Consider the following 113,933-nt stretch of genomic DNA (forward strand, 5'->3'; position numbering starts at 1 on the left):
GACGCTTTTTCAAAGGAAGACCGGGTACCGGTTACATTTACCGATTTTTTTAATCTGGTAAAGCAGGCCGCGAAGTACGAAAACGTTATGAACGGCGTAAAATGCGACGTTCCGCACAGGTACATAAGAGAGTGCATGACAGGAGAAAAGGAACTGACAGACAAAGTAGAAGTGACGGTACATTTCGGCGAAGGAGAACTGGAAGAAATCACAGAGAGGATCAAAAGACAGGTTGCGGAAGAATTTGGAATACCAATCGAACTTCTGGAAGAAGGAAAACAGGAGCAGCACGAAGCGGATCAGGATCCAAAAGAAGCAATACCAGACGAAGAACCGCCGATCACCGGCGAGAAAGGAGAATAAACCATGGCAGCAATTATTATTTCATTTATTGCCGGTGCGGTTGCGGCAACGATCGGCCTTGTAGCCTTTGGCGTACACCTTGCGAATAAGAACGGTAAAGAATAAAGCGCATGAAAGCGATTATGAAATATCCCGGTTCAAAGTGGGGGACTGCTGAATGGATCATTTCGCATTTTCCAGAACATCACAGTTATTTAGAACCATTCTTCGGATCCGGCGGCGTGTTCTTCAACAAACCGCGATCAGACATTGAAACCATAAACGACCTTGACGGCGACGTGGTAAACCTTTTCCGGTGGATAAAGGACGATCCCGAACGGTTGACACATGAAATATATTTCACGCCATATTCGCGGGAAGTGTACGAAGAAGCATACCAGAAGGAACCGGAAAGCAGCCTTGAAAAAGCGGTACTGTTTTATGTTCGTTTGAATATGGGACACGGTTTCAGAACAACCGGTGAAAAGGTGGGGTGGAAAGTTGACATTCAGGGCAGGGAAAAAGCCTACGCGGCCGCTGACTGGTGCCAGATCCCGGAAAAGATTATGGAAGCCGCGGAGAGGTTGCGCGGCGTACAGATAGAGAACCGGCCCGCCGTGGAAGTGATACGCCGTTACAATTTTGAAAACGTGCTGATCTATTGCGATCCACCCTATGTTCTTTCTACACGCTGCCGGAAGCAGTATAACCACGAAATGAGCGACGAAGATCACGAAGAATTACTGGAAGCGCTGCTGCAGCATAAAGGACCGGTGGTTATTAGCGGGTATTCTTCCCCACTGTATGAAGCGAAGCTGGGGGGGTGGTTCCGGGAAGAAAGAACAAATTACGCGCAGAACGCGCAGCAGCGCCGGGAAATTATCTGGTATAACCGGCAGGCGCCGGGGCAGCAGTTGACACTATTTTGAAAAAAAGGAAATCAGACCATGGAAAAAATGAATTTACCATTGAAACAGTTTTTAACCCTTGTCGGACCGGCGCAGGCGTTGGAAGTTATCGAAGAAGACGCAGCGGAACCGGTATTCACCGGAAAGGCCGCAAAGATCAGGGACCACGAAGAATTGTTGGATCGTGAAGTAAAACTGATCGAAGCGAAAGCGAAAGTCACACCGTATCACATGACCTATTTTCAGATCTGGATCTATTAGAAGGGCGGCGCCATGGTTAAAGTAAGGGATTTTTTACAGACCATAACAGCGCCGGACCGGTTGAAGATTGTAAAAGGCGGGGAAGTAGTGTTCTTAGGGTTCAGGGGAGAAATGACGGAAATTCCGAAAGAATACCTTGACGCCGAAATGATACTTTTCCGCAATGAACCGGAGATCAGGCACAGGAAATGGAAGGAAGCCGGGTTAATGCCACCACTTGAACCGGACCAGACGCCGGACTTTTCGTTTTCGGATCTGGAAATGAAGTTATATTACAAAATTTGTATTTGAAAGGCGGGGAAATGCGGTTAATTAGTGCAGACGAAGCAAAAGAAATTATATGTAAATTTGAAAACAGGGCCATACAACGAACAATGATCCTTGAAATTGAAAAATTAAGCGGTTGCACAGCGACGGAAGAACAGTTATTGGAAATGTTGGGAAACAAAGAAATTAAGTTTGACGGATAGAGGAAAGAAAGGAGATCTAACCATGGCACCATTAAACAAGGCTTTATTCAGCAGCGCGAAGGAAGATTGGGCGACGCCGCAGGACTTCTTCGACGAATTAAACAAGGAATTTCACTTCGATTTAGATCCATGCGCTGACGCGGAAAACGCGAAGTGTAAGGAATTTTTCACGAAGGAGCAAAACGGACTTTTGCAGGATTGGGGGGGGCGTTGCGTCTTCTGCAATCCACCTTACGGGAGAACTTCAACCGGCGAATGGATCAAAAAGTGTTACGAAGAAGCACAGAAACCGGGAACGGTTGTTGTTGCGCTCATTCCGGCGCGTACTGACACAAGGTTTTTTCACGATTACATATACCACAAAGCGGAAATTCGCTTCATAAAAGGCCGCCTTCACTTCGGCGGCTGCAAAGACGCGGCGCCGTTTCCTTCTATGGTGGTAGTGTTCAGAAAGGGAAAAGAGAATGAAGAAGAAAAGAAAACAGGCTGCACCGCTGCAGGCCACACCGAAGAAAAAGCCGCGGAGAAGGACGACGGATCCGAAAACGGCGTTGACGGTATTTGAACCGAACACGGTTTATTTTAATGATTTCCTTGAAACATACATAGGCGCAAAGTGGCAGGCGATAAAAGGCAGCCTTTACGACGCCGGTTATCAGACGATCGAAGTCAGCCGGTACCGCGACGAACTGTTAGAGGATTTCAAAGAAATGTGCAGGGAAAACGGCCTGCATGGCATTGTGTGAGACAGAAAGGAGATCTAACCATGGGAAACGTTGTAAAACGCGAAGTTTATAAACTGATCGACAAAGAATTGGCGGCAGCGAATGAAAAGTTTCCGCTTTTTGGCAGCAGTCACGAAGCCTTCGCGGTAATTCTGGAAGAAGCAGAGGAAACGAAGGAAGAAGCGCAAAACCTTGAAATATTGGTGAATAACTTCTGGATCGGCGTCAGAGAGAACCACAGCCCGGAAGCGGCGCACGAAGAATTGACGGAGATTTACAGAACGGCGCTTGATCTGGCCGTGGAAGCAATACAGACCGCAGCAATGGCAAGAAAAGGAATTTTAAGTAATATCGAACTTCTGGCAATAGACCAGTGTTTGACGGAAGAAGAAAGGGGCGCTTTATAGTGAGAAGAAGGAAAGAGGATCGAAGAAGGGAAAACAACTTAGCGATTTTGCTTTTAATTCCCGTTTCCCTTCTCATGGCGGCATTTATCATTTTTGCCGTTGCGGACGACTGGAAGCAGCAGGACGCAGCGGCGCGGGAGCAGCAGGAAACAAAAGAACCGGAACCACTGACCATTGAAACGCCGGATCCATGCGACACCGGAAGTATTGTTATTTATGCAAACGGCGGCGTATATGCGTTTTACGGTACGTTTGATATTAAAAACGACGGCCGGGACGGGGAAGAAATAATAATGACGCTTGAAGGGTACATGGAAGCAGAGTACCCACACGGAGTACCGGAAGTCAAAGAAACTTACGGGCCATAGAAAGGAGAAAAGGGCATGAGCCAGAGAAAGAGGATCGAAGAAGCATTGGCAAAATTAGGCATTACGAACGAAGCACAGTTAAACGCAGCAATTCAGGGAATGAAACCGTTAAACATTTCCTTAATGGCAGCAGGGCAGCAGGAAAGAAAGGCGGGTTAATATGGATCTGAATAAAAATCAGGTGATCGCCGTCGATTTTGACGGGACATTGTGCAAGCAGGCATGGCCGGAGATAGGAGAAGAAAACGAAGCATTGATCCGGCACCTGAAAGAAAGGAAAGCAGAGGGCGCAAGGCTGATATTATGGACGAACCGCGAAGGCGATTTACTGGAAGAAGCGGTGGAATGGTGCAGGGAACGGGGCTTGGAGTTTGACACCGTGAACGCGAACTTGCCGGAACTGATCGACCTTTATAAAAACGACTGCCGCAAGATCAACGCCGACATTTACATAGACGACAAGGCAGTAAACCCGATCCCGTACCGACAGGCGGCCGGGTTCACATCATTAAACCCATACGCGAACCCGATCGACAAGGCAGAGTTTGAAAGGAGATCTAACCATGACGGCAATTAAGCGTTACATAAGAATTTTCAGAAGGAAAAGGCAGCAGGCCAGAACCAGAAGGAAAGCAAATCAGTATTTGATCGAAGTATTCAGCCTGACGAAGTGCGGGACACTTTCGGAACTGGACTTTTCGGCCGGTTATTATACCGGGATCGTAACGAAGGCGGCGGAGTTGGGAGAAATCACGGAGCAGCAGCGCGACGAAGTGTTAAGGGTTCTTCACCATATCCACAAAGGCGAAAGAGAGATAAAAGAAAAAGAGTAAATAAAAAAACGGATTGAAAAGGCGGGAACCTTAAACAATCCGTTTTGTTGGAAATCTAACCTATAAATATTATAGCAGAAAGGCGGGAAATGTCAATGTTCAAAACCCATGAAAAGAGCCGGTTTGAGGTAATGAACGGAACACAGATTGAGAATGCGAAACGGATTGTGATCCAGATTGCAGAAGAAAAGTTATATACAAATGGGCGCGGAATGGCGTGCTTTCTTTGCGAAACCGTGGATCCGAAGGAATATGACCGTACAACGGCAGAGGGACGCGCAGCCGCCGCAGAAAAGGAACTGGTCGACGAAATAGAAGCCAACAAAATAGAAATGGAAGAAGCACAGGCGAAGATCGACGCACTGGAAGAACTTCTGGCAGAAGCGAAGGACGCCCGCGAAGGCATGAGAAACGCAGCGGCAGCAGTACGGGAAGAAAACCAGACATTATATAAAGCACTTGTGGAGTGCCGACGCATATTCGGAGAATTGCCGCCGGAAATTGAAACACTGATAGCGAAGGGAGAAAACTAAATGTATACATTAAGCCAGTTTAGAAATTTAACGAAGGGACTTCCGGGAGATTTTGAAATCAGGATCGAAGCGTGTTTCACGCCGGAAGGGAATAAAACGGCGCCGTGTTTTGAAATCGTGACTTCCAAAAAAGCAAGGGAAGTTGTCTTAATGCCGGAAGTGGTACATATAAACGACGGCGAAGACGGCCTGACGGTAAGGCATGAAAAGAAAGGCAAGAAAACGGAGCCGGAAAACACCGTTTAATATGAAATGTGGATAGCCCGGACGCGCGGAAACGCGGCCGGGTAATTCTGCAAGAAGAAAAGCAATCGAACACAGTTTCTTCTTATATAAAAGGAAATCTTCTTTTCCGTCCTTGTAATGGGTATTAACAAACCGACGATCTATAAATTTATATATTCAAGATCAGGATCCAGAAGGGAGAAGGGAAAGGGAAAAGGCGGGGATAACATGAAGGTAAGGACCTATGATAATTACGATTATGTAGAAGCGTATAAAATAGATCTTCAATCAGACATAGAGAGAAAAGCAAGAAGGAAGTTTGAACAGGAAAACCCACTACAAACGCCAGACTATGAAACACAGTGGAAGGAGCAGCAAGAAAAATTAGAGGAATGGGAACTGGAAAGGCTGCTGAAAGAAGGGAAGGTGGAAAGTCTTTACCGGACAACGACTATAAAGGCAAAGAACATTGAAAGCGGACGCGAATTACTGGAAGCGCAAATTTACCCGTCATTCTTTCACAAAGCAGACGTTCCGCGCACAGGGAAAAAGAGAGAAAGCAAACCTTCACAGAAGAACTTAAACGACAAAAAATCCAGAAGGTACCTTGTAAGGCTTGCAAATATCAATTTCAGCAAGAACGATCTATGGTGTACCTTCACATGGGACGAAGATCACCTACCGGCAGACGAAGCCACAGCAGATAGGGACGTGACAAATTTTATAAGGCGAATAAATTACAGACAGAAAAAGAAGGGCCGGGAGAATATCAAGTATATTTATATACCGGTTGTCGAAGGCGCCGAACGTCCACACGTCCACATAATCATGACCGGAAAGGGGATTGATCGAGACGAATTAGAGGAACTATGGGGAAAAGGGGAGAGATCGAACACACGAAGGATCAAACCTGACGAAGATTTTTTGATTTCTGGCCTTGCCACTTATATTTCAAACAATAAGCGCGGGAAAAGGCGTTGGCGTGCTTCAAAGAACCTTAAGAAACCGCCGGAGCCTACGCGCAGTTATTCAAAGTTCAAGAAACCGAAAGTCGAAAAAATGGCGCATGATTATGAAACTTTGAAAGCAGAAATGGAAAAAGCGTACCCGAACTATAAATTTTTAGACGCGGAAGTGAAATACAACGGCGTCACGGCGGCTTTTTACATATACGCCCGCATGGTGCGGAATTGAAGGGGGTGAGAATGTGAAAAAAATCATTGAAGGGAAAATTTACGACACGGAAAAAGCAGAAGTTATTTTTTCGTTTCGGCGAAAGTATCAGGATCCGATCGCTTGGAAGCCGGGGTATGCGTTCAACACATGGGAAGACGCGCGATATTTGAAGACGCAAAAGGGAACATTTTTATTTTATTGCAAGAGCCGGAAAGATCTAAAAGTGGTTAAGGAAGAAGAAGTAAAGAACGTGATCGAAAGGTTGGATCCTGATCGCTTTATGGAACTTTACGGAGAGTTAGAAGAAGGGTAGGTGTGAAATGTGAACCTTGCAAACATGAAGCGTTCCGAAACCACGGAACAAATAAGCCTTTTTAATTGGGCCAGAGCGAACGAAGCGTTTATACCGGAATTACGGTTGCTTCACCATGTACCAAACGAAGGAAAGCGGACAAATGGCGCAGTATTGAAGGCGGCAGGCTTGAAAACGGGCGTCCCGGATCTGTCCTTGCCGGTGCCGCGTGGTGGCTTTCACGGGTTGTATATCGAAATGAAGTTCGGATCCGGGAAGACAACAAAGGCGCAGGAAGAATTTATGGCCTTGCTTCGGCAGCAGGGATATAAAACGGCCGTAGCCTATGGAGCGGAGCAGGCCCGCGAAATTATACGGCATTATCTGGCCCGCGCTGCAGGCTTCGATCTGGTGAATTGCGAAGAAGCCGTGAAAATGTTTGATTATTGCGAAGGCGTCGCCGTGGATTGGGCGCCTTGTGAAAAGTGCGAATTTTACAAAGCAAACAGAGAGAAAGGAGAATGACGAATGTTTTTCAAACAGGCAGTTTTAAAACGTATGCTGAAAGCAGCATACAAGGGCGCGGGCCTGACGGTGGGACACGACGCCGGAAACGAAGAAGGGGGGCCGGAAGGATATTATATTTCTTCCGGGTGGTGGATCATCTGGTTTCTGGCTGACACAATGCCGAAGGAAGCAAAAGCCGCAGTCATTGAGTTGTGCGGCGATCTTCCGGGACCGGGCGAAGTATTCAAAGCAACAAAGGACATGGGGAACCAGTACGAAATTGAACAAAAGGAAGTTTACAACTTGCCCGCTGCATTTAAAAAATGCGATTGCCGTTTTAACGTCACAAAGTTATTAGGGCAGCAGGGCGACAAGGTGATCCGGTTCATTCAGGAAGACGGATCGACGCGGCACGTCACGGCCATATCGGAAATATTTATGAACCTGATAGATCCGGCCGCCGTTGATTACGACAACGGAGAATATGAGCCGTTCGGACCGGTTGCACTTTGCCCGACTTCGCCTTTCATGTATTGGGGCAACAATCAATGTTATCTTATGGCCGGAGTGAGGACAGCAGAAGAAGGAGAAGAAGCGGACTTCTGGAAGTTCTTAGAGGGTACAGAGATTTTATAAAACATTCAAAGAAAGGGGGCCGCCGTCGTGGCGCACACCATAGACGAAGATACAAAGAAAATTGTAAAAGCGATCGTTCACGGGGACCAGAAGCGACAGGGCCGGAAAAGGAAGGGGAAACACACGAACTTTGACCGGCAGGCAGAAGAAGCGATAAAGGCAGCGAAACGAGATCTTCCGCTTGAAGGCATGGGCCAGACGGCGCGCCGCCATATCATAGACAAGATATACAAAAGCCTGTTATACAATACGCCGTGGGAAATGTTGGGCGATACATATTGTTGTAGGCGGCTATTCTATGAATACCGCATGGAGTTTTGTTATCTGATAGCGGTACACATGGGGATCATAGAAGAAGACGGCAGCAGGCAGCAGGCAGCGGGAAAGTAGGTCAGAAACAACCGCCGCCGTCGGATAGAATGAAAGAGAGTTGAGAGCATGGCGAAAGAGTGGACGGACGGTTTCTATTTGTCGAAGCCGTGGAGAAAGACGCGCGACGCATATTACAAACTGCAGCGCGGCCGGTGCGAACGGTGTATGGCTGAATACATGGCAGGCGCCCGAAACATGGAAGATATAAACCCCGGAATAATTGTTCACCACAAAATAGAACTGACGCCGGACAACATAAACGATCCGCACATTGCCTTGTCATTCGACAACTTAGAGTTGCTATGCGAGGATCACCACAACAAGCAGCACAAGGCAAAGCCGAAGCGATATTCCTTCGACGCTGCCGGAAACATTATTGAAAACAAAAACTATAAATAATTTTTTTGAAAAAAATATTTCCATTTCCCACAAACCCCACCCCCCGGTCTGAAATTTTGGACCTTCCAACGAGAACCGAGGGAGTGAGGTAAAAAAAACTCTGCAAGTCGCGCGCACATGGAAGGGGGGTTAAATTATGGCAGAAGATACAGAGAAAACGAAAAAGAAAGCAACAAATAGGCCGAAAAAGTTGACGGCTGCAGCAATTAAAAAAGAGATAGAAAAACTTCAAAAATTATTCGAGGGGATCGAAGACGAAGACAAAAAAACCCTTGTAAATTCAGTCATTGAAGAAGCTGCTTTCCTGAAAGTGGCTTGCCTGCAGGCTAAAGAAGAAATGAAAAAAGAGGGCCTGACGACTGAAACCAAAAACGCTTCGCAGCATTTCATAAAAGCCCACCCTTCAACGGCGATTTATGAAAAATACGCGCGACAATATACGACGATCATTAACCAGTTAATCGAATATTTACCACCGAAAGAAAAGAAAAAGGTTTCAAAATTAGCGGCCCTTCGTGATGAATAATCTTATCACAAATTATATTTTTGAATACTACGACGCCATAACGTCGGGACGTATTCGGGCCGGTAAATGGATCAAACTGGTTTATAAAATTCTTGTCGAGGGTATAAAGTCCGGGGAATGGATCTTTGACTATAAAAAGGCGAATAAGGCGATCAAGTTCATAGAAAATTACTGTCACCATTCGGAAGGCAGAAACGACCTTCTAAAATTGGAGTTATGGCAGAAAGCGATCGTTTCCGCGATCTTCGGTATTCTGGATAAAAACACGGGGTACCGGCAGTTCCGGGAAGTTTTTTTGATTGTGGCCCGGAAGAATGGGAAAACGCTTTTTGCTGCCGCGATCATGGCGTATATGGCATATATTGACGGAGAGTACGGCGCAAAACTGTACTGTCTGGCCCCGAAGTTGGAGCAGGCCGATCTTGCGTATGACGCATTTTATCAGATTGTGCAGCAGGACGAAGAATTGGCAGAAATAAGCAAGAAACGCCGGTCAGATATTTATATAAAAGAGTACAACACCACGATCAAAAAGATTGCTTTCAATTCCAAAAAATCGGACGGTTTCAACCCGCACTTTGTCTTAAATGACGAAATGGAAGCGTGGCCGGGAGATCAGGGCTTGAAGCAATACGACGTTATGGCGTCGGCGCTTGGTGCAAGAAGACAACCGCTCATTCTGTCCACTTCTACCGCCGGTTATGAAAACGACGGAATTTTTGACGAACTTATGAAGCGATCCACGGCATTTTTGAAGGGAAGGGGAAAGGAAGAAACCGAAAGACGGCTTTTACCGTTCCTTTACATCATTGACGACGTGGAAAAGTGGGACACACGCGAAGAACTGGAAAAGTCAAACCCGAACTTGGGCGTTTCGGTATCGTGGGAATATTACGAAGACAAGATCGCAGTTGCAAGAAAATCACTTGCGGCAAAAGCGGAGTTTTTGACAAAGTTCTGCAATATAAAACAAAATTCGTCGATCGCGTGGCTTGACTATATCGACGTTGAGAAGGCAGCAGGCCAGAAGTACACGCTTGAAGACTTCCGCGGGTGCTATTGCGTGGCCGGTATCGACCTTTCGCGAACAACGGACCTTACGGCGGCGACGCTGATAATTGAGAAGGAAGGAAAGAACTATGTTATTACACAATTCTTTATGCCACGGGAGCGCTTCAAAGTGGCGATTAACGAAGAAAACGTACCGTACAATATTTTTGAACAACAAGGCTTCCTGAAACTATCGGGAGAACATCAGGTGGACTACAAAGACGTGTTTAACTGGTTCATTGACCTTGTGAAGAAATATAAGATCAAACCGCTAAAGGTTGGCTATGACCGATATTGCGCCGGTTATCTGGTTCAGGAAATGAAAGAAGCGGGCTTCCACATGGACGACGTATATCAGGGAACAAACCTTACACCGGTATTACATACCTTTGAAGGCGATCTGAAAGACGGCCGCTATTGTTTGGGTGAAAATAATTTGCTACGGTCCCACCTGTTAAATGTGGCGGTGGATATAAACATAAACGACAGCCGCATGAAGCCGGTAAAACTGGAAAAGCGGGCGCACATAGACGGCGCCGTTTCAATCTTCGACGCGCTGGCCGTGAAGATGAAATATCACAAAGAGATCGGCAGACAGTTATTAAACAAAGCCGCGTAAAAAGAGGGTTTCGGCCCTCTTTTTTGCTGCCCGAAAACAGGTCAGAAATTGCCGACCTTTTTTTGTACGATTGAAGCGTGGAAATTTAACCGGCCTTTTATACGCAGAACAGGGGGTGAAGACGACGGGAATTATAAAAGACTTTTTGAATTTCAGGCGCTATAAATATAGACCGCTTTTTGCGATCCGCGGGGAATATTCCGCAGGCGGCGATCTGGACGAAAGCGACATAATCGGATCCATTGAAAATTGCATTGCAACAAACGTCGCGAAACTTACGCCGCAAGTGGTGAGAAAAGACGCGCGCGGAATGGTTATCAAAGAAGACTATCTGGCCCGCCTTCTTTCCTTGCGTTGGGCGCCGGAGTTATCGACATTCGACGCACTGTATAAAATGGCCGCGACGCTGATCCGAAAATCAAACGCTTTCGCCGCAATCCTTTACAACGAAGATTTCACGAAAGTAAAACAGATCGTACCGCTGACAGTAACGACATTTCGGATCTACGAAGACGACGACGGAAATATTTTATTCCGCTTCGTGTGGGACTATGACGGGAAAACCTACGTTCTGCCATATCAGAGCGTGATCCATATCCGCGCAAGGTTCAATAAAAAAAGATTTATCGGAACGCCGCCGGATCAGTCGATCAAAACAACGCTTGAATTACTGGACGCGACGGGGCAGGCATTACGGAACACTGTAAAAAATTCCGCAAACCTGAAAGGGTACCTGAAATATAACAACTTCATTGACGAAGACGAACTGAAAACGAAGGTAAAAGAGTTTCAGGCGGCATACATGAGCGCCGACAACGACGGCGGCATGGCAGGAATTGACAATTCAATGGAGTTTCACGAAATCACGCAGAGAACGCCGAACATTCCAACACTTCAAAGCCAGTTTTTACGGGATAACTTATACCGCTATTACGGCGTGAGTGACGCGATCTTAATGTCGAAGTTCACGGAAAGCGAATGGAACGCCTTTTATGAAAGCGTGATCGAACCGATCGCACTTCAATTATCACTTGAATTTACATTCAAATTATTAACGGAGCGCGAAAGAGGGTTCGGAAACAAAATCATTTTCACTTCAAACCGGCTGCAATATGCGACGCTGCAGACGAGAGCCACAATCGGTTCCGTACTGTACGATCGCGGAATTATTACGATCAATGAGTACCGCGAATTACTGTATTATGAGCCGATCGAAGACGGCGACGTGCGAATGGTAAGCCTGAACTATGTAAAAGCAGACGATCAGAGCCTTTACCAGACGGGGCAGCAGGGCGAAGGAACCGGATCCGGCCCACCCGGAGAAGGCGAAGGGCAGCAGGCCGCGACGGCAATTCAGATCTTGAAAATGTTCGTCCCGGTAACTTTGAAAGGTGGTGAGAAGAAAGAATGGCAATAATCAAAGGTTTCACATTTAAGAACCTGACGGAAACAAGCGCGGAACTGTATTTTTACGGTGACATTGTTTCCGACTGGTGGGGAGCATGGCAGGACGAAGACCAGTACCCGGACGCAATCAAGAATTTTCTTTCGGAGCAGGAAGGAAAAGACCTGAATGTTTATGTAAATTCCGGCGGCGGTTCAGTTTTCGCCGGGATCGCAATTTACAATATGCTGAAACGACACGCGGCGAAAAACAATGTCAAAGTGTTCGTGGACGGCTTGGCCGGTTCGATCGCTTCGGTGCTTGCCTTCGCAGGAAGCGAAGCGCCGGAAATTCCGTCAAACGCCTTTTTAATGATCCATAACCCGTGGAGTTATTGCGAAGGAAATTCGGCAGATATGCGGAAAATGGCCGACGATCTGGACCAGATCAAGACCGGCATTTTGAACGTATACGCTGAACACCTGAAAGAAGGCGTCACAATAGACCAGATCAGCGCGTTAATGGACGCGGAAACATGGTTAAACGGGCAGCAGGCAGCGGAATATTTCGACATTAAAACGACGGAGCCGAAGGAATACGCTGCAGCGGTTGGGGACTACATCACGAAGGCAAAATGTAAGAACGTGCCGGAGAAGTTGAAGGCCAAAAAGCCGGATCCTGGTCCTGAAAACAGGCAGCAGGAAACGGACAAGGCAGCAGAAGAAAAGAGAAACGAGATCCGAAATCTCACAATCAAAGCATTTATGGAAGGAGAATAAAAACATGAAGTATGAAGAACTGGTAAAAATGGGCGTCAAAGACTTAAAAGCCAGACTGAAAGACCTGAACACGCAGGCACAGACGGCGAAAGGCGACGCACTGGACGCGCTTCTGGAAGAAGCGAACACGATCACCGGCATTTTAAACGACGTAAAGAGCCGCGAAAAGTTGGCCGGTATTGCTTCCGCAGCGGCCGGGGAGCCGGAGCCGGGAAGCGGAGAAAGCGCAGAGGAACCGAAGGACAAAGCGAGAGAGGAACGCGGCCAGAATTTAAAGAACGGAAAAACGGTCAAGTTTTCCGCGAAAGTGGCGCTTGTGGGCGCAAAGAACGCCATTTCCGTTACGCAGACCGTGACACCGCAGCACACAGCCGACGATCTGAAAGAAACCTTTAACGACGTTTCTTCACTGGTAGATCGTGTAAAAAGAGTTCCTTTGAACGGCGGCGAAACATACCAGAGGGGCTATGTTAAGTCTTACGGCGACGGGGCAGGACCGACCGCAGAAGGCGCAGACTACAACCCGACCGAACCGGTTTTCGGTTATGTGACTATCGAAAAGGAGAAGATCACAGCCTACACCGAAGAACCCGAAGAAATGGTAAAACTTCCGAACGCAGACTATGACGGCGTTGTGGAAGGTTCCGTTTCTAAAGCAATCAGGCGTTACATGGGCCGCCAGATCCTGATCGGCGACGGAACAACCGGAAAATTTAAAGGCATTTTCCACAATCCGACAAAGACGGAAGAACAGGTAATTGATCCGGAGACAGACATTGAACTGGAAGCCATTGACGACGGCACACTGGACGAAATTATTTATTCTTACGGCGGGGAAGAAGAAGTGGAAGCCGTTGCGGTGCTGATCCTGAACAAAAAGGACCTGAAAGCCTTCGCGAAACTTCGCGACAAGCAGGGCCGCAAGGTTTACACCATTGTAAACCATGGCAACACCGGAACGATCGACGGTGTACCGTTCATCATCAACAGCGCTTGCAAAGCGGTTGTGGACGCAGCAACGGCGGCCGGTGACTATGTAATGGCATACGGACCGTTGGAAAATTACGAAATGGCGATCTTTTCCGACATTGACGCCAGAAAGTCCACTGACTACAAATTCAAGCAGGGACAGATCGCATACCGCGCGGACATTTTCGCAGGCGGCGCCGTGGCGGCTTACAACGGCTTCGTGAGAGCGAAGAAAAAGGCTTCCGCGTAAGCAGTAAAGGAAAGGGCGGTTTTCAATGACGATTGACGAATTGAAGGCAGCGGCGAAGTTAAGGGCGCGGAAAATGTCTTCGGACGCACTGGACGAAGACGTTTACCGCCACTTGGACTTTGCGATCGCTGACCTAAAAAGAATAGGCGTGGCAGAAGAATTTCTGAAAAACCCGGAAGATCCGTTGATTATCGAAGCCGCCTTAACCTACGTCAAGGCAAATTATAGCATGGACAGCAACCACGAACGGTTAATGAACAACTATAACATGATCCTGACGAAGATCAAAGGCGGTGATTACAAATCGAAGCAATAATAACCCTGATTGATCCGGGGGAAACACGCGAAGAAGATACAAAAACGCCGGTTTATGCTTCTGTTTTCCCGATCGGCCGCGACGAATACGCAGCAGCGGGAGAAAAAGGCATGAAGGCCAGGTATATGTTTGAAGTTTACGCCAGTGAATACGCAGATCAAAGCGTCGTGCTTCATGGAAAAGAACGGCTGACGGTTTATAGAACATACGGACCGAAGGACAACGACAAGATCGAAGTTTACGCCGGTCAGAGGGTGGGGAATAGGTAATGGCAATTAGTGTTGATAGACTTGCGGCAGAATTGGCGCAGGGGCTTAGTGAATATTCGCAGGAAGTAGCCGACGGAATAAAAAAGGCTGCTGACGAAGTGGCAGACGAAGCCGTCAGAGAATTAAAAAGCACAAGCCCGGTTTTAACTGGTTCCTATGCGAAGGGGTGGACGAAATCGAAAGCCTACGAAAGCAAGAGCGCAAAGAGAAACACGGTCCACAACAAAACCGATTATCAATTAACGCACCTTCTGGAAAAAGGCCACGCAAGCCGGAACGGCGGCAGGGTTGCGGCGAAAGTGCATATTCGGCCGGTAGAAGAAAAAGCCGTGGCAAGTTTTGAAGAAAAAGTGAAAGGAGCGATCGAAAAGTGACAACCTTTGAAGATGTATTAAAGCGCGCCGAAGGCTTGGGCCTTCCGTTCGCTCACAATCAATTCATACCGACCAACAAAAACCCGGTACCGGATCCACCGTTTCTTGTGTGGCTATCTTCGGAGCAGCAGAGGGGCGACGACGCCAAAAACCGGATCCGGCAGATAGAAGGTTCATTGGAACTTTACACGGAGAAAAGGGAAGATCCGGCCCTTGAAAAGCGGATCGAAGAAGAAGTGTTGTTTGACGTGGAATTTCGGAAGTATCAGGCACAGATCCCCGGAGAAGACACGCTACAAACGGCCTATGATTTCACAATCACTCAAAAGAAATGAAAGGAGAATAGAGCATGGAAAGAATTATTCTTGGAAGCGCAGACGTATATATTCAGGCTTTCGACGGTAAGACGGTTCCGGCGACAGCGGATATTTGCGTAAAAGAAAACTTAATGGCTTACATTTCCGGCGGCGCGTCCGCGGAGTATAAGCCGTCTTTTTATACGGCGAAGGACGACACCGGAAATAAGAGAAAAACGATCATCACCGAAGAAGAAGTAACCCTGAAAACGGGAATTATGACTTTCGACGGAAACAAGTTCAAATATCTTTGTGACACGGCCCGCGTAACGGAAGACAAGACGAAAAAGCGCAGGATCGTAAAGATCGGCGGTATCAACAACAGGCAGGGCAGCCGTTACGTTATTTGTCTTCACCACAAAGATCCGGTGGACGGCGATATTTGGGTTTTGATCGTCGGAAACAATCAGGCGGGCTTCGCTATTTCCTTCGAGAAGGACAAAGAAACCGTTATTGACGAAGAAATAACGGCCCTTCCTATGGACGACGAAGGAACGCTTTTACTGTACGAAGAAGAAATGACAGACGAAGAAGCGGCAGCAGGCGGCACAGAGGGAACACCGTAATAACACAACAACCAGAAACGGCAGGGCGGCGCCTTGCCGTTAGTTGGTAGAAAGGAAATTACACAATGGCAAATATGAGTTTTGATTTTAACAAGGTAAACCGTTCGTTTATGACAACTACTTTAAAAGACGGCCGAAAACTGATCGTGAAAATGCCTATGAAAAAGACGTTTGAAAAAATGTCAGCGCTGCAGGAAGTGGACATAGACGGAATGACGATTGACGACGCCATGGACACTTTGGGCGGCCTTTGTGCTGAAATTCTTTCCCACAATATGACGGGCGAAAGAGTGACAACGCAGGAAATAACGGACAATTACGACACCGAAGAAATGGAAGCCCTGATCGACGCCTATATGGAATTTGCGGGCGGCGTAAAGAATAACCCAAATTAAAGATCCCCTTCTACCCCGGAAAGGACGAAGAAGGGGTTTACTACAAAACCAAAACACGGGGCGAAAAACTGGTGATTGACTACACCGGTTTAAATATATGGGAAGTGCAAGAACTGGATCTTGATCTATACCTTTTCTTCATGCGCGAAGCGTTTATACACGAAATGAACCAGACGGAGCAGGGCAGGGAATACCTTGCGAATTGTTGGAGAATTTCGCAAACAGAACCGGACCGAAAGGCCATTCGCGAGAAGTTCAAACGAAGGGGCGGTGAATAGCAAGTGGCAGGAAGCACGATAAAGGGAATTACAATCGAAATCGGCGGCGACACAACGAAACTTGACAAAGCGTTGTCGGGAGTAAATAAGCAGTCGCGCGATATTCAGAAAGAATTAAAAGAAGTCGAAAAGGCCCTGAAACTAGATCCGAAAAATACGGAGTTATTGGCGCAAAAACAAACCCTTCTGAAAGAAGCAGTTTCGGCCACTTCTGAAAAACTGGACGTTTTGAAGAAGGCAGAAGAACAGGTGCAGCAGCAGTTTGAGCGCGGCGAAGTATCGGAAGAACAGTACAGAGCATTACAAAGAGAAGTTATAAAGACCGAAGCAGAGTTGAAAAACCTGAAAGAAGCGGCAGAAAGCGGAAATTCCGCGCTTGAAAAAGTGGGAGAAGCAGCCGGGAAAATCGGGGAGAAATCAACCGCGCTTGGGAAGAAACTTCTTCCGGTAACGGCAGCAATTACCGGGATCGGAACGGCAAGTATCGCGGCATTTAACGAACTTGACGCCGGGTACGATACGATCATAACAAAAACGGGCGCTTCCGGGGAAGCATTGGAAGGGATGCAGGATAGCATGGACAACGTGTTTTCTTCGCTGCCGATAGAAGCAGAAGCGGCCGGAATTGCCATTGGTGAAGTAAATACACGTTTCGGAGCAACGGGAAAGACACTGGAAGATCTTTCGACAAAGTTTATTCAGTTCGCGGAAATCAACGGAACCGACTTAAACGGAGCGATAGACAGTGTGGACGCCATTATGACGAAATTCGGCGTTGACGCTTCACAGACCGGAAATGTTCTTGGCCTTCTCACAAAGGCAGGGCAGGACACCGGCATTTCCATGGACACGCTGCAAAATTCTTTACAGACAAACGGCGCCACATTAAAGGAAATGGGGCTTGACCTCACTTCTTCCGTGAATTTACTTGCACAATTTGAAGCAAACGGCGTTGACGCTTCGGCGGCACTTGCGGGGCTGAAAAAGGCGCAGCAGAACGCGACGGCAGAGGGGAAAACCCTTGAAGAAGCGTTGGGAACGACCATTGAAAGTATAAAGAACGCAGGAAGTGAAACGGAAGCCCTGCAGATTGCAACGGAGTTATTCGGCAAGAAGGGCGCCGCAGAAATGACGCAGGCGATCAGAGAAGGCCGCTTGTCGGTTGACGATCTGGCCGGTTCACTGGAAGATTACGGAACCGTAGTTGAAGACACATTCAACGCGACATTGGATCCACCGGATAAAGCAAAAGTCGCATTGAACAATTTGAAAGTAGCAGGCGCAGATCTTGGCAATGTTTTAATGTCAAGCGTGGCGCCGATATTAGACCGGGTTGTGGAAAAGGTAAAAACCTTCACAACATGGTTTAAAAATTTAAACCAGTCACAGAAAGAAACGATCGTAAAAGTGGCAGCCCTTGTGGCGGCGCTTGGACCGGCGTTAATCGCTTTCGGGAAACTTAGTACCGGAGTATCAAAAGCAATTTCGACATTCAGTAAAATTTCGGGCGTGTTTAAGACCGCAGGAACGGCCGGGAAGGGCTTATGGGCCATTTTATCGGCGAACCCGATCGGGGCGATTGTGGCGGCCGTGGCGGCCCTTGTGGCCGGTTTTGTGCTTATGTATAACAAGTGCGATTGGTTCCGGGAAATGGTAAACGACGCCTTCGCGGAGATTAAAAAAGCAGTAAGCGAAACCATAGAGAAAATAAAGCCTATTTTGCAGCAGTTGGGCGAAAGTTTCAAAAATTTAATGGAGAAATTGCGGCCCGTCTTCGAGTTTTTCACAACTTACGTTATGGCAGTCATAAAAGGCGCCCTTGCCGCGCTGAAACCGATTATTTCGGCAGTACAGAACGCGATCGAGTTTATAAGCAACATCATAAGCGCATTTATGGCGCTATTTCAGGGTGATTTCGACAGTTTCGGCCAGTACATAATGGCAGCGCTGCAGAACGCGATCGACTTTGTGAAAAATATCATTTCGGCCGTGGTGAACTTCGTCGTCTCATTCTTCGAGACGTTCGGCGTTGATGTAAAGCAGATCTTCACGGATATTTGGAACGGGATCGTTTCAATTTTTACCGGCGTCGGCCAGTGGTTCGCGGACCGTTTTACGGAAGCGTACACGAATATTACAAATATTTTTAAAGGGATCGGACAATGGTTTTCGGACAGGTGGACCGACATAAAAACGGCCCTTTCCACCGTCGCCACATGGTTTTTAACCATGTTCCAGAACGCCTATACCAACGTGAAGAACGTCTTTTCGGCGATCGGCCAGTGGTTCGGCGCCCGGTGGACGGATATAAAAAACGCCTTGTCAACCGTTGCGACGTGGTTCCAGACCATGTTCCAGAACGCCTATACCAACGTGAAGAACGTCTTTTCGGCGATCGGCCAGTGGTTCGGCGCCCGGTGGACGGATATAAAAAACGCCTTGTCAACCGTTGCGACGTGGTTCCAGACCATGTTCCAGAACGCCTATACCAACGTGAAGAATGTATTTTCGGGGATCGGTCAGTGGTTCAACGCAAGATACACCGACATAAAGAACGTATTTTCCACCGTGGGTTCATGGTTCCAGACAAAATTCAATGAAGCATACACGAATATTAAAAACGTGTTTAGCAATATCGGATCTTTCTTTTCTGGAATTTGGAGTACCATAAAGGGAATTTTTGCGAACGTCGGAACGAATATCGGAAACGCGATCGGCGGCGCCTTCAAAAGTGCAATGAATAGCGCACTTGCAACCGTCGAAAATGTGGTAAATAAGGCGATCGGCTTCATAAACGGAGCGATCGACGTAATAAACAAACTTCCGGGCGTAAGCGTCGGACACGTCGGATCCGTATCATTGCCGCGTCTGGCAAAGGGCGGCATTTTGAAAAACGGTCAAGCGATCATGGCAGAAGCAGGCCCCGAACTGATCCAAATGGTGAACGGCGAAGCGGTGGTGACGCCATTAACCAGAAGCGCAAGAAATACGGCGCTTGACGCGGCAGCAGGGCAGCAGGGAAGAAGTTTCGTTCAGAATGTGAACATCACAAGCCCGAAAGCCTTAACGCCTTATGAAACGGCCAGACAGACAAGGAACGCAACCCGAAATATGGTTTTGCAGTTACAAGGGGGCGCGTAAGGTATGAAAAGAATAATCTGCAAAAATGAAGACGGGGTGCAAGTAGAATTTAACTATAATTTTGAACCGTTCTTCCTTGTATCGGTAGACGGAATTTACACGGTATCAAATAACGTTGTAACGTCGGAAAATACAATGGTGGACGGTTCCACCTATCAGGGCAGCACCACAAAGCAAAGAAACATTGTAATTACCGCGCAAATGGAAAGCGATTACCAAAAGAACAGGGACTTGCTTTACAAGTGCTTCAAACCGAAGTCAACCGGCCTTTTTACCTACATGGAAGGGGACGAAACGCGCGTCATTGATTACAAGGTGGAAGAAATCGACATAGACGAAAAAGGAGTGGTAAGGAATTTTACAATTTCCCTTCTTTGCCCGGATCCGTTCTTTAGAGATCTGGAAGATCTGTCCGTGTCAATGGCAAGTTGGACGGGGCTTTTTGAATGGGAGCATGAATTTTTAGACGAAAAAGAACCATTCGCAGAGAGAACCGCGGAAGTGCTGAAAGAGATCGAAAACGACAGCGCAGCCGACAATATCGGTATAACCGTAACACTGGAAGCGGAAGGACCGGTAATAAATCCAGCCGTATATCACGCGGAAAGTGGGGAATTTATCAAAATCGGAAACGAAGTCAGATCCTTTTCAATCAATGCCGGGGACGTGGTTATTATTACCACGGAAACCAACAACAAAGCCGTTTACCTTGTACGGGACGGAGTAAGACAGGAGATCAACGAATATTTGGACGAAGACAGCGACTTTATACAGTTGCAGCACGGGACGAATACGATCCGTTACACTGCAGACGCCGGGGAAGATTACATGAACGTAACAATTTCGTACCGGTTCCGCTATTTGGGGGTGTGATATGGAAGCCAGAATTTACGACAGAGAATTGAACTTCAAAGGGGTAATAGAAAATCACACTTCCTTAATCTGGTGCCGGAAGTATTACGTACCGGGAAACTTTGAGATCCACGCGCCGATCACAGACCGGAACTTGCAGTTGTTGGCAAAAGGGAACATCATTTCAAAACGCGGCAGCGAAGAAGCCGGAGTGATTGAGGACATAGAGAACGAAGAAAGTGACATTAAAAACGAGATCACGGCAAAAGGGCGCTTTCTTTCGTCCTATATGGATCGAAGGCTGATAAAGTCAACCGTGAATTTTTCCGGCAAGATTGAAGTTGCCATGCGGCAGTTATTGGAAGGGGCGACACCGATCCCACTTGTGGAGTTGGGAACGCTGAATGGTTTTTCCGAAACAGTGGAATTTCAAGCCACAATGAAAAATCTTATGCTATACGAAACCAAACTTGCAAAGGCGGGCGCGATCGGGTACCGGTTCCGGCCGGACTTCCGGTTGAAAAAGATTTTGTTTGAAACCTACAAGGGGACAGACAGAACAACGGCGCAGGGGGTAAATTCGCGCGTTATCTTTTCGGAGAGTTACAACAATCTGAACAATGTTATTTACAAATATAACGATCAGCAGTACCGCACAAAAGCGATCGTCGGCGGCAAAGGCGAAGGAGCGGCCCGCGTTTATGTGGAAGTCGGCGGCGGTACCGGCTTAGATCTTCGCGAAATATTCGTGGACGCAAAGGACATTCAAAGCGAAGGCATGACGGCGGCAGCGTACCGGGCAGCACTGACACAAAGGGGGAATGAAGCCCTTGCAACAAATATCATTGCCGAAAGTGTCGAGTGCGAAACAGAAGCAGATATAAATTTCAAATACAAGGTTCATTACGACTTGGGGGACATAGTGACCGTAAAGAAGAAAAAATGGGGAATTACGCTAAACCAGAGGATCACAGAACTTCAAGAAGTTTATGAATACGGCGGTATGTATGTAGTACCAACAATGGGCGACGCATTACCGGAAAAAATAGATTGGAGTGACAAATAAATGGGACAGTACGCAAACTTTTACAATTCCAGAAGCGGGGACCGCGTTTACAACGCTGACAGCATGAGCGAATGGCTTTTGCCGTTCTTCACGACCGGCGTTTTCAATAATTGTTTCGCGATCACGGCAAACGACGATATGAGCGTAACAGTCGGCGGGGGCTATGTGAACATCAAAGGAAAGACGAAACATTTTGAACAGGCGCAGATCTTCACCCTTGAAAAAGCGTCGGGAACGTTGGCCCGGATCGACAATGTGATTTTGAGAAGGGACGACACGGAAAGAGATTTCTATATCTTCATTGAAACCGGCGGTTTCTCAAAAAATCCGGTAGCACCGGAGATTGTAAGGACCGAAGCGATCCACGACCTGAAATTAGGTGAAATTTATGTGGACGTGGGAGCAATCAAGATCACGCAGGAAAATATAACCGATACGCGAATGAACGCTGACGTTTGCGGGTGGGTTATGGCAACCGTGAAAGAAATTGACTTTTCGCAAATCACGGCGCAGTTTCAGGCGTATTTCACACGCTATCAGGCGAATATTACGCAGGAATTTAACGCCTACATGGAACAAATCGTCAACTTAGAGGACAAAGGCGCCGCCGCTTTCCGCGATATGCAAAGCCAGTTTGACGCCTACGCGCAGCAGCAGCAGGACGCCTTTTCGGAATGGTTCGACGGGATAAAGGATCAGTTATCAGCGGACGCGGCCGGGGCGCTGCAAAATGCAGTAAATGATCTGACGGCGCACATTAAAAACCTTGCGACAAAGATCACCTTTGAAAATCTTTCAAAGGAAACCGGGGAAATCAAGATTGACATTGTAAACGGTAATACCGGAACAACGACAACGGCCACATTCGCAGAAGGCGGCAAAACCTACCTGACGGAGCCGGGAGAATACACGGTGGAGCCACAGGCAGACAATTTATTGATTATCCCGAAAACCTTCATTCTGGATCACTCACAGACCACGGAAACACTGATTTTCAGTATTTACGACAAAAACGCCTTTGCTGCTATTGGCGGCTATGTGGGCGCTTATGTATCAAAAAATTAAAGTAAAGGAGAAGAACACATGAAAGGATTTCCGAAAGTATTAAAAACGGCGCAGGACGTGAAGAACTGTAAAGCCATGGTTGAAGCCGGGGAACTGGCAGCAGAAGACCTTCTGGCAGCGATCGAAGCAATCGAAAACCAGAATTATATTAAATGCCCGATCCGCGAACTGTCAGAGGATAGAAAGACGGTAACGATCGGTTATTGCAGCGAAGCGGCAGCAGGTGGCAAGGTGACAGCGGGCGGCGTGACAGCCACAATTCAGACCGTGGAACATATCAACGGAGAACCCGACGAAGAAGGGAAGACAGAGAAGGAAACAACGGCCATTACGATTTCAAGAGCGATCGCGGCCGGTTCCGATTTCTTGAAAATCGCGAACGCACCTTCTGTATACGAAGATCTGGACATGACCGCGGAAGAACTGGACCAGATCAAAGAAGAATTAAAGCAGCCTGCAGAATAAGAAAGGAGAAAAGAGCATGAAACATTTTCTTTATGATGAAACAATGCTGAACACGAAGGCCCGTATCACAACGGCAAAACTGGCCGCTATTAGCGACATTGTGGCGCAGAAGGCGCAGTACATCACCGCGACGGGATCCGCGGCGCCTGACGAAGTGACCGTGGAAGCGGGGGTAATTATTTCCGTGGGGCCTTCGATCTTTGAAACGGCATTAACCAAACTTACGGCCGCGAACCTTGACACCGGGACCGGTTTTGAAGCGGGAAGCGACTATTATATTTATTGTTGCGATCCTTCCAACGGATCCGACACACTGGATCAGGACGAAATTTTTGTGATTTCCAAAAACACCACATACCCTTCCGGGTACACGGCAGAGAACAGCCGAAAAGTGGGCGGCTTTCATTACGGCATTGTAAGAAATGTAAACAGCAAAGGAAACCCGATCAGCAGCGCCGGAACCGAAAACGGCAGCGGTTGGGAAGGAAACGTATATACCGGCATTGTGCCGAACAGCGTATGGACCACGAAGCACCGCCCGAAGTGCGACGATCCTTCCGGCATGGTGTATTTAGGGAACGGCTTATGGGGTGACATTTATTTGTCGTCCGACAACGGAAACGACGGTTTACAGTCGAAGTACAACGCGAACCCGATCACCGGCACAGAGGGGCTTAACTGGTATATCGCAAACGAGAAGGCCCGCCGTGTAGGGAAAAGGCTTCCTACATACGCAGAATTTTGTCAGGCTGCCTTCGGAAGCCCGGAAGGAAAGGACGACAACAACACCTACGCATGGAGCGCCACCGGAAACACCGGAAGACAGAAAACGGGCTATGTAAAGAACGCCATTTCGGCGCTTAATATCCGCGATCTGGTGGGTAACGTCTGGAAATGGCTTGACGAATTTTGTCTGGATCCGACGGCTACGACGTGGGCGTGGCATGACGTATTAGGCGCCGGACACGGCGACGCTTATATGCCTTCGTCAACTGCCCTTCGCGCGCTCCTTGCGGGCGGGAATTGGAGCAACGGCGTCCGCGGCGGCGACCGCGCGGTGACTTGCAACAATTACCCGTGGTACGTCGGCGCGAGCGTTGGCGTCTGGTGCGTTTGTGACGCGCTGTAAGCAGAAGGGGCGCCCGAAAGGGCAGCCCCTATTTTCCGGGAGAGAATAACACATGGGAGAATATAAGAGCAGAAGCAAGAGCGCAACCGAAACAGCGGAAACAACGGCGGTTATGGACTACACGCACACGGAAGCGAACCAAATGGCCTATGATTTCTCAATCTATCTTCACGAAAAGTTGAAGAAATTTCCGCATTATGAAAAATTCACGCTTCAAAAGGACATTCGGGAGAGTATCGACGGAATGTTGGACGAAATAGAAATGTATGAAATCACAAAGGTTATAAGCCACCTTTACACCGCGGATCGGTTAAAACGGCGCCTTGTGCGGAAATTACGACTTGCACACGATCTAAAATATTCGGCCATGAATAACGACGCCTATTTATATTGTGCAAAGCAGGCCGGAGCGATCGGCGGGAAAATTGGCGGCCTGATTAAATCGGCGACGGAAGCGAAGAAGAAATAAAAATATTTTGGGGCAACCGTTAATTCGCACCTTCACGCGCTCATTGCGGGCGGGAATTGGAACAACGGCGTCCACGACGGCGACCGCGCGGTGAATTGCAACAATTACCCGTGGAACGTCAACACGAACATTGGCGTCTGGTGCGTTTGTGACTTGTAAAGCATTTTAGACCGCGCGATCCCCGGATCCACGGCAAGGGTTATATATTTCATAATCATAATATATAGTCAGACGGTTTGCACAGACGGCCGAAAGGTCGTTCCCGTTCCGGCGAGAACCGGACAAAAGCAAAATAGCACAGCCTAAAAGTAGGGCTTAAAGGTACGAAATGAGGTAGGGCAAAATTAAGACAATTAAAAATCTGATAGACAAGATCTGCACTTTCCCGAACGCCCTGAAAGCATATCACAAGGCCAGAAAGTGCAAACGGTACCGGCCGGACGTTTTGGAGTTTGAAGCGAACCGCGAAGACAATTTATTTCGCGCGATCGAAGTTTTGAAGGACGGAACGTATCAGCCGGGAGAATACCGGGTTTTCAAAGTATGGGAGCCGAAAGAAAGGATCATAATGGCTTTACCCTTCTTCGATAGGGTAATACAACACATGATCGTAAATTTCATTGAACCTATATTTGAAAAGCGGTTCCTGTTTCATTCCTACGCCTGCAGGAAAGAGAAGGGCGTACACGAAGCAAGCAAAACACTTTCAAAATGGCTTTACGAACTGGAAGTGGTGCAGGGTAAAAAGATATATGCAATAAAAGGGGATATACACCACTATTTCCAAAGCGTTTCACACGACATTTTAAAAGCGGAAATCCGGCGGTATATTTCCGACAAAGCATTATTGAAAATCCTTGACCGGATAATAGATCACAACGGGATTTTCCCGCCGGGTGTAGGAATACCGGTTGGGAACCTGACTTCACAATTATTTGCGAATGTCTATTTGAACAAATTAGATCAGTTTGTAAAACACGAACTGAAAGTGAAATACTACGTCCGATATATGGACGATTTTATTATTCTATCGGAAGATCCGGCAGAGTTGCGGCGCCTTCTGGCAATCATTGAAGAATTTTTGCGCCGGGAATTGCGGTTGGAACTGAACCCGAAAACAACGATACTTGCAGCAAAGAACGGAATAAACTTCGTCGGGTATATCCATTATAAAGACCATAAGAAGATCAGAAAGGACGCAAGGCGGCGCCTTACAAAACTTCTGAAAGCCTTTGAAACCGGGGAAGTGGAACTGGAATATTTCGACCGGTCAATAGAAAGTCGTTTCGGCCACATGGAACACGCAGACACTTATAATTACATAAGGGAAACAAAGAAAACCATAGAAGAATTGAAGGAAAGGAAGGCAGTATGAAAACAGGTCAGAAATTGCCGGACTTTCCTTTTATTATGTTTTTGAAAGGTGGTGAGACTATGGAAAGGTTGATCGTTATCTATGCAGAAGCGGCAGGGAATACATTCTTGCAGTTGGTATTGATCGCGGTTGTTTTAGACACTATTTTCGGAGTGTTAAGAGCAATCAAGGAAAGGAAGTTCAATTCTAATTTCGGAATTAACGGCGCGATCCGCAAAGTCGGAATGTTGGTTTGCCTTCTGGCCCTTGTGGTGGTGGATCATATTGTGGCGGTGAACCTGATCGGGTTTATCCCGGAAGCAGTAAGAACATATTTACCGTGTGACAGAGTGGAAACAATGGAGTTTTTCGCCATTCTGTTTATTGCCTATGAAATTATCAGTATTTTCAAAAATATGTACCTTTGCGGCCTTCCGGTGAAGAAGATCTGGCAGACGGTGAAAGCATTTTTGACGAAGTACACAGACGAACTTCCGGCAGAACTGGAAGACGAAGAAGGGGAAGTGGAGAAATGACGGAAAAAGAATTTGTTTCCTATATCGGCCCACTTGCGGCGACTGATATGAAAAAAACGGGGATCCTTGCTTCGGTGACGGCGGCGCAGGCCATTCTTGAAAGTGGCTATGGATCAACGGAACTTGCGGTGGCAGCAAATAACCTTTTCGGCATGAAGGCGACGCTTTCCGGGAACAACTGGCCGTCTGAATGGGACGGCCAGACCTACACAAAGGACACGAAAGAGCAGGACAAAGGCGGCAACGAATACACAGTTTCGGCCGCTTTTCGTAAATATGCCAGTCACGCAGCGAGCATTAAAGATCATTCCGACTATTTGGCAGGCGCAAAGAACGGATCCGCGCTTCGCTATGCGGGATTGATCGGAGAAACAGACTACAAGACGGCGGCCGCGCTGATAAAGGACGGCGGCTATGCAACAGACATAAATTATGTGTCGAAACTCTGTAACATTATTGAAAAATGGAACCTTACAAAGTACGACGAAGCACCACAAAAAAGGAGTGAAGGAACATTGAATATTATTGAAAGCATTGTAACAAATTCAGATTGCTACAAAACAGGGCGAACGATCACGGTAAAAGGGCTTATGCTTCATTCGGTAGGCTGCCCGCAGCCGAAAGCAACGGTTTTCGTGAACAACTGGAACAAACCCGGCGCCGGGGCTTGCGTTCATGCGGTAATTGACGCAGAAGGGAGCGTTTATCAGTTATTACCGTGGAACCGACGCGGGTGGCATTGCGCAAGCGGACAGAAGGGTTCCGGGAATAATACGCATATAGGCGTAGAAATGACCGAACCGGCGACAATCCGTTATACAAGTGGTGCGAACTGGAAGGAAACTGGCGACGGAACAAACACACGCGCGCACGTAATGGCGACGTACAAAACGGCCGTCGAATTGTTCGCGTACCTTTGTAAAAAATACAGTCTAAACCCGACAGCAGACGGCGTTATTATTTCCCACCATGAAGGAAATGTCCGTGGGATTGCTTCAAACCATGGCGACGTAGAACATATTTGGAACAAATTCGGCCTGACAATGGATCAATTTAGAAGGGACGTAAAAGCGGCAATGAGTGGAACGGGTACCAGTCCCGCAACACAGACAAGAGAACTTTACAGAGTACGCAAGACGTGGGCCGACGCGAAAAGTCAGATCGGCGCCTTTTCCGTATTAGAGAACGCGAAGGCGGTCTGCAAAGAAGGTTACACCGTATTCAATAGCAAGGGCCAGGCGGTATTTTCAAACGAAGTGGAAGCACAGAAAAAACCGAACGTAAACCTTCCCTACAAAGTGAAAGTGGATATTTCCGATCTTCGGATCAGGAAAGGACCGGGAACAAATTATGGTTCCGCAGGGTACACAGGCGAAGGAGTATTCACGATCGTAAAAGAGAAAGACGGTCCGGGCGCTACAAAGTGGGGCTTGTTAAAGTCGTATGAGGGGCAGGAAAACGGGTGGATCTCTTTGGACTACGCGACGAAGATCGCATAAAGCAACTATTAACATACCGCCGGAAGGTCAACGGCAAAAACAGCAAGGAAAATATATCACGGAAACCCGGTCAATAAAAGGCCGGGTTTTATATTGCAAGTCTTTTCTGAATATTTCGGCTTCGTTGATTTTTGCGGGTAAATATGATATATTAAAATCTGGTATTTTATGCGAAGGGAAGAAGGAAACATGAAAGACAATGCAGAATTTGAAGCCATTTTGAAAACAATAGATATAAACGGACCGGCGACGGAGAATGAGCCGTGGCGCCAGTATTACTTCATAAAGAAAGCCCGCCAGTATGTAAAGGCGAAGTCGGAAGAATTGGGACGCCCGCTTTTCGCGTGTGCGAGGACGTTTGGCTGCCAGATGAATGCCAGAGATTCTGAAAAACTGCGGGGAATCCTGGAGAAGATTGGCTATGAGGAAGCGCCGGAGGATGTAGCCGACTTCGTCATCTATAATACCTGTACGGTTAGAGAGAACGCCAATACAAGGGTCTATGGACGCCTTGGCCAGCTCAAGCCCCTGAAGAAAAAGAACCCCCATATGATGATCGGTCTTTGCGGCTGCATGATGCAAGAGCCGGAAGTGGTGGAGAAGTTAAGGAAAAGTTACCGTTTTGTTGACATTATCTTCGGCACGCATAATATTTTCAAGTTCGCCGAACTGATTGTGCAGAGGCTGGAATCCCAGGAGATGGTTATCGATATCTGGAAAGATACGGACAAGATCGTAGAGGATCTGCCCAATGAGCGGAAATATTTCTTCAAGTCAGGCGTAAACATCATGTTTGGGTGCAACAATTTCTGCAGTTACTGTATCGTGCCTTATGTAAGAGGGCGGGAGAGAAGCAGGGATCCAAAGGCCATCATCCGGGAGATCGAGCGGCTGGTAGCGGATGGCGTGGTGGAGGTCATGCTTTTGGGCCAGAATGTCAATTCTTACGGAAAGAACCTGGAAGAGCCGATGTCGTTTGCCCGGCTGCTAACGGAGATTGAGAAGATCGAAGGCCTCGAGCGGATCCGCTTTATGACCTCCCATCCAAAAGACCTCTCGGACGAACTGATCGAGGTCATGGGCAATTCAAAGAAGATCTGCAAGCATCTGCATCTGCCCATCCAGTCGGGAAGTTCCAGGATTCTGGAGAAGATGAACCGCAGATATACCAAGGAGCAGTATCTGACGCTTGTTGATAAGATCAGAAAGGCCGTGCCTGATATCTCCCTTACCACGGATATTATCGTAGGATTCCCGGGAGAGACGGAAGAGGATTTCCAGGAGACGCTGGACGTGGTCCGAAAGGTACGCTATGACAGCGCGTTTACCTTCATCTATTCAAAACGGACCGGGACCCCGGCCGCGGCCATGGAAGACCAGATTCCGGAAGATGTGGTAAAAGACCGTTTTGACCGGCTGCTTAGGGAAGTGCAGGCCATTGCCGCGCAAGTTTGCTCCGTCCATGAAGGGTGCGTGCAGACGGCCTTGGTAGAGGCAAAGAGCGAGCATGATGATTCTATGGTCACCGGACGGCTAAGCAACAATCTGCTGGTGCATTTTAAAGGCTCGTCAGAGTTGATCGGCCAGTTGGTTGACGTGCGCCTGTCTGAATGCAAGGGCTTCTATTATCTGGGAGAACAGGTGTAAAAGGCGGCACATCCGCGCTTGCGGCATAAGAAATATATACCACCCATATTATGAACCGAAAACGCTCAAACTATGTAGTAAGAACATATAGTGAGGGCGTTTTTACATGAAGAAATTAAGTGAGTATCTATTTTTATGGACATTCGGCGGATGCCTGTATTATTCGTTTGAAGTGATCTTCCGCGGATTTTCCCACTGGTCCATGTTTGTTCTGGGGGGAATCTGCTTTTTGTTTTTTACGATCCAGGGAAAGATGGTGCATTGGCAGGACGCGCTGTGGCGCCAGCTGCTCAGGTGCATCGTCTTTGTAACCTCAATGGAATTCATTACCGGAATTATCGTCAATAAGTGGCTTGGGCTGGCGGTATGGGATTACAGCGATCAGCCCTTCCAGCTCTTCGGGCAGATATGCCTGCCTTTCATGGTTATATTTTCCGGCCTGTGCGTTCTTGGGATCCTGTTAAGCGGCTATCTTACGTATTGGCTCTATGGGGATGAGAAGCCTCATTACCATGTACTTTGATAAATTGTATCTTTCATATTAAATCGAAAAATGCTATAATGAAATGTAAAAATGTAGACAAAAGAGGAGAAATAACGTGGCAGAATTAACACCAATGATGCAGCAGTATATGCAGACAAAAAAAGAGTACCCGGACTGCATCCTATTCTATAGATTGGGCGACTTTTACGAGATGTTCTTCGACGATGCCCTGACCGCATCCAAAGAACTGGAGATTACGCTGACCGGAAAAAACTGTGGCCTTAAGGAACGGGCGCCCATGTGCGGAGTCCCTTACCATGCGGTGGACGGTTACTTGAACCGGCTGGTTTCCAAAGGATATAAGGTGGCCATCTGCGAGCAGATGGAAGATCCCGCAACCGCCAAAGGCCTGGTAAAAAGGGATGTCGTCAGGATCGTTACGCCTGGTACCAACTTAGATACCCAGTCTCTGGACGAGACGAAGAACAATTATATCATGTGCGTGGTCTACATCGCAGACAGGTATGGCCTTTCGGTGGCGGATGTGACGACGGGAGACTACTTCGTCACGGAACTGGATGACAGCGAGAAATTATTTGATGAGATCTACAAATTCATGCCCTCAGAGTTAATCTGCAATGAGGCTTTTTATATGAGCGGCATGGATCTGGACCTGATGAAGGAAAAACTGGGAATCACCATCTATTCCCTGGATGCATGGTACTTTGATGATGCGATCTGCCAGCGTACGCTCAAGGAGCATTTCCATGTCAGCACCATGGAAGGACTGGGCCTTAGCGACTATGATTGCGGCATTATTGCCGCCGGAGCCTTGCTTCAATATCTGATCGAGACACAGAAGCGGGACTTATCCCATATTACCAGGCTCTCCGCTTACGCAACCGGCAAATATATGCTCCTGGACAGTTCCACCAGGCGCAATCTGGAATTATGCGAGACCCTGCGGGAGAAGCATAAGAGAGGGTCTCTATTGTGGGTGCTGGATAAGACCAAGACGGCAATGGGCGCCCGGTGCTTAAGGAAATTCATTGAGCAGCCGCTGATTGATAAAAATTCCATTGAACGCCGGCTGGACGCGGTGGACGAGTTGAAGCAGAATGCCATTTCCAGGGAAGAGATCCGGGAATACTTAACACCGGTCTATGACTTGGAAAGGCTGGTGTGCAAAATCACATACCAGTCTGCAAATCCAAGAGACCTGATCGCTTTTAAAAGTTCCCTGTCTATGCTTCCGCATATCAAGTACATATTGGAGGAGATGAAGTCTCCCCTGCTGAAAGATCTCTATGAAAGGCTGGATACGCTGGAAGACTTATGCCATCTGGTAGAGGAGGCTATTAAGGAAGACCCGCCGCTGGCAATGAAAGAGGGAGGGATCATCAGAGATGGATATAACGAGGAGGTGGACCGGCTGCGCTCGGCCAAATCCGATGGAAAGGACTGGCTTGCCAAGCTGGAGACGGATGAAAGGGAGAAGACCGGAATCAAGAATCTGAAGATCCGTTACAACAAGGTGTTCGGATATTATCTGGAAGTTACCAATTCTTTTAAACATATGGTACCGGACTATTATACGAGGAAGCAGACGCTTGCAAACGCGGAGCGTTACATCATTCCGGAACTGAAGGAACTGGAGGATACCATCCTGGGGGCGGAAGACAAGTTGTATGCGCTGGAATACCAGCTCTACTGCGAGGCGCGGGACAAGATTGCCAAAGAAGTCCTGCGGATACAGACGACGGCGAAAGCCATCGCCCAGTTGGACGCCTTCGCCTCCATGGCCCTTGTGGCGGAACAGAGCCGCTATGTAAGGCCGAAAATTAATGAAAAAGGCGTGATCGACATCAAAGACGGGCGTCATCCGGTCGTGGAGAAGATGATTCCCAACGATATGTTCATATCCAACGATACATATCTTAACGATAAGAAGAACCGGATCTCTATCATTACGGGTCCCAATATGGCGGGGAAATCCACCTATATGCGTCAGACGGCCCTGATCGTGCTGATGGCCCAGATCGGCTCATTCGTGCCGGCTGCCAGCGCGGATATCGGACTGGTGGACCGCATCTTTACCAGAGTGGGCGCATCGGATGACCTGGCAAGCGGACAGAGTACCTTCATGGTAGAGATGACAGAGGTTGCCAATATCCTGCGCAATGCCACCAGCAAGAGCCTTCTGATCCTGGATGAGATCGGCCGGGGAACCAGCACCTTTGATGGGCTGAGCATTGCCTGGGCCGTAATCGAGCATATCAGCAGCAGCAGGCTGTTGGGAGCCAAGACGCTGTTTGCCACCCATTATCATGAACTGACAGAGTTGGAAGGCAAGATCGACAACGTAAATAACTACTGCATTGCGGTAAAGGAAAAGGGCGATGACATCATCTTCCTTCGCAAGATCGTCAAAGGCGGCGCAGATAAGAGTTATGGAATCCAGGTTGCCAGGCTGGCTGGCGTACCCGAAAGCGTCACCAGCCGTGCCAGGGAAATCGTGGAAGAACTGGTACATGCGGATATCACCACCAGGATCAAGGATATTGCAGTCCATGGGCAGGAGCCGCCCAGGCTTAAGGCCAGGCATTATGATGAGGTGGATCTGGCTCAGATGTCCCTGTTCGATACGGTGAAGGACGATGACGTGATCGAGGAGATCAAGAGCCTGGATGTCAGCAACCTGACGCCGATCGACGCGCTGAATACATTGTACCAGTTACAGAACAAACTGAAAAACAGGTGGTAGGACATGAATAAGATACAAGTATTAGACCCGGTTACGATTGATAAGATCGCCGCCGGGGAAGTAATCGAACGCCCCGCATCGGTCGTAAAGGAACTGGTGGAAAATGCCATAGACGCAGGAGCCACGGCCATCGTCACAGAGATTGAAGAAGGCGGCATCTCTATGATCCGGATCGCGGATAATGGCTGCGGCATGGATGCATCGGACGTTCCCAACGCGTTCTTGCGGCATTCCACCAGCAAGATACGTACTGTGGAGGATCTGGTACATATTGGCTCCCTGGGATTCAGAGGCGAGGCGCTTTCCAGCATCGCCGCCGTCTCCCAGGTGGAGATGATCACCAAGACAAAGGATCAGGTTCTGGGCACCCGGTACCGGATCGCGGGAGGAAAGGAAGAAGAACTGGATGAGACAGGGGCCAGGGATGGCACCACATTTCTGATCCGCCAGCTCTTCTACAATACGCCGGCAAGGAGGAAGTTTTTAAAGACTCCTATGACAGAGGCGAGCCATGTGGGGGATCTGCTGACCCGAATGGCATTGTCCCACCCGGAGATCTCCTTCCAGTTCATCAATAACGGGCAGTCCAAGCTGCATACTTCCGGCAATGGCAATCTTAAGGATGTCATCTATCATGTATATGGCAGAGAGATTGCAGCCAATCTGCTGGCAGCCGACTACGAATCCCCCGGACTTAAAATCAGAGGATTTCTTGGAAAGCCGCTGATATCGAGGGGAAACCGGAATTTTGAGAATTATTTCATCAACGGAAGATATGTAAAGAGCAGCATTATATCCAAAGCCATCGAAGATGCGTATAAGGACTTTACCATGCAGCATAAATATCCTTTTGTGGTACTGCACATCGAGATTGATGGCGAGCATGTGGATGTGAATGTCCATCCTACAAAGATGGAACTGAGGTTTAATAATCAGCAGGAAGTCTATAATTCTATATATGCGGCTGTTGACCATGGACTTCATGCGGAAGAGCTGATCCCGCATGTGGAAGTCGATGCGCCTAAGGCCGCAGCGCCCATGAAGCAGGAGGGCGGAGCGCCTCATGCGGCGCAGAAGAAAGATAATCCAGTGGTTCCCGATAGAACTACTAGCGTACAGCCCGCACCGTCGGCAAAAAAATCTGTTCCAGCGCCGGAAGAACGCACCCTGGACTATTTCATGCAGAAGATGAAGGAACGGGTTGCGGCATATCACGCCCAGCAGAATCAGGAGGCGCCTAAGAAGGCGCCTGATGTTAAAGTGTCTGCCCAGCCGTCCGAAGACCGCAGGGAAGCCCCCTCGGACCGGGTTTGCGAGACGCCGGAATATGCGGCCCAGCAGCTGAACTTATTCGAAGAGAATCTGGTGGAGCGGAAGGTTCAGGCAGAGTATAAGATCATCGGCCAAGTCTTCGAGACTTACTGGCTTGTCGAATTTAACGACAGCCTCTATATTATCGACCAGCATGCGGCCCACGAGCGGGTGCTGTATGAAAAGACTTTAAAGAGCATGAAGACCAGGGAATTTACCTCCCAGTTTATCAGTCCGCCCATCGTGCTGGATCTGAGCATGCAGGAGGCGGAACTTTTAAACCAGTATATGGATCAGTTTACCCGTATCGGCTTCGAGATCGAGGAGTTCGGGCAGGAGTCTTATGCCGTAAGGGCAGTGCCCGGCAATCTGTTCGGCATTGCCAAGAAGGATTTGCTGCTGCAGATGCTGGATGGCCTGTCGGATGAAGTGAGCCGAAATCTTTCGCCGGATATGATCGATGAGAAAGTTGCCTCCATGTCCTGCAAGGCGGCCGTGAAGGGGAATATGAAGTTGTCAGCCACGGAAGTGGATTCCTTGATCGGCGAGCTTCTGACGCTTGAGAACCCATATCACTGCCCGCATGGACGCCCGACGATCATCGCCATGACGAAGCGGGAACTGGAAAAGAAATTCAAAAGGATTGTATAGAGATGAAGAAACCATTAGTAGTTCTTACAGGGCCCACTGCCGTAGGAAAGACAAAAGCCTCCATCGGGCTTGCAAAGGCGATCGGGGGCGAGATTATTTCCGCGGATTCCATGCAGGTATACAGGCATATGGATATCGGTTCGGCAAAGATACGGCCGGAAGAGATGCAAGGCGTGCCTCATCATCTGATCGATGTGCTGGAGCCGTCGGAAGAATTCCATGTCGTGCGCTTTCAGCAGATGGCCAAGGCCGCGATGGAAGAGATCTATTCCAGAGGACATATTCCGGTGATCGTAGGCGGCACTGGATTCTATATCCAGGCAGTATTGTACGATATTGACTTTACGGAGAATGACGGCGATCGAGCATTCCGCCAGGAACTGATGGACTATGCGGATGCGAATGGGCCGTTAAGCCTTCATGAGCGCCTTAAGGAAGTCGATCCGAAGGCCGCTGATGCGATTCACCCCAATAACACCAAGAGAGTCATCCGGGCACTGGAATTCTGCCATCAGACGGGGAAGAAGATATCGGAGCATAATGAGAAGGAGCGGGAGAAGGAATCACCCTATAATTTCGTTTATTTTGTGCTAAATGACGAGCGCCAGAAGTTATATGAGCGCATCGACAGACGAGTGGATCTTATGATACAGGAAGGCCTGGTAGAAGAAGTGTCCCGGCTAAAGGAGATGGGGTATGCCAGGGATATGGTTTCCATGCAGGGGCTGGGATATAAGGAGATCCTCGCCTGCCTGGACGGGGAATGCACGCTTGACGAAGCCATCTATATGATTAAGCGTGATACCAGACATTTTGCCAAAAGACAGATCACCTGGTTTAAGAGGGAGAGACAGGTAATCTGGATTGAGAAAGAAGCATACGGCTATGATGAAGAAAAGATACTGCACACAATGATAAAACATATGGAGGGAGTACTATGTTTAGAAGATTATTCGGGGGTTCCAAATTTTTAAAAAAGATGAATACATTGATGGAATTGTATTCTTGCAGTCATAATGCGCCATCCACCTACCAGCAGCTGCTGGATCTGAAGCCGCTGATCCGGACAGAAGGGGAAAGGGCCTTGTTTGAATTGAACCGGGCCGCGCTTCTGTACGACATGCGGCAATTTAGGGAGGCCGCGGACGTGGTGCTGGAGATTCGCTCGCTGAATCCTGAGTTTGATGCCAAATGCGCCGTGGTAAAGATGAAGATTATGGATGCGCTCTAGAAAGGAAGCATATACGACATGTTAGAGATAGAAGCAATATACAGACAGATTGGAATCAGGCAGAACGTTCTTGCATTTGGAGGGCAGATTGAGAAAGAACTGAAAGAGCGTTTTGAACAGATCGATCAGATCGCGGAGTATAATCAGTTGAAGGTTATACAGGCCATGCAGAAAAACCGGGTGAGCGAGGGGTGCTTTAACTACGCCAGCGGATACGGATACGATGACCAGGGACGGGATACATTGGAGGAAGTCTATGCCAGCGTATTCCATACGGAAAGCGCGCTTGTACGCCCGCAGATCGCATGCGGAACCCATGCCTTATCCATTGCGCTTAGCGCAAACCTGCGCCCGGGGGATGAACTGCTGTCCCCGGCCGGAAAGCCTTACGATACGCTGGAAGAAGTAATCGGCATCCGTCCGTCTTGCGGCTCCCTGGCGGAATACGGTATATCCTACCGCCAGGTAGACCTTTTGGAGGATGGGACCTTTGATTACGATCGCATCCGAAAAGCCATAGGTCCTAAGACCAAGCTGGTGACCATTCAGCGCTCAAAGGGATATCAGACCAGGCCCAGCTTCTCCGTGAAGCAGATTGGGGAACTGATTGCCTTTGTAAAAGAGATCAACCCGGATATCATTTGCATGGTGGACAACTGCTACGGCGAGTTCGTGGAGGCCATCGAGCCCAGCGATGTTGGGGCGGATATGGTGGTCGGCTCCCTGATCAAGAATCCGGGCGGCGGCCTGGCTCCGATCGGCGGCTATATCGCCGGACGCAAGGATCTGATCGATGCCTGCGGCTACCGTCTGACGTCTCCCGGCCTTGGAAAAGAAGTGGGCGCGTCCCTGGGAGTCATGCAGTCCTTCTACCAGGGCTTATTCCTTGCGCCGACCGTTGTGGCCGGGGCATTAAAAGGGGCGATATTTGCCGCAAATATCTATGAGCGGCTTGGCTACGCGGTGGTTCCAAATGGAACAGAAAGCCGGCATGATATTATCCAGGCAGTGGAATTTGGAACGCCGGAAGGCGTGATCGCTTTCTGCAAGGGCATCCAGGCGGCTGCCCCGGTAGACTCTTATGTAACGCCGGAGCCATGGGCAATGCCGGGATATGACAGCGACGTGATCATGGCGGCGGGGGCATTCGTTCAGGGCTCTTCTATAGAGTTAAGCGCGGACGGCCCGATCAAGCCCCCATACGCCGTGTATTTCCAGGGCGGCCTTACATGGCCTCATGCCAAACTGGGCATTCTGATGTCTCTGGAATACCTGGTAAGGGATGGAATCGTAACACTGCCATAGAAGAGGAGCAATAAGGAGCAGATATGAATCGGATTGGAATCATCGGAGGAGGGGCCTCCGGCATTGTGGCTGCGATTGCTGCGGCCAGAAGCGACGGCGATGCCCAGGTCTTTATTCTGGAACAGAAAGAGAACATCGGAAAGAAAATACTTGCCACCGGAAATGGACGCTGCAACCTGACCAACGAGGCGATGGATGCTTCCTGCTACCATGGCGAAGATCCGGAATTTGCCAGGAATGTCCTGAAGCAGTTCGGGTATGGGGAGACCTTGGAATTCTTTGCTTCCCTGGGACTTTTCACCAAAAGCCGGGGCGGCTATATCTATCCCCGCTCGGATCAGGCGGCCTCCGTTCTGGAACTGCTGGAAATGGAACTGCGCAGGCAGAAGGTGAAGATATATACCGGGGTGCGCGTAGAGGCTCTGAAACTTTCCGCCAAAGGATTTGTCATTCGTGCCGATGGTCAGAGGTTCCCTGCGGACCGGGTGATCCTTGCCTGCGGAGGAAAGGCGTCCAAAAGCCTGGGTTCCGACGGGAGCGGGTACGCGCTTGCCAGGTCTATGGGCCATACGCTGTCTCCTGTGGTTCCCGCATTGGTACAGTTAAAAGTAAAGAAACATCCTTTCGCCAAGGCAGCCGGGGTTCGAACCGATGCCAAGGTCGCGGCGCTTCTGGGGCGCCAGGTCCTGGCGGAGGACACGGGAGAAATGCAGATTACCGCCTATGGCATCTCGGGCATCCCGGTATTCCAGATCAGCCGCCACATCGCCAAAGGATTGTATGAGGGGAAAGAGATGAAGGTAAGGGTAGATTTTCTTCCTGAGATGGAGGCATCCCAGGTACGCAAGGCATTTAACACACATTTGGACAAGTGCCCTTATGCCACATGCCAGGAATTCCTGACGGGAATCTTCCCTAAAAAATTAATCCCAAGACTGCTGGAACTGTCTCATATCCGCCAGAACTTTCCGGCATCAGAACTTAAGCCCGCGCAGTGGGAGGATTTGATACGCGCCTGCAAGCAGACTCTGCTTACGATCGAGGACACCAATGGATTTGACAATGCGCAGGTCTGTGCAGGAGGCGTACGTACTGGCGAGGTATATCCGGATACGCTGGAATCCAGGTACGCAGATGGCTTATATCTTACCGGCGAACTCCTGGATGTGGAGGGGATATGCGGAGGATACAATCTGCAGTGGGCTTGGGCTACCGGATACCTGGCAGGGCGCGCGGCGGCGGAAAGACCCTGACATCGAAGGGTCTTATTTCTTTTTGGCAGTTCAGAAAAAGGAGAATGATATCTATGATTCGGATCAATCAGTTAAAGTTAAATATCAAGCATTCAGAGGCGGATCTCAAGGAGAAGATCTTAAAGACTCTTTGCATCAGCGAAGATTCGCTTCTTTCTTATGAAATAAAAAAACAGTCCCTGGACGCGAGAAGGAAGCCAGAACTTTACTATGTATATGCCGTGGATGTAAAGGTGAAGAATGTATCTTCCATCAAGAAAAGAGTGCGCAATCAGAATGTGCAGTTTAAAGACAAGCCCCTGTCTTACCAGATTCAGGCGAATGGAACCGAAGTTCTGCATCACCGCCCGGTCGTCATTGGAACCGGGCCGGCAGGGCTTTTCTGCGGCTACCAGCTGGCGGTCTTAGGATACCGGCCCATTCTTCTGGAGCGGGGGGCCTGCGTAGAAGAACGGATGCAGGCGGTAGAGCGGTTCTGGGCTACCGGAGAACTGGATCAGAATTGCAACGTCCAGTTCGGAGAAGGAGGCGCAGGAACCTTCTCCGACGGGAAGCTCAATACCCTGGTCCATGATTCTAACGGACGCAGCCAGAAAGTTCTGGAACTCTTCGTGAAATATGGCGCGCCAAAGGAGATTCTGTACCAGCATAAGCCTCACATCGGTACGGATGTGCTCTCCCGTGTGGTAAAGAACATCCGGGAGGCCATCCTTTCCTATGGCGGAGAGGTGCGCTTCCTCACCCGGGTTACGGACATTCTGTCAGAATCCGCTGGGGAGGGCCGCCGTCTTACGGCCCTGCAGGTCTATGATCATGCAGCTGGAAAAGAATATGCCCTTGAGACGGAGATTGCCGTACTTGCCATTGGGCACAGCGCCAGGGATACCTTCTCCATGCTGCTTAAGAACGAGATTCCCATGGAATCCAAATCTTTTGCCGTAGGCGTTCGGATAGAGCATCCTCAGGCTATGATTGACGAATTCCAGTATGGAATGAAAAACGACGGCTCCCTGCCTCCTGCCTCCTATAAGCTGACGGAGAATTTTGCCTGCGGGAGGGGCGTATATACCTTCTGCATGTGCCCCGGAGGCTACGTGGTTAATGCTTCTTCCGAGCCCGGGCGCCTGGCAGTCAACGGTATGAGCTACCACGACCGGGACGGCTTCAATGCCAACAGCGCCGTGATCGTAACCGTAACGCCACAGGATTACGGCGGGACGGGCGTTCTGGCAGGCATGGAGTTCCAGCGCAGGCTTGAAGAAGCGGCTTACCGCTTAGGTAAGGGAAGGATCCCGGTACAGCTGTTTGAAGATTTTTGCAAGAACAGGCCATCCAAAGGACCGGGAGACATCCTTCCACAGATGAAGGGGGCCTATGCCTGGAGCAACGTCAGAGAGATATTCCCGCCGGAACTATCCAGGGCTTTGGAAGAAGGAATCCGGTCGTTTGACCGTAAGATAAAGGGATATCCCCGCCCTGACGCTCTGGTGTCCGGAGTGGAGAGCCGGACTTCTTCCCCGGTTCGCATCAGTCGGGACGAATCGATGCAGAGTACGCTTTTCGGACTCTATCCATGCGGGGAAGGAGCGGGCTATGCAGGCGGTATTACATCAGCCGCCATGGATGGACTAAAAACGGCAGAATCTATCGTCAAAAAATACCAATCTCTCGACAAACTACCGAAAGGCTTAAGAAATTTTTAATGGGATAAGTATATACACTTTTTCTTAAATATGATAAAATGTATTGAGTTTTTTAGATAGACAAAACGAGGAGGAGTACATATGAAGGGAACAGGGAGTAAGAACGCCTGGGCTTTGTTTCTGCTTATTTTAACAGGAATCGTCCTTGGTGGCTTTATCGGCATGCTGGCCGAAGGAGTACCGGCTCTTAGCTGGCTGGCCTACGGACAGTCCTTCGGACTGGATGAGCCAATCATCCTGAATCTGGGACTTCTTGTAGTCACGTTCGGCCTGACGATTAAGATAACCATTGCAAGTATTATTGGCGTGATTCTTTCCATTATTATTTATCGTTTCTTATAAGTTCTATTATGAGTGTCGTACGAATCTAAAGATAAGATGAATCAGTCAAATACCATAAAAGAGATACCCGAGATGGAACGCCCATATGAAAAGTGTGAGCGCAAAGGGGCTGCCAGTTTAAGTGATGTAGAGTTGCTGGCTGTGTTGCTGCGTACAGGCACTCGCGGAGAGGATGTGCTTTCCCTGGCAAGAAGGATCCTCTATCACGCAGGCGAGCCAGGAATACTGGGCATACATCAGTTCAGTATGGAAAGACTTCTGAAGATCAAAGGCATTGGGAAAGTAAAGGCAATCCAGATATCCTGCATATCGGAACTTGCCAAGAGGCTTTCCAAGGCCAGTTACCAGGATGGATTAAGTTTCTCGCATCCCGCTACAATTGCCAGATATTATATGGAAGACTTAAGGCATGAAAAGCAGGAAGTGATGAAGCTTCTGATGTTGAACTCGAAATCAAGACTCATTGGCGAGACAGATATATCAAAGGGAACAGTAAATGCCTCCCTCATCACGCCAAGGGAGCTTTTTATAGAAGCATTACAAAAGAATGCTGTATCCATAGTAATCATGCATAATCACCCCAGTGGTGATCCGACTCCCAGCCGGGAAGATATGCTGACGACAAAGAGAATCCTTGATGCAGGCGCATTGATTGGGATCGAACTGTTAGATCATATCATCATTGGCAATAATTGTTATATAAGCTTCCGGGAGGAGGGATTGCTGTAGAAAGGATTATCACAGATGGCAAGAAATATATACGGATTAGATCTTGGCTCTTATGAAATCAAGGTCTACGATAAAAAGAAAGATACGATCTGGAAAGAGAAAGATGTAATTGCGATTGCAGATAAGAATGAGATTTTTGCGGTGGGGGATGATGCTTACGAGATGTACGAGAAGGCACCGTCCAATATAGAAGTGGTCTTTCCTATGAAAGAGGGCGTAATCTCGCGGTTCAATAATATGCAGTTCCTGCTTCAGAACCTGCTGAAGAAGGACCGCCAGTTTGCCCGTGGATCTGAATATGTAATCGCTGTCCCAACCGATGTGACCGAGGTGGAGAAGAAAGCCTTCTTCGACCTGGTGATCCACTCCACGGCCCGCGCAAGAGAAGTGAATATCGTAGAACGCTCCATCGCGGATGCAGTGGGCCTTAACCTGGATGTCAAGAATACTGGCGGCCTGTTCATTGCCAACTTCGGCGGCGAGACTACGGAACTGTCGGTACTGGCCGGAGGCGGCATGGTCATGAACCGCCTGCTTAAGATCGGAGGAGTCTCCTTTGACCTGGCAGTCGTCAATCTGGTGCGCCATAGCCATGACTTCCTGATCGGGCGGCTGACCGCAGAAGTCCTGAGAAAGAATTTCGGAATATTCACCAGCGATTCAGAGTCCGTATTAACCGTTGCGGGCAGGGATCTGATCACCGGCGTACCTATGCAGAAGCCGATATCCATCAGCCTGGTACGTGCCGCTATGAAGGATCCTTTGCTGGAATGCGTGCGCGCCATCCATTCCCTTTTAGACAGGACGCCCCCGGAGGTCCGTAGGGCAATTCATGAGAACGGCATCTTCCTGACCGGAGGAGTTGCCAATATGGCAGGCCTTGAGACCTATATCGAGGAGATGGTTGGAATTAAGACCAGAACGGCTCTGGACCCGGACATCTGCGCGGTAACCGGACTTAAAAAGATCATTATGTCCAAAGATTTGAGAAAACTTGCATATTCAATGTTAGATGAAAATTATAGGTGGATGAGATAATATGAAAACCAAGAACCAATCTTCCCTTCCAAGTAAATACTGGCTGCTGATTCTGGCAGTGGTCTGCGTGATCCTGCTTGGCGTTGAACGTTTTGCGGACGGTGGCGGGCCTTTAAGGTTTATCGCCAATTATACCGTAATCCCCATGCAGAAAGGAATCAGTTATGTAGGACGGTTCATGAGCGACCTATCCGACAACTTTGAGACTCTGGAGGAAATGAAAAAAGAGAATAAGGCCCTCCAGTCCAAGGTGGATGAACTGACCATTGACAATACGCGTCTCCGTCAGGAGCAGTACGAATTGGACCGCCTGCGGGAACTGTATAAGCTGGATGAGAACTATTCGGATTACAAGAAGATTGGCGCCCATGTAATTGCCAATAACGGAAGCAACTGGTTTACAGATTTTACCATAGATAAAGGCAGCAAAGACGGCATCAAGGTCAACTGCAATGTCCTTGCGGGCAGCGGACTTGCAGGCATCGTCACGGAGGTAGGCCCTAATTATGCCCGCGTCCGTTCTACCATTGATGATGCCAGCAATATCAGCGCCATGATTCTGTCCACATCAGACACCTGCGTAGTCAGGGGGGATCTGAAACTGATGGCTGACGGCAGGATCCGTTTTGAAAAATTGCCGAACAATGACAATAAAGTGGAAGTCGGGGAGCAGGTAGTCACCTCTCATGTCAGTGACAGGTTTCTTCAGGGCCTGTTTATCGGCTATATCAGCGAGGTGGAAGTGGATTCCAACAACCTGACCCGCTCCGGCTATATCACGCCTGCCGTAGATTTCAGCAAGCTTCAGGAAGTCCTGGTCATCACTACGACAAAGCAGGAGATGCTGGATGCCAAGGACAAAGACAGCAAAGGAGAGTAGTCCATGAAAAGAAAGATCATAACCTTTATTATTATAGTGATCTGCTTCTTGCTGGAATGCACCATATTCCACCGGCTGTCCTTTGCGTCCATCAAGCCCAACCTATTGATTATCGTCACCTCTTCTTTTGGCTTCATGCGGGGGAAGAAGGAAGGAATGGCCGTAGGATTTGTATCCGGCCTTCTGGTGGACATATTCTGGGGCAGCGCCCTGGGCTTTTATATGCTGCTGTTTGCGGTGATCGGATACCTGAACGGCTTCTTCAGACGCCTGTTCTATGATGATGATATCAAGCTGCCGATCGCGCTTATCGGCGCAAGCGAACTGATCTATGGGCTGGTGACGTATTTCTGCCTGTACATGCTTCAGGGAAATTTCGCTTTTACCAATTGTCTGACACATATCATTCTGCCGGAACTGGTATATACCATTCTGATAACATTGGTTCTGTATCAGATCATATTACACATCAACAAGAAACTGGAAGCAGAAGAACAAAGGAGTGCAAGCAAATTTGTATAGTTTATGGGACCGGATCAAATCCGGAATATATGAAGTTGTAAAATCCCGTATATTCGTCGTCATTATCGTGTTCTGCATCATGTCCGCCATTCTGTTACAGCGGCTGTTCTATCTACAGATTGTAAAAGGACAGGATTATTTTGACGATTATAAGCTTCAGATCCAAAAGACCAAGGAGGTCCAGGGAACCCGCGGCAAAATCTATGACCGCAACGGCGTCCTCCTGGCTTACAATGAACTGGCCTATGCGGTTACGATTGAAGACAACGGAGATTATGACAGCATCAAGCAGAAAAATAAAGAACTGAACAAGGTCATCTCCACTGTGATCGGAATGGTGGAGTCCAATGGAGACACCGTAATCAATGATTTCGGCATTATCCTGGACAACAATAACGAGTATATCTACATTGCGGAGAATGACACCCAGAGGCTGAGATTCATAGCGGATGTGTTTGGCAAGAAGACCATAGATGAATTGTCGGACAAGCAGAAGAGCATCTCTGCGGCGGGTCTTGTGGATTATCTTTGTACCGATGAGCTCAACGGCTACGGAATCAACCAGAAGAAGATGGAAAAATCAGAAGTCCTGAAACTGGTCAACGTCCGTTATGCCATGTCGTTAAACGGATTCCAGAAATACATCGCGACCACCATCGCGGAAGACGTAAGTGACGAGACGGTAGCAGATGTCATGGAGAATCTGGACACGCTTCAGGGAATCAATATTGAAGAAGAATCTTTGCGCCGCTATGCGGACAGCAAATGCTTTTCTAATATCATTGGCTATACCGGACAGATTTCCCAGGAAGAATATGATGCGTTGAGTAAGGAAGAGCAGGAGGAGTACTCCCTGATCGACACCATTGGCAAATCAGGGCTGGAACAGACGCTTGACAGTTCCCTCCAGGGAAAGAAAGGGGAGGTCAAGCTGTACGTCAACAGTGTGGGCAAGGTGATCGAAATGGTTAAGGGAAAAGACCCCAAGGCTGGAAATGACGTATACCTGTCCATCGATGCCAACCTCCAGAAGGCGGCATACCATATTCTGGAACAGGAACTGGCCGGCATTCTTCTGGCAAAGATCCAGAATACGCTTGATTTTAACCGGAATCAGGTAGATGACGGAAGCGACGTTATCATCCCGATCGGGGATGTTTACAATGCATTCATTAGCAATGATATTCTGGATATGAATCATTTTGGCGCGGAGGATGCAAAGCCTGCCGAGCAGGAGGTGAATTCCATCTTTACTGCCCGTAAGGAAGAAGTAAAGAGCCAGCTATCGGATATCCTAAAGGATCCCAATGCAGGCGCATATAAGGATATGCCAAAGGAGATACAGGCATACCTGACCTACATCGTCTCTGATGTGCTGACCGACACCACAGGCGTGATCATGCCGGATGCCATTGACACCAACGACGCAACCTATAAAGCGTGGAAGGATGAGGAATCCATCAATATATATACCTATCTCAATTATGCGATTTCCAAGAACTGGATTGATACGTCTCTATTAAAAGACTATGTATCCTCCAAGGGGAAATATTCCGATTCCAACGAACTTTATCAGGGAATCGTATCATATATTATGGATTACATCGATTCCGACAACAGTTTCAACAAGCTGGTGTACCGCTACATGATCAAATCAGGAGCCATCACCGGACGCCAGATATGCCTGATGCTGTATGAGCAGGGAATTCTTACTTATGACGAGGACCAGTATAACGGCCTGAATTCCGGAAGCATTGGCGCCTATGACTTTTTAAGGGGCAAGATAGAGACTTTGGAGATTACTCCCGGCCAGCTGGCGCTGGAGCCTTGTACCGGCTCGCTGGTCATGACGGATACGACAAGCGGCGAGGTACTGGCCTGCGTATCCTATCCCGGATACGACAATAACAGGCTTGCCAATACCATGGATTCCAATTATTACAACAAACTGGTGACCGATCAGGCCCGGCCATTCTATAATAACGCGACGCAGGAAAAGACGGCTCCAGGTTCTACTTACAAGCCTATGGTGGCCGTGGCAGGCCTGACGGAAGGCGTGATTGATAACAATACTTACCTTCCATGCCATGGAATCTACAAGAAGGTGTCGCCAAACCCCAAATGCTGGATCTATCCCATGGCTCACGGCAGTCTGAATGTGGAAGGCGCCATTGAGAATTCATGCAACAGTTTCTTCTATGAAGTGGGATACCGGATGAGCCTGAAAGATAACGGCCTGTCGCAGATTGGCTCTGACAATGCAGAAGGCGGCGCGACCAATGCCTACTATTCCAGTGACCTGGGTACCGATACTTTGAAGAAATACGCGATGGAATTCGGCCTGGGAGAGACTTCGGGTCTTGAGATCCCGGAATCCGAGCCGCAGATATCCGATAAGTCTTCCGTACCTTCCGCAATCGGACAGGGTACGAATAATTATACTACCAGCCAGCTTGCGCGGTATATTACCGCAGTAGCCAACAAGGGCACTGTTTACAAGCTAAGCCTGATTGATAAGATTACGTCCGTAGATGGCAAGACTGTCAAGGATTATGAGCCATCCGTTCTAAATACCATGACCGACGTGGCGCCATCCACTTGGAACGCAGTCCATAACGGAATGCGAAACGTGGTGTCAGTCGCCCACAGCAATCTGTTTACCAAGCTGAACGCCAGTGATGTCAAACTGTTTGGCAAGACGGGTACTGCGCAGCAAAGCGAAACGCATCCTGACCATGCGCTGTTCGTAGGATTCGCTCCTAGCGACAGCCCGCAGGTGGCATTTGCCATAAGGATTGCGAATGGATACAGTTCGACCTATGCCGCAGAAGTAGGGAACGACATAATGGAATACTATTATCAGATAACGCCGGAAGAAGAGATTCTTACCGGAACAGCCGCAGATATCAGTGCAGGCGCGACAGTTGGAGATTAATAAAAAGAAGAGAGAGCGACAGAAAGGATGAGCGTATGTGAAAGACCCGGTACTCATTAAGAGTAACAAATACGGCATCACCATATACTTTGATCCGGACATGCCCTATGAAGAGCTATTGCCGGAGGTGAGAGAAAAGTTCGAGTCGTCAGCACATTTTTTCAATCATGCTGACATGGCTGTCGAATTTGAAGGCCGTACTTTCACAGAAGAGGAAGAGCAGCGTATGGCAGAAGTCATACAGGATGCTGCTAAGATACGGATACTATGCATCATTGAGAAGAATACTTATACGGAACGGCTCCACAAGCGGATGCTGGATGAAAGCCTTGAAACCATCCATGAAAGAGACGGACAGTTCTATAAAGGTACCCTGAGAAGAAGACAGATTCTGGAATCTGAAAAAAGCATCGTCATCGTAGGCGACGTAGAAGAAGGCGCCAAAGTCATATCCAAAGGCAATGTCGTCGTGACGGGAACCATCTACGGAACCGTAGTTGCCGGCGTCGCCGGCGACTGCGATGCAGTCATAGCAGCACTTCATATGAGGCCCACAAAGCTTCGTATTGGAGATAATGAAGTAAAACCAGTTATAGGAGGAAGTTATTCATGGGCGAAGTTATCGTAATCACATCAGGAAAAGGCGGCGTGGGCAAGACCACAACAACCGCGAATATAGGAGCAGGGTTATCCAAATTTGATAAAAAAGTAGTCGTGATCGACACCGATCTGGGCCTTCGAAACCTGGACGTAGTCATGGGACTTGAGAATCTGATCGTCTACAACCTGGTAGATGTCATTGAAGGAACATGCCGGCTAAAACAGGCCTTGATCCGTGACAAAAGATATGAGAACCTCTATCTGCTGCCTTCTGCGCAGACGAAGGACAAGACAGCAATCTCTCCCGGACAGATGAAAAAACTGACGTCCCAGTTAAAGGACGAATTCGACTACATACTTCTGGACTGTCCGGCAGGAATCGAGCAGGGATTCCAGAATGCCATTGCAGGCGCTGACCGCGCCATCGTGGTCACAACCCCGGAAGTATCGGCGATCCGTGATGCCGATCGCATCATCGGTCTGCTAGAGAGCAACCAGCTTAAGAAGATAGACCTGATCATCAACCGGATCCGCATGGATATGGTGAAGCGCGGCGATATGATGTCGGTGGACGACGTAACAGAGATTCTGTCCGTTCCCCTGATCGGCGCCCTTCCCGATGATGAGCAGGTGGTAATCGGCACCAACCAGGGAGAACCCGTGGTAGGGCTTGATTCAAAAGCAGGAAAGGCATATCTTAATATCTGCAAACGTATTATGGGAATTGAGGTTCCATTTATAGAACTGGAAAACAATTCCGGATTCTTTTCCAAACTTTCACATTTATTCAAGAAAGATTAGGAGGAGTCAAAGATGTTAAGAAAGTCTTCTGTCTCAATCGCAAAGAATCGGCTGAAAGCGCTGGTCACTTCAGACCGGGTTTTCTGTACGCCGGATGCCTATGATAATATATGCAGGGAACTGTACGAATCGCTTTCGAAGTACATGGAACTTACAGAAGAGGATTTTCAGGTAGAGATTAACCGTACACAAGTAGTAATAACATTTGCAGGAGAAGAAACGTGAGATTACCCAGATTTACAAAACCATATCATTTAAAAGATTATAAATTCAATCTAGTCGTCCTGGTCATCGCATTGTCCATATTAGGCGTGCTTGCCGTTGGAAGCGCGAAAGAAGTATACCAGTCAAGACAGATTGTCGGCATGATTATAGGGATTATCGCAATGGTCATCGTATCCTTGATCGACTATGTGTGGGTGCTGAACTTTTACTGGATCATTTATGTATTCGTCGTGCTGATCCTGGGTGCTGTGCTGGTGATCGGAGATAAGGTTAATGGAGCGACACGCTGGATTGACCTGGGATTCACTACCTTTCAGCCGTCCGAGCTTGCCAAGATCCTGCTGATCCTGTTCTTTGCCAAATTTATCATGATGCATGCAGAGGATATCAACGATAAGGTCACTCTGATAAAGTATGCGATACTTTCCGCAATTCCGCTGGCGCTGATTATCGTGGAGCCAAACCTGTCCACCACCATATGCACGGCCCTGGTCATCTGCCTAATGATCTATATTGGAGGATTAAGCTATAAGTTCATCGGCACGGTCCTATTGATCCTGGTGCCTGTGGCGATCATTTTTCTAAGCATCGTGGTACAGCCGGATCAGAAACTTCTGAAGGATTATCAGCAGAAGCGTATCCTGGCGTTCCTTGAGCCGGAAAAGTATGAAAGCGATGAGGCATACCAGCAGAAGAATTCCGTTATGGCCATCGGTTCCGGCCAGTTGACAGGAAAGGGCCTCAATAATAACACGACCACTTCCGTAAAGAACGGCAATTTCATCTCAGAGCCTCAGACAGACTTCATCTTTGCCATCATCGGAGAAGAACTTGGTTTCGTAGGAAGTTGTATAGTTGTTGCGTTATTATTATTAATTGTGATACAATGTATTCTAGTGGGCATACGATCGCAGGACTTAGCAGGGAGGATCATATGCTGCGGGGTAGGAGGCCTGATAGGCTTCCAAAGTTTCATAAATATTGGCGTGGCTTCAAAACTGCTTCCGAATACGGGAGTTCCTTTACCTTTTGTAAGTTATGGCCTGACATCTCTAGTCAGCCTGTACGTAGGTATCGGATTTGTTTTAAATGTCGGATTACAGCCGAAAAAATATCAATAAGGAGTTGAAAAACAATGAATATTGGCTTGATAGCACATGATTCCAAGAAGACGCTGATGCAGAACTTCTGTATCGCATACAGAGGAATCTTAAGCAAGCATGAACTGTACGCCACGGGCACTACCGGACGGCTGATAGAAGAGGTTACGAACCTGAACATTCACAAATATCTGGCCGGGCCTTTAGGAGGCAAGCAGCAACTGGGGGCGCAGATTGCCCAGAATGATATGGATGCCTTGATCTTCCTGAGGGATCCGAACAATCCGAAGCCTCATGAGCCGGATGTGAACGATGTAATACGGCTGTGCGACATGCACAATATACCCATGGCCACAAATCTGGCTACCGCGGAACTGATCATATTAGCAATTGACAGAGGGGATCTTGACTGGCGTGAAATGTATCGGTAGATTTGGAAAATGGATTCTGATTGCTTCATCGGCTGCATTCCTGCTGACCGGATGCGCACGGATAGGACAGCAGTTTAAGGCGCAGGAAGTGGTAAGGGCCTATGAAGCGGAACATTACAATAAAAACCTGTACACGGGCGAACTCTTTGCCTCCGATCTTTGTGTGGCGTCTGAAAACGTAGCGTTCCAGGGCGCGCCTGATCCTGCCGGACTTCATGCAGCAGGCTTGTTTGACGTAGAGGACGGGAAGGTGGATTTTGCATACAATCTCCACGACAGGCTCTATCCAGCCAGCACCACGAAGATTATGACCGCGCTGGTAGCCCTTAAGAAGGGGAACCTTACGGATATGGTAACCGTACAGGCAGACGCAGATGCTGCAAACTTTGCCGCGGATGAGAAGACCTGCGGGATTAAGGCCGGGGATCAGATGACCTTGGGCGATCTGCTGCATGGGCTATTGATGGAATCAGGCAACGATGCCGCCGTCGCTATCGCCGACTACATAGGCGGGAATTCAGAACAGTTCGCACAGATGATGAACGAGGAAGCCCAGGCCTTGATGGCCACAAAAACTCATTTTTTAAACAGCAACGGCCTACATAATGAGAACCATTATACCACGGCCTATGACCTCTACCTGATCTTCAATGAATGTATCAAGCACGACGAGTTTGTGGATATTATTAATACTGCAGAATATACGGCAAATATAACAGGCGCTGACAAAACAATGCGTCAGGTGGCTTGGAAGCAGACCAATTTCTATGCGCTTGGGGAAGCCGAACTTCCGCAGAGCGCGACGATTATCGGAGGGAAAACAGGTACCACGGAACCGGCCGGGAACTGCCTGATTCTCTTGGAGAAGGATTCCTCCGGCAGGCCGTACATATCTATCGTCATGGGAGCAGATACAAAATCCCTGCTATACCAAGACATGACAGCGATCATCAATGGGATAGGGCAGCAAGAACCAGCGGCCGCGAGTGATGTAGATAATGGAACTCCATAGGATAAATAGAGTATAAGAGGGGCATCTCGCTATGGGATACCCCTCTTGCTATGAATGACCGTTGACGCTATGAATTGCTTCCGATTCTTCCATATAGACTAATCAGATAGAGACCGCATAAGCCAACGATTGTATAGATAATGCGGGATAGCCAGGAGAGATTGCCAAAGATGAAGGCTACTAGATCGAATCGGAATATCCCAACTAAAAGCCAGTTGATTGCACCTATAATCACGATTGTCAAAGCGGTATTATCAAACCATTTCATGTGAGTTCCTCCTTTTTTCATGCTAATCTTAGTATGCCGAAAGCGGATTGAATTATACACAGAGAAAGGAATATTTTATCAGATGGACGAAAAATTGCCATATTGCCCTTATTCTGAATATTTAAAAAATAAATATGGCGAAAAGGTATACAAGCTTCCGGTAAATCTTCCCGTCAGCTGCCCCAACCGAATCGCGGGAAGCGGCTGCGCCTTTTGCGCGGAAGCAGGAACCGGATTCGAGGCCATGGATTGCATGACGCCTGTTACGCAGCAGTTAAATGTCACAAGGAAGCATATTGAAAAGAAATATCATGCCCATAAGTTTATTGCATATTTCCAGAATTATACCAATACGTTCCTTCCGATTGAGAAGTTTGAAGCCTATATGCGTGAGGCGGCCTCGTTGCCATATGTTGCGGAGATTGCCATCTCCACAAGGCCGGACTGCATTACAGCAGAGTACCTGGATGTGCTTCAACGTATTCGAGGGGAGCATGACATTGGCATCACGATCGAATTGGGCCTTCAAACGACCAACTGCCATACGCTGGCGTCTATCAGCCGTGGCCACACGCTGGCAGAATTTATCGATGCCGTGCTTGCCATAAGACAATATGACTTCGAGATCTGCGCCCATGTAATTTTGAATCTCCCCGGAGATGATATGCTGGATACGATAGAGACTTCAAAGGTCCTGTCCGCGCTTCGGATTCCGGTTGTCAAGATTCATTCCCTGTATATTGCGAAAAACACACAGTTGTGCGATGACTATGAAAATGGTACAATAACTTTATGCTCAAAAGAGGAATACCTGGAACGGCTGATGGCCTTCCTGGAATATCTGGATCCCGCGACTGCCATAGAGAGGCTCTTTAGCCGCATTCCAGAAAAGGATGCCGTGTTCTGCAATTGGGGGACGAGCTGGTGGAAACTTCGGGACGAATTTTTAAGCCGGATGAAGAAAGAGGGAAGTTTTCAGGGCAGGCGATTCCAGTATCTTAACGGAGCAGCGCTAAAGCAGCTAGACTGACAATAAATAGGGGGCTATATTTTTGGCTAGGGACAAACTGACGAACATACAAGTTTATCGAAAAAAATGGAATATAAATATAGGCATCATCATCTTCGGCGTAATCTTTATCTATCTGGTGATGACCGTATTGATGTATCTGACCAACAAGCATGTATCTGCCTATGAAGTCAGGGAAGGCTCCATCCTTAAGGATACGGCGTATACGGGGCTGATCATCCGGGACGAGACGGTGGTGAATGCAGAGGCAGACGGCTATGTGAACTACTTTGCGCCGGAAGGCAGCAAGGTGGGCGCTAAGACCAGAGTCTATACGCTGTCAGACAAGAAACTGGAATTTGCGGATGCCACTTCCGAATCCCAGGAACTGACTTCAGAAGAACAGTCTTCCATACTGATGAAGACCCAGTCTTTTTGCGAAAGTTTTAAAGAGCAGCAGTTTTCAGACGTGTATACGCTTAAGAACAGCGTCTCCAATATACTGGAGAGCAAGTCCAGCCAGAGCAGGCAGTCCCAGTTAGATGAGATGGTCACGGAAGGAATGGAAGGGCTGCAGATATACTCGGCGGATTCAGACGGAGTCATCATGTATTCTACAGATGGATATGAGAATACCACGATCAGCGATGTGACGGAGGATATGATCGCCAAGAAGGACTATCAGGCCACCGGCCTTAAGAACAATAGCCGGGTAAAGGCGGGAAGTCCGGTCTATAAGTTGATCAAAGACAATAACTGGACGGTTGTCATCTTGCTGGATGATGATGCCGCCCAGGAAATGGCCGATATGAAAAGCGTGAAGGTCCGTTTTTCCAAGGATAATGAGACTGCGGTTGCTGGCTTTTCCATCTATAATACGAAAGATTCCAACCTTGGATTCCTGACATTCGACACTTCTATGATCCGCTATGCAGAAGAAAGATATCTGGATATGGAGCTGATATTGGAAGATGAGTCGGGACTTAAGATTCCCAAGTCTTCCGTGGCGGACAAGAAGTTCTATCTGGTACCGGAAAACTATCTTACGCAGGGGGGCAACAGCAAGGAGACCGGCGTCCTGATCGATAATGGAAAAGAGGATGCCCAGTTTAAAAATGTGGAGGTCTATTATAGGGATAAAGAGAACAAAATGGTCTATCTGGACCCGAATGTATTTGACAAGAATACTTCCTTAAGGGAGCCTGACGGATCCGAGACTTATCCGCTTAAGAAGACCAAAAGCCTGAAAGGCGTATATAATATTAACAAAGGATATGCCGTATTCAAGCAGATTCATATCCTGTGTGAAAGCGAAGACTATTATATCGTGGAGGCAGGCAATGATTACGGACTTGCTAACTATGATCATATTGCGCTGGACGGAAGCGAAGTTCATGAAAATGACGTAGTATTTTAAAAAAGGAGTGATTTTAAATGTTAAAGGAAAATCTGGAAGCAGTAGAGTCAAAGATTCAAGCTGCGTGCCACAGCTGCGGCAGAAGCCGGGACGAGGTCACGCTGATCGCTGTCAGCAAGACGAAGCCTGTGGAGACCCTCAAGGAGGCTCATGACCTGGGCGTGCGTATCTTTGGCGAAAATAAAGTACAGGAACTGTCAGACAAACATGATCTCCTTCCCCAGGATATCCACTGGCATATGATCGGTCATTTGCAACGCAATAAAGTAAAATATATCATTGATAAGGTGGATCTGATCCATTCCGTAGATTCCCTGAGGCTGGCAGAGGCGATTGAGAAAGAGGCTGCCAAGCGCGATCTGGTAGCGAATGTACTGCTGGAGGTCAACGTGGCCAAGGAAGAGAGCAAATTCGGCCTTATGCCGGAAGAAGTTTTCGAATTTATTGATAAAATTGCAGGATTTTCCCATATTCAGGTAAAAGGACTCATGACAATCGCTCCTTTTGTAGATAATCCTGAGGAAAACCGCCCGATTTTCGCACGTTTGCGTAAATTATCTGTTGACATTGCAGAGAAAAACGTTGATAATATTACTATGAGTATTCTTTCCATGGGTATGACCAATGACTACCAGGTTGCCATAGAAGAGGGCGCGACGATGGTCCGTGTGGGAACCGGAATTTTTGGTGCGCGTGATTATGCTCAAGTATAAACGGAAGATAGGAGAAGTTTTAAAATGGGAGTATTAGATAAGTTTTTAGATATCATGAAGTTAAGTGATGATGACGATTACGATGACGATGATTTCTTTGACGATGACTATGAAGACGACTATGAAGAAAAGCCTAAGAAAAGTCTCTTCCATAAATCTAAAGATTATAAAGATTACGACGAAGAGGAGGATTACGAAGACGACTATGCGCTTCCGGCAAAGTCCAGGTCTTCCCGATCTAACAATAAAGTAACCCCGATGCGCCAGCCTGCGAGAAGGAACAACGTCAGTATGGAAGTATGCGTAATCAAGCCTACATCCGTTGACGATGCCCGCGAGATTACGGAGACCCTTCTGAGCGGAAGGACCGTGATCTTGAATCTCGAAGGATTGGATCTTGAAGTGGCCCAGCGTATTATTGACTTTACGTCAGGCGCGACATTTGCCATCAGCGGCAATCTGCAGAAGATTTCTAATTACATATTCCTGGTAACGCCTACCAACGTAGACATTTCCGGAGACTTGCAGGATCTGCTGAACACTTCTTTTGACGCATCCTCTATGCGTTCCAGGTTCTGATTATGAACAAAGAGGAACTACTGCTTCAGAAGCGCCTGGCCGAACTTTCCAGGATCGCGTATACACGGGAGATTGTTACATTCTCCGAGTTTCTTAATCTGAATGAATTAAATATATTACATACCACGCCAAAGGACATGCTCTTATCCCAGTATAAGACTTATGGCGGATATGGCTTATCAGAGCGTCAGATGGCTGCATTTCTACCTGATGCTCTTTATTATGATTATCAGTACCCTATTCAGATTATAGAGATTTCACCAGTTAACAGAAAATTCGCAGAGGAGTTAAGCCACCGCGATTATCTGGGAGCGGTCATGAACCTGGGAATTGAAAGGTGCAAGTTGGGCGACATTCTGATCGAGGATGGAAAAGCCATTCTGTTTGCCAAGGAGGAACTGGCGGGATATATCATGGAACATCTGACCAGGATCCGCCACACTACGGTAAAGACCTCTATTCTGTCGGCATTCGAGGATTCTTATGAGCCGCGTTATGAGGAGTTAAAAGGGACGGTGGCATCGGTGCGGCTGGACACCGTGCTTTCTCTGGCCTATCCTCTATCCAGAAGCAAGATCACCGGACTCATCGAAGGAGCCAGGGTGTTTGTAAATGGGAAACTGGTGACCAGCAATGGATACCGTCTGAAAGAAGGAGACATCCTATCTGTCAGGAAGATGGGACGGATAGGATATAACGGCATCCTGTCTGAGACCAAGAAAGGCCGTTATATGGTATCCATCCGCAAATATATCTAGAAGAGGAAGAATATGTTGAGAGAGAAAAGCAGAACGAATCATTATATAGCAGCAGTCATAGGCATAGCCGTACTGGTATTCCTGGATCAGTTTACCAAGTGCCTGGCGATTGACCGGCTGAAGGGACAGTCCCCCTTTATCATCATCAAGGAAGTATTCCAGCTGGAATATCTGGAGAACAGGGGCGCGGCCTTCGGGCTGTTTCAGAACCAGAAGATCTTCTTTTTCCTAAGCGTCATCGTCATATGCGCTGTCGTCTTGTGGTTCTATCGCAAGGTGCCTATGGAGAAGCGTTTTCTGCCGCTTCGGCTATGTGCCGTATTTATTGTGGCGGGGGCCTTTGGAAACTGTATTGACAGAATCCGCCTGAATTATGTGGTCGACTTTTTTTACTTCAAGCTGATAGATTTTCCGATTTTCAACATGGCGGATATCTACGTTACGGTATCTGCCGTTGCCTTGATACTTCTGGTATTCATCTATTATAAGGAGGAAGACCTTGAAAGAATTTTTCACAGTTGAGAATCAGGATGGAGAGCGTATTGACCGATATCTTTCCGAGGAATTGGCGGATCGTTCCAGATCCTATATCCAGAAATTAATCAAAGAGAACTATGTGACTGTGAACCAGAAGCCTGTAAAAGCCAATTACAGGCTTTCTTTGGGTGACAGGGTAGAGATAGACCTTCCGGAGGCAAAAGAGCCGGATATCCGGCCTGAGGACATTCCTTTGGACATCCTCTATGAAGACAAGGATATCATCATTGTCAATAAGCCAAAGCAGATGGTCGTGCATCCAGCGCCCGGGCACTACAGCCAGACGCTGGTGAATGCCCTGATGTACCACTGCGGCTCGGATCTGTCGGGCATTAACGGCACCATGAGGCCGGGAATCGTACACAGGATCGATATGGACACGACGGGATCACTGGTGGCCTGCAAAAATGACATGGCGCATCAGAGTCTTTCCAGGCAGTTGAAAGAACACTCCATCCGGCGTATCTATGTCGCCATCGTCCACGGGAATATCAAGGAGGAGTATGGGACCGTAAATGCCCCGATCGGCAGGCATCCCACGGAGCGCAAGAAGATGAGTATCCACAGCAGGAATGGAAGAGAGGCGGTTACCCATTATCAGGTGCTGGAGCGCTTTGGCGACTATACCTATATCCGATGCGAGCTGGAAACCGGGCGGACTCACCAGATCCGCGTGCACATGGCAAGCCTGGGCCATCCGCTTTTGGGGGATGGCGTATACGGGCCGAAGAAGTGCCCCTTCCCGCCTCTTCAGGGCCAGACGCTACATGCCAGGACGCTTGGAATCATCCATCCAAGAACCGGGGAATATCTGGAAGTAAATGCCCCGCTTCCGGCTTATTTCATAGAATTGTTAGACAAACTAAGGAAATCCTAGCCCAAAACTATTAGAAAATTCTATACATTTCCCCTTAATTGATATATAATGATTGTATAATTATGAAGAGGAGCGTGATTGGTATGGCTAAAACGAATACGATCATCACTATCGGCAGGCAGTTTGGAAGTGCCGGCCGGGAAATTGGCTATCAAGTCGCCAAGGACCTGGGCATTAAATTATATGATAAGGAGATGCTGGACCGTGCTGCAAAAGAGAGCGGCATATGCCAGGAGTTATTCGAGACTCACGACGAAAAACCAACCAACAGTTTTTTATATTCTCTGGTAATGGACACCTATTCTCTGGGTTATTCCTCAGGAAACTATACAGATATGCCGATTAACCATAAGGTATTTCTGGCTCAGTTCGACGCGATCAAAAAGATCGCGGATGAGGGCCCTTGCATTCTGGTAGGGCGATGTGCCGATTATGCTCTGGAAGAATACGACAACGTATTGAGCGTCTTCATCCATGCAGATCTGGATTCCCGTATCCGGAGGATTGCCCGCATCTATGACTTGACAGACGCCAAAGCCAAAGATATGATTGTCAAGACCGATAAGAAGCGCGCCAGCTACTATAACTATTATAGCAATAAGAAATGGGGCGCGGCGGAGAGTTATGACATCTGCCTGGACAGTTCCGTACTGGGCAGGGAAGGCACCGCGGAGGCGATCGAGAGGCTGATCGAGATTAAAGAGCGCGAAGGCGACAAGAAATTATAGAATCCTACATTTTAAGTAAAAAAGGGATCTCCCATAGCTAGAATAAAATCCAGCGGTGGGAGATCCCTTTTATGATAGATAAATATCGCCTCTAATTCAGCAATCTTATATTTATCGTGATCAATTATTATCCAAGCTAGTAACCGGAGTTTTATTATCAGCGTACATGGGGAATCCGTGGAGGCCATCCCTTAATGTTGCCGTTCAGTATTGCCGTGAACATCCGCTGCCTGGCGCCGGCATGCTCATCGTCCAGCTGCTTAACCAGTTCTTTTGCGTACTGGCGCTTGGTATACCCATCAATTGGACAGCGGCTGGTCACTACGGGCAGATCATACTTCTGCTTAAATCCAATCACTTCTGCCTCGTCTACGAACATGATCGGGCGGATCACCGTCAGATCCATGCGATCCAGATAGGTCTTTGGAGAGAAGGAGTAGAAGCGTCCTTCAAATATCAGGGACAGCAGCATGGTCTCGATGATATCATCCTTGTGGTGGGCGTAGGCTACTTTGTTGCAGCCCATCTCCTTGACCGCCTGATTAAGAGCGCCTTTACGCATCTTGGCACATAGAGAGCAGGGGTTGCTTTCTTTACGCTCATCAAACAGGATATGGGCGATATCCGTCTTTACGATCTTATAGGGAACTCCCAGTTCTTCGCATAGATAAACGACCGGGGTAAAGTCGCATTCGCTGTAGCCAAGATCCACCGTAACCGCGCTTAACTCGAACTTTTTTGGATAGAACCGCCTAAGCCCATGGAGCGCGTACAGAAGCGTCAGACTGTCCTTTCCACCTGAGATTCCTACGGCGATATGATCGCCTTCGTCTATCAGGCCATATTCATCTACGGCCTTTCTGGTATAACTCAACAATTGCTGTAATTTCATCCTATGTCCGTCCTTTCCAACTTCAATGTCAGTCCACATATAGATTACATGATACATGCCTATTTTACAAGAAAAAAGAGAAGAATCTAAGCTTCTTCATTTGAAATTCATATCTTTCTGTTATAATGGCATCAATATGAATAAAAAGAGGGAGAAGCACTTATGCGAAGAATATTATTCCTGGAAGATGAGCCAACCATCAGGGAAGTATTGGCAGAATATATGAAAATGCAGCGTTATGAAGTCACGGAAGCCTGTGACGGCGATGAAGCCGTCGCTCTGCTTAAGAGCCAAAATTTTGATCTGGCGGTGCTGGATATCATCGTGCCCAAAAGAAGCGGGCTGGAAGTCCTTGCCTATATTCGGCAGGAATATCCGGATATGGCCGTCATCATGCTGACAGCCCTGGACGATGAGCAGACGCAGGTAAAGGCGTTCAATGCCTATGCGGATGACTATGTCATCAAGCCGGTGTCCCCATTGATCCTGTTAAAAAGAATGGAGACCATCTTAAGACGCACCACGCATAACAGGACTTCGCCAGGCATTAAGGATCAGACGGACAGGGCAGAGCAGGGACTTTCCATAGACCAGGACGCTTATCAGGCTTATTATGATGGCCAGGCTCTTCCGCTGACGCTAAGCGAGTACCTGCTTCTTAGCACGCTTTATCAGGAGCCTCAGCGGGTATTTACAAGAGAGCAGCTGATTCTCCGGATATTTAATGAAGAATATATCGGAAACGACAGGATTATTGATGCCCACGTTAAAAACCTAAGGAAAAAACTGCCAATGAACCTGATTAAGACGGTGATCGGCGTAGGCTATCAGTATGCCTCGCCTGGCGAAAAGGATGGGAGGAATTAAAAATGCGCCTGACAAAGAAGACTCTGTGCTACAGCGTCCTGATCTCGGCAGTCCTGATGGCCTTCGTCGTAGTCTATTTCTGCTTTATGATGCCATCCCTATACGTGGATTATGCCAAAAAGGATGACCTGAAGTCCGTAGTAGACGTACAAAAAGGCTATATGAAAAACCGCAGTTATAAAGGCTTGACGGTTAAGAATCCTACCGGCTCCATGTCCGTGGAGATTCCCCTTTCCGGAGACACGGTGTATATCGCGGGAAAGAACTTCCGGATTACGGTACAGGCGGATGAGCCCGAGTTAAAGGAATTTCTGCAGGAAATCCAGCAGGCATTTTCCTCGGGAGACGATATGGAAGATATTCAGCTGCCGGATATCGACAAAGATAGGATGAAATCTATCTTCAATCTCAATAAAGAATCCCTGAAAGATCTTCCAGTCAACATCCATCTGGAAGCGGATGAAGATTTAAACGATGACTCGTTCAAGGAAAAGAAGGTGAAGACTCACGTTATCTCTGACAATATCATCGTATTTGAGGGAGGAATCATCGATGATACGAATGAATACACTTCCTATATTGCGGCGGGAAGAACTTCAGACGCGCTGATCCTATCCTTCCTTCCGGTGATGACCCCGCAGATGAATGAAATTACTCCGGTGGTATTAAGCAGCCTTCCTATGCTGATGGCTGTGGTATTCCTGATCGTGCTTATCGCCTCCCGCATGTTCTCCAGAAAGATCGTGATTCCGGTCATTCGCCTTGCACAATATGCGGAAGAAGTGAAGATGGCCGGACATATGGAGATTGAGCCGCTATCCGTCACTTCCAAAGACGAGATTGGAGAACTGGGCGCCACCTTGAACGCATTGTATGGGCAGCTGCGCCTCCAATATCAGGCCCTAGAGCAGAAGAACCAGGCCCTGGCCCAGGAGAATAAGCGCCAGGAAGTCTTTTTGCGCGCATCTTCCCACCAGCTTAAGACTCCGGTTACGGCGGCCCTTCTTCTGGTAGAAGGCATGATGAATGAGGTGGGCAAGTATAAGGATACCCAGAAGTATCTTCCCCAAGTAAAACAGCAGTTAAAGATTATGCAGAAGATTGTGGAGGATATTCTGCACCTGAACCATTGTACCGAGCATATGGAGAAGGAGTCCTTTGATCTAAAGGGGCTGGCAGATGAGATTGTCCTGGGTTACCAAGTACAGGCATCCACAAATAACCTGACATTCCAAATAGAGGGAGCATCCGGGCCCGTCTGCACGGACCGGGATATGCTAAAGAAGATTGTCGACAACCTGGTATCCAATGCCGTATCCTACACGCCTGCCGGCAACCTGATCCAGGTTACGCTAGAAGAGAAGTGCCTGAAGATTTTTAACCATGGAGGGCACATCGAAGAGTCGCTGCTCCCTGATATCTACGAGCCATTTGTCAGCAGCGACGTACAGAAGAAAGGGCGTGGGCTGGGATTGTACATCCTTTCCTACTATGCCCAGATCCTGGGCTGCGACGTAAAGATTGTCAACGAGTCCGACGGCGTGCTGGCTATACTTAGGATTCCCTGATTTGATTTCATACAGCCTCTACGCCATATTCATCGGAAATTCATATCATCATGCTAGAATAACAGCATCAAAGGAAAAGGAGGCATATCACAATGCTCGTAACCATACAGAACTTGCAGGTGCAATATGGAAAACAGACGGCCTTGCAGATACAAAAGCCTATTGCCATCGACTCCGGAGAACGGATAGGAATCATCGGCTCCAACGGCGCGGGAAAGACTACGCTGGTCCGCACCATCCTGGGACTGACCCATTACAGAGGAACCATACGGACCAGCCTAAGGCCGGAACAGATGGCGGCCCATCTGCAGCAGAATCATTATGCTTCAACCATGCCCGTAAAGGTCATTATGGAAACTGTTCTCAATACGGATATTAAGAAAGATGGGAAACTAAAAGAACTGATTGACTATTTTGAATTCGGCCCTTGCCTTAGAAAGCGATATTCCGCGCTTTCCGGAGGGCAGAAGCAGAGGCTGACGATCATTCTGGTGATGATGCAGGATGCGCCCCTTACCTTCTATGATGAAGTGACTTCGGGGCTGGACTTTGAAACCAGACAGCGGCTGATGGGAAAATTATCTGCCTGGTATAAGGACAAAAAGAACCATACGCTATGCATTGTATCCCACTATTATGAGGAACTAGAAATGCTGGTAGATAAGCTGCTGATTCTGGATAAAGGGCAGGTCGTGGACTTCGGAAGAACGGATGAACTGTTCCGGAGATATTGCGGAAAATCGATCTTCATTGTAGACCGCACTCAGGAAAACGAACGTCTTCTTGAGTCGTTTCCCAAGCTGGCTTCCCCTGCGCATCTGATCGCCCTTTCCTGTGCCAAAGAGGAGACAGAGCACAGGCTTGCAGAACTTCTCATCAACGCGAATGTGAATTTTAAGCGGAGCTGCAGCGATATCGAGATTATGTCTGCCAATGCCAAACTGGCATATGAAGGCAAGAAGGAGGCTTGCGTATCATGAACAATAAGAAAAGCACAAAAAAATTGGTAGCCTATGAAATCTATAATATCATTGGGAATCCTTTTTCTTCCTTTTTCGGAATCGTATTTCCGATTCTCATGCTGCTGATCATAACCAATGCAATCAAAGGAGATGTGCCGAAAAGCATGGTTGCGCAGGCCAATACGACCATCTTTATCACCATGTCCCTGATAACCCCGATGGCCATCATCTTTCTCGGCTATGCCGCTACCTATTCACAGGAACTGGAGAATGATATTCCGCTTCGCATGGGGTTATTCGGCTTCTCAGAGCGTTTCATGATGCGGGCAAAAATCATTGCCCAGGTCATCGTTCTGACTGCCGCGCTTGCAATCTATACCTTGGTGTCCTACACGGCGCTGGATCTGGAAATCCCCAGTTTTTCCGGGGCCGCCACCCTGGTCATCTGCCTCTACCTGATGGGCGTCATTTTCTTCATCCTAGCTCACGGACTGGCTAATATCTTTCGGAAGTTCGGGCCTACTTATGCACTGGCAATGATCCTGTATTTTGGAATCATGGTCCTGTGCGGGATGATGGGAATACAGACGGACCAACTTCCCGGATTCCTTCAGAAGATCGCCGCCCTTCTTCCCATGTCTTACGTAAGCAGCGACTTTATCGATCTGTGGCAGGGCGGAAGTTACAACTTTATGCCCCTGATACAATCCTTTTTATTCATGGGAGCCATAAGCGGAATCCTTCTTCTGTATGCGAACTATAAAAATCGCAGGACCGTGGGATAACATGGTCAACTTTCTCTTAACTTCACGGCAGACGCTGCCTTGCGGCGTCTGTCTTCATCAATGGCCGCATAATGCTTCTTCGTCGTATTTACATCCTTATGTCCCAGAACATCAGCCACAAGATAGATATCTCCGGTCTCTTTATAAAGAGATGTGCCATAGGTGCTTCGAAGCTTGTGGGGAGTGATCTTTTTCGTCGGCGTCACCTGCCGGGCATACTTCTTTACCATATTTTCCACCGCCTGGATGCCCATCCGCCTCTTCTGTGTGGAAAGAAACAGGGCATTTTCGTGGCCGGAGAGGGGAGTAGCAGCCTTTCGATCGCCCTCAATATAGTGCTTCAAAGCCTTTTCTACTTCTTCCCCAAAATATACAACCATTTGGTTGCCGCCCTTGCGCGTAACCGTAATCCCATTATTCTTAAAATCTACATCCGTAAGGTCAAGGCCGACGCATTCGGAGACACGAATTCCCGTGCCAAGAAGCAGAGTCAGTATCGCAAGATCACGGTCCTTCGTCTTCTTATAATAGTTCAATGCCTGTCCGGACAGTTCGTTTCCGCAGTTCTCTACAAAATCCAGAAGCAAGGCGACCTCATCCGCATCCAGACGGATAATCGCCTTATCATGAAGTTTTGGCATATCCACCAGCAAAGTCGGGTTCCTGGAGATAGCCTGACGCTTGAAATAATAGTTATAGAAACTTCTAAGAGCCGACATCTTGCGGGAAAGGCCTTTCTCCCCATTGGTCACCAGTTCGTCGTCACGTATGTAGACCTTCAGGTATTCCATATATTCCTCAATATCCACCGGCTCCAGCCGTTCAAGGTCACCTAAGGTAAACTGATCTATGGAATAATTCTTATATGTAGGATTATTCTCCATAAGAAAATGAAAAAAGACCCGAATATCATAGGCATAATTAATCCGCGTCTTTGCGGATGACTTTGGCTCAATGGCCCGGAAGAAATCTTTTGCAAACGGCGGCAGCGTCTTTAAGACTTCCCTTAGCCTTATTGTCTGTTCCACCTGTACTTGTTCATGATATGACTTTGATTCAGCCATGAGGAAACCTCCTTATTGTTATTTATACCTTACAATTATTAATCATATTATAGCATATCCCGTTTCCTCCGTCTATATCTTTTGGAAAAATCAGTATTTGTCGTATAGATATATTTCTATCGACAGATATGCTCTTATAGAGCCTTGCCCAATCAAAAGGCAAGCGTCCGACAGCAAAGGAATAACTCCATCGCTGCCGGACGCCGCAAATTGGGTGAGTATAATATATATAAGATGATTAACTCCTATATACCGTAATAAATAAACTATACAGACGGCATGCAAAGCGATTACCTGAACGCCGTATCATAGTATGCGACTGTAAGATACTGGCCTTCCTGAATACCATCGGATGTCAGTCCGTTAATATATTTCAGTTCATCGATGTAAGCATAGATAGAATCATAGTCTTCATTCATATATTCTTTTGCAATATCCCATAAAGTATCGCCGGATGCGATCTCAATACTCTTATAATACTTATGTCTGACCGGAGACTCCGTGGAATTGCCATGGGCGTCTACAAATCCATTACTCAAAATAACGCTTAAGGCCAATACAAGCGCACAGCCCGCAAAACCTAATATTAACTTCTTCATAAATACTTGTCTCTGTCTTTTCCTTGCCACATGTAATCTGCTGTTCTCCATAGTATCCTCTCCTTCTTAACTATCCCTTATCCCCTCGTGCGAAAACATTTGTTTGTGAACATCTGTTCTATGTTTTAGATTATACAACTCGAACGCATGTTTGTCAATACTTGGCAAGGAAATATTCGAACATATTTTCTAAACATTTGTTTGCTTTTTGTAATCTGCTATGATAAAATATAACCAAATAATTACAGAACGCATGATACAGGCAATATATAAGGAGGTTTCTATGGCTCAGGGTAAGATTAGTCCGAAGCAGCAGGAAATATTAGAATACATAAAATCACAGATACTGGAAAGAGGCTTTCCGCCTGCGGTGCGTGATATATGCGAGGCTGTGCATCTCAAGTCCACTTCCAGCGTCCACTCCCACCTGGAGACGCTGGAGAAGAATGGCTACATACGCAGGGATCCGACGAAGCCAAGAGCGATAGAGATACTGGATGAATCTTTTAACTTCACCCGCAGGGAGATGGTCAACGTGCCAATGGTAGGCAGGGTTGCCGCAGGCGAGCCGCTGCTTGCCGAGCAGAACGTCGAGAACTACTTCCCGATTCCCATGGAATTCATGCCTAATAACCAGACATTTATGCTGCGCGTCAAAGGCGACAGCATGATTAATATAGGCATCTTTGACGGAGATCTTGTTCTTGTGGAGCAAAGACAGACCGCCCGCAACGGCGAGGTGATTGTCGCCCTTGTTGAGGACGGCGCAACGGTGAAGCGCTTTTTCAAAGAAGAAGGCGTCTTTCGCTTGCAGCCCGAGAACGATGCCTTGGATCCAATTATCGTAAAAGAGGTCCAGATACTTGGCAAAGTTATCGGAGTCTTCCGTTTCCTTTCGTAATCCACAAGATTATTTATTCCTAATGATAAGAAAGCCCGTAGTCCGGCAACTACAGATCTCTAAATATCGTTGATCTATAGTTGCCGGACTACGGGCTTCCTTTAAAATTTCCTCTACGGTTCTTTCCTCATTCAGCCTATAAATCTTTTATGTCGTCGAATCGTCTTCCGTCGCTCCAAATGCGCTCCAGGTTATAAAATTCTCTGTTTTCCCTGTCAAATACATGGACGATAATATCGCCGTAATCCAGAAGCACCCAAGAGCCGCCATTTCGTCCTTCTCCCTGCTTCTGGGTAAACCCGGCCTTGTGCATCTTTTCCTCCACGTTGTCAACCAAGGCTCTTACCTGGCTGTCGCTGTTCCCATTGGATATAACACAATAATCTGCAAGTACCGAGACATGCGAGATATCAATGACACAGGTGTCTTCTCCTTTTTTATCTTCCAGCGCCCCGAACGCGACGCGTGCCATTTCCTTTGCTTGTTCCATGCTATTCCTCCTTCTGATCTAATTTGTCTTTATAATATTGATATGATTTCTCTGTCATAGGGTCAATCGGGATGTTCCTGCTGTCAAGATATACCAGCGAATCCTTTAATATACGGTACAGGCAGGCATCGATATCATGAAAAGCCAGTTTCCGTACTTCCGCCATATTTGGAAGTTCTTCCCTGCCAGGCTCGATATAATCGGCGATATAAATAATCTTCTCCAGCAGCGACATGTGCGGCCTTCCGGTAGTGTGGCTGGCAATGGCGTTCACAATCTCCTTGTCGTCTACATGGTACTTCTTTGCCGCCAGGAAAGCCCCCAGTTTCGCGTGCAGCAGGCTGGGGTTGGCCTTCTCCACTTCTGAAACGCTCAGATGGTATCTGTCGCAGAGCTTGATCTTGTTCTCGCCGGAAATACATTTGGCGCAGTCATGGAGCAGTCCTGCCATCAGCGCCTTATCAATGTCCGCATCGTAGCTCATTGCCATGGACGCGGCGGTATACATGACGCCCAGGGTATGCTCATAACGCTCTTTGTCCAGTTCCGCCATCAGCTTACGGCGTATTCTGGTTATCTTTTGATTCATATGCTGCCATTCCTCTCATACAGATGATTTCTGATAATATAGTCTTCCACGCTGGATGGAACATAGGCTGCGATCGACTTGCCTCTTTTAATCTCTCTTCTTAGCTCGCTTGACGATACGCTCATCAAAGGCGTTGCCAAAATCCAGATCCGGGCATCGTATTTTTGCGTCAGATACTGGATCTGCGCTTCCATCTCCGCCCTGGTATTGATCTCGTCACGGTAGGTGGCAAGTACAGTACAGGCTGGAAATATCCGTTCCGGATGTGCCCAAGTCTCGATGGCAAACAGCGAGTCCGCGCCGATGATAAAATAAAACTCATCCTCCGGATATATCTTATTAAAAAATTCCAACGTACTGTAGCTATAAGATACTTCCTTCCGGCATGCCTCATACAGTTCCAGCCGGAATTCTTCCTTTCCGCCGATTGCCAGTCTCACCATCTCGATCCGGTCATCTACGTCGGATTCAATTGTATTTCTGTCTTTGTGGGGAGGATGCCCATTGGGCATGAACCATATCTGATCCAGATGGAATGTTTCATATGCAGCCTGTCCCAGCATAAGATGCCCGTTATGGATCGGATCAAATGTCCCTCCCATGATTCCAATCTTCATAATTATCTGCCTCGCTCTGCCACATGAAGCCTCCGCAATGCTGAGGGATATTAAGGCAGTTGTATCTTCTTATTCTTCTCTTTTCCTTCCTTATATAAGACAATCTTCTTCCCGATCACTTGCACGACCTGGGATTTGGTGCGGTCCGCCATCATATCCGCCAGGTCCCGGGGATCATCGGCACAATTCTTCAGCACGCTGATCTTGATCAGTTCCCGTGCCTGAAGCGCCTCCGTAACCGCTTTGGTAAGTTCTGGCGTCATGCTGTTCTTCCCAATCTGGAAGATCGGGTCCATTGTCATTGCAAGGCTTTTTAGGTATGCTCTTTGCTTTGTCGTCATCGTCTGTCATTCTCCTGTTCTATTTCGCTATTTATAATAATCAAACTGCAGCCCGTACATCCGCACCGTATCGCCTTCCTGGATGCCGGCATCCTCCAGTTCGTCCAGGATTCCGGTATCCTTTAAGAACTTCTGGAAGAAGGCAAAGCCTTTCTCCGAGTCCAGGTTGGTATAGCCCAGCATCTTCTCGATCTTTGGGCCTTCTACCACATAGATATCGTCTTCTTTTTCGACGGTATATGGGAGGTTCTCGTGGATCAGTTCTTCTTCCGGGAAATATTCCGGCTCGAAGATCACTGGCGCCTGATCCAGCTCGCTCAGCCTGTCGGATACATAGTAGAGAAGTTCCTTGATTCCCGCTCCGGTAACGCCGGATATCGGGAAGACACGGATTCCCTTAGGTTCGAATTCATCTTTCAGCCTCTGGATCGGATCTTCCCCCTCCGGGTATATGACATCCACCTTGTTGGCTGCGATCACCTGCGGCCGTTTGGCGATATCCGGGTTATAGGCCTCTAATTCCGCGTTGATCTTATAGATATCATCAACCGGGTCCCTGCCTTCCGTACCAGCGGCATCTACCACATGGATCATCAATTTGGTGCGCTCAATATGGCGCAGGAATTCATGGCCCAGGCCGACTCCTTCGGATGCGCCTTCAATCAGCCCTGGGATATCCGCCATCACGAATCCCCTGCCATCAGGCAAGTCCACAACGCCAAGGTTTGGATTCAGCGTGGTAAAATGATAGTTGGCAATCTTCGGATCCGCATTGGTCACCCTGGATAGAAGCGTGGACTTTCCTACATTGGGAAATCCCACAAGGCCCACATCCGCGATCACTTTCAACTCCAGATTCACCCACAATTCCTGGGAAGGTTGTCCGGGCTGGGCATATTTGGGAATCTGCATGGTAGACGTTGCGAAATGTTGGTTTCCCAGGCCGCCTCTTCCGCCTTTTAAGATCACTTGCCGACGGTTGTCTCCGGACATATCGGCAATTACCTTGCCGGATTCCGATTCTTTGATGACGGTTCCCTCTGGCACCTTCAGCACGATATCTTCCGCATCCTTGCCGTGGCATCTGCGCTTACCGCCCTGCTCTCCATCTTTTGCGGCATATTTCTTCCTATGCCGGTAATCCTGCAGAGTATTCAGCCCCTCATCCACTTCAAAGATGACATCGCCGCCTCTTCCGCCATCGCCGCCGTCAGGCCCGCCGTTTGGCACATAGAGTTCCCGGCGGAAACTGACGTGTCCGTCACCGCCTTTTCCTGATTTTATGAATATCTTTGCTCTGTCTGCAAACATATAATGTTCCTCTTTCTTTTTTTGCTTATTTTCCCCAATATCCTGTATATTATATCATAAGGAACGGCTATTTGCCATCCCCATCCTGACCGCTAAAAAAAGAGTACTGCCTTATAACCAGAACCAGTTATCTGCAGCACTCTTCTTAGTAGACTGTTATTATTTAGCAACCGGATAGATAGAAACCTGTTTCTTATCTCTTCCTTTTCTCTCAAATCTTACAACGCCATCAACCAGCGCGAATAATGTATCGTCTCCGCCACGGCCAACATTGATTCCTGGATGGATCTTTGTTCCACGCTGTCTGTAGAGGATGTTGCCAGCTTTTACAAACTGTCCATCCGCTCTTTTAGCGCCCAGTCTCTTAGATTCAGAGTCTCTGCCGTTCTTTGTAGAACCAACACCTTTTTTATGAGCGAAAAACTGAAGGTTTAATTTCATCATGGTTGTTACACCTCCTCGAATGTTAAATCAATATATTCTGCATAGTTCTCATCATCCGCCATTTCTCTAAGACCAAGAATCATAGTCTTTAACAGCAACGCTGCCTCCTTGGAGGGCGCGCCATTCTCGTGGAAGGAAACGATCCCTTCCTCCTCGTCGGAAAGTACCGACACCTCGTCATCCGTGTATAACTCAATGGCATTCATCGTGTTAATGACCAGCACGGAAACGGCTGCACATACGATATCCTGTCCCATCTCGTCATATTCGGCATGTCCTTTGGTCTGGAAGCCTATGCATTCTTTTCTGTCATTTTCATAAATGGTTACATGAATCATGGATTGTCTCCAAATTAAGCATTGATTTTGTCAATTTTTACTGCAGTATACTGCTGTCTGTGACCATTTTTCTTATGGTATCCAGTTTTTCTCTTATACTTGTAAACAATGACTTTCTTCGCTTTTCCGTTCTCAACTACAGAAGCCTCTACTGTTGCTCCTTCAACGGTTGGATTTCCAACTTTTAATCCGTTATCGCTTACTGCAAGTACTTGGTCAAATGTATAAGTCTCTCCGGCCTCTACACCAAGTTTTTCTACTTTAATGATATCGCCTTCGGCTACTTTGTACTGTTTACCACCTGTTGCTATAATCGCGTACATATGGCACCTCCTATTATCATTACTCGCCAATTACGGTGTCCCTGTGGGAACTTTAATACCTCATTGTGCGGCATACTGGTATATGATATCACAGGAATTGGTAAAAATCAAGTATTCTTGTGAAAATTTACCTGCAAAAGTATCAAGGCCGACACCACGCAGATGATGCCTATCATATTGTACGCATCCAGCGTCTCATGATACAGCGCCACGCCAAACAAACTGGCTGCCACCACTTCGAAAGAAGAGATGATGGAGGCCTTGCTGCTCTCCATATACTTAAGCCCTATGGAATAGCTGACATAGGGAAGCGCCAGCGTCACTACGCTTCCGATGATAACCAGAGGCATCTTGGAAGAATTTTCCACGATGCGCTGCGCCATGGATGCCGGCTGGCAGATGATCAGCGTTCCGATGGAGGAAAAGATGAACGTATATACGGTTACGGTAAGAGAATCGTATTTTCCTACCAGCACTTTGCCGAAGATGCTGTATAGGGAATAGCCGAATCCGGCACAAAGGCCGATCAGCAGCGTAACCGCCCCATTGCTTCCTGCATTGGCTCCGGACAGTCCCACCACCAGCACGCATCCGGCAAAAGACAATAGAAGCGCCACAACTTTCTGAAGCGTCAGTTTTTCCTTGAAAAACAGAATCGACATGATCATGACAAAGAACGGAGCCGTATAAAGAAGGACCACTGCCACAGACAGGGACGCCCTCTGGACCGTCTCCGCATAAGCCAGGTTATTGATGAACAGGCTTCCCAGCCCTGTTCCTAAGAACCATTTCAAATCCTGCTTCTCAATCTTCAGTTTCCGATGGTCGGTAATCAGAAGAAACAATATCAAAACAGCAGCAGCCGAGCAAATGCGGACTGCTGCTGTCTGTCTCGTAGTAAATCCAATGTCTGCCACATATCTGGTAACAATTCCCATCGAACCCCATAAGACGGAGGCCATCAATACGAATAACGGGGCTATTTTCTTCATAGGCATTCCCTTTCGCTATATCGCTAATAAACTGCAGGCATTTTTGTAAAATATCTGATCCTTTTCTTCCTCCGTAAGAGGCATGCAGGACAGAAGTTCTATGAACTCTTTCTGCCCTGCCCATGGGGAGTCGGTGGCAAATAAGATCTTGTCAGCGCCATGGGCCCGTACGATTCGGACGAACTGCTCATCCGGTATCTTGCCAAGTACCACGCCTGTATCAAAGTAGACGTCTTGACCTACCAGATACTCTTCCACGTCATCCCACATCTCATTGCCCCCCAGATGCGCAAGCACCATATTCTCGGGCTCTACCTCGCGGATTAATTCCAGCGCCATCTTAGGCGTGCAGTGGACGTCTTCCGGGCACTTTGGATCCCGTCCGGCATGCACGACAGTGATCAGCCCTAGTTCTGAGGCGTAGGACACCAGCCTCTTGTAACGGATATCATTGAAATACATTTCCTGATAGTCCGGATGCAGCTTGATGCCTTTCATTCCAAGGCTCTTAATCTCCTGCAATTCTTGTTTGTAGTTTTCGCTTTTCGGATGGATACCGCCAAAAGAAATCACCGGGCCCTCAAGATAGCCAGAGGCAAACCTGTTGATGGAAGGTATCTGGGATACCTTTGTTACTGCCGGCAACGCCACAGAGATATCAACTCCCGCCCTTTCGCCGGACGCCTTCAGCCCTTCGTATGTGCCGTTTGTATATGGGGTAACTTTGCAGATCCCCTCCAGAAAATCCAAGGTCCCTTTTGCAATTTTATCCGGAAACATATGTGTATGAAAATCTATTATCATAATTATTTGTCACATTCCTTCATTTTATCAGAGTAATAGCCGATGATATCGCGCCGCGTAATAATACCGATAAAGTGTTCCTGATCATCAACCACCGGAACAAAATTCTGTTCCATCGCCTTTCCAATCAGATCCTCCATATTCGATTCAGCTGTTACGCATTGATAGTCCATCCGGCGTTCAATCTTCATAATGCTGATATCCTCCGCATCTTTTATGCTCAGAATATTCAGTTTCTTCAATGACCACAGAACATCGCCTTCTGTAATCGAGCCAACGTATTTCCCCTCCCGATTCAAGATCGGCACCGAAGAATACTTGTGGTATTCCATAATCTCCAAAGCCTGGCGCAGCGTATGGTAATCATAGATGTATGCCAGCTCGCTTTTCGGCTTCAAGAAAAATAAAATATTCATTTTAGACCTCCCCAAGACTTTATATCATTGTATTTACGAATATATCGTAGATTGCATTGACTGCGGTTTCAAAATCATGGTTCCTTACTCCGATAATGATATTAAGCTCGCTGGAGCCCTGGTCAATCATCTTGACATTGACGTTGGCATGCGCCAAAGCGGAAAAGATCCTTCCAGACGTTCCCCGGGTCGCGCGCATTCCTCTTCCCACCACGGCAATCAGAGCAAGGTCTGATTCCAGTTCCAGGAAATCCGGCTCCACAGCCCTGTGGATTCCGGCGATTACCTTCTGTTCTTTCTCCTCGAACTCATCCTGATGGACGAAGATCGTCATCGTATCGATCCCGGATGGCATATGCTCGATGGAAATGTCATTTCCATCAAAGACTTCCAGCACCTTTTTACAGAATCCCACCTCTGAGTTCATCATGGCTTTTTCCACCGTAATGGACGCAAAATCCTTCTTACCGGCAATTCCCGTAATAACAAACCGAGGCTTTCTGCAAGTTCCCTCCACGATCAAGGTTCCTTTATCCTCCGGTGAATTGGTATTGCGGATATTAATCGGAATTCCTTCTTTGCGTACCGGGAAGATGGCATCTTCATGCAGCACCGTCGCGCCCATGTAGGATAATTCCCTTAATTCCCTGTATGTAATGACGTCGATGGATTTGGGCTTTCTTACGATCCTTGGATCCGCGATCAGGAACCCTGACACATCCGTCCAGTTCTCGTACAGGTCGGCATGCACGGCTTTGGAGACAATGGATCCCGTAATGTCGGAACCCCCTCTGGAAAATGTCTTGATCTTTCCTCCTGGCATGGAACCGTAGAATCCTGGTATAACGGCCCGCTCCGTCTTCGCCAGCCTTTTGGACAATAACTTGTCTGTCTTCTCCGCGTCAAAATTGCCGGCGGCGTCAAACAGGATGACTTCTGCGGCATCGATAAATTCGTAACCCAGATAGGCTGCCATAATTATGCCATTTAAGTATTCTCCCCTGGATGCGGCATAGTCTCTTCCAATCTTCTTGCTGAAGTTCTCACGGATCGTCCGGAACTCATCATCCAGGCTAAGCGTAAGCCCCAGGCCGCTTATAATCTCTTCATACCGTTTCTTTATTGCAGCAAGCAGGCTTTCAAAATTCTCCTCGCATTCGTCCTCTTCCAGGATCGCCTGCCCATAGCAGCTGTATAGCAGATCCGTAACCTTTGTATCGTCCGGCGTCCGTTTTCCGGGTGCAGAAGGAATCACGTATTTTCTTGCCTCATCCTTCTTAATAATCTTGCCAACTTTCTTAAACTGCTCTGCACTTGCTAATGAACTTCCACCAAACTTTACAACTATCTTCATCTCTTCTTGTATTCCTCCAAACTGCTTAATCCTATGGCTTCTATAAATGACTTCTATTATATTACATCATTTTTCCATCATCTGCAATGAAATATCTTTATGAAATACAATTCCCTTAATCCCAAGCCTCTGTGCGGTTCCTACATTTTCAGGGCGGTCATCATAGAACACGGCATCTGCACCGGTTCAATCCCTCCGTATCACATCGGCGAATTCGGCATTTGCTGCCTTTTGCAAGTCAAATGGCGATAATTTCAGCTGCATGCCAAGCCGCCCTCCGCTGATATGAATCTGTTCCAGTTCCTTTGCGCTTTCCTGAATTACGGTAGGAAACTGCTTCTTCATCCCGATTGCCGTGCATCCCCCTCTGATGTAACCCGTCACTTTTGTCAGATCCTTAAGATGCAGCATCTCCAGGGATTTTTCCTTCACCGTTCTGGCTGCCTTCTTAAAGTCTATCTCCGCCTCTATGGGAATGACAAATACATAGTATCCGCCACTCTTTCCAATGGTTACCAGTGTCTTGTAAACCAGTTCATGGGGATAGCCCAGCTTGTCCGCCACCTGGACTCCGTCCGTAAATTCATCGCATTCGTAAGTCGTATACTCATAGGAAATCTTCAGCCGGTCCAAGATGCGCATGGCATTGGTCTTTACTTCCTTCTTGCTCATAATCATTCCTCCTGTCGCATGTGCATGCCGCGCAATGTTAGAATAAGCTTAACTGCTCATATGCATAAGGGTGCCTGTAGCTGTGGATGATATCTTTCATCTGGTAAAGAATATGATGCTTCTCGCATTCTTCTTTCAGGACGTTCCACAAACTCTTGGCCTTCGGGCTTCTGCATTCATAATAAGAGCCATATCTTTTCTGATACTTCTCCACATATCCCTGTCCCGGGAATAGTTCATTCAGCTTGCCGTAATACCAGTCCCGTTGGTTGCCCCGAAGCGTCACTCCGAAAGCCGGGTAGATAAACCTGGCTCCGGCATCCGCCGCCATTTGGACAATCTGACGGATATTCTCCGGGGAATCCTCCAGATAAGGAAGTACCGGCATCAGCAGTATCCCTGCATAGATTCCGGCATCCGACAGTCTCCGGATCATCCGGAAGCGTTCCGAGGATGGGCCTACGCCAGGCTCGATCTTGGCAGCAAGTTCATCGTCGCTGGTGGTTATGGTCACCTTGCACAGCACCGGGGAATGCGCCTTGATATCTGATAGAACGTCTATATCCCGCGTCAGCAGGCTGCTCTTCGTGGCGATGGCAATGCCAAATTCAAACGCATCGCACAGTTCCAAGGCATGCCGGGTAAGAAGCAGTTCCTTTTCGTAGGGATTGTAAGGATCACTCATGGCTCCCGTGGCCACGACTCCTCTCTTTACCTTGCGGCGCAGATCGTCCCGGATGATCCGAAGCGCGTCCTTCTTAGCCATGACCTTGTCAAATTCCTGGATTCCATAGCACTCGGAGCGGCTGTCGCAGTAGATGCAGCCATGGCAGCAGCCCTTATAGATATTCATATTATAATCAGCGCCAAACCATTCCCCGGGCTTTTTCATCCTCATCACGATGGTCTTGGCAGGAATATATTCGATCACAGGCTTATTTCCTTTCCCAACGATTCTAAGGATACGTAGTTGGAAGAAGTTCCATCCTCTCTGGCATATACCTCCAGGCGATGGAAATGAAGCGGCACATTCTGAGGCTCTTCTCCACAATACTTCAGAAATGCGTCCATCGCCAGATCCGGCTTTAAGTTCTGCTCGCTTCCAGTCGCAAGGAACAGATGCCATCCATCCTTGCATGCCTCCATATTATAGATCATCGGCTTGATATCCACTTCTTTCTCGCTGCGTTTTGTCTTCTTCATCACCACGATCTCAGGAAGGCCCATGAATGCTTCCGTCTTTTCGATCCAGCATTCCGGGATGTCTTCTGTTACCTCGGACGTCCTGGAAGACGCAAGCAGCGTCACCTTATAATCGGCGGCGGCAACGATCGTCATGCCGCTTGCCTTCTTCTCATCCGGAATCTCCCGGAAGCTTACGACCTCCACGCCTTCCACCATGGCCTTATTCAGCCGTTCTACTGCCTCGGCAGAGGCGATCGGAGCTTTTAATTCCACATCCATATATTCGCCGTCGCTGGTAAGTCCAACGCCCAGGGGCTGGGCAAAGGACATAATCATATGAGGGCTGTACCCTCCGCTGAGGGCGATGGGAATCTGGGCCCTTCGCATTGCCTTCTGGAAAAAACGCATCATATCCAGGTGTCCGATAAATTTCATGACTCCGTATTTCCGAAATTTAATTCTTGCTTTCAATGCAGACACCTCCTTTATACTTTGCGGCTCCGCACCCGGAACACTGCATCCTGCAGTTGGGCGTCACCTCTCCTGCCAGCGCGCGCTCCCATTCTTTGCGAAGGAAGGCCTTGGTAACCCCGATGTCAATAAAGTCCCAGGGGAATATTTCCGCCGCGTCTCTCTGCCGGCAGTTATAAAACTCAATATCAATGCCCGTGTTCTCAAAGGCTTTCATCCACTTATCATAACAAAACGTCTCGCTCCAGGCATCATACAGGCATCCCTGGCGGTAGGCCTCCTCAATGACCTGCCCGATCTTCCGGTCGCCGCGGGCCAGGACCCCTTCCAGTACCGTAGTCTCCGCGTCATGCCAATTATATTTCAAACTCTTGCGGTTGAGCTGCTCCTGGAACTCGTGCTTTACGATGGCGGCTCTGGCAATATACTCTTTATTGCTGTACATCCTTGCCCACTGGAATGGAGTAAACGGCTTGGGGATAAAAAAGGAGGTGCTTGTGGTGATCTGGCATTTTCCATTTCTTTCCTCCTTGGGGATCTCGTAATATCTCCGGGCGATCTTATCCGCCAGCCTCGGAATCTCTTTCATATCTTCTTCGGTCTCCGTAGGCAGGCCGAGCATAAAATAAAGCTTTACCTTATTCCATCCTCCTTCAAAGGCCTGTCCGGCCCCTTCCAGTATCACCTCTTCTGTCAGCCCCTTGTTGATCACGTCCCGCAGACGCTGGGAGCCTGCCTCCGGCGCAAATGTCAGGCTGCTTTTGCGGACATCCTGAACCTTGCTCATGACATCCAGAGAAAAGGCATCGATCCGAAGGGACGGCAGGGAAATATTGATTCCTTCCTCCTTAAACGCTTCAATCAGATAGGTGACCAACTCCTTTAACTGGCTGTAATCACTGGAACTCAAGGAACTTAAGGATATCTCCTCGTGGCCTGTATTCTTCAGCATCTCGTAGGCATATTCCTTCAGCACCTCTACGTCCCTCTCCCGGGTTGGGCGGTACAGCATGCCTGCCTGGCAGAAACGACAGCCGCGGATGCATCCCCGCTGGATTTCCAGTACGACCCGATCCTGCGTCGCCTTGATAAATGGAACCACCGGGGCTTTGGGATAATAGGTATTGGTCACATCCGTTACCATCTGTTTCTGAATCGTGGCTGAGGCATGGGAATTATTCGGAGTAAAGGAAGCAATCGTCCCATCCTCCTTATACGCCACGTCATAGAAGGACGGAACATAGATTCCTTCGATTTCAGCCGCTTTTTCTAAGTAGTCCTTTCTGGTACCACCATTTTTCTTGTTCTCTTTATAAGCATCCAGAAGCTGTTCATAAACCGTCTCCCCTTCTCCTATATAGAACAGGTCAAAAAATTCGGCCAGCGGTTCCGGGTTATAAGTGCATGGACCGCCTCCGATGACGATCGGGTCTGACTCATCCCGGTCCGAGGCCTTCCAGGGAATCTGGCTTAAGTCCAGGATCTGCAGAATGTTCGTATAGCACATCTCATACTGGATCGTAATGCCCAGAAAATCAAAATCCTTGATAGGATCTTGAGATTCCAGCGCAAAAAGAGGAATCTTCTGCTCCCTCATTATCGCGTCCAGATCCGTCCACGGAGAATAGACCCGCTCGCACCATACATCATCCCGCCGGTTAAACATATCATACAATATCTGGATTCCCAGATGGGACATGCCAATTTCATAGACGTCCGGAAAACACATGGCAAACCGGACGTCCACTTTCGTCTTATCCTTATATGTCGAGTTTACTTCATTGCCGATGTAGCGGGCCGGCTTTTCGATTTTTAATAATATTTCATCACTTAATGCTAATCTTCTCATGTTTTCATCCTTTATACTTTATGCATGTTACATAACGCTTTTATTATATCATCCTATGGTAGAACTTCAAGCAAATAATTTTCAATGTAAGGAAAGGAGAGCCCCACGCGGAAGGCTCTCCTTTGACAGTTTGCAGCTTTACTGAGCATTTTCAAATATGCTTCTGTCTATTGCCTTGTTCTGATGCGCCACGATCGTCGTGCACACGGCATCACCGGTAATATTGACCGCCGTCCTGGTCATATCCAGGATACGGTCAATGCCCATGATCAGCCCGATCGCCTCCACCGGAAGGCCTACGGAATTGAATACCATAGTCAGGGTTACAAGCCCTACGCTGGGAACGCCTGCGGTTCCGATGGATGCCAGCGTTGCGGTTCCGATGACCGTAATATAGTCCGTCATCGTCAGATGAATTCCGAATGCCTGGGCTGCGAACACCACCGCTACGCCCTGCATGATGGCAGTACCGTCCATGTTGATGGTCGCGCCAAGCGGGATGGTGAAAGATGAGATCTTCTTGGATACGCCCATCTTCTTCGCCAGCGTATCGATAGACAGCGGGATGGTGGCATTGGACGTGGCTGTGGAAAACGCAAATGCCATCACCGGGAAGAAATTCTTAATGAATTTGATCGGATTAAGTCCCGTGAATACTTTAAGCAGTCCCAGATATACGACAAGGCATTGGATCGCCAGAGCCAGCAGCACCCCGATCATATACTTCCCCAGTGGCAGGAACGCGCTAAAGCCGATATTGGCAAATGTCCTGGAAATCAGGCAGAATACGCCAACCGGAGCCAGACTCATGACCATCATGGTCATCTCCATCATGATATCATTGAACTGTCCGAAAAAGTTGCTGACCGTCTCAGCCCGATCGCCCAGTTTGGCCAATATCACGCCGATGATCAGCGCGAAAACGATGATCTGCAGCATGCTGCCGCTGGCCAGAGAGTTGACCGGATTGTCCGGGATGATGTTCAGCAGGGTATCGGTAAGCGATGTGGCCTCCATCTGCGCCACATCGGCAGCGTTCGTCTTGATCGCGCTCATATCAAGCCCAATGCCTGGATCGATAATATTTCCTACTGTCAGCGCTACGGTGATGGCGAGGGCTGTTGTAAAAAGATAGAAGATCAGCGTCCTCACCCCTACCGTGCCAAGTTTCTTCGTATCCCCGATGGCCATGCTTCCACACACCAGAGAACAGAATACCAGCGGCACCACCAGCATCTTCATCAGCCGGATGAACCCTTGTCCAATTACATATAGGATTCCTTCTACAATGATATCATCTCTGACATGCCCGGAAGGTACCAGATAGCATAGGATAATCCCGAATATCGCACCCGCGATTAGGGCGATGAAAATCTTTGTCGTAAGTCCAATCTTCTTTGCTTTTTCTGTCTTTCCCATCCTAGTCCTCCTCTCTTTCCTTCATATACTCTTCCAATGACCGCTTCCATTCCGGCATCTCGTACACATCGATGATCCGCAGGATGAAGTTGTCAAGCACCGCGTAGGCAGGCCTTTCGGAAGAAAGATCCGACTCGCTGGTCGGCACCGCCTTAAGGCTGCCTTCCCGGCCGGAAAATCTCAGGATTTCCTGGGCGAATTCATAGCGGCTGCACACGCCCTTGCAAGTGGCGTGGTAGGTACCATACTCATTGGTAGGGATCAGATACAGGATAATCCTTGCCAGATCCTTGGCGCTGGTCGGAGAGCCAAACTGGTCGGATGCCACTGCAAGCGTTCTTCCCTCATCCGCCGCATCAAGTACTTTCGTCACGAAATTATTCCCTCGTCCATAGACCCAGTTGCTCCTGATGATGAAATGCTTATGGGTAAACTCCTTTACATAGTTTTCCCCGGCTCTTTTAGAGCGGCCGTACACGGTCTTTGGATTGGTATCGTCAAACTCGCTGTAGGGAGTCTTGCTCAGCCCGTCAAACACGTCATCGGTAGACAACTGGACCATCTTGGCCCCTACTTTGCGCGCCACGATGCTTAAGTTGCGCGCGCCCAGCGCATTGACGCGGAAAGCCAGTTCCGGCTCCCTCTCGCATACATCCGTGTCCGTGACCGCCGCGCAGTTAATAATAACATCCGGACGGTTGATCTCGCCAAAATTCAGCACCTCGTCCGTTTCTGTTATATCCAGTTCGTCCTTATCCGTGTTGAAGACTTCCACTTCTAACGGATCCAGGACTTCATTAATTGCAGTTCCTATCTGTCCGGAGGAACCTACTATCCAAATTTTGATCATTCTAACACCCTCCTTAGCATAATAAAAGCGTTGATTAGAGTAAATCAACGCTTTTTTCTTCTCTCACGGAGACTATTATATCAATTTCTTTTTCCTGTGTCAACAAATGTTGAAATCTATAGGTTCTTCCATACTTCCGCCACATCCAGATCCGTCGTGATCTCCTGGACGATGCGGTCGCTGCTTACGCTTTTTACGGTAATCCCATTATTATCCATGGCTACAAATGCCGCAAAAAGCATAAAGCACAGGAACAGGCGCAGACCAAACGTGCCTGGCGCCATCTCATCCTCACTCCCGTACAGCCTTGCGTAGGCGAACTTGTACCTTGGATGGACTGCCGGCGGCGAATTTCTGTCGCTGTATAAGGAACGGGTCTCCTCCAGAAGCTGGCGTCTTCGTTTTTCAGAATCATTCATGCTGATCTTCCTTTCTTACTTATGAAACAATCATAGCCTAAGAAAGTATATGCATGACCCATGCCTGTTCATTCCTGTTTCTAGCGGTCCGCCAGTTCTTTTATGATATCTTCCCAGCTGATGCCTTTTTCAACCATTAGTACCATAGCGTGGTACAGGAAATCGGCCATCTCGTATTTTACCTCTTCCGGATTCGGGTTCTTGGCAGCGATCACTACCTCAGTGGCTTCTTCTCCCACCTTCTTCAATATCTTGTCGATTCCCTTATCAAACAGGTAGTTGGTATAGGAGCCCTCTTTTGGGTTCTCCCTCCGGTCTACGATCGTGTCGTACACCGCTTCAAATACTTGGAGGGGATTGGTCTCGTCATAATCGTTGCCTACCAGAGGCTGGAAGAAGCAGGTAGGATTGCCCGTATGACAAGCCGCCCCGATCTGGTCCACTTTTGCAAGCAAGGTGTCGTAGTCGCAGTCGATAGTCAGGGATTTGACATACTGGAAATGTCCGCTGGTCTCCCCCTTGGTCCACAGTTGCTGCCTGCTGCGGCTATAGTAGGTCATCTTCCCCGTCTTAATGGTCTTATAGAAAGCCTCCTCGTTCATATATGCCAGCATCAGGACTTCCTGAGTCTTATAGTGCTGTACGACCACCGGGATCAGCCCCTGCTCATTCGTCTTGAACTGGGAGAATTCCATCATGCTTTCAAAAGAAGTCATCTTAATCTCCTCCTGGCCGCATTTTTCCTTGAATTCCACGAAATCCATATCCGTCTGGCTGACGAACTTTCCAGACAGGCCTTTGACTCCCGGACACTTCAATATCTTGTACAGTTCCGGCTCCTCCATGGTGTCGGTCACGATTACGCAGGGCACCTCTGTCACATTCATAACAGAGTTGAGATCCAGACGATGCATGAATATAATCTCGCTGCTATAGTCATTAATCAGGTGCTGATGCTTGAACAGCGCGTCAAAGTCATTCAAGGACACCGCCACTTTCTCCTTTCCGAAGCGCTTCGCGGCATCCTCGATCAACTTCACGCTGTCCGACTTGGAGAAATTCAGCATGGCGCGCTTGGCACCTGCATACAGAATCTTCTTAATATCCTCCTGCCTCCTGATGTTTCCGCCTGCAACCATGGGAATCCGTATCATGCGGTTCATCCGCTTCATCAAGTCTATCGCCTCGTCATGCTCCTCGTCCGAATCAGACAGGTCAAAGACCAGCAGTTCGTCAGCCCCATGGTCGCTGTAATATTTTGCAAGCCCGATGACGTCATCTGACATAACCGTATCGTCGTCGAACCATTTTACCGCTTTGCCGCCTGCAATAAATATGCAGGGAATCAATCTTTTATAACTCATCATTTATGCCGCCTCCTCTATAGGCTCCCTTTTGTAGTCCATGCTTCCTGAATTCTTGGCTCAGGTAGCGTTGCCATGTCCAGTGCTTTTCCAAAACTCTTAAACAGCGTCTCTGCCATGTGATGGCTGTTCTCCCCATCCAGAATGCGAAGATGGATGTTCATCATCGCGCTGTAAGACACTGCATAGAAGAATTCTTTGATCATCTCCGTATCCATATCGCCGATACGCTCTGCTGTAAACTCAGATTGGAATCTGAGATAGGGCCTTCCTGAGAGATCCACGGCGCATAAGGCAAGCGTCTCATCCATCGGCAGCATGAAATGCCCATAGCGCCGGATTCCGGCTTTATCGCCGATGGCCTCAAGGATTGCCTGTCCCAGGACGATTCCCGTATCTTCTATCGTATGATGGCAGTCCACGTCCAGGTCTCCTATGACCTTCACCGTCAGATCGAATAATCCATGCCTGGCAAATCCATCCAGCATGTGATCAAAAAATCCAACTCCTGTGTCGATCTGCGTCTTTCCCGTGCCATCCAGATTCAGCGTAAGATCAATATCCGTCTCTTTCGTGGTTCTTGTACAACTGGCTGTTCGATTCATGCTTCTAGCCCCCTGTCTTCGTATTTTACATCCGTCTATTCAAAGCGGACTTTGATGGAATTAGCGTGAGCAGTCAGCTGCTCCGCCTTCGCAAAGTCCTCGATATCCTCATGGATTGCCTCCAGCGCGTTTCTGGAGTATGAAATGATGCTTGATTTCTTGATAAAGTCGTCCACCGACAGCGGCGAGAAGAACTTAGCCGTGCCATTGGTGGGCAGTACATGGTTTGGTCCGGCAAAATAGTCTCCCAGCGGCTCGCTGGAATATTCGCCGATAAAGATAGCGCCTGCATTGCGGATCTTTGTCATCACGTCATAAGGATCCTTCGTCTGTATCTCCAGGTGCTCGGACGCGATCTCGTTTGCGGTCTCAATGGCGTCCTCCATGGAATCCGCGATCAATATGTAGCCGTAATTGTCAAGAGACTTGCTGATAATCCCGCTTCTTGGCAGTTCTTTTAAGAATGCGTCAACCTGGTCCGATACCTGTCCTGCCAGTTCCTCGCTTGTGGTTACCAGGATCGCGGAAGCCAGTTCATCGTGCTCTGCCTGCGACAGAAGATCCGCCGCCACATATCTGGGATTGGCAGATTCATCCGCGATCACCAGGATCTCGCTTGGGCCTGCAATGGCGTCAATGCTTACGTGGCCATACACGGCTTTTTTCGCCAGAGCCACATAGATATTGCCCGGGCCTACGATCTTGTCCACCTTCGGAATGCTCTGGGTTCCATACGCCAGCGCGCCAATTGCCTGGGCTCCGCCCACCTTATAGATGGCAGTAGCGCCTGCCTCATGGGCGGCGACCAGGGTATTCGGGGTGACTTTCCCGTCCTTATCCGGCGGCGTCACCATAATAATCTCTTCTACGCCTGCCACTTTCGCAGGCATGATGTTCATCAGCACGGAGGATGGGTATACTGCCTTTCCGCCCGGCACGTATACGCCTACCCGCTTAAGCGGCGTTACCTTCTGTCCCAGCATGGTCCCGTCCGGCTTGCTGTCAAACCAGCTGTACTGCCTCTGCTTCTCATGGTAAGCCTCTATATTCTTGAGGGCCTTTCGGATAATCTCCACCAGTGCCGGGTCAGCCAGTTCATAGGCTTCCTTTATCTCATCTTCCGTTACCTCGATATTCGCGGCGCTGATGACTGCCTGGTCAAACTTACGCGTATAGTCAAAGACAGCCTCGTCCTTTTCTCTTTTCACGCGCGCAAGAATCTCTGCCACCCCTTTCTCGTACTCACCATAATTGTTGGGGCTTCTCTTCAGCAGGTCTTCCAGAAGATTTTGTCTTGTATCCGCATCTAAACGTTGTATTCTCATGATAGCCTCTTCCTTTCTTTATATCGCGATCTGCGCGCGCAATCTGGTAAGAAGGGATTTGATCCTCTCGCTCTCCATACGCATGCTCACCGGATTAACGATCATCCTTGCAGATAGCGGGCACACTTCTTCCAGTACCTCCAGACCGTTTTCCTTCAACGTGGAGCCTGTCTCCACAATATCCACGATTACTTCCGACAGCCCCACGATAGGCGCCAGCTCGATGGAGCCGTTCAGCTTGATGATCTCCACGGTCTGATGCTTGGTATTGTAGAAATAATCCTTAGCAATATTCGGATATTTGGTGGCTACCCGGATCAATTCATGATGCTGCAGAAGCGGCGCTGCCTCCTTATGCCCGCAGACGCACATCTTGCATTTCCCATATCCCAGATCCAGGACTTCATGAACCTTGCGTCCCTCTTCCAGAATCGTGTCCTTTCCTACCACGCCGATATCGGCAGCGCCGTATTCGACATAAGTAGGCACATCCGGCCCCTTTGCGAGGAAGAAGCGAAGCTTCAACTCCTCATTGGTGAAGATCAGCTTCCGGGACTCCTTATCCTTCATCTCCTCGCAGGTAATTCCGATTTTTTCAAACAATTCCAGCGTCTGGTTCGCCAGACGTCCTTTTCCCAAAGCAAATGTCAAGTATCTCATATTTGGTCTAACTCCTATCTGTGCTATTCACGATCTTATGCTCTCCGGTGACCAGATTAATCATGGTGATCTCGCCAGATTTCTTAATATAAATCAGGTTCCCGGCATAGTATTCTTTTCCATATTCTACATACTCCTCCAGCAGCTTGCCTTTGGATTTCTTGATCAATTCCGTATTCTTAGCCTTCCGGCGGAAATCTTTGGCAAGGGCAATAGCTTCCCGCTGCTTTCCCTCATCATAGAGGATCAGCGTATTCTTCCTGGTATAAACGATGCGGACCTTCTGACGGATCAGGGCGTTCATCAGCTCATCAATCACGATGACAAAGCCGATGGACGCGAATTCTTTGCCGAACTTCTCCAGCAGATGATCATAGCGGCCTCCCTTAACGATGGCATCCCCGGTGCCAAAGGTATAGCCCCGGAAGATGATGCCGGTATAGTATCCGTAAGTTCCGCTCATGCTTAAGTCAAAGGTCACGAATTTCTCCACGCCATAGAGTTTCAAGGTGTCATAGATCTTTTCCAGCCTTTTTACTGCCATCACGCCCTTGGAATTCGGCGCGATATTCTTCGCCTGCGCCAGGATGTCGATCCCGCCCACCAATTCATTCAAGGCCGAAAACGCTTCCTTGGAACTTCTCTTTACCTGAATGCTGTTAAGGAACTCTTCCACGCCAAAATAATTCCGGTTATTGATCAATTCCCGCACACGCAATTCCGCCTCCTCATCCAGGCAGGCATCCTCTATCAGACTCTGAAAGAAGTCTACATTGCCTACGCTTAGCTGGAATTCCTTAAGGCCGATGGTTAGCATGGACTCGATCACCAGCGCCAGCATCTCCGCATCCGCCTCCACGGAGTCATCTCCCATCAGTTCCGCGCCCATCTGGGTGGTCTCCCGCAGACGTCCCTGATAGTTGGAATGGTTGACAAAGGTGCTGCCGGTATAGCAAAGCCTGATGGGCAGTTCCTCATCCTGGAACAGCGTGGCCGCCGCGCGGGCTATGGACGGGGTGATATCCGGCCTGAGGGCCAGCGTATTTCCGTCTTTATCGAAAAATTTATACAGTTCGTTGGAAGGAACGGTCCCAATCTCTTTGCGGAACACATCAAAATATTCAAACGTAGGCGTCTGGATATCATGATACCCATATAAGTGGAATACCTTTTTGATACGTCCTTCCAATGCTAGTTTTTTCCCACATTCTACATTATATATATCTCTGACTCCTTCCGGAGTATGTAATAATTTCTTCATATATCCTCCAAATTCATATATCCTCCGCACTTTAGTGTGCTACCATGTTAAAAACCCTATTGAATTATAAGCATTTTCCTACTCTTTGTCAAGTTCCTCCCGCAACTCCAGATCCAGATTCATAGCATCCAGATAGGGGACGTAGCAGCCCCTCATAAACTCCAGGAAGAATCTGGAATCCAGTTCGTCGAACCGGAAACTTTTTCTGCCGCCTTCTTTGGCCCGCATCCAGAATCTGTAAAGTTCCTCAAATCGCATATAGTACAGAATATTCCTGGATATATAGTAGATCAGGATAAAGGCGATTCCTCCCTGCTTCTCGAATTCCGCCATGAATGTCACCTGATGCTCATGAATATTCTGAAGCGGAAATGTCTCTGCCACGCATTCCTTGGCATCAAAGCACGCCGGTATCCCCTGGATGGCGCCAATATAGTCGATGGTGCTCCTCTGGTCAAAGTAGGCCAGCGTAATCTGCCTGTGCTCCTTGTCCATCTTTACCGGAGTGATGGGCGTTGGTATCTTCTGCATCAGGGCAAGCCCTTTTTCCAGATACCATTCGTTGGTCCGGTTGACCATCTCTTCTAATGTTGAACCTCTAAGGCCTCTTGAATTCCATGTTCCCATGTTGTCTCCTTTATCAGTCTCCAGAATAGAGGCGGAACCTTGGCTGTAAAAGTCATCCCGGATATTTCATCCAAAGGCGCCTCCATCCAGGGGAGTTTCATCTGATATGCATGCAGCTGCTGGGCTCTTACCTGATAGCGTTCCTGAAACTGCCGGTTCCATCCTGCATCGCCGTATTTATAGTCCCCCAGAAGGGGATGTCCCTTGGAAGCAAGGTGCGCCCGGATCTGATGGGTACGCCCGGTGATTAGATGCACCTTTAGCAGGGTCATCTCCTGGTTATATGCAATTGGAACATATTCCGTCTCGATCGGCGTATCCCCTGCCTCCCTTATCGTAACCTTATTGGTCTTTTCATTTTTGGCTAGATAGCCGTAGATATGCTCCCGCCTACGGATCCCGCCCTTTACAAAGCAAAGATAGTATTTTTTCAGGGTCCTGTCCTTGAAAAGTCTTGCCATGGCCTGCAGCCCTATCAGGGTCTTTCCTGCCACGATCAGGCCGCTGGTATTCCGGTCCAGGCGGTTGCAGATGGACGGGCGGAATGTCCGCAATTCCTCCTGCGTGATGCTCCCTTCTGCAAGCAGATAGGCGATCACATGCTCCACCATGGACACATCGTCCTTTGCGGCCTTCTGGGACAGCATCCCCGCAGGCTTATTGATGAATAGGACATTAGCATCCTCATGAATGATATCCAGATTCACGGATACCTGGTACTCTTCTTTTATAGGCGCCAGGCCGGCAAACTTCCCAATCGTGTCATCCGCCAGAAACAGTTTCACGCTGTCCCCCACGCCTAACTTCTCATTTCCTGTTGCCTTCTTGCCGTTGAGCACGATATTCTTCTTGCGCAGCATCTTATATAAGAAACTTCCCGGGGCCTTGGCGAGATATTTTTTTAAGAACTTATCCAGCCTCTGGCCTGCTTCATTCTGGCTAATTATTATTTCTTTCATAGTAGTCCTTTTTGGAAACACTCGTTACATTGAAAGATTCAGAATGATATTTCTGATCTCTCTTTCTTTTTTCCTGGTATCCGCCTTTTCAATCGAGGCAATATTGTTCATCCCTTCGGCCCTGGACAAGAAGGCGACGTAATCGTGGAAGATCTTTACCGTCATCTTGTCATAGTGGCTGGCTTTCAGCATATCCTTTATATGCTTCGCAAGAAGGGTCTCGTCTGTCCTGGGGCTGCTGGCATATCCGCATACCACATGGCCGGATATTACGATCGCGTCCACTGGCATGACTTTATCTCTGCTGGTGATCACCATATCATAGACTCTGGTAACCAGAGGCGCCTTTTCCTCAATCTCCTTGTACTTATCCGGCACAATGCTTTTGTGAGGCGCCATCGTGATCAATTCCACCAGCATCTTGGCCGCCGGAAGGCAGCCTACGATTGCCACGATCGTAAATAGGTTCATCCGTGTTCCCGTCTGCATGTATCCCAGCACGAATATAGCAATCACTACCCCAAATTCTGCAATGGTCCAGATCAGATACTTGACCTTGCGGGCCTTCACATATCCCGGCTGTCCTTTCTCAATCTTCATCATTTTGTACACTCTCCCTTATTTCCCATTTTATCCTGATTCGCGGCTTCCTTTGCTCATCCACGCCATAGCGGATGCAATCTGCGCATCCGGCACGATCTTTGCCAGCACCCTGGCTCCTTTCATGGCGGCGCCATACACAGATACCGGCTTTCTCCTGACAGAATCCCTTAACGCCTGTCTGACTACGCCCGGGGCATCCGCCCTGACGGTCGCCTTCCAGAAATTCTTAAGTTCTCCTGCCCGATCAAAGAATTCCGTGTCCACGGGGCCCGGGCAGACTGCCGTGACTACAATGCCCCGGCCTTTCGTTTCTTCCCGTATCGCCTGTGAAAAACTGTATACATAGGATTTTGTAGCCGCATACACGGCAAATCCCGGCTGCGGGGCGAATGCTGCCGCGGACGCAATATTAATTATTCTACTTCCTTTTGTCATATATGGCAAGCATAAGAGTGTCAGCTTGGTCAGGGATCTGCAGTTTAAATCGATCATGCCGCACTGCTCTTCCATCTCCAATTCCTCCGCTGCTCCGATCTTTCCATAACCTGCTGCATTTACCAGCATCCGGATATCCGCGCTATATCTTTCCAGTTCCTTTTCTATCCGCGAGAAGATGTAATCCCGCATCATATCACCATCAAAGATCCGGACGGGAACCTCCGATTCCTTCACCAGTTCTTTCAGCCTGTCGGTCCTGCGCGCTACTACCCACAGTTCATCCAGGCTATGATACAGCCTGGGAATCTGCCGGGCAAATTCTCTGCCGATTCCTGAAGATGCCCCGGTTATGACCGCTATTCTCATCATACCATCTCCTTACTTTTTCTTTCTTCTATGCACATTACGGATCGTCTTCTTCTTTGCATTTGCATAAGAATCCGTTCCTTGCTTCTTTCCTATTTTTCTGGGTCTTATCAGACAATGCTTTTCAAATCCCACAAGATCCATCCTGCCTTCCTTTCGCAAGGCCTCCATTACCAGATCATAGTTTTTGGGATCCCGGTATTGGATCAGCGCGCGCTGCATGGCCTTCTCATGCGGATTCTTCGGCACGTATACGGGCGACATATCCCTGGGATCGACGCCTGTGTAATACATGCAGGTAGATACGGTTGACGGAGTAGGATAAAAATCCTGCACCTGCTCCGGCATATATCCCAGATCCCGGAGATATTCCGCCAGCTTGATGGCATCCTTCATGGTGGAGCCCGGATGGGAAGACATCAGATAGGGAACCAGATACTGATCCTTGGAAATCTCCTGGTTGATCTTCATATACTTTTTTACAAATGACTGATATACGCCATTCTCCGGCTTTCCCATCTTCTTAAGAACTGCGTCCGAGACATGTTCGGGAGCCACCTTCAGCTGCCCGCTGACATGATATTTGCACAATTCCCGTAAAAAAGTGTCGTCTTTATCCGCCATGACATAGTCGAACCGGATACCCGAACGAATGAACACTTTCTTCACCTTTGGAAGCGCCCTTAATTCTCTCAGCAGCCGGACATAATCCTTATGGTCTGCCTTCAGGTTCTTGCAAGGCTTCGGAAACAGGCACTGCTTTTCCTTGCACACGCCGCAAGTCAGTTGCTTCTCGCAGGAAGGCTGCCTGAAATCCGCCGTTGGCCCTCCTACGTCATGGATATATCCTTTGAAATCCTTATCCTCCGTAAGCTTCCTGGCCTCATCAAGCAGGGATTCATGGCTTCTTGTCTGCAGGATCCTTCCCTGGTGGAAGGTAAGGGCGCAGAAGTTGCAGCCCCCAAAGCATCCCCGGTTGCTGATCAGGCTGAACTTCACTTCCGCGATGGCTGGCACGCCTCCCAGTTTCTCATAGGAAGGATGGTACGTCCTCCTATACGGATACCCGTAAACCTGATCCATCTCCGACTCGTCAAGCGGCATGGACGGCGGATTCTGTACCACGTACAGATGCTCATTATACGGCTCTATCATCCTCTTTCCGGTAAATGGATCCGTATTCTTGTACTGGGTATAAAAACTGCGCGCGTACGCAAGTTTTTCTCTCTTCATCTCTTCATATTCTGGAAGGGATATAGCGTCGTAGACGCTCTCCAGGCTTTTGGTCCGATATACGGTTCCTGGAATGAAGGTAATATCCTTGATATCGATTCCGCTCTCCAGCGCCTCGGCAATCTCAACGATAGAACGTTCCCCCATCCCATAGGAGATCAGATCCGCACCAGAATCCAGAAGAACGGAGCGCTTCAGCCTGTCAGACCAGTAGTCGTAATGCGCAAGCCGCCTTAGGCTTGCCTCGATCCCGCCCAGAATGATCGGCGTCTTCTTATAGACCTGGCGGATCAGGTTGCTGTAAACCACCGTAGCGTAATCCGGTCGTTTCCCTATCACGCCTCCCGGGGTAAATGCATCCGTACGCCTGCGCTTCTTTGACACGGAATAATGGTTTACCATAGAATCCATATTGCCGGCAGACACCAGGAATGCATACCTTGGCTCTCCGAATTCCGTAACGCTTTGCTTGTCCTTCCAATCCGGCTGCGCGATGATGCATACCTTATACCCATGCGCCTGCAATAAACGGGTAATGATGGCATGGCCAAAGGAAGGATGATCCACATATGCGTCCCCTGACACATAGACGAAATCAGGCCTGTCCCATCCCAATTCTTCCATATCCTTCCTGCAAATCGGCAAAAATCCTGTTCCCATCACAATACCTCGTAAGTCTCTTTCTTGATGTCATAATAATCCTGTATGTAGTAATCCGCCAGTTTCTTTTTCTTATCCTCCTGGGGCCTGGAAAAGTCGTCATCCACCGCGCATACTCTCATGCCGGCATTCTTCCCGGCCAGGATGCCCATGGGGACGTCCTCGAACACCAGGCAGTTTTCCGGATGCACGCCCATCTCTTTTGCCACCAGAAGGTACACATCCGGAGAAGGTTTTCCCGCAGCCACTTCGCAGGCGCTTCTTACCGAATCAAACAGTCCTTCTACCTCCAGAGCCCGTAGCGTGTCATCCACCAGTTTCCTTGCATTGCTTGTGGCAATTCCAATTTTCTTTCCCTGCCTTCTCATCTCCAGGATAAAATCATGAACCCCTTCCTTTAACTCTACCTGTGTCATATATTTATCATACGCCATATCCATCCATTCATCCATCACTTCCTCAAGGGTAAGGTCAAGGTCCGGAAACGTATCCAGGAAAAACTGGGCAACTTCCGTATAACTCATGCCTTCCATATCTTCATGGAAACTGTCGGTCTTCGTCAAATGATACTTTGCCAGATAGTCGTCGTCAATGGAAGGCCAGATCCACATCGAATCAATCAGAGTTCCATCCATATCAAATATAATCGCTTCCACATCTTCAAGCATTTTCGTCTGCAACATTTTCTAACTCCTTCTTTGTAAGCGGCCGGTATTCCCCCGGCTTAAGCGTCTCATCCAGTTTCAGGCAGCCCATCGATTCCCGCTTCAAGTAAAGGACTTCCTTTCCGACGGCCTGGAACATACGCTTCACCTGATGATACTTCCCTTCCTGGATGGTAAGGCGGATCTCTGATACTTCCTCGCTCTTTAGAATGTCCAGCACGCCCGGCCTGGTCCATTCTTCTTTCTCTTCGGTTCCTATATTGACGCCCTCCCGAAAGGCTTTCGCGTCCTCCTTCGTAACCTTCCCGGCCACTTTGGCATAATAGGTCTTGTCCACATGCTTCTTGGGCGACAGCAGCCGGTGGGAGAGCTGTCCGTCATTCGTGATAAGAAGCAGTCCCTCCGTGTCCTTGTCGAGCCGGCCAACCGGGAAGAGATCCTTTCGCTTCTTATCCCGGATCAGATCGACGACCGTAGTACATCTTGCGTCTTCCGTGGCAGACACGACGCCGGACGGCTTATTTAGCATATAATACTCATAGTCCGCATAATCCACTTCTCTGCCGTCAAAGGTTATCTTGCGCGCCTTTTCCTCTATTTTCGTCTCCGGCGACTTGGCAGGAATGCCGTCAATGCTCACCCGTCCCTGACGGATGTATCTTTTTACTTCCTGGCGGGTTCCGATTCCCATATCCGCCAGATACTTATCCAGCCGTATCATCAGCATAGCCTCCATCCCGGCAGATACTTATTCTTCAATGCTCCTCCGGCAAGCTTGCCCCAGCCTAAGGGATATCCGTCCACGCACACCAGGCACCATCCCTTGCTGATGGGCAGCGTCATGTCAGCAAGTTCCAGCGTCTCGCCCTTCAGATACCTTCGTACCCGTTCGTCTTCTGCCGGAAGATCAATGCAATGAGCATACTCGCTCTTTTTCAGGCACATAGCCAGTGCCTGGCTTGGCTCAAACCGGTTCTTTTTCAATTCGCCCAGAAGAAGGCCGGTTCGCAGGAAACGGATTCCCCGCACATCCGGAAGTCCTTCCGGCATATAGTAAACCCGTTCTCCCCGGATATCCAGCCTTTGCGTTTCCAGATTCCAGGATACGTCGCGAAAGAATTGCTCCAACTCTTCCGGCATCTTCCGGGTGTTCTTCTTTCTTAATTCTTCCGGCGCTTTCTTCTGCGCCTCGCCTTTTCTCAGAAGCGCCAGGTAATGTCCCTCCCCCTTCATTCTGTGCGGAAAGATCCGCACCGTCTTCGCAAGTTCCGGATCATTGTTCTCCGAGCACTGTGGCATTCCCTGGCAGAAGCCGGAATAAGGGCTGATCTTCAAAATCTGGAATTCGGGACAGGATTCCTTAAGGTGCTCTATGATCCGCTCATTCTCCCTGCCATCAAAGGTGCAGGTAGAGTACAACATCATGCCCCCGGGCTTTAGCATCCGCGCTGCCTGGAGGATGATGTTCTTCTGGATGTTGCTGAAGAACTCCGGCCCATGCTCTTCCCAGGCCTTCACCATCTTCTTGTCCTTGCGGAACATTCCCTCTCCCGAGCAGGGGGCGTCGATCAGTATCTTGTCAAAATACTCCGGGAAATACTGTTCAAGCCTTCCCGGCTCTTCGCTTAGCACCAGCATATTGCCAATCCCGAAGACCTCCATGTTCTTAAGAAGTCCCTTAGCCCTGGAACTGCTGATATCATTGGCAACCAGCATTCCCTGCCCCTTTAGCCTTGCTCCCAGTTCCGTCGCCTTGCCTCCCGGCGCGGCGCACACGTCCAGCACCTTGTCTCCCGGCTCCACCGGAAGACGGCTGGCCGGCGTCATAGCGCTTGGTTCCTGCAGATAGTAAAGGCCCGCAAAATAATATGGATGCTTCGCCGGCGCCACATTCTCGCCATCATAATAGAATCCATTCTCAATCCACGGAATCGGCGTTATCTCAAAAGGGCAGATCCGCTCAAATTCTTCTACCGTTATCTTGGCGGTATTAACCCGCAGGCCATAGTATCTTGGCTCCTCGTAACAGTCTATATATTCGTCAAACTCTTCTTGCAAGAGTCCTCTCATCTTTTCCTCGAATGCACTGGGCAGATTCATTATCCATCCTCCGTCAGTAAGTATTTTTTTACATATGTAGTTAAGTATAACACATTCCATGGTATAACTCTAGGAATATGCATACTTTAATTTCTTATTTTCCAGATACAGCAGCACATAGTAAGGATTTACGCTGATTTCCCTACCCTCTTCATAAGAATAGATTCCCACATGGAGATGCACATCAAATTTACCTTTCGTCCCTTCTTCTCCGTATCCAGTGTCCCCCATATAGCCCAGCAGTTCCCCGGCCTTCACCCGATTCCCTTTCTGGATGTTTGCATAGGAATCCAGATGTGCGTAGTAATAATAAGTACCACTATCTGTAGTCACACCGATCCGGTACCCGCCTTTCTCAAGCCAGCCTAGATTTGTAATTGTTCCGTCCGTCATGCTGAGCACGGGATAGACGCCTCTTTCGTTTTTCAATGCCATAATATCCGTCCCTTCATGCCCGCTGGTTCCTTTATATTTCCGTTCTCCCATCCAACTGTCTACATAGGAGACTTTCAGCGACTTATCCACAGTGGATTCAGGAATTGGGAAATAAGTCACTTCGTTTTCCACATTGGAGAGCATCTTTCTGCACGCTTCAGACATGAGTCCTTTGTTCTTTCTCATAGCGTCACAAAAGAATTCTCTCCGATATTCTTCGTCCTCTATCGTCTTTTTCTGGAGGGTATTGTAATGGCTAAGTTCTTTCAAATAGTCGGTTCCAAGCACTGTAAATAAGGCCAGCAGCAATATGGCCAGCAGAATTCTTCCCGGTGTTTTCTGATTCATAGGGTCAATTCCTTTTTTTATCACTATATGCAAAAGAGCCGGATCCCTATGCCTGTAGGGATCCGGCTCTTACTGCCGGACTATCTGCAATTTTCAAGAATCTTTTTCAAATATTCCCAGGTACGCACAGTAGACTCAATATCCAGTCTTTCCCGGAAAGAATGGACATCCGGTATATTTGGTCCCACGGAAACACAGTCCAGATCCGGCTGCTGTCCTACGAACAGTCCGCATTCCAGCCCTGCATGCATGGTTGATATATCCGGCTTAGCGCCATACTGATCTTCATATGTATCTTCCATGATCCTTCGAAGCCTTGAATCCGGATTAAACTGCCATGCGGGATACTCCGAGGTGATCGTTCCCGTACCTCCCAGCGCCTTCACGCACTGCTCCACCTGCTCGAAGAGCTGGGTCTTCCTGCTTTCCACGGAACTTCTGATTAAATGAACGGTTCTGATATAATCGGATGCCGTCTCCACAATACCGATATTCAGGGAGGACTCTACCACTCCTTTCAGGCTGCGGTTGAATCCCTGCAGGCCATCGGGGCAGATCTCCAGGTATGCCACGATCCGATCCGTAGAATACTGATCGCACACGTCCACCGTAGAATCATGAGATACCTTCATGTCCACCGCCAGATCCGGCTCGTCATTTAAGAATTCCTCATTCCATATCCCGGTCATCTCGCGAATCATGCCTATCGCCTTCTCCGCCTGGAATTCTGGAACAAGGATCTCCGCCATAGATTCCATGGCAATCACATTGTCCTTGGTGCCGCCATTAATCTCCACCAGATCTGCAGGCATCTCCTTGGTAATACGGTATAAAAGTCGTCCCATCATCTTGTGGGCGTTTCCACGCTGTTTGTGGATCTCCGCGCCTGAATGGCCGCCCTTAAGGCCATGAATCTTGATGGTGATCAGGCTGCCGGACTTCTTCTCCCTGTGGATAGGAATCCTTGTCTCATATTGGATCCCGCCTGCGCATCCCGTCGTAAGGATCCCCTCTTCTTCAGAATCGATATTAATCAGCATCCGTCCCTTAAGCAATGTCCAGTCCACCGCTTTTGCCCCTGTCATTCCCACTTCCTCGTCGATGGTGAACAGGGCCTCGATCGGAGGATGCGCAATATCGCTGCTGTCAAGTACTGCCATAACCATCGCCACCGCTATACAGTCATCTCCGCCAAGCGTAGTGTCTTTGGCCTTTACAAAGCCGTCTTCCACATATAATTCAAGGGCGTCTTTTGTAAAATCGTGGGCAGATCCAGGCTTTTTCTCACAAACCATGTCCAGATGCCCCTGGAGGATTACTGGCTTTGAGTCCTCGTATCCCGGCGTCCCCGGCTTCTTGATTATGACATTTCCCACTTTGTCCTGAATCACCTCCAGGCCTCTTTCCTTCGCAAATGCTACGCAATAGTCGCTGATTCGCCGTGTATCGAAAGTGCCATGGGGAATCCTGGATAATTCTTCAAAAAATCGAAATACTTTTTCAGGTTCTACCTTCTCTAATACTGCCATCTTAGTTATCCTCTTTTCTTAAATTAACCTATATCTATGTTCTATTATGAAACAGCCCACATAAAAAATCAACCGTTTCCATAGAATAAAACTAAAGAAATATGACTGGATTTAAAACCGCATGAAACGATACTTTACCTCCCTTTGCGTCATCGCGCTCTTCGTCCTTATGCTCCTATTCCCGCAGCCGGTGTTCAAAGGCGCAAGTTCCGGGCTGCTTTTATGGTTCAATGTAATCCTGCCAACTTTGCTTCCCTTTATGATCGTCTCAAACCTGCTGATCGGTACCCCGGCCATTGATGCCATCTCAAAAGTCTTCGGGCCATTCTTGTGCAGGCTCTTCGGCGTGACCAGATATGGCTCTTTTGCCATCATCGCGGGCTTCCTGTGCGGTTATCCCATGGGTGGAAAAGTGACTGCCGACCTGGTCAGAAAGCAGTACATCACCTGGCAGGAAGGGCAATATCTGCTGTCGTTTACCAACAACATCAGTCCTATGTTCATCATCAGCTACGTCGTATGGCAGAATCTAAAGGATACTTCCCGCACCATGCCTGCATTGCTGATTCTGATTCTCTCTCCGATCCTATGCAGCTTCCTCTTTCGAATCTACTACCGGCCAGGTGCGAGATCCCGTTCCTCTAAATGCTCGCCGCTTCCAAGAGCAGCCGCCGGAAGCCTGATGGATTCCTGCATCATGAACGGATTTGAGGCCATCACGAAGGTAGGGGGATATATTATGCTCTTTTCCATTCTGATCGCTTTATTCCAGAATCTGCCTCTTAATCATTTCCTGTTCTCTCTCCTGTTCCTTCCATCCCTGGAAATGACCAATGGAATCCCTCTGATCTGCGCCTCGTCCCTGCCTGCGGATGCCTGCTTCGTCCTGTCCCTGGCACTTACTTCCTTCGGAGGATGGTGCAGCGTTGCCCAGACCCGGTCCATGGTGCAGGGAACCAGGCTTCCTATCACGCCCTACCTAATAGAAAAGCTGATTACCACTCTGGTAACCAGCTTGCTTGCCTATACATATATACGATTATTCTAATTCGCTGTCTTCATCATCCAGGTCGTATTCCGGTTCAGGCTCATAACTTCCGTATTCTGCCTCAAGACCTCTCTGGGACTGTTCCGGAATCTCCAGTTCCGAACGGTTGTTGCGAACCATGTCATAACACTCCTGCAAGGAATTCACAAGACCATCATATTTGGTAGTATAACTGTCAAGCGTATGTCCGATAATGCTCTCTGCGTTTGACAGAAGATCATCCGTATACTGCATCGCGCCAATACGGATATCGTTGGCATCATTCGTTGCGTTGTCGAGGATCTGCTGCGCCTGCTCTGTGGCTGCCGTCACGATCTCATTGGCCTGGGCATACGCCTGCTGCATGATCTCGTGCTCGCTTACCAACTCATTGGTATGGATCTGCGCTTCCTCGATCATACTGTCAGCCTTGGCCTGGGCATCCGCAAGGATCGCATCCTTGTTGGCGATGATCTTCTGATACCTCTTTATCTCATCCGGCGTCTTCATGCGAAGTTCCCGGAGCAATTCATCCATCTGATCCTTGTTCACGATAATCTTCGACGTAGACAGCGGCTGGAACTTGCAACTGTCAATATACTCCTCAATCTCTTCAATAATCTGCTCAATACGGCTGCTCATAATTTACACTCTCCTTTTATTCATCTTCTCTTCTATCAAGTCTGCAACGATTCCTGGTACAAACTGAGAAATATCCCCTCCAAAAGCCGCCACTTCTTTTACTGTGGTAGAACTCAAATACGAATAATCCAGGCTTGTGGTTAAAAATACAGTCTCAACATCAGGTTCCATCTTATGATTCGTCTGAGCCATCTGCAGTTCGTATTCGAAGTCTGTAATTGCCCTCAATCCACGTATAACCAATCCCGCATCCATCTTACGGGCAAAGTCCACCAGCAGTCCCTCAAATGGAACTACCGTCACATTTGGCATGTCTTTTGTTACTTCATTTAACATTCTAACACGTTCTTCTGCGGAAAACAACGGGCTTTTTGCTTTATTATTCAATACTCCGACGATTAATTCATCAACCAATTTTGAAGATCTTTCAATCACGTCCAGATGTCCATAAGTGACCGGGTCAAAGCTGCCCGGATAGATTCCTTTTAACATATTTCTTTCCTTCCTGACGGCTCTATAAACACATGCTTATTCGTCTTATACTCTTTTGTCTTGATGATATTGAGCCCCAAGTCCTCCACATAGTCGAACTTCGTCTCTTTGAGCGCCTCTACGATGATTACGCCTTCTGCAGCCACAAGGCTCGAATCTGCCAGGTACTGAAGTACCCGCTTCTCCAGTTCTTTCCCGTAAGGCGGATCCAGGAATATATAGTCAAACTGCTTTTCTCCCTCCAGCTTATATAAGGCAGTCATGACGTCCATCGTCATGGTCATGGCCTTATGCTCCAGATGGGTACGCGTAAGATTTTCTTTGATGCAGGCCATGGCCTTCGGATTCTTCTCTACGAACACGGTCTCCATGCTTCCACGGCTCAGCGCTTCGATGCCGATGCCGCCGCTTCCCGCGAACAAGTCCAGGAACATGCAGTCATATAGGTATGGCGCCAGCATGTTAAATAAAGTCTCTTTGATCCGGTCCGTCGTCGGCCGGGTATCCATCCCGTCCAGCGTCCTTAACTGGATTCTTTTTGCGCTGCCTGCGATCACTCTCATCTTCCACTCCCCCTTAACTGCCGGTATCGGTTCAGGCAGGCGTAGATCTCCTGCTTTCTTGGAATCGCCAGATTTCCTGCCACGCAGCCGCCTTCGCTTAATACGTCAAGCCCCTGCGCTGCAAGCCTCCGATTCATCTCTTCAATGGCCTGTCCCAGGGTCTTCTTGCCGTCAAACAATTCTTCCTCCAGATATCTTACGATATTCCCCAGGCTGGTCAGCTGCTCTGAATCCACCAGCTGCTCTACATATCTCAAATCAATGGTTTCATGGTTCAGCATCACGCCGTCCCTGCCTAATGTCTTTAACTTGACTCTTCCTTTGCTCCTGATGCCCGGATTGCTTCTGACCATGCGCTCAAAGGAAGGCCGCGCCGGCTTCTCTTCCGGCAGCATTAGTTTCGGATACTCTTTGGCCGCGTCTTTTGCAAGAGCGGTAATCTCTTTTGGCACGTACCGGTCCATCTGCACTACCTGGTCAGCCACTTCAAAATATGCCCCGGAACTTCCAGCCACAATGACCGTGGATATCCCGAATATTTCATACAGATCCCTCACTCGCTCAATAAAAGGGGTGATAGGCTCCATATCCCGGTGGATGACTCTCTGCATCAGTTCGTCCCGCACCATGAAGTTGGTGGCGCTGGTATCTTCATCGATCAAGAATGTCCTGGCTCCCGCTTCCAGGCCCTCCACTACATTGGCGGCCTGTGAAGTACTTCCGCTGGCATCCTCCGTCTCAAAGGAAGCGGTATTTTTGCCGTTTGGAAGATCGCTTATGAACATGGAGATATCCGTCTGCTTAATGCTTCTTCCATCTTCCGCCCGTATTTTAAGCGCAGTATCTTCGGTAACTACATACTCCCTGCCGTCTCCGGCGATATGCGGATATACGCCTGTTTCCAGAGCCTTTAAAAGCGTAGATTTCCCGTGATATCCTCCGCCTACGATCAGTGTTACCCCTTTTCGGATTCCCATCCCCGTAATCCTTCCCCTATTGGGAAGATCCAGGGTCACTTCCATCGAAGAAGGAGATACGAAAGGTATCCCTCCCTTCATCGGACGCTGGGATACTCCGGATTCCCTTGGCAGTACCGATCCGTTTGCGATAAATGCCACCAGGCCCATCTCATCAAGATGGCTTCGAATATAAGCCTGGTCAACGGATAATTCCATGACCCTTCTTGCCTTTTCCGGATCCAGACTGGGGTAGCACAAAGCCTTGTCCACGCAAGGCGGCAGATAATCATACAAGATCTTAATCAGTTCCCTGGCATTGATGGTCCTTCCATTTGCCGGAAAGCCTACCTCGAATCGTACTGTCACCTCCCCGCTTCTTTCATCAACCTTGCAGGCAGTTCTCTCCAGGACTTCCTGTCCGCATCTGGAGATGGATATGACGCCGCTTTTCCCGGAACCTTTGGCCTGATAAGAATAATGCTCCGTCTGCCTCCAGAAATTCCGGGTCAGATAATCCTGCAGCGCGATCCGCTTATGCTTCTTGTCATACAGTTCCTTTGGAAAGGCAGCAGCCTTTCCCGGCACTTTGACGCTTAATCTGGATGGCGCAGCGAAAGGATCGCCCTGCACATGGTCTATGGACAGCACATATTTGCCAAACTGGTATGCGCCCCTTGTATCTTTGTAGGCCGGATAACTCCGGTGGTCTATTCGTTCCAATAACCGTCTTAAATCTTCTGCTGTCTTCATCTGCCACTGTTCTCCTACTCTATAAATCCAATCTTATAAATCCACGATTCTGGCTCTGTGGTGGATGGAAGGAAGGAACTTGTTCAACAGATCCTTCGTCTTGAATTTTAAGTGACTGGTATTGATACCCGGGTTGCATCCGAACCATTCTGCCTCAGCCACTTCTTTATCCACGATAACCTGCACATAGTCGTCTTCATCCATCAGAAGCCCTGCCACGCTTGCTGAGCCTGGCGTCGTCCCTAAATGCTCCATCATCTTTTCCGGCGGCGCGAAAGACATATGGGATACCCCCAGCTTCTTGCTGAAAGATGCCGTGTCAAACGCCTTGTCCGCAGGCATTACCAGCAGAAAGAAGGTCGTCTTTTTCTGGTTGCATAAAAATACGTTTTTGCGGATCTGAGTGCCGATGGCTTTATCGATTGCCGCGCATTCTTCCATGGAAGCCGCCGGATCATTGTCCACCTGCTCGTATGGTATCTTTAACTTGTCCAGCGTGTCATACATCTTTCTTTCCAATGGCATTCTTTCATCTGTCGGAGCCGATGTCCTGATTTCACTGATATACATTTTCTTCTTCCTCCATTATCCTATTGTCCTATTTTAAACATTATAGCGAATCCTTGACGCCTTTGCAAATCCTTCGCATAATACAATGTGCATATTATATCATATTCTGCTATAATATGCACAAAGGAATCAAAATAAAGGAATTAAAATAAAAGGAGAATCATCAATGAAATACATTTTAGCCTCGGCATCCCCCAGAAGAAAAGAATTGTTAGAGCAGGCAGGATTCCGTTTTCAGGTCATCCCTTCCTCAGTAGAAGAAAAGATCACAAAAGACGCGCCTTCGGAAATCGTCATGGAACTGGCTTCCCAGAAGGCACGTGATGTATATGAACATTATGGGGATGCAGACTGCGTGGTGATCGGCGCGGATACCATCGTCGCATACAACGGGGAAATTCTCGGAAAGCCCGCCACTCAGTCAGAAGCCTATGATATGCTGGCCATGCTGGCAGATCGGACCCATCAGGTCTATACCGGCGTCTCTTTGATCATGGCCAAAGGAGGCCAGGTCCATACCCGTACCTTCTTTGAAGCCACTGATGTCACCTTCTATCCGATCAGCAAGGAGGACCTGCGTTCTTATGCAGAGACAGGGGATTCCTTAGACAAGGCGGGAGCCTACGGCATCCAGGGGCCTTTTGCCATTCATGTCAAATGCATCCGGGGAGACTATAACAATGTAGTAGGCCTTCCCGTCAGCAGGCTCTATCAGGAACTGCTCCGGGAGTACGTATCTCCTTTGTCACTTCCATAATCGTAGTTTTTTTTGGAAGGGCTCTTCCATCCTGAGGAGATCTGCCGCCGCAGGTCTGTATCATACCTTTGCGGCGGCTTGATATCCAGCATTTTATGCATCACATCATTGGCGTTGGCGTAATTAAAGGATTCCGTATCCATAATCTGACGCTGTGCGCCTTCCCAGTCATATGCTTCTCCTGTTTTCTGATATTTGCGGCGATAATATGCTATGTCGCTGATGACCCTGCCTTTTTGATCTTCTTCCAGCACGTTCCACTGGCTCACAAAATTCCCATGGATATCTACAATAAATTCCGCATGGAAATCCGGCGCCAGGCGCTTTTTATTTTCCCTGCCTTTCGCATACCTTTTGTAATCGGAATCGGACGGGTATTTATTGTGAAGCCGGGCAGGCTCCCGAAGCAGTCTTTGCCCTCCCAGCCCTCCTTCAACTGCCGGCTTATGCACGTATAATTCCAGAGCCTCTTCATCCGTCATTCCAGGCTTCTTAAAGCGCCCTCTGATATAGCGGATATTGTGGCGGTCGATGTACATACGGAACTGATGCAGCATCCGTGCCTGCGTCACATTCTTAAGCCCCATGATTCCCTGTTCGCCGCAATAGGCACGGACGCTTTCCGCATAATGTCCGAACGCTTCGCTGTGAGGAGGCGTATTCTTGTCAAACACGAATCCCTGCCCCAGCTGCAGCATGCCATGGATATCCAGATATCCGCCGCATTTTCGCAGCAGTTCCATAGGATCCAGATACATACTCATTCCTCCCGTTCTGTCCTTGCAGCGTTTTTCTTCCTATGTTATTATATTCCATAGCAAAAAAAGGAGAATGATCATGCACTCAAGCCAGTTAAAGCAAAAATCCGAAAAATCAGCCTTAAAAATATCCCTGACCGGCAGCACCGTCTTCGTTGGACTGGAATTGCTCATGGCAATCTATACCAGTTCCCAGGCTGTCCTTCTGGATGCCGTCTACGACGGCGTGGAACTTTTGATGATCTTCGTATCCTTGTCTCTGGTTCCCTTGCTTTATAAGCCTTCCAACGAAAGCCGCCCCTTTGGCTATCTGCAGATTGAATCCCTGTTTGTCGTCGTAAGGGGCGCCATCATGGTTGCCGTAACCGTAGGCCTGATTGTAAATAATATCCAGATCATCCTTCACGGTGGCCGGCACGTGAACTTTTCCGCAGTGGCTTATTTTGAACTTGCTGCTACCGTGATCAGTTTTATCGTCATCCTTCTTTTAAGGCGTATGAACGCGGATCTTACTTCGCCTATCGTCACCATGGAGATTCAGGAATGGAAGATTGACGCGGTGGCATCCTTAGGGATGTCTGCCGCTTTCTTTCTCCCTCTGATCATCCAGGCCGAATGGTTTGTTCCCCTTACCAAATATCTCGACCAGGCCATCGCCATCATCCTTTCCATCTTCATGCTCCCGGTGCCGGTACGCGCCGTGACAACCGGCCTTAGAGACCTGTTCCTTCTGCCGCCCGAAGAAGAGACGGTGCAGAATATCAAAGACATTATAACGCCGATACTGGATGCCTACGGCTACGACAAGCTCTACTTCGACATCGTTCGGACAGGGCGTAAATTATGGATCAGCGTCTATATTACTTTTGACCGCGATGAGGTCTCCATCTCCCGGTTCCGCATCGTGCAGAAATTCATCATACAGGCCCTCTCCAAAGAGTACCAGGATTTTTATTTCGAACTGCTTCCTGACATTGAATACAATGACGAGACGGAAGTCTAAGGAAATGACGGAATCCTAGGCGGATTTTTGGCCTTTTTCACAGTACTTTTTTACTGCCGTGCTGATAGACTCTTTCATGATCGCCATCAATTCATCTACCTGCCTTTTCGTTACAGTCAGCGGCGGGATCATCCGGTTCACCTTGTCTCCAATGGCTGTGATCAAGGCATGCCTGCTCAGCACCTCATGCTTTTACTCAGGTCATTGTCCAGAATCCAAATACAAAAAGGGCGCCGTATCCATGATACGACACCCTCGCCTTTAACGCTTCCAGTATATACTCCCATTTCTGAAAGGTCAATACTTTTTTATGATTCTTTGGAAAACAGGCTTCTGAAACTGTCTTTCAGTTCCCAGACCTTGTCCGGGATGTCATCCTTCTTCTCTTGATACATGGTATGGAAGAAGTCGCAGATATACAATGCGATAATAAGCGTTCCGCCAATTCTTCCGGCAATGACCGGAATGGCATCCACCAGATCTACCACAACGTTATGCAGGAAGAAAAACAGCATAAGCGTATAGAATCCCCAGGCTATCGAACTTTCCATACAGATAATTCCTTTATAATTGCACGGCTTCTCCTTGTAATCCCACCAGATCTCACCGAATATCTTATTCATGATCAATGCGGTCAGAAATTCGATAGCCGTAGCCAGCACCATTCCCAGAACGAACAGCGTGAAAGGATTCTGGCTGTATGGCCGTAATACAAAGAATACCGTCAGCGCCCCTACTCCATATATCGGGCAGTAAGGCCCTTTTGCAAATCCTCTGTTGGTCAGCTTGCGATTACAGACTGACATATAGATAGATTCCACAATCCAGCCCATAATGCTATAGACCAGAAACCAAAGCACCACATGATAAGCACTCCATCCAAATATCACCTTGTTCCACCACATAATAGTCTCCTTATAGAAAAAACGTGCAACGATAGGAAACGCAATTTCCTATTACATAAAAATAGAGTGTTGAATCGTCCAACACTCTATTTATTGCACATATTAGTTATACTTACGTTTTCTAGCAGCTTCAGATTTTTTCTTACGTCTTACGCTTGGCTTTTCGTAATGTTCTCTCTTACGAATCTCCTGCTGAATGCCAGCTTTCGCACAGTTTCTTTTGAATCTGCGTAAAGCGCTATCTAACGTCTCGTTCTCTTTAACGATTACATTTGACATAGTCTCACACCTAACCTCCCTCCAGTCCTATATTGTGCATCATACGACTGTTCGGGTATTTTTATTGCACTACATAAGATTATAGCACATATTTCCTCTACGTCAATATTTTTTCATCATTTTCCACGATATTATTTACTGACTTCCGTTTGCTGACTGCCATATAGACCGGGAGGCCGATCAGCGTCACTGCGATACTGCCTGCGGACAGCAGCGTTGACTGCAGCCCGGACATGAATATCTGGTTAATGATCACGTAGATTCCGCTTACGATCGCGATCAATGGCACCACCGGATACAGCGGTACTTTATAAGTCCTGACCGCATCAGGACGGTCTTTTCTCAGTTTCATAACGCCGACAAAGGTAAGCGTATAGAAGGTCCAGCTGGAAAATACGGCAAGGTCCGTCAGCAGGTTGAACTGCCCGCTGATTGCATAAATGCAGCTGATTCCTCCTACCAGGATGATGGAGTTGGTTGGAACCTGCGCCTTATTCAGCCTTGCCAGAGATTTGCTGAAGGGGAAATTGCCTTCCTCCGCCAGGGAATATGCCACTCTGGAGCCGGATAATACAAATCCGTTGCAGGCGCCAAACACGGATATCATGATGCCGACGGAAACGATCTTGCCTCCCACATCTCCGAAGATCTTCAGGGCTACTGCAGAAGCAGGCGCTGTCATTCCCGCCAGCTCGTTTGCCGGAAGAACCCAGAGGTAAGAGATGTTGATAATAAAGTAGACGCCCATGATCACGGATACGCCGCCAACGATTGCAATGGGAAGATCCCTTCCCGGATTCTTCATCTCCCCGGCAATGGCGCCTACATTGGTCCAGCCTTCAAAAGCAAACAGGATGGCAACCATCAGCTGTCCAAGGACAACCGCCGGGCTAAGTCCGTCTCCCACCATCGGCGTAAAGATCGGGTTCGCCCCGCCACCTTTTACGAATCCGAATATCATCAGCAGAATCAAAGGAATCAATTTGCAGACGGTAAAGATGATCTGCACGCTGCCGCCTACCTTTGAGCCCAGGCTATTTAAAAAGATGATCAGGATAATAATGCCAATCGCAAGGGGCACCGTGAAGCCATCGCCGATAAACAGTGCCGCCTGCTGGGCGCATACAACTGCCAGGGCAGACGTCATGGCCGGGTAGAACAATATGGTCTGTACCCATCCTGCCAGGAATCCTACCACCGGATTGTAGATTTCTTCCAGATACGCCACCATTCCTCCGGTCTTTGGAATCATGATAGCCACCTCCGCGAAGGTAAGCGCCGCCGCAATGCTTGCAAGCCCGGTGATGATCCAGGCAATCATGCCGAGTCCCGGCGCCCCTCCTGTAGCTGTGTAGATGGCCTGCGGCTTAAAAAACACGCCGGAGCCGATGACGCAGCCAACCACGATCGCCATGGCAGTCGCAACGCCCAGATTCTTCTTCAGTCCCTTCTTTTCTTCCATAACTCTTATCTCCTTTGCTTCCTTTTTGAATATTTTTTCAGATAAAAAGAGGGTACAAGACACGCATATAATGGTCCTGTACCCTCTGTATTTTTACCTGAAAGTTTTACTTCTACGGTGGCCTTATCGAAAAGGCTCTTTCCAGAGTCCCATCCATAGCGGGTATTGGCACCTGAAAGTTTCTCAGAGCGGTTAGGAGCCTCTCTGATTGCTTCATCGGTTTTCCGTGTGCTAACATACGGAAATCTTCCTCGCTACTTCATCTGGCAATATTCATTTGTAAATAGTATATGTGAAATCCTATTTGCTGTCAACCATAGTTATTTTTGTAACTTTCCTGACAAGGAGCAGACTATTACGCCAGCTGGCCTTCCAGAACTTCTGCGGCTTTCGCGATTGCTTCATCCATGCCTGCAGGATTCTTGCCGCCAGCCTGGGCCATGTTCGGGCGTCCGCCGCCGCCACCGCCTACAAGGCCGGCAATTGCCTTAATAAGGTTTCCTGCATGGGCTCCCTTGTCGATGGCTCCCTTAGTAGCTGTGGCCATCAGGCTTACTTTTCCGTCGGTTGCTGACGCGATCACGATGATGCCTTCGCCTAGTTTTTTCTTCAGCTGGTCTCCAAGGTCGCGCAGGCCATTCATGTCCACATCCTCCACCTTTGTCGCAAGGAGTTTGACGCCTTTGACCTCTACGACCTGGTCCATCACATCTCCCATGGCATCCTGGGCAAGCTTGCTCTTTAAACTCTCCACCTCGCTGTGGAGCGCTTTATTTTCCGCCTGAAGATGGGAAATCTTATCTGTCAGTTTATCCGGGGCGGCCTTTAACAGTTTCGCTGCCTCGTGAAGTTTCTCTTCCAGTTCGTCATAATATTTTAAAAGTCCTTTGGATGTCAATGCCTCAATCCTTCGAACGCCTGCTGCGACACCTGTCTCGGAAAGAATCTTGAAGGCAGTAATGACGCCTGTATTCGCCACATGTGTGCCGCCGCAGAATTCGATGGAAAAGTCTCCCATGCTTACCACGCGGACGATGCTGCCGTATTTCTCTCCGAAAAGCGCAGCCGCGCCAGTCTTTTTCGCCTCCTCGATGGGCATGTTCTGAACCTTTACGTTCAGGCAGTTCATGATCTGCTCATTAACGATTGCTTCCACCTTCTTTAATTCTTCCTCCGTAAGGGCAGAAAAATGCGTAAAGTCAAAACGCAGCCTGTCCGCATTGACGGAGGATCCGGCCTGCTCTACATGATTGCCCAGGACCATGCGCAGCGCCTTGTGAAGAAGATGGGTCGCGCTGTGGTTATTGGCAGAAAGCATCCGGTTATCCGTATCCACTTCCAGCGCTGCTTTGTCTCCAACCTTTATCATGCCCTTTGATACATGGCCGATATGGCCGAATTTGCCGCCCATAAGCTTTACCACATCCTCCACGATGAATTCGCCGTCCGCGGTGCGGATGATTCCCTTATCCGCCTCCTGGCCGCCGCTGGTGGCATAGAACGGGGTCTTCTCCACAAAGATAGTTCCCCGCTCGCCATCCGAAAGCGCGTCTACCAGTTCCGTATCCGTGGCGAGCACCGTAACTTCGGACTCATAAGAAAGATTGTCATAGCCGACGAATTCCGTGGTAATGCTAGGATCGATGGACTCGTATACCGTCACGTCCGCCCCCATATAGTTGGTGACTTCACGGGCCTCGCGGGCTGTCTTCCTCTGGATTTCCATGGCTTCTTTGAAGCCTTTTTCATCGACAGACATTCCCTTCTCTTCCAAGATCTCCTTCGTCAGATCCAGCGGGAATCCGTAGGTATCATAAAGTTTGAACGCATTCTGGCCATCCAGGGTCTTTTCCCCCTTTTTCTCTGTCTCCGCCACCATATCGGACAGAATGGACAGTCCCTGATCAATGGTCTTGTTAAACTGCTCTTCTTCCTTGGCAATTACCTTGAAGATAAATTCCTTTTTCTCTTCCAGTTCGGGATATCCATCCTTGGAGCCTTCAATCACATTCTGTGCCAGTTCAACCAAGAACTCTCCCGGAATGTCAAGCAGCCTTCCGTGCCTGCAGGCACGCCTCAGGAGACGCCTTAGCACATATCCACGGCCCTCGTTGGAAGGCATGATTCCGTCAGAGATCATAAAGGTTACGGAACGGATATGGTCGGTGATGACACGCAGGGAGACATCCGTCTCTTCATCCCTGCCATATTCGGCATGGGCCAGTCGGCAGACATGATCCCTTAAGGCTTTCATGGTGTCAATGTCGAACATGGAGTCTACTTCCTGCACGATACAGGCCAGACGTTCCAGCCCCATACCGGTATCTATATTCTTCTGTTCCAATTCCGTGTAATTGTTATTGCCATCATTGTCGAACTGCGTAAAGACATTGTTCCAGATCTCCATATAACGGTCGCATTCGCAGCCCACCGTACAGTCAGGGCTGCCGCAGCCATATTTTTCCCCTCTGTCATAGTATACTTCGGAACATGGTCCGCAGGGGCCTGAGCCATGCTCCCAGAAATTATCTTCCTTTCCGAACCGGAAGATTCTCTCGGCCGGGATTCCAATGTCCTTATTCCAGATCTCCCATGCCTCATCATCATCCAGATACACGGAGGGATAGAGCCTGTCCGGATCCAGTCCGACGACATCCGTAAGGAATTCCCACGTCCAGCGGATAGACTCCTTCTTAAAGTAATCTCCGAACGAAAAGTTCCCAAGCATCTCAAAAAACGTGCCATGACGGGCCGTCTTTCCTACATTCTCAATGTCCCCGGTGCGGATGCACTTCTGGCAAGTGGTCACCCGCTTGCTCGGCGGAATCTCTTGTCCGGTAAAATATGGCTTCAGCGGCGCCATGCCTGAGTTGATCAGCAACAGACTCTTATCATTGTGGGGCACCAGCGAAAAACTTTTCATTGCCAGATGTCCCTTGCTCTCGAAAAATTCAAGAAACATCTTTCTTAATTCATTTACTCCGTATTTCTGCATAACTTCCTCCTGCTTTCTAATTCAATATATGGTTCATATCCTTGTAATGCAACGGTATGGCTAAGTTTTAATTATAAAGAGAAGCAGGCGGTTTGTCAACGCTCCGCCTGCTTCTTTATTCTTACTTTAATTCAATTTCTTCTAATTCTTTGGACGGTATTTTCTTCGATGAGCCGGCCACGAATTCCTTTACCTTCTTCTGAGCCTTCGCCACCTGGAGGTTGGTTCCGGCTCCCGCGACACAGCCGCCCGGGCATCCCATGCCTTCGATCAGGCATCCATTCATCTTGCCTGCCTTTGCAAGAGCCAGGATCTTCTTACACTCGGCAAGCCCTTCCGCATGCTCGATATTAACGTCCACACCGGGATAGTATTCGTTGATGCATTTTTCAATGGCCTCTGCAACGCCCCCGGCCACCGCGTATCCTCTTCCTGCTCCGGTGGCATCATGGAAGGAGGATTCTGCCTCGTATTCTTTGAGGTCGATATCCTTGGCATCGAACATGGCCTGCAGTTCTTCGAAGGTCACCACGAAGTCCACGTCGCTTCGGACGCTTCTTCGCATTGCCTCCAGTTTCTTGGCCGCGCATGGCCCGATGAATACCACCCGCGCGTTCGGGTGTTCCTTTTTGATGGTCCGGGCAGTGGCTACCATCGGCGTCAACTCCTGGGATACTTGGTCGATCAGATCCGGGAACTGCTTTTTCGCCAGCATTGCCCAGGATGGGCAGCAGGACGTAAGCAGGAACGGAAGTTCTCCGGTACTAACCTTATTCACATAATGATGAGCCTCGGCTATCGCCCCGATGTCCGCCCCCAGCGCTACCTCATACACTTCGCAGAAGCCCAGTTCGTGAAGGGCGGCCTTTAAGTTCCTTGGCGTGATGTTGTCCCCGAATTGCCCGTAGAACGCAGGCGCGATCTCGGCCACGATCTTGTCCCCTTCCGTCAATGCCCTTGCCAGCTGGAATACCTGGGACTTGTCAGAAATGGCTCCAAATGGACAACTGACCATGCACATTCCACAGGAAACACATTTGTCATTATTGATATGGGCGCGTCCCATGTTGTCCGACTCGATGGCTCCTACGCCGCAGGCCTTCTGACAGGGACGTTCTTTCTTTGATATGGCATCGTAGGGACAGACGGACTTGCACTTTCCGCACTTGATGCATTTATCCTGATCTATGTAGGATTTCCCCCCTACCATGGAAATCGCGTCTTTGGGGCAGACCTCTATACAGGGATGGGCGAGGCAGCCCTTGCACATGTTGCTGACCTCGTACCCTCGTTCCTCGCAGGCCTCGCAGGCAGAAGGAATTACCTGCATAAGCGGGGGCTCATAATATTTGTCGGATATATTGCTGGCCTCCACGCCGGCGGTCAGGTGTACTGGCTTATTCTCCGGGCGCAGGGATAGTCCCATGGCAAGCCGGAGACGCTCGCGCACGACCGCACGGGCGCGGTAGACGCTCTCTCTGTATTTCTGTGTCTCTTCATTTACCATCTTATATGGAATGGCTTCCATATCGTCATTCAGCGTGTCAGCGTTGGCTTTAAATCCAAGCCTTGCCACTTCCTCGAATACTCTTCTTCTTAATCTTCTGACGGTCGTATCGATTCCTCTCATCATAAGCCGAACTCCCTCCTAAACTTTCGTAGATTCAGGTAATACTATAATTAATTGACAAAAAAATGTCAATACGTTTTCATGTTCAGGATTCCATACAATCTTACAAAATTTTACAGCATGAATATCTTGTTCTGGCTATTCATGCCCGAAAAAGCGCTGGGCATAATAGACGGACTGCATGGCGTCCTTGCCATAGAAGTCCGCTCCGATCATATCCGCATAATCCTGGTTCAGCACGGCTCCGCCAACCATGACTTTACAGTCCGGCTTATGCTTCCGCAGCAGCCGGATCGTCTCTTCCATGCTGGTCACAGTGGTGGTCATAAGGGCGCTTAAGCCCACCAGGCTTACCTCTTCCTTGATGGCCGTCTCCACGATCGTCTTAGGGGGGACATCCTTTCCCAGATCAATCACATCAAAACTATAGTTTTCCAGCAGCACCTTCACGATATTCTTGCCAATATCATGGATGTCTCCCTTGACTGTGGCCAGAATGATCTTATCCTTTTTCTCCATATCCCCGCCGCTTTTCGCCAGTTCGTCTTTTAACACCGCAAAGGCGATCTTGGCTGCATCCGCGCTCATCAGAAGTTGCGGAAGGAAGATGGTTCCCTTCTCGAATCCTTTTCCCACGACGTCCAGGGCCGGAATCAGATACTGGTTGATAATGGAAAGCGGCTCCTGCTCTTTTAGAAGCGTCCGCGTCGCATGGTGCGCTTCTTCCTTGAGACCCTTTTCAATGGCCTCCTTAAGGGTCATCCTGGAACCTGAGGATGCCGCAGGAGGTACAGGCTGGCTTCCATACTGGCGGATATAAGCCTCGCAGTTGCTGTCATAGTTCATAAGCGCCAAGAAGGAATAGTAGGAACGCATCATATCCTCTGAGGAGGGATTGATGATCCCCGCGCTCAGCCCGTTCTGCATGGCCATGGTATAAAAGTTGGAATTGATCGCAGGCCGGTACGGAAGCCCAAAGGATATGTTGGATACGCCCAGAACCGTGCGGACGCCGTAAGCCTCCCTGACGCCCTTTAAGGCATCCAGGGTCACTTTCGCTCCTTCCGGCTCCGAACTGATGGTCATGGCAAGCACGTCAATCACGATATCCTTCTTGTCTATCCCGTACTTTCCGGCCTCTTCAATGATCTTTCCTGCTACCTTGACTCTGCCTTCTGCTGTCTGGGGAATACCATCCTCGTCAATGGTAAGGCCGATCACTACGCCGCCATACTTCCGAATCAGCGGGAATACCTCATCCATAGATTCCTTCTTCCCGTTGACGGAATTTACCATAGGCTTTCCATTGTAGATCCGCATGGCAGTTTCCATAGCCTTTGCGTCAACGGTATCAATCTGGAGCGGCAGGCTGGTCACGCTTTGGAGCTGTGTCACTACCTCCTGCATCATGGCAGCCTCGTCGATATCCGGCAGCCCCACATTCACGTCTAATATGTGGGCGCCCTTATCCTGCTGCGTGATTCCTTCCTTCAGGATATAATCCAGATCATGATCCTTTAGCGCCTGCTTGAACTTCTTCTTCCCGGTAGGATTGATCCGCTCTCCGATGATGACCGGCTTCTCTCCCAGCATGACCGCCTTCCCGTAAGAAGATACGATGGTCAGATCTTTGTGGGATGGAAGGATAACGGACAGTCCTTTCGTTCTTTCGACCATGGCGCGGATATGCCCGGGCGTCGTCCCACAGCAGCCTCCAATGACGCAGGCTCCCATATGGACAATCTTTTCCATCGTCTGGGCGAACTGATCCGGATCCACGTCATAATAGACCTGTCCATCCTTTTGCTTCGGAAGCCCTGCATTGGGCTTGACAATGACGGGAAGGGACGTATAGGCAAGAATCTCTTCCAGAATGGGAAGCATCTGCTCTGGCCCCATTCCACAATTGATTCCAAGCGCATCCACCCGAAGGCCTTCCAGCAGGGCGACAACGGATGGCACATCGCCTCCGGTCAGAAGCTTGCCCTTCTCATCGAAGATCATCGTGGCAAATACGGGAAGATCCGTAGTTTCTTTCGCTGCCAGCACGGCCGCCTTAACCTCGTAGGTATCGCTCATAGTCTCAATATGGATCAGATCGGCTCCCGCCTCTTCCCCATACTTCATTACTTCCCGGAAGGCCTCATAGGCATCCTCAAATCCCAAGTCTCCCATGGGCTTTAACAGTTTTCCGGTGGGCCCCACATCCAGCGCCGTATAAGTCCTCCTGCCAGCGTCTGCCCCCAGGGAAGCGCCTTTCTTGACATTTTCGATCGCCGCATTGACAATCTCTTTTAAATCATAGGAGGCATCGTGGAACTTCAATGCGTTGGCGCCAAACGTATTGGCCAGCACGATATCGCTTCCGGCTTCAAAATACTGACGGTGGATATCCACCACCTCGTCCGCGTGCTCGATATTCCATACTTCCGGAAGCTCGCCGGGCTTCAGACCCTTAGACTGAAGCAGGGTGCCCATTCCTCCGTCAAAATATAGTAGTTCTTTTCCCAGTCGTTCTAATATCATCTGTCTGCTCCTTTTGCGCTCTTATCTTCTCTGTCTGTTCTTGTCTCGTCTATGAATATCTCCGGTATATGCAGTCTGTCTTTTCACAGGCTTCGCATCCCTTGATATGGCATGGCGCCTTGATCCTGCTAAGGCCGATCACCGCCGTCACAGACTTCATGGGGGTCAGCATGCCTCCTGCCGTCATCGTAAGCCCGATGGTCTTGGCGGCATCCAACATCCGAAGAATCTCTTCCTGATGCCCGATGGAGAAGTCGCCATACCCGGGGCTGAACCTGGGCCTTAGATAAAGACCTTCCCCCGCCATCTCTTCTTCCATCTTTCCCTGCCAGTCATCCAGATATTCCTCCAGGATCGTAGTGGCGCAGGCCTGCAGCGTGACTACCCTTGCCATATCTGCCAGGGCATATTTTCGCATCAGCATGTCCACCTGGGCACCCAAAGTTGCCCCCAGAACGATCGCCTTCTCGCATCCGTTCATATTCTTCCCGAGATTCCTGCTTTCAATATTCATCTGTCCGATCTGTATGCAGCCGTCGTCCTGGAAATCCAAGTCAAAAATGCGATAGATGATTCTTCTGCCCGCCGCCTCTTCCAGTTCCACGAAGGAACTATCCACCAGCGCAAGCGTGTGATCATCTACCGCATGCCTTCCATATCCCAAGTAACGAACTGCTTCCTTCGCCCTTGCATCCATTTTCCTGCCCTCTATGCCTTTATAATTGTAGAAAGATTGCCGATGATCGCCTCTGCTACTTCCGGCTTATTCATGGAGTAAATATGTATATGGTTCAACCCATTTGCTATCAGGTCAATTATCTGATCCGTGGCATATACGATCCCTGCCTGCTTCATCGCATCCGGATCCTCCCCGAAGCGGTCCAGGATCGCGCGGAATCTCTCA

General features: G+C 48.6%; 132 protein-coding genes and 1 riboswitch (3 of these 133 only partly in view). Of the genes, 79 read left to right on the forward strand and 53 right to left on the reverse strand.

The genetic code is table 11. The features are described from left to right. A protein-coding gene (locus tag HDCHBGLK_RS14950) for a hypothetical protein (protein ID WP_004606124.1) crosses the window boundary here: on the forward strand, positions 1-2 show a 2-nt sliver of it. 181 nt of this gene lie to the left of the window's left edge; a 2-nt sliver of its 183-nt coding sequence is all that appears in the window; the start codon falls outside the window, past its left edge; only part of the stop codon is in view: it crosses the left edge, with 2 bases visible at positions 1-2. After that, positions 1-363 carry the 3' portion of a hypothetical protein gene (locus HDCHBGLK_RS14955; RefSeq protein WP_004606123.1) on the forward strand. It extends 12 nt beyond the left edge of the window, so 363 of the gene's 375 nt are visible here — the last part of the coding sequence; the start codon falls outside the window, past its left edge; it ends in the stop codon at positions 361-363. The genes HDCHBGLK_RS14950 and HDCHBGLK_RS14955 overlap by 14 nt, the downstream gene beginning before the upstream one ends. 110 nt (positions 364-473) lie before the next feature. After that, a complete protein-coding gene (locus tag HDCHBGLK_RS14960) occupies positions 474-1,271 on the forward strand; it encodes a DNA adenine methylase (RefSeq protein WP_004606122.1) in 798 nt (265 codons plus the stop codon). 18 nt (positions 1,272-1,289) lie between these two features. Beyond that, the gene (locus HDCHBGLK_RS14965) at positions 1,290-1,511 is read left to right on the forward strand and encodes a hypothetical protein (RefSeq protein WP_004606121.1); all 222 of its coding nucleotides are present in this window, start codon (positions 1,290-1,292) and stop codon (positions 1,509-1,511) included. 12 nt (positions 1,512-1,523) lie between these two features. Continuing rightward, positions 1,524-1,802 (forward strand): hypothetical protein, encoded by a 279-nt coding sequence (locus HDCHBGLK_RS14970; RefSeq protein ID WP_004606120.1) that lies wholly within the window; start codon positions 1,524-1,526, stop codon positions 1,800-1,802. Between the two features lie 11 nt (positions 1,803-1,813). Then, positions 1,814-1,981, forward strand: coding sequence for a hypothetical protein (locus HDCHBGLK_RS19045; protein ID WP_167738461.1), 168 nt, complete (start codon positions 1,814-1,816; stop codon positions 1,979-1,981). A gap of 22 nt (positions 1,982-2,003) precedes the next feature. Further along, positions 2,004-2,546 carry a DNA N-6-adenine-methyltransferase gene (locus tag HDCHBGLK_RS14975; RefSeq protein ID WP_039909532.1) on the forward strand — a complete coding sequence of 181 codons (543 nt, stop codon included), beginning with the start codon at positions 2,004-2,006 and terminating at the stop codon, positions 2,544-2,546. Next, complete coding sequence (locus tag HDCHBGLK_RS14980) at positions 2,533-2,727, forward strand: hypothetical protein (protein ID WP_004606117.1); 195 nt, start codon at positions 2,533-2,535, stop codon at positions 2,725-2,727. The genes HDCHBGLK_RS14975 and HDCHBGLK_RS14980 overlap by 14 nt, the downstream gene beginning before the upstream one ends. A 20-nt stretch (positions 2,728-2,747) precedes the next feature. Next, positions 2,748-3,113: a hypothetical protein gene (locus tag HDCHBGLK_RS14985; protein WP_050755130.1), complete on the forward strand. Its 366-nt coding sequence runs from the start codon at positions 2,748-2,750 to the stop codon at positions 3,111-3,113. Then, positions 3,113-3,481 (forward strand): hypothetical protein, encoded by a 369-nt coding sequence (locus HDCHBGLK_RS14990; protein ID WP_004606115.1) that lies wholly within the window; start codon positions 3,113-3,115, stop codon positions 3,479-3,481. Before HDCHBGLK_RS14985 ends, HDCHBGLK_RS14990 begins: the two co-directional genes overlap by 1 nt. A gap of 15 nt (positions 3,482-3,496) precedes the next feature. After that, positions 3,497-3,640 carry a hypothetical protein gene (locus tag HDCHBGLK_RS18840; protein WP_004606114.1) on the forward strand — a complete coding sequence of 48 codons (144 nt, stop codon included), beginning with the start codon at positions 3,497-3,499 and terminating at the stop codon, positions 3,638-3,640. A 1-nt stretch (position 3,641) separates the two neighbouring features. Continuing rightward, entirely contained in the window at positions 3,642-4,058 is a 417-nt protein-coding gene (locus HDCHBGLK_RS14995) for a hypothetical protein (protein ID WP_004606113.1), read from the forward strand. Further along, on the forward strand, positions 4,045-4,314 hold the full coding sequence (locus HDCHBGLK_RS15000) for a hypothetical protein (RefSeq protein ID WP_004606112.1): 270 nt from the start codon (positions 4,045-4,047) through the stop codon (positions 4,312-4,314). The genes HDCHBGLK_RS14995 and HDCHBGLK_RS15000 overlap by 14 nt, the downstream gene beginning before the upstream one ends. 89 nt (positions 4,315-4,403) lie before the next feature. Continuing rightward, complete coding sequence (locus HDCHBGLK_RS15005) at positions 4,404-4,847, forward strand: hypothetical protein (RefSeq protein WP_130574620.1); 444 nt, start codon at positions 4,404-4,406, stop codon at positions 4,845-4,847. Beyond that, positions 4,848-5,093, forward strand: a complete 246-nt coding sequence (locus tag HDCHBGLK_RS15010; protein WP_004606110.1) for a hypothetical protein — start codon at positions 4,848-4,850, stop codon at positions 5,091-5,093. It begins immediately after the preceding gene. 207 nt (positions 5,094-5,300) lie between these two features. Next, complete coding sequence (locus HDCHBGLK_RS15015; RefSeq protein ID WP_233440696.1) at positions 5,301-6,266, forward strand: rolling circle replication-associated protein; 966 nt, start codon at positions 5,301-5,303, stop codon at positions 6,264-6,266. Between the two features lie 13 nt (positions 6,267-6,279). Continuing rightward, positions 6,280-6,561, forward strand: coding sequence for a hypothetical protein (locus tag HDCHBGLK_RS15020; protein ID WP_004606108.1), 282 nt, complete (start codon positions 6,280-6,282; stop codon positions 6,559-6,561). A 9-nt stretch (positions 6,562-6,570) separates the two neighbouring features. Further along, on the forward strand, positions 6,571-7,065 hold the full coding sequence (locus HDCHBGLK_RS15025; RefSeq protein ID WP_082210531.1) for a VRR-NUC domain-containing protein: 495 nt from the start codon (positions 6,571-6,573) through the stop codon (positions 7,063-7,065). 3 nt (positions 7,066-7,068) lie between these two features. Next, the gene (locus HDCHBGLK_RS15030) at positions 7,069-7,683 is read left to right on the forward strand and encodes a hypothetical protein (RefSeq protein ID WP_130574621.1); all 615 of its coding nucleotides are present in this window, start codon (positions 7,069-7,071) and stop codon (positions 7,681-7,683) included. 27 nt (positions 7,684-7,710) lie between these two features. Next, the gene (locus HDCHBGLK_RS15035) at positions 7,711-8,073 is read left to right on the forward strand and encodes a hypothetical protein (RefSeq protein WP_004606105.1); all 363 of its coding nucleotides are present in this window, start codon (positions 7,711-7,713) and stop codon (positions 8,071-8,073) included. 48 nt (positions 8,074-8,121) lie between these two features. Then, complete coding sequence (locus HDCHBGLK_RS15040; protein ID WP_004606104.1) at positions 8,122-8,454, forward strand: HNH endonuclease; 333 nt, start codon at positions 8,122-8,124, stop codon at positions 8,452-8,454. Positions 8,455-8,590: 136 nt separating this feature from the next. After that, the gene (locus HDCHBGLK_RS15045) at positions 8,591-8,980 is read left to right on the forward strand and encodes a P27 family phage terminase small subunit (protein WP_004606103.1); all 390 of its coding nucleotides are present in this window, start codon (positions 8,591-8,593) and stop codon (positions 8,978-8,980) included. After that, positions 8,973-10,649, forward strand: a complete 1,677-nt coding sequence (locus tag HDCHBGLK_RS15050; RefSeq protein WP_004606102.1) for a terminase large subunit — start codon at positions 8,973-8,975, stop codon at positions 10,647-10,649. The genes HDCHBGLK_RS15045 and HDCHBGLK_RS15050 overlap by 8 nt, the downstream gene beginning before the upstream one ends. Positions 10,650-10,764: 115 nt before the next feature. Further along, positions 10,765-12,066, forward strand: coding sequence for a phage portal protein (locus tag HDCHBGLK_RS15055; protein ID WP_233440699.1), 1,302 nt, complete (start codon positions 10,765-10,767; stop codon positions 12,064-12,066). Beyond that, on the forward strand, positions 12,057-12,812 hold the full coding sequence (locus tag HDCHBGLK_RS15060; RefSeq protein ID WP_004606100.1) for a head maturation protease, ClpP-related: 756 nt from the start codon (positions 12,057-12,059) through the stop codon (positions 12,810-12,812). Before HDCHBGLK_RS15055 ends, HDCHBGLK_RS15060 begins: the two co-directional genes overlap by 10 nt. 4 nt (positions 12,813-12,816) lie before the next feature. After that, a complete protein-coding gene (locus HDCHBGLK_RS15065) occupies positions 12,817-14,031 on the forward strand; it encodes a phage major capsid protein (protein ID WP_004606099.1) in 1,215 nt (404 codons plus the stop codon). Positions 14,032-14,056: 25 nt separating this feature from the next. Next, the gene (locus HDCHBGLK_RS15070) at positions 14,057-14,347 is read left to right on the forward strand and encodes a hypothetical protein (RefSeq protein ID WP_004606098.1); all 291 of its coding nucleotides are present in this window, start codon (positions 14,057-14,059) and stop codon (positions 14,345-14,347) included. 110 nt (positions 14,348-14,457) lie between these two features. Then, a complete protein-coding gene (locus HDCHBGLK_RS18845) occupies positions 14,458-14,616 on the forward strand; it encodes a hypothetical protein (protein WP_004606097.1) in 159 nt (52 codons plus the stop codon). Next, positions 14,616-14,990 (forward strand): HK97 gp10 family phage protein, encoded by a 375-nt coding sequence (locus tag HDCHBGLK_RS15075; protein ID WP_004606096.1) that lies wholly within the window; start codon positions 14,616-14,618, stop codon positions 14,988-14,990. Before HDCHBGLK_RS18845 ends, HDCHBGLK_RS15075 begins: the two co-directional genes overlap by 1 nt. After that, positions 14,987-15,325, forward strand: coding sequence for a hypothetical protein (locus HDCHBGLK_RS15080; protein ID WP_004606095.1), 339 nt, complete (start codon positions 14,987-14,989; stop codon positions 15,323-15,325). The genes HDCHBGLK_RS15075 and HDCHBGLK_RS15080 overlap by 4 nt, the downstream gene beginning before the upstream one ends. A 14-nt stretch (positions 15,326-15,339) precedes the next feature. Further along, positions 15,340-15,912 carry a hypothetical protein gene (locus HDCHBGLK_RS15085; protein ID WP_004606094.1) on the forward strand — a complete coding sequence of 191 codons (573 nt, stop codon included), beginning with the start codon at positions 15,340-15,342 and terminating at the stop codon, positions 15,910-15,912. A 65-nt stretch (positions 15,913-15,977) separates the two neighbouring features. Next, a complete protein-coding gene (locus HDCHBGLK_RS15090) occupies positions 15,978-16,307 on the forward strand; it encodes a hypothetical protein (RefSeq protein ID WP_004606093.1) in 330 nt (109 codons plus the stop codon). A gap of 281 nt (positions 16,308-16,588) precedes the next feature. Continuing rightward, the gene (locus tag HDCHBGLK_RS15100; RefSeq protein ID WP_004606091.1) at positions 16,589-19,726 is read left to right on the forward strand and encodes a phage tail tape measure protein; all 3,138 of its coding nucleotides are present in this window, start codon (positions 16,589-16,591) and stop codon (positions 19,724-19,726) included. A 3-nt stretch (positions 19,727-19,729) separates the two neighbouring features. Continuing rightward, on the forward strand, positions 19,730-20,599 hold the full coding sequence (locus HDCHBGLK_RS15105; RefSeq protein WP_004606090.1) for a phage tail domain-containing protein: 870 nt from the start codon (positions 19,730-19,732) through the stop codon (positions 20,597-20,599). Between the two features lies 1 nt (position 20,600). Further along, complete coding sequence (locus HDCHBGLK_RS15110; RefSeq protein WP_004606089.1) at positions 20,601-21,644, forward strand: siphovirus ReqiPepy6 Gp37-like family protein; 1,044 nt, start codon at positions 20,601-20,603, stop codon at positions 21,642-21,644. Continuing rightward, positions 21,645-22,709: a hypothetical protein gene (locus HDCHBGLK_RS15115; protein ID WP_004606088.1), complete on the forward strand. Its 1,065-nt coding sequence runs from the start codon at positions 21,645-21,647 to the stop codon at positions 22,707-22,709. It abuts the gene before it with no gap. An 18-nt stretch (positions 22,710-22,727) separates the two neighbouring features. Then, on the forward strand, positions 22,728-23,174 hold the full coding sequence (locus HDCHBGLK_RS15120; protein WP_004606087.1) for a hypothetical protein: 447 nt from the start codon (positions 22,728-22,730) through the stop codon (positions 23,172-23,174). 16 nt (positions 23,175-23,190) lie between these two features. Next, on the forward strand, positions 23,191-24,303 hold the full coding sequence (locus tag HDCHBGLK_RS15125) for a phage major tropism determinant (protein ID WP_004606086.1): 1,113 nt from the start codon (positions 23,191-23,193) through the stop codon (positions 24,301-24,303). A gap of 52 nt (positions 24,304-24,355) precedes the next feature. After that, positions 24,356-24,772 (forward strand): four helix bundle protein, encoded by a 417-nt coding sequence (locus HDCHBGLK_RS15130; protein WP_004606085.1) that lies wholly within the window; start codon positions 24,356-24,358, stop codon positions 24,770-24,772. Positions 24,773-25,217: 445 nt separating this feature from the next. Beyond that, positions 25,218-26,147, forward strand: a complete 930-nt coding sequence (locus HDCHBGLK_RS15135) for a reverse transcriptase/maturase family protein (RefSeq protein WP_004606084.1) — start codon at positions 25,218-25,220, stop codon at positions 26,145-26,147. A gap of 59 nt (positions 26,148-26,206) precedes the next feature. Beyond that, positions 26,207-26,662, forward strand: a complete 456-nt coding sequence (locus HDCHBGLK_RS15140) for a phage holin family protein (protein WP_039909566.1) — start codon at positions 26,207-26,209, stop codon at positions 26,660-26,662. Beyond that, entirely contained in the window at positions 26,659-28,161 is a 1,503-nt protein-coding gene (locus HDCHBGLK_RS15150) for a glucosaminidase domain-containing protein (RefSeq protein ID WP_004606082.1), read from the forward strand. The genes HDCHBGLK_RS15140 and HDCHBGLK_RS15150 overlap by 4 nt, the downstream gene beginning before the upstream one ends. Positions 28,162-28,350: 189 nt before the next feature. Next, positions 28,351-29,808, forward strand: coding sequence for a tRNA (N6-isopentenyl adenosine(37)-C2)-methylthiotransferase MiaB (gene miaB / locus HDCHBGLK_RS15155; protein WP_039909529.1), 1,458 nt, complete (start codon positions 28,351-28,353; stop codon positions 29,806-29,808). 106 nt (positions 29,809-29,914) lie between these two features. Next, positions 29,915-30,331 carry a putative ABC transporter permease gene (locus HDCHBGLK_RS15160; protein WP_004606080.1) on the forward strand — a complete coding sequence of 139 codons (417 nt, stop codon included), beginning with the start codon at positions 29,915-29,917 and terminating at the stop codon, positions 30,329-30,331. Positions 30,332-30,407: 76 nt separating this feature from the next. Then, a complete protein-coding gene (mutS, locus tag HDCHBGLK_RS15165) occupies positions 30,408-33,056 on the forward strand; it encodes a DNA mismatch repair protein MutS (RefSeq protein WP_330362624.1) in 2,649 nt (882 codons plus the stop codon). A 3-nt stretch (positions 33,057-33,059) separates the two neighbouring features. Further along, a complete protein-coding gene (mutL, locus tag HDCHBGLK_RS15170; RefSeq protein ID WP_004606078.1) occupies positions 33,060-35,018 on the forward strand; it encodes a DNA mismatch repair endonuclease MutL in 1,959 nt (652 codons plus the stop codon). Positions 35,019-35,020: 2 nt separating this feature from the next. Further along, positions 35,021-35,992, forward strand: a complete 972-nt coding sequence (miaA, locus tag HDCHBGLK_RS15175) for a tRNA (adenosine(37)-N6)-dimethylallyltransferase MiaA (protein WP_004606077.1) — start codon at positions 35,021-35,023, stop codon at positions 35,990-35,992. After that, entirely contained in the window at positions 35,956-36,249 is a 294-nt protein-coding gene (locus tag HDCHBGLK_RS15180; protein ID WP_009248533.1) for a hypothetical protein, read from the forward strand. Before miaA ends, HDCHBGLK_RS15180 begins: the two co-directional genes overlap by 37 nt. A gap of 18 nt (positions 36,250-36,267) precedes the next feature. After that, positions 36,268-37,554 carry a methionine gamma-lyase family protein gene (locus HDCHBGLK_RS15185; RefSeq protein ID WP_004606075.1) on the forward strand — a complete coding sequence of 429 codons (1,287 nt, stop codon included), beginning with the start codon at positions 36,268-36,270 and terminating at the stop codon, positions 37,552-37,554. 23 nt (positions 37,555-37,577) lie between these two features. Further along, the gene (locus HDCHBGLK_RS15190; RefSeq protein ID WP_004606074.1) at positions 37,578-38,807 is read left to right on the forward strand and encodes a BaiN/RdsA family NAD(P)/FAD-dependent oxidoreductase; all 1,230 of its coding nucleotides are present in this window, start codon (positions 37,578-37,580) and stop codon (positions 38,805-38,807) included. 53 nt (positions 38,808-38,860) lie between these two features. After that, on the forward strand, positions 38,861-40,510 hold the full coding sequence (locus HDCHBGLK_RS15195; protein WP_039909528.1) for an NAD(P)/FAD-dependent oxidoreductase: 1,650 nt from the start codon (positions 38,861-38,863) through the stop codon (positions 40,508-40,510). Positions 40,511-40,591: 81 nt separating this feature from the next. Next, a complete protein-coding gene (locus HDCHBGLK_RS15200; protein ID WP_004606072.1) occupies positions 40,592-40,852 on the forward strand; it encodes a DUF4321 domain-containing protein in 261 nt (86 codons plus the stop codon). Between the two features lie 36 nt (positions 40,853-40,888). After that, entirely contained in the window at positions 40,889-41,581 is a 693-nt protein-coding gene (radC, locus tag HDCHBGLK_RS15205) for a RadC family protein (protein WP_004606071.1), read from the forward strand. A 15-nt stretch (positions 41,582-41,596) separates the two neighbouring features. Continuing rightward, positions 41,597-42,619, forward strand: coding sequence for a rod shape-determining protein (locus HDCHBGLK_RS15210; RefSeq protein ID WP_004606070.1), 1,023 nt, complete (start codon positions 41,597-41,599; stop codon positions 42,617-42,619). A gap of 1 nt (position 42,620) precedes the next feature. Next, positions 42,621-43,499, forward strand: coding sequence for a rod shape-determining protein MreC (gene mreC / locus HDCHBGLK_RS15215; RefSeq protein WP_004606069.1), 879 nt, complete (start codon positions 42,621-42,623; stop codon positions 43,497-43,499). A 3-nt stretch (positions 43,500-43,502) separates the two neighbouring features. Then, positions 43,503-44,021 (forward strand): rod shape-determining protein MreD, encoded by a 519-nt coding sequence (mreD, locus tag HDCHBGLK_RS15220; RefSeq protein ID WP_004606068.1) that lies wholly within the window; start codon positions 43,503-43,505, stop codon positions 44,019-44,021. Continuing rightward, on the forward strand, positions 44,014-46,956 hold the full coding sequence (locus HDCHBGLK_RS15225; RefSeq protein WP_039909527.1) for a penicillin-binding transpeptidase domain-containing protein: 2,943 nt from the start codon (positions 44,014-44,016) through the stop codon (positions 46,954-46,956). Before mreD ends, HDCHBGLK_RS15225 begins: the two co-directional genes overlap by 8 nt. A 37-nt stretch (positions 46,957-46,993) precedes the next feature. Next, on the forward strand, positions 46,994-47,584 hold the full coding sequence (locus HDCHBGLK_RS15230; RefSeq protein WP_004606066.1) for a septum site-determining protein MinC: 591 nt from the start codon (positions 46,994-46,996) through the stop codon (positions 47,582-47,584). Next, the gene (minD, locus tag HDCHBGLK_RS15235; RefSeq protein WP_004606065.1) at positions 47,566-48,357 is read left to right on the forward strand and encodes a septum site-determining protein MinD; all 792 of its coding nucleotides are present in this window, start codon (positions 47,566-47,568) and stop codon (positions 48,355-48,357) included. Before HDCHBGLK_RS15230 ends, minD begins: the two co-directional genes overlap by 19 nt. Positions 48,358-48,369: 12 nt before the next feature. Then, positions 48,370-48,582 (forward strand): cell division topological specificity factor MinE, encoded by a 213-nt coding sequence (locus HDCHBGLK_RS15240; protein ID WP_004606064.1) that lies wholly within the window; start codon positions 48,370-48,372, stop codon positions 48,580-48,582. Next, positions 48,579-49,703, forward strand: coding sequence for an FtsW/RodA/SpoVE family cell cycle protein (locus HDCHBGLK_RS15245; protein WP_004606063.1), 1,125 nt, complete (start codon positions 48,579-48,581; stop codon positions 49,701-49,703). Before HDCHBGLK_RS15240 ends, HDCHBGLK_RS15245 begins: the two co-directional genes overlap by 4 nt. Before the next feature lie 14 nt (positions 49,704-49,717). Then, complete coding sequence (locus HDCHBGLK_RS15250) at positions 49,718-50,113, forward strand: methylglyoxal synthase (protein ID WP_004606062.1); 396 nt, start codon at positions 49,718-49,720, stop codon at positions 50,111-50,113. Then, positions 50,097-51,125 (forward strand): D-alanyl-D-alanine carboxypeptidase family protein, encoded by a 1,029-nt coding sequence (locus HDCHBGLK_RS15255; RefSeq protein ID WP_004606061.1) that lies wholly within the window; start codon positions 50,097-50,099, stop codon positions 51,123-51,125. The genes HDCHBGLK_RS15250 and HDCHBGLK_RS15255 overlap by 17 nt, the downstream gene beginning before the upstream one ends. A gap of 67 nt (positions 51,126-51,192) precedes the next feature. Here HDCHBGLK_RS15255 and HDCHBGLK_RS15260 read toward each other — a convergent pair whose 3' ends face one another. Then, complete coding sequence (locus tag HDCHBGLK_RS15260; RefSeq protein WP_009248525.1) at positions 51,193-51,393, reverse strand: DUF378 domain-containing protein; 201 nt, start codon at positions 51,391-51,393, stop codon at positions 51,193-51,195. 82 nt (positions 51,394-51,475) lie between these two features. Between HDCHBGLK_RS15260 and HDCHBGLK_RS15265 the strand changes: the two genes are divergently transcribed. The 8 genes from HDCHBGLK_RS15265 (at position 51,476) to HDCHBGLK_RS15300 (ending at position 58,011) form a co-directional block, all read left to right on the forward strand. Then, a complete protein-coding gene (locus tag HDCHBGLK_RS15265) occupies positions 51,476-52,423 on the forward strand; it encodes a TIGR01212 family radical SAM protein (RefSeq protein ID WP_009248524.1) in 948 nt (315 codons plus the stop codon). Between the two features lie 22 nt (positions 52,424-52,445). After that, positions 52,446-53,819, forward strand: a complete 1,374-nt coding sequence (locus tag HDCHBGLK_RS15270; protein WP_004606058.1) for an HlyD family efflux transporter periplasmic adaptor subunit — start codon at positions 52,446-52,448, stop codon at positions 53,817-53,819. 17 nt (positions 53,820-53,836) lie between these two features. After that, complete coding sequence (locus HDCHBGLK_RS15275; protein WP_004606057.1) at positions 53,837-54,532, forward strand: YggS family pyridoxal phosphate-dependent enzyme; 696 nt, start codon at positions 53,837-53,839, stop codon at positions 54,530-54,532. 24 nt (positions 54,533-54,556) lie between these two features. After that, on the forward strand, positions 54,557-55,111 hold the full coding sequence (locus HDCHBGLK_RS15280; RefSeq protein WP_004606056.1) for a cell division protein SepF: 555 nt from the start codon (positions 54,557-54,559) through the stop codon (positions 55,109-55,111). Between the two features lie 2 nt (positions 55,112-55,113). Next, positions 55,114-55,869, forward strand: a complete 756-nt coding sequence (locus HDCHBGLK_RS15285; protein ID WP_004606055.1) for a YlmH family RNA-binding protein — start codon at positions 55,114-55,116, stop codon at positions 55,867-55,869. A 12-nt stretch (positions 55,870-55,881) separates the two neighbouring features. Then, positions 55,882-56,391: a signal peptidase II gene (gene lspA / locus HDCHBGLK_RS15290; RefSeq protein ID WP_004606054.1), complete on the forward strand. Its 510-nt coding sequence runs from the start codon at positions 55,882-55,884 to the stop codon at positions 56,389-56,391. Then, on the forward strand, positions 56,369-57,283 hold the full coding sequence (locus HDCHBGLK_RS15295) for an RluA family pseudouridine synthase (protein ID WP_004606053.1): 915 nt from the start codon (positions 56,369-56,371) through the stop codon (positions 57,281-57,283). The genes lspA and HDCHBGLK_RS15295 overlap by 23 nt, the downstream gene beginning before the upstream one ends. 83 nt (positions 57,284-57,366) lie before the next feature. Next, positions 57,367-58,011, forward strand: a complete 645-nt coding sequence (locus HDCHBGLK_RS15300) for a cytidylate kinase-like family protein (protein ID WP_009248520.1) — start codon at positions 57,367-57,369, stop codon at positions 58,009-58,011. Positions 58,012-58,168: 157 nt separating this feature from the next. On the opposite strand, the gene HDCHBGLK_RS15305 is transcribed toward HDCHBGLK_RS15300, so the two are convergent. Continuing rightward, positions 58,169-58,903, reverse strand: a complete 735-nt coding sequence (locus HDCHBGLK_RS15305) for a tRNA 2-thiocytidine(32) synthetase TtcA (RefSeq protein WP_009248519.1) — start codon at positions 58,901-58,903, stop codon at positions 58,169-58,171. 162 nt (positions 58,904-59,065) lie between these two features. Between HDCHBGLK_RS15305 and HDCHBGLK_RS15310 the strand changes: the two genes are divergently transcribed. From HDCHBGLK_RS15310 to HDCHBGLK_RS15325, 4 genes are all read left to right on the forward strand, one after another. Then, positions 59,066-59,770: a response regulator transcription factor gene (locus HDCHBGLK_RS15310; protein ID WP_009248518.1), complete on the forward strand. Its 705-nt coding sequence runs from the start codon at positions 59,066-59,068 to the stop codon at positions 59,768-59,770. A gap of 2 nt (positions 59,771-59,772) precedes the next feature. Then, the gene (locus tag HDCHBGLK_RS15315) at positions 59,773-61,338 is read left to right on the forward strand and encodes a sensor histidine kinase (RefSeq protein WP_004606048.1); all 1,566 of its coding nucleotides are present in this window, start codon (positions 59,773-59,775) and stop codon (positions 61,336-61,338) included. Between the two features lie 92 nt (positions 61,339-61,430). Continuing rightward, positions 61,431-62,318: an ATP-binding cassette domain-containing protein gene (locus HDCHBGLK_RS15320; RefSeq protein ID WP_004606047.1), complete on the forward strand. Its 888-nt coding sequence runs from the start codon at positions 61,431-61,433 to the stop codon at positions 62,316-62,318. After that, positions 62,315-63,085 carry an ABC transporter permease gene (locus HDCHBGLK_RS15325; protein WP_004606046.1) on the forward strand — a complete coding sequence of 257 codons (771 nt, stop codon included), beginning with the start codon at positions 62,315-62,317 and terminating at the stop codon, positions 63,083-63,085. Before HDCHBGLK_RS15320 ends, HDCHBGLK_RS15325 begins: the two co-directional genes overlap by 4 nt. Positions 63,086-63,090: 5 nt before the next feature. On the opposite strand, the gene HDCHBGLK_RS15330 is transcribed toward HDCHBGLK_RS15325, so the two are convergent. Then, positions 63,091-64,149 carry a tyrosine-type recombinase/integrase gene (locus HDCHBGLK_RS15330; RefSeq protein ID WP_004606045.1) on the reverse strand — a complete coding sequence of 353 codons (1,059 nt, stop codon included), beginning with the start codon at positions 64,147-64,149 and terminating at the stop codon, positions 63,091-63,093. A 290-nt stretch (positions 64,150-64,439) separates the two neighbouring features. Continuing rightward, on the reverse strand, positions 64,440-64,799 hold the full coding sequence (locus HDCHBGLK_RS15335; RefSeq protein WP_004606043.1) for a LysM peptidoglycan-binding domain-containing protein: 360 nt from the start codon (positions 64,797-64,799) through the stop codon (positions 64,440-64,442). Positions 64,800-65,031: 232 nt separating this feature from the next. Between HDCHBGLK_RS15335 and lexA the strand changes: the two genes are divergently transcribed. Next, the gene (lexA, locus tag HDCHBGLK_RS15340; RefSeq protein ID WP_009248517.1) at positions 65,032-65,649 is read left to right on the forward strand and encodes a transcriptional repressor LexA; all 618 of its coding nucleotides are present in this window, start codon (positions 65,032-65,034) and stop codon (positions 65,647-65,649) included. 136 nt (positions 65,650-65,785) lie between these two features. Here lexA and rsfS read toward each other — a convergent pair whose 3' ends face one another. The 34 genes from rsfS to HDCHBGLK_RS15510 form a co-directional block, all read right to left on the reverse strand. Continuing rightward, a complete protein-coding gene (rsfS, locus tag HDCHBGLK_RS15345) occupies positions 65,786-66,139 on the reverse strand; it encodes a ribosome silencing factor (protein ID WP_004606041.1) in 354 nt (117 codons plus the stop codon). A gap of 1 nt (position 66,140) precedes the next feature. After that, complete coding sequence (gene yqeK / locus HDCHBGLK_RS15350; RefSeq protein ID WP_004606040.1) at positions 66,141-66,728, reverse strand: bis(5'-nucleosyl)-tetraphosphatase (symmetrical) YqeK; 588 nt, start codon at positions 66,726-66,728, stop codon at positions 66,141-66,143. Then, a complete protein-coding gene (gene nadD / locus HDCHBGLK_RS15355) occupies positions 66,725-67,345 on the reverse strand; it encodes a nicotinate-nucleotide adenylyltransferase (RefSeq protein WP_004606039.1) in 621 nt (206 codons plus the stop codon). The genes yqeK and nadD overlap by 4 nt, the downstream gene beginning before the upstream one ends. 50 nt (positions 67,346-67,395) lie before the next feature. After that, positions 67,396-67,686, reverse strand: coding sequence for a ribosome assembly RNA-binding protein YhbY (yhbY, locus tag HDCHBGLK_RS15360; RefSeq protein ID WP_004606038.1), 291 nt, complete (start codon positions 67,684-67,686; stop codon positions 67,396-67,398). A 27-nt stretch (positions 67,687-67,713) separates the two neighbouring features. Further along, positions 67,714-68,997 carry a GTPase ObgE gene (gene obgE / locus HDCHBGLK_RS15365; RefSeq protein ID WP_004606037.1) on the reverse strand — a complete coding sequence of 428 codons (1,284 nt, stop codon included), beginning with the start codon at positions 68,995-68,997 and terminating at the stop codon, positions 67,714-67,716. A gap of 159 nt (positions 68,998-69,156) precedes the next feature. After that, a complete protein-coding gene (rpmA, locus tag HDCHBGLK_RS15370; protein WP_004606036.1) occupies positions 69,157-69,441 on the reverse strand; it encodes a 50S ribosomal protein L27 in 285 nt (94 codons plus the stop codon). Between the two features lie 5 nt (positions 69,442-69,446). Further along, on the reverse strand, positions 69,447-69,779 hold the full coding sequence (locus tag HDCHBGLK_RS15375) for a ribosomal-processing cysteine protease Prp (protein ID WP_004606035.1): 333 nt from the start codon (positions 69,777-69,779) through the stop codon (positions 69,447-69,449). A 14-nt stretch (positions 69,780-69,793) separates the two neighbouring features. After that, a complete protein-coding gene (rplU, locus tag HDCHBGLK_RS15380; protein WP_004606034.1) occupies positions 69,794-70,102 on the reverse strand; it encodes a 50S ribosomal protein L21 in 309 nt (102 codons plus the stop codon). A gap of 107 nt (positions 70,103-70,209) precedes the next feature. Beyond that, positions 70,210-71,094: a DMT family transporter gene (locus tag HDCHBGLK_RS15385; RefSeq protein WP_130574622.1), complete on the reverse strand. Its 885-nt coding sequence runs from the start codon at positions 71,092-71,094 to the stop codon at positions 70,210-70,212. Between the two features lie 15 nt (positions 71,095-71,109). After that, on the reverse strand, positions 71,110-71,898 hold the full coding sequence (locus tag HDCHBGLK_RS15390; protein WP_004606032.1) for an amidohydrolase family protein: 789 nt from the start codon (positions 71,896-71,898) through the stop codon (positions 71,110-71,112). A 2-nt stretch (positions 71,899-71,900) separates the two neighbouring features. Next, positions 71,901-72,314, reverse strand: a complete 414-nt coding sequence (locus HDCHBGLK_RS15395; RefSeq protein ID WP_004606031.1) for a CBS domain-containing protein — start codon at positions 72,312-72,314, stop codon at positions 71,901-71,903. A 19-nt stretch (positions 72,315-72,333) separates the two neighbouring features. Then, complete coding sequence (locus tag HDCHBGLK_RS15400; protein WP_004606030.1) at positions 72,334-73,668, reverse strand: aspartate kinase; 1,335 nt, start codon at positions 73,666-73,668, stop codon at positions 72,334-72,336. A gap of 186 nt (positions 73,669-73,854) precedes the next feature. After that, a complete protein-coding gene (ybaK, locus tag HDCHBGLK_RS15405) occupies positions 73,855-74,340 on the reverse strand; it encodes a Cys-tRNA(Pro) deacylase (protein ID WP_009248510.1) in 486 nt (161 codons plus the stop codon). A 37-nt stretch (positions 74,341-74,377) separates the two neighbouring features. After that, positions 74,378-75,268, reverse strand: coding sequence for an SPL family radical SAM protein (locus tag HDCHBGLK_RS15410; RefSeq protein ID WP_334290408.1), 891 nt, complete (start codon positions 75,266-75,268; stop codon positions 74,378-74,380). After that, the gene (locus tag HDCHBGLK_RS15415; RefSeq protein ID WP_004606027.1) at positions 75,268-75,996 is read right to left on the reverse strand and encodes a TIGR03936 family radical SAM-associated protein; all 729 of its coding nucleotides are present in this window, start codon (positions 75,994-75,996) and stop codon (positions 75,268-75,270) included. Before HDCHBGLK_RS15415 ends, HDCHBGLK_RS15410 begins: the two co-directional genes overlap by 1 nt. Next, complete coding sequence (locus HDCHBGLK_RS15420) at positions 75,980-77,845, reverse strand: TIGR03960 family B12-binding radical SAM protein (RefSeq protein ID WP_004606026.1); 1,866 nt, start codon at positions 77,843-77,845, stop codon at positions 75,980-75,982. The genes HDCHBGLK_RS15415 and HDCHBGLK_RS15420 overlap by 17 nt, the downstream gene beginning before the upstream one ends. A 138-nt stretch (positions 77,846-77,983) precedes the next feature. Further along, complete coding sequence (locus tag HDCHBGLK_RS15425) at positions 77,984-79,264, reverse strand: dicarboxylate/amino acid:cation symporter (protein ID WP_004606025.1); 1,281 nt, start codon at positions 79,262-79,264, stop codon at positions 77,984-77,986. Position 79,265: 1 nt separating this feature from the next. Beyond that, positions 79,266-80,114 (reverse strand): dTDP-4-dehydrorhamnose reductase, encoded by an 849-nt coding sequence (gene rfbD / locus HDCHBGLK_RS15430; protein WP_004606024.1) that lies wholly within the window; start codon positions 80,112-80,114, stop codon positions 79,266-79,268. Between the two features lie 116 nt (positions 80,115-80,230). Next, the gene (locus HDCHBGLK_RS15435) at positions 80,231-80,533 is read right to left on the reverse strand and encodes a hypothetical protein (protein WP_004606023.1); all 303 of its coding nucleotides are present in this window, start codon (positions 80,531-80,533) and stop codon (positions 80,231-80,233) included. A gap of 80 nt (positions 80,534-80,613) precedes the next feature. Continuing rightward, positions 80,614-81,897 carry a bifunctional phosphoribosyl-AMP cyclohydrolase/phosphoribosyl-ATP diphosphatase HisIE gene (gene hisIE, locus HDCHBGLK_RS15440; protein ID WP_082210533.1) on the reverse strand — a complete coding sequence of 428 codons (1,284 nt, stop codon included), beginning with the start codon at positions 81,895-81,897 and terminating at the stop codon, positions 80,614-80,616. Positions 81,898-81,914: 17 nt separating this feature from the next. Next, positions 81,915-82,502, reverse strand: a complete 588-nt coding sequence (gene hisB / locus HDCHBGLK_RS15445) for an imidazoleglycerol-phosphate dehydratase HisB (protein WP_004606021.1) — start codon at positions 82,500-82,502, stop codon at positions 81,915-81,917. Positions 82,503-82,537: 35 nt separating this feature from the next. Next, positions 82,538-83,827, reverse strand: coding sequence for a histidinol dehydrogenase (hisD, locus tag HDCHBGLK_RS15450; RefSeq protein WP_004606020.1), 1,290 nt, complete (start codon positions 83,825-83,827; stop codon positions 82,538-82,540). A gap of 18 nt (positions 83,828-83,845) precedes the next feature. Continuing rightward, positions 83,846-84,487: an ATP phosphoribosyltransferase gene (gene hisG, locus HDCHBGLK_RS15455; protein WP_004606019.1), complete on the reverse strand. Its 642-nt coding sequence runs from the start codon at positions 84,485-84,487 to the stop codon at positions 83,846-83,848. A 7-nt stretch (positions 84,488-84,494) separates the two neighbouring features. Next, entirely contained in the window at positions 84,495-85,748 is a 1,254-nt protein-coding gene (gene hisZ / locus HDCHBGLK_RS15460; RefSeq protein ID WP_004606018.1) for an ATP phosphoribosyltransferase regulatory subunit, read from the reverse strand. Between the two features lie 78 nt (positions 85,749-85,826). Beyond that, positions 85,827-86,375: a Holliday junction resolvase RecU gene (locus HDCHBGLK_RS15465; RefSeq protein WP_009248505.1), complete on the reverse strand. Its 549-nt coding sequence runs from the start codon at positions 86,373-86,375 to the stop codon at positions 85,827-85,829. After that, positions 86,333-87,334 (reverse strand): RluA family pseudouridine synthase, encoded by a 1,002-nt coding sequence (locus HDCHBGLK_RS15470; RefSeq protein ID WP_004606016.1) that lies wholly within the window; start codon positions 87,332-87,334, stop codon positions 86,333-86,335. The genes HDCHBGLK_RS15465 and HDCHBGLK_RS15470 overlap by 43 nt, the downstream gene beginning before the upstream one ends. A 24-nt stretch (positions 87,335-87,358) precedes the next feature. Further along, complete coding sequence (locus HDCHBGLK_RS15475; protein WP_004606015.1) at positions 87,359-87,937, reverse strand: hypothetical protein; 579 nt, start codon at positions 87,935-87,937, stop codon at positions 87,359-87,361. Between the two features lie 27 nt (positions 87,938-87,964). Beyond that, a complete protein-coding gene (locus tag HDCHBGLK_RS15480) occupies positions 87,965-88,744 on the reverse strand; it encodes an SDR family NAD(P)-dependent oxidoreductase (RefSeq protein WP_004606014.1) in 780 nt (259 codons plus the stop codon). A 9-nt stretch (positions 88,745-88,753) separates the two neighbouring features. Then, positions 88,754-90,634 (reverse strand): YgiQ family radical SAM protein, encoded by a 1,881-nt coding sequence (locus tag HDCHBGLK_RS15485; protein ID WP_004606013.1) that lies wholly within the window; start codon positions 90,632-90,634, stop codon positions 88,754-88,756. Continuing rightward, a complete protein-coding gene (locus tag HDCHBGLK_RS15490; protein WP_004606012.1) occupies positions 90,634-91,317 on the reverse strand; it encodes an HAD family hydrolase in 684 nt (227 codons plus the stop codon). Before HDCHBGLK_RS15490 ends, HDCHBGLK_RS15485 begins: the two co-directional genes overlap by 1 nt. Continuing rightward, positions 91,295-92,020 carry a pseudouridine synthase gene (locus HDCHBGLK_RS15495; protein WP_173694954.1) on the reverse strand — a complete coding sequence of 242 codons (726 nt, stop codon included), beginning with the start codon at positions 92,018-92,020 and terminating at the stop codon, positions 91,295-91,297. Before HDCHBGLK_RS15495 ends, HDCHBGLK_RS15490 begins: the two co-directional genes overlap by 23 nt. Next, the gene (locus tag HDCHBGLK_RS15500; RefSeq protein WP_039909517.1) at positions 92,020-93,399 is read right to left on the reverse strand and encodes an RsmF rRNA methyltransferase first C-terminal domain-containing protein; all 1,380 of its coding nucleotides are present in this window, start codon (positions 93,397-93,399) and stop codon (positions 92,020-92,022) included. The genes HDCHBGLK_RS15495 and HDCHBGLK_RS15500 overlap by 1 nt, the downstream gene beginning before the upstream one ends. Before the next feature lie 69 nt (positions 93,400-93,468). Next, a complete protein-coding gene (locus tag HDCHBGLK_RS15505; RefSeq protein WP_050755129.1) occupies positions 93,469-94,182 on the reverse strand; it encodes a M23 family metallopeptidase in 714 nt (237 codons plus the stop codon). A gap of 80 nt (positions 94,183-94,262) precedes the next feature. Further along, on the reverse strand, positions 94,263-95,711 hold the full coding sequence (locus tag HDCHBGLK_RS15510; RefSeq protein WP_004606008.1) for an aminoacyl-histidine dipeptidase: 1,449 nt from the start codon (positions 95,709-95,711) through the stop codon (positions 94,263-94,265). Between the two features lie 121 nt (positions 95,712-95,832). Between HDCHBGLK_RS15510 and HDCHBGLK_RS15515 the strand changes: the two genes are divergently transcribed. After that, complete coding sequence (locus HDCHBGLK_RS15515) at positions 95,833-96,759, forward strand: hypothetical protein (protein WP_004606007.1); 927 nt, start codon at positions 95,833-95,835, stop codon at positions 96,757-96,759. Here HDCHBGLK_RS15515 and HDCHBGLK_RS15520 read toward each other — a convergent pair. Genes HDCHBGLK_RS15520 through HDCHBGLK_RS15540 form a run of 5 tightly spaced genes read right to left on the reverse strand, consistent with a single transcriptional unit; the run spans position 96,751 to position 100,714 of the window. After that, entirely contained in the window at positions 96,751-97,380 is a 630-nt protein-coding gene (locus HDCHBGLK_RS15520; protein WP_004606006.1) for a hypothetical protein, read from the reverse strand. The genes HDCHBGLK_RS15515 and HDCHBGLK_RS15520 overlap by 9 nt on opposite strands. Positions 97,381-97,383: 3 nt before the next feature. Then, positions 97,384-97,872, reverse strand: a complete 489-nt coding sequence (gene coaD, locus HDCHBGLK_RS15525; protein ID WP_004606005.1) for a pantetheine-phosphate adenylyltransferase — start codon at positions 97,870-97,872, stop codon at positions 97,384-97,386. Further along, positions 97,866-98,435: a 16S rRNA (guanine(966)-N(2))-methyltransferase RsmD gene (gene rsmD / locus HDCHBGLK_RS15530; RefSeq protein ID WP_004606004.1), complete on the reverse strand. Its 570-nt coding sequence runs from the start codon at positions 98,433-98,435 to the stop codon at positions 97,866-97,868. Before rsmD ends, coaD begins: the two co-directional genes overlap by 7 nt. Beyond that, complete coding sequence (locus tag HDCHBGLK_RS15535) at positions 98,432-100,144, reverse strand: ABC-ATPase domain-containing protein (protein ID WP_004606003.1); 1,713 nt, start codon at positions 100,142-100,144, stop codon at positions 98,432-98,434. The genes rsmD and HDCHBGLK_RS15535 overlap by 4 nt, the downstream gene beginning before the upstream one ends. Before the next feature lie 33 nt (positions 100,145-100,177). Then, a complete protein-coding gene (locus tag HDCHBGLK_RS15540) occupies positions 100,178-100,714 on the reverse strand; it encodes a prolyl-tRNA synthetase associated domain-containing protein (RefSeq protein ID WP_004606002.1) in 537 nt (178 codons plus the stop codon). A gap of 166 nt (positions 100,715-100,880) precedes the next feature. Between HDCHBGLK_RS15540 and HDCHBGLK_RS15545 the strand changes: the two genes are divergently transcribed. Next, positions 100,881-101,471 carry a Maf family protein gene (locus HDCHBGLK_RS15545; protein ID WP_004606000.1) on the forward strand — a complete coding sequence of 197 codons (591 nt, stop codon included), beginning with the start codon at positions 100,881-100,883 and terminating at the stop codon, positions 101,469-101,471. Here HDCHBGLK_RS15545 and HDCHBGLK_RS15550 read toward each other — a convergent pair. Next, the gene (locus HDCHBGLK_RS15550; protein ID WP_130574623.1) at positions 101,426-102,229 is read right to left on the reverse strand and encodes a DUF3114 domain-containing protein; all 804 of its coding nucleotides are present in this window, start codon (positions 102,227-102,229) and stop codon (positions 101,426-101,428) included. The two genes, HDCHBGLK_RS15545 and HDCHBGLK_RS15550, sit on opposite strands and share 46 nt — an antisense overlap. Before the next feature lie 79 nt (positions 102,230-102,308). Between HDCHBGLK_RS15550 and HDCHBGLK_RS15555 the strand changes: the two genes are divergently transcribed. Continuing rightward, complete coding sequence (locus tag HDCHBGLK_RS15555) at positions 102,309-103,232, forward strand: cation diffusion facilitator family transporter (protein WP_009248499.1); 924 nt, start codon at positions 102,309-102,311, stop codon at positions 103,230-103,232. 15 nt (positions 103,233-103,247) lie between these two features. Here HDCHBGLK_RS15555 and HDCHBGLK_RS19050 read toward each other — a convergent pair whose 3' ends face one another. From HDCHBGLK_RS19050 to metF, 9 genes are all read right to left on the reverse strand, one after another. Beyond that, a complete protein-coding gene (locus HDCHBGLK_RS19050) occupies positions 103,248-103,397 on the reverse strand; it encodes a hypothetical protein (RefSeq protein ID WP_167738462.1) in 150 nt (49 codons plus the stop codon). Between the two features lie 143 nt (positions 103,398-103,540). Next, entirely contained in the window at positions 103,541-104,137 is a 597-nt protein-coding gene (locus HDCHBGLK_RS15560) for a putative ABC transporter permease (RefSeq protein ID WP_004605995.1), read from the reverse strand. Between the two features lie 102 nt (positions 104,138-104,239). Then, complete coding sequence (gene rpsU / locus HDCHBGLK_RS15565) at positions 104,240-104,416, reverse strand: 30S ribosomal protein S21 (RefSeq protein WP_004054229.1); 177 nt, start codon at positions 104,414-104,416, stop codon at positions 104,240-104,242. Between the two features lie 97 nt (positions 104,417-104,513). After that, positions 104,514-105,878 (reverse strand): APC family permease, encoded by a 1,365-nt coding sequence (locus HDCHBGLK_RS15570; RefSeq protein ID WP_039909497.1) that lies wholly within the window; start codon positions 105,876-105,878, stop codon positions 104,514-104,516. A 75-nt stretch (positions 105,879-105,953) separates the two neighbouring features. Beyond that, a riboswitch (glycine riboswitch) is annotated at positions 105,954-106,033 on the reverse strand. Positions 106,034-106,233: 200 nt separating this feature from the next. Then, positions 106,234-108,873 (reverse strand): alanine--tRNA ligase, encoded by a 2,640-nt coding sequence (alaS, locus tag HDCHBGLK_RS15575; RefSeq protein WP_004605993.1) that lies wholly within the window; start codon positions 108,871-108,873, stop codon positions 106,234-106,236. Positions 108,874-108,994: 121 nt separating this feature from the next. Then, positions 108,995-110,506: a 4Fe-4S dicluster domain-containing protein gene (locus HDCHBGLK_RS15580; protein ID WP_004605992.1), complete on the reverse strand. Its 1,512-nt coding sequence runs from the start codon at positions 110,504-110,506 to the stop codon at positions 108,995-108,997. Between the two features lie 135 nt (positions 110,507-110,641). Next, a complete protein-coding gene (locus tag HDCHBGLK_RS15585; protein ID WP_004605991.1) occupies positions 110,642-113,029 on the reverse strand; it encodes a homocysteine S-methyltransferase family protein in 2,388 nt (795 codons plus the stop codon). A gap of 49 nt (positions 113,030-113,078) precedes the next feature. Next, positions 113,079-113,726 (reverse strand): hypothetical protein, encoded by a 648-nt coding sequence (locus HDCHBGLK_RS15590; protein WP_004605990.1) that lies wholly within the window; start codon positions 113,724-113,726, stop codon positions 113,079-113,081. 11 nt (positions 113,727-113,737) lie between these two features. Continuing rightward, positions 113,738-113,933: the 3' end of a methylenetetrahydrofolate reductase [NAD(P)H] gene (gene metF, locus HDCHBGLK_RS15595; protein WP_039909492.1), read on the reverse strand. 674 nt of this gene lie beyond the right edge of the window; the window shows 196 of its 870 coding nt (coding positions 675-870); its start codon lies off the right edge, out of view; it ends in the stop codon at positions 113,738-113,740.

Source organism: [Clostridium] scindens ATCC 35704 (genome assembly GCF_004295125.1).
In the GTDB taxonomy this organism is placed as follows: Bacteria; Bacillota; Clostridia; order Lachnospirales; family Lachnospiraceae; genus Clostridium_AP; species Clostridium_AP scindens.

Coding starts and splice junctions, on each gene's coding strand:
- HDCHBGLK_RS15470 (WP_004606016.1), bottom strand. CDS start 87,334: ATGAAAGAAATAATAATTAGCCAGAATGAAGCAGGCCAGAGGCTGGAT.
- HDCHBGLK_RS15480 (WP_004606014.1), bottom strand. CDS start 88,744: ATGATGAGAATAGCGGTCATAACCGGGGCATCTTCAGGAATCGGCAGA.
- HDCHBGLK_RS15120 (WP_004606087.1), top strand. CDS start 22,728: ATGAAAGGATTTCCGAAAGTATTAAAAACGGCGCAGGACGTGAAGAAC.
- HDCHBGLK_RS15115 (WP_004606088.1), top strand. CDS start 21,645: ATGGGACAGTACGCAAACTTTTACAATTCCAGAAGCGGGGACCGCGTT.
- hisG (WP_004606019.1), bottom strand. CDS start 84,487: ATGAGATACTTGACATTTGCTTTGGGAAAAGGACGTCTGGCGAACCAG.
- HDCHBGLK_RS15400 (WP_004606030.1), bottom strand. CDS start 73,668: ATGAAGATAGTTGTAAAGTTTGGTGGAAGTTCATTAGCAAGTGCAGAG.
- HDCHBGLK_RS15150 (WP_004606082.1), top strand. CDS start 26,659: ATGACGGAAAAAGAATTTGTTTCCTATATCGGCCCACTTGCGGCGACT.
- rplU (WP_004606034.1), bottom strand. CDS start 70,102: ATGTACGCGATTATAGCAACAGGTGGTAAACAGTACAAAGTAGCCGAA.
- HDCHBGLK_RS15535 (WP_004606003.1), bottom strand. CDS start 100,144: ATGAAGACAGCAGAAGATTTAAGACGGTTATTGGAACGAATAGACCAC.
- hisZ (WP_004606018.1), bottom strand. CDS start 85,748: ATGAAGAAATTATTACATACTCCGGAAGGAGTCAGAGATATATATAAT.
- HDCHBGLK_RS15500 (WP_039909517.1), bottom strand. CDS start 93,399: ATGAATCTGCCCAGTGCATTCGAGGAAAAGATGAGAGGACTCTTGCAA.
- HDCHBGLK_RS15050 (WP_004606102.1), top strand. CDS start 8,973: ATGAATAATCTTATCACAAATTATATTTTTGAATACTACGACGCCATA.
- HDCHBGLK_RS15540 (WP_004606002.1), bottom strand. CDS start 100,714: ATGTATATCAGTGAAATCAGGACATCGGCTCCGACAGATGAAAGAATG.
- alaS (WP_004605993.1), bottom strand. CDS start 108,873: ATGCAGAAATACGGAGTAAATGAATTAAGAAAGATGTTTCTTGAATTT.
- HDCHBGLK_RS15005 (WP_130574620.1), top strand. CDS start 4,404: ATGTCAATGTTCAAAACCCATGAAAAGAGCCGGTTTGAGGTAATGAAC.
- HDCHBGLK_RS15320 (WP_004606047.1), top strand. CDS start 61,431: ATGCTCGTAACCATACAGAACTTGCAGGTGCAATATGGAAAACAGACG.
- lspA (WP_004606054.1), top strand. CDS start 55,882: ATGTTGAGAGAGAAAAGCAGAACGAATCATTATATAGCAGCAGTCATA.
- HDCHBGLK_RS15300 (WP_009248520.1), top strand. CDS start 57,367: ATGGCTAAAACGAATACGATCATCACTATCGGCAGGCAGTTTGGAAGT.
- HDCHBGLK_RS15085 (WP_004606094.1), top strand. CDS start 15,340: ATGGAAAGAATTATTCTTGGAAGCGCAGACGTATATATTCAGGCTTTC.
- HDCHBGLK_RS15030 (WP_130574621.1), top strand. CDS start 7,069: ATGTTTTTCAAACAGGCAGTTTTAAAACGTATGCTGAAAGCAGCATAC.
- mutL (WP_004606078.1), top strand. CDS start 33,060: ATGAATAAGATACAAGTATTAGACCCGGTTACGATTGATAAGATCGCC.
- HDCHBGLK_RS14960 (WP_004606122.1), top strand. CDS start 474: ATGAAAGCGATTATGAAATATCCCGGTTCAAAGTGGGGGACTGCTGAA.
- hisIE (WP_082210533.1), bottom strand. CDS start 81,897: ATGAGTTATAAAAGATTGATTCCCTGCATATTTATTGCAGGCGGCAAA.
- HDCHBGLK_RS15305 (WP_009248519.1), bottom strand. CDS start 58,903: ATGAAATTACAGCAATTGTTGAGTTATACCAGAAAGGCCGTAGATGAA.
- rsmD (WP_004606004.1), bottom strand. CDS start 98,435: ATGAGAGTGATCGCAGGCAGCGCAAAAAGAATCCAGTTAAGGACGCTG.
- HDCHBGLK_RS14970 (WP_004606120.1), top strand. CDS start 1,524: ATGGTTAAAGTAAGGGATTTTTTACAGACCATAACAGCGCCGGACCGG.
- HDCHBGLK_RS15190 (WP_004606074.1), top strand. CDS start 37,578: ATGAATCGGATTGGAATCATCGGAGGAGGGGCCTCCGGCATTGTGGCT.
- rpsU (WP_004054229.1), bottom strand. CDS start 104,416: ATGTCAAATGTAATCGTTAAAGAGAACGAGACGTTAGATAGCGCTTTA.
- HDCHBGLK_RS15125 (WP_004606086.1), top strand. CDS start 23,191: ATGAAACATTTTCTTTATGATGAAACAATGCTGAACACGAAGGCCCGT.
- rsfS (WP_004606041.1), bottom strand. CDS start 66,139: ATGGAACAAGCAAAGGAAATGGCACGCGTCGCGTTCGGGGCGCTGGAA.
- HDCHBGLK_RS15070 (WP_004606098.1), top strand. CDS start 14,057: ATGACGATTGACGAATTGAAGGCAGCGGCGAAGTTAAGGGCGCGGAAA.
- HDCHBGLK_RS15510 (WP_004606008.1), bottom strand. CDS start 95,711: ATGGCAGTATTAGAGAAGGTAGAACCTGAAAAAGTATTTCGATTTTTT.
- HDCHBGLK_RS15335 (WP_004606043.1), bottom strand. CDS start 64,799: ATGGAGAACAGCAGATTACATGTGGCAAGGAAAAGACAGAGACAAGTA.
- HDCHBGLK_RS15505 (WP_050755129.1), bottom strand. CDS start 94,182: ATGAATCAGAAAACACCGGGAAGAATTCTGCTGGCCATATTGCTGCTG.
- HDCHBGLK_RS15040 (WP_004606104.1), top strand. CDS start 8,122: ATGGCGAAAGAGTGGACGGACGGTTTCTATTTGTCGAAGCCGTGGAGA.
- radC (WP_004606071.1), top strand. CDS start 40,889: ATGAATCAGTCAAATACCATAAAAGAGATACCCGAGATGGAACGCCCA.
- HDCHBGLK_RS15265 (WP_009248524.1), top strand. CDS start 51,476: ATGGACGAAAAATTGCCATATTGCCCTTATTCTGAATATTTAAAAAAT.
- HDCHBGLK_RS15545 (WP_004606000.1), top strand. CDS start 100,881: ATGAAATACATTTTAGCCTCGGCATCCCCCAGAAGAAAAGAATTGTTA.
- HDCHBGLK_RS15585 (WP_004605991.1), bottom strand. CDS start 113,029: ATGATATTAGAACGACTGGGAAAAGAACTACTATATTTTGACGGAGGA.
- HDCHBGLK_RS15010 (WP_004606110.1), top strand. CDS start 4,848: ATGTATACATTAAGCCAGTTTAGAAATTTAACGAAGGGACTTCCGGGA.
- miaA (WP_004606077.1), top strand. CDS start 35,021: ATGAAGAAACCATTAGTAGTTCTTACAGGGCCCACTGCCGTAGGAAAG.
- miaB (WP_039909529.1), top strand. CDS start 28,351: ATGAAAGACAATGCAGAATTTGAAGCCATTTTGAAAACAATAGATATA.
- HDCHBGLK_RS14995 (WP_004606113.1), top strand. CDS start 3,642: ATGGATCTGAATAAAAATCAGGTGATCGCCGTCGATTTTGACGGGACA.
- HDCHBGLK_RS14965 (WP_004606121.1), top strand. CDS start 1,290: ATGGAAAAAATGAATTTACCATTGAAACAGTTTTTAACCCTTGTCGGA.
- HDCHBGLK_RS15395 (WP_004606031.1), bottom strand. CDS start 72,314: ATGAATATTTTATTTTTCTTGAAGCCGAAAAGCGAGCTGGCATACATC.
- HDCHBGLK_RS15570 (WP_039909497.1), bottom strand. CDS start 105,878: ATGGAAGAAAAGAAGGGACTGAAGAAGAATCTGGGCGTTGCGACTGCC.
- HDCHBGLK_RS15045 (WP_004606103.1), top strand. CDS start 8,591: ATGGCAGAAGATACAGAGAAAACGAAAAAGAAAGCAACAAATAGGCCG.
- HDCHBGLK_RS15435 (WP_004606023.1), bottom strand. CDS start 80,533: ATGAATGATTCTGAAAAACGAAGACGCCAGCTTCTGGAGGAGACCCGT.
- HDCHBGLK_RS15590 (WP_004605990.1), bottom strand. CDS start 113,726: ATGGATGCAAGGGCGAAGGAAGCAGTTCGTTACTTGGGATATGGAAGG.
- HDCHBGLK_RS15200 (WP_004606072.1), top strand. CDS start 40,592: ATGAAGGGAACAGGGAGTAAGAACGCCTGGGCTTTGTTTCTGCTTATT.
- yqeK (WP_004606040.1), bottom strand. CDS start 66,728: ATGAATCAAAAGATAACCAGAATACGCCGTAAGCTGATGGCGGAACTG.
- HDCHBGLK_RS15490 (WP_004606012.1), bottom strand. CDS start 91,317: ATGTTGCAGACGAAAATGCTTGAAGATGTGGAAGCGATTATATTTGAT.
- HDCHBGLK_RS19045 (WP_167738461.1), top strand. CDS start 1,814: ATGCGGTTAATTAGTGCAGACGAAGCAAAAGAAATTATATGTAAATTT.
- HDCHBGLK_RS15390 (WP_004606032.1), bottom strand. CDS start 71,898: ATGATAATAGATTTTCATACACATATGTTTCCGGATAAAATTGCAAAA.
- HDCHBGLK_RS15560 (WP_004605995.1), bottom strand. CDS start 104,137: ATGTGGTGGAACAAGGTGATATTTGGATGGAGTGCTTATCATGTGGTG.
- HDCHBGLK_RS15075 (WP_004606096.1), top strand. CDS start 14,616: ATGGCAATTAGTGTTGATAGACTTGCGGCAGAATTGGCGCAGGGGCTT.
- nadD (WP_004606039.1), bottom strand. CDS start 67,345: ATGAAGATTGGAATCATGGGAGGGACATTTGATCCGATCCATAACGGG.
- HDCHBGLK_RS15475 (WP_004606015.1), bottom strand. CDS start 87,937: ATGATGAAGATTGAGAAAGGACAGCCGGGATATGTGAAGGCCCGCAAG.
- HDCHBGLK_RS15310 (WP_009248518.1), top strand. CDS start 59,066: ATGCGAAGAATATTATTCCTGGAAGATGAGCCAACCATCAGGGAAGTA.
- HDCHBGLK_RS15160 (WP_004606080.1), top strand. CDS start 29,915: ATGAAGAAATTAAGTGAGTATCTATTTTTATGGACATTCGGCGGATGC.
- HDCHBGLK_RS15250 (WP_004606062.1), top strand. CDS start 49,718: ATGAATATTGGCTTGATAGCACATGATTCCAAGAAGACGCTGATGCAG.
- HDCHBGLK_RS15385 (WP_130574622.1), bottom strand. CDS start 71,094: ATGAAGAAAATAGCCCCGTTATTCGTATTGATGGCCTCCGTCTTATGG.
- ybaK (WP_009248510.1), bottom strand. CDS start 74,340: ATGAGCAAGAAGGAAGTAAAGACCAATGCCATGCGCATCTTGGACCGG.
- yhbY (WP_004606038.1), bottom strand. CDS start 67,686: ATGACGACAAAGCAAAGAGCATACCTAAAAAGCCTTGCAATGACAATG.
- obgE (WP_004606037.1), bottom strand. CDS start 68,997: ATGTTTGCAGACAGAGCAAAGATATTCATAAAATCAGGAAAAGGCGGT.
- HDCHBGLK_RS15240 (WP_004606064.1), top strand. CDS start 48,370: ATGTTAAGAAAGTCTTCTGTCTCAATCGCAAAGAATCGGCTGAAAGCG.
- HDCHBGLK_RS15325 (WP_004606046.1), top strand. CDS start 62,315: ATGAACAATAAGAAAAGCACAAAAAAATTGGTAGCCTATGAAATCTAT.
- HDCHBGLK_RS15495 (WP_173694954.1), bottom strand. CDS start 92,020: ATGATACGGCTGGATAAGTATCTGGCGGATATGGGAATCGGAACCCGC.
- HDCHBGLK_RS15285 (WP_004606055.1), top strand. CDS start 55,114: ATGAACAAAGAGGAACTACTGCTTCAGAAGCGCCTGGCCGAACTTTCC.
- HDCHBGLK_RS15065 (WP_004606099.1), top strand. CDS start 12,817: ATGAAGTATGAAGAACTGGTAAAAATGGGCGTCAAAGACTTAAAAGCC.
- HDCHBGLK_RS15000 (WP_004606112.1), top strand. CDS start 4,045: ATGACGGCAATTAAGCGTTACATAAGAATTTTCAGAAGGAAAAGGCAG.
- coaD (WP_004606005.1), bottom strand. CDS start 97,872: ATGTTAAAAGGAATCTATCCGGGCAGCTTTGACCCGGTCACTTATGGA.
- HDCHBGLK_RS15015 (WP_233440696.1), top strand. CDS start 5,301: ATGAAGGTAAGGACCTATGATAATTACGATTATGTAGAAGCGTATAAA.
- HDCHBGLK_RS15555 (WP_009248499.1), top strand. CDS start 102,309: ATGCACTCAAGCCAGTTAAAGCAAAAATCCGAAAAATCAGCCTTAAAA.
- HDCHBGLK_RS15515 (WP_004606007.1), top strand. CDS start 95,833: ATGAAACGATACTTTACCTCCCTTTGCGTCATCGCGCTCTTCGTCCTT.
- HDCHBGLK_RS15185 (WP_004606075.1), top strand. CDS start 36,268: ATGTTAGAGATAGAAGCAATATACAGACAGATTGGAATCAGGCAGAAC.
- lexA (WP_009248517.1), top strand. CDS start 65,032: ATGGCTCAGGGTAAGATTAGTCCGAAGCAGCAGGAAATATTAGAATAC.
- HDCHBGLK_RS15550 (WP_130574623.1), bottom strand. CDS start 102,229: ATGTATCTGGATCCTATGGAACTGCTGCGAAAATGCGGCGGATATCTG.
- HDCHBGLK_RS15425 (WP_004606025.1), bottom strand. CDS start 79,264: ATGGGAAAGACAGAAAAAGCAAAGAAGATTGGACTTACGACAAAGATT.
- HDCHBGLK_RS15330 (WP_004606045.1), bottom strand. CDS start 64,149: ATGGCTGAATCAAAGTCATATCATGAACAAGTACAGGTGGAACAGACA.
- HDCHBGLK_RS15180 (WP_009248533.1), top strand. CDS start 35,956: ATGTTTAGAAGATTATTCGGGGGTTCCAAATTTTTAAAAAAGATGAAT.
- HDCHBGLK_RS14985 (WP_050755130.1), top strand. CDS start 2,748: ATGGGAAACGTTGTAAAACGCGAAGTTTATAAACTGATCGACAAAGAA.
- HDCHBGLK_RS15105 (WP_004606090.1), top strand. CDS start 19,730: ATGAAAAGAATAATCTGCAAAAATGAAGACGGGGTGCAAGTAGAATTT.
- HDCHBGLK_RS18840 (WP_004606114.1), top strand. CDS start 3,497: ATGAGCCAGAGAAAGAGGATCGAAGAAGCATTGGCAAAATTAGGCATT.
- HDCHBGLK_RS15140 (WP_039909566.1), top strand. CDS start 26,207: ATGGAAAGGTTGATCGTTATCTATGCAGAAGCGGCAGGGAATACATTC.
- HDCHBGLK_RS15420 (WP_004606026.1), bottom strand. CDS start 77,845: ATGAGAAGATTAGCATTAAGTGATGAAATATTATTAAAAATCGAAAAG.
- HDCHBGLK_RS15465 (WP_009248505.1), bottom strand. CDS start 86,375: ATGGGAACATGGAATTCAAGAGGCCTTAGAGGTTCAACATTAGAAGAG.
- HDCHBGLK_RS15375 (WP_004606035.1), bottom strand. CDS start 69,779: ATGATTCATGTAACCATTTATGAAAATGACAGAAAAGAATGCATAGGC.
- HDCHBGLK_RS15130 (WP_004606085.1), top strand. CDS start 24,356: ATGGGAGAATATAAGAGCAGAAGCAAGAGCGCAACCGAAACAGCGGAA.
- hisB (WP_004606021.1), bottom strand. CDS start 82,502: ATGAATCGAACAGCCAGTTGTACAAGAACCACGAAAGAGACGGATATT.
- HDCHBGLK_RS15580 (WP_004605992.1), bottom strand. CDS start 110,506: ATGATGAGAGGAATCGATACGACCGTCAGAAGATTAAGAAGAAGAGTA.
- HDCHBGLK_RS15315 (WP_004606048.1), top strand. CDS start 59,773: ATGCGCCTGACAAAGAAGACTCTGTGCTACAGCGTCCTGATCTCGGCA.
- HDCHBGLK_RS15060 (WP_004606100.1), top strand. CDS start 12,057: ATGGCAATAATCAAAGGTTTCACATTTAAGAACCTGACGGAAACAAGC.
- HDCHBGLK_RS15110 (WP_004606089.1), top strand. CDS start 20,601: ATGGAAGCCAGAATTTACGACAGAGAATTGAACTTCAAAGGGGTAATA.
- HDCHBGLK_RS15485 (WP_004606013.1), bottom strand. CDS start 90,634: ATGGGAACAGGATTTTTGCCGATTTGCAGGAAGGATATGGAAGAATTG.
- mreD (WP_004606068.1), top strand. CDS start 43,503: ATGAAAAGAAAGATCATAACCTTTATTATTATAGTGATCTGCTTCTTG.
- mreC (WP_004606069.1), top strand. CDS start 42,621: ATGAAAACCAAGAACCAATCTTCCCTTCCAAGTAAATACTGGCTGCTG.
- hisD (WP_004606020.1), bottom strand. CDS start 83,827: ATGAGAATACAACGTTTAGATGCGGATACAAGACAAAATCTTCTGGAA.
- HDCHBGLK_RS14975 (WP_039909532.1), top strand. CDS start 2,004: ATGGCACCATTAAACAAGGCTTTATTCAGCAGCGCGAAGGAAGATTGG.
- HDCHBGLK_RS15275 (WP_004606057.1), top strand. CDS start 53,837: ATGTTAAAGGAAAATCTGGAAGCAGTAGAGTCAAAGATTCAAGCTGCG.
- HDCHBGLK_RS15520 (WP_004606006.1), bottom strand. CDS start 97,380: ATGAGCAGCCGTATTGAGCAGATTATTGAAGAGATTGAGGAGTATATT.
- minD (WP_004606065.1), top strand. CDS start 47,566: ATGGGCGAAGTTATCGTAATCACATCAGGAAAAGGCGGCGTGGGCAAG.
- HDCHBGLK_RS15280 (WP_004606056.1), top strand. CDS start 54,557: ATGGGAGTATTAGATAAGTTTTTAGATATCATGAAGTTAAGTGATGAT.
- rpmA (WP_004606036.1), bottom strand. CDS start 69,441: ATGATGAAATTAAACCTTCAGTTTTTCGCTCATAAAAAAGGTGTTGGT.
- HDCHBGLK_RS15195 (WP_039909528.1), top strand. CDS start 38,861: ATGATTCGGATCAATCAGTTAAAGTTAAATATCAAGCATTCAGAGGCG.
- rfbD (WP_004606024.1), bottom strand. CDS start 80,114: ATGATCAAAATTTGGATAGTAGGTTCCTCCGGACAGATAGGAACTGCA.
- HDCHBGLK_RS15260 (WP_009248525.1), bottom strand. CDS start 51,393: ATGAAATGGTTTGATAATACCGCTTTGACAATCGTGATTATAGGTGCA.
- HDCHBGLK_RS15210 (WP_004606070.1), top strand. CDS start 41,597: ATGGCAAGAAATATATACGGATTAGATCTTGGCTCTTATGAAATCAAG.
- HDCHBGLK_RS15090 (WP_004606093.1), top strand. CDS start 15,978: ATGGCAAATATGAGTTTTGATTTTAACAAGGTAAACCGTTCGTTTATG.
- HDCHBGLK_RS18845 (WP_004606097.1), top strand. CDS start 14,458: ATGAAGGCCAGGTATATGTTTGAAGTTTACGCCAGTGAATACGCAGAT.